The following is a 113,409-nucleotide window of genomic DNA, read 5'->3' as shown; positions in this document are numbered from 1 at the left end:
GACCATCCCGGCGTCGTCAATCGCTTCTCCGGACAGAATGATGGTCCCTATGCCGAGCTTGTCCTCGGTGACCAGGCCGGCCTGACGCAGTTCGGCGCGCGGCTCGAACGCCTCCCGGCGGGTTCTCGTTCCTCGCATCGACACTGGCACGAAACGGAAGATGAATTCGTGTACGTGCTTTCCGGCGAGCTGGTGCTCATCGAGAACGAAGAGTCCGTTCTGCATGCCGGAGAGGCCGCCGCCTGGGCCGCGGGGTCGCCTGTGGCTCACTGCCTGGAGAATCGAACCACCTCCGATGCTGTGTACCTCGTTGTAGGCACCCGGGCATTGACAGGGACCGTCCACTACCCGGACCACGACGTCGTCCTGCATCACGACGGCAGCGGACGCCGTTTTACCAGAAGCGATGGTTCCCCCATCGAGCGTGAGTAGGCACCAGCCGGAGTTCCAGCCCCGGAGGCACGCCCCGCGATTCGCCGCTCAGCTACATCGTCGAGAGCACCGGCACGACACCAGCGCGGTCATGGTCTGAATCGGGCCTGCGCCTTGCGGCGCCTTCGCAACGAATGGCCCCGTCGGCCTAGGAACCGATCTGATTCTTCACCTCCGGAATGCCGCGATCGTGCCGTGGACCGCGCCAGACGCGGCGTTGGCAATCATCATGGCCACGGCGCCGCGATGGCGCAGTCCGGGAGGTCACGATGTCGCGCTTGAGTCTCTGGGTTCTGATCGTGCTGGCGACGCTGTGCTGGGCGGTGTCGGGCGGCGTCCGACGTGCGTTGCCGCCGCAGCGCGTCGTCATCCAGGCGGGGCCGCCCGGTGGATCGTTCGACAACCATGCCCACCGCTACGCCGAGCATCTGCGCGCGCATGGCCTGCAGGCCGAGGTGCGCAACCAGAACGACAGCCTGCGCATCATCGACAAGCTCGACACGTCCAGCACCGGCGTGCACATCGGCTTCACCGCGCAGCGCGTCGATGCGGCGCGGCATCCGCAGGTCCTGTCGGCGGGCGTGGTCGAACTGCAGCCGCTGTTCCTGTTCCTGCGCCGCGAAGGGTCGGAACCGGCCACGCTGGCCGGCCTGAAGGGCCGCCGACTGGTCATGCCGCTCGAGGGGAGCGCGACCGCGCAAGCCGCCCACGATGTGCTGGCGCGCTACGGCGTCAGCGCGGCCAATGCCACCTTCTCATTCCGGCAGATGAGCGAGGCCGTCGACGCCCTGCAGCGCGGCGAGCACGAGGCCGGCTTCTTCATGCTGGCGCCCGACAACGCGCTGGTGCGCAAGCTCGCGGTCGATCCGGGGCTGCAGATGTTCTCGCTGAGCGACAGCCGGGGCATCGCCCGCAACCTGGACTACCTGAAGCCCGCGACGCTGGTGCGCGGCGCCTTCGACCTGCAGGGGCCGCTGCCGCCGCGCGACGTATCGCTGGTGGGCGCGACGGTCAACGTCGTCGTCCGCGAGGACCTCCATCCCGCCGTGCTCTATGCGCTGCTGCAGGCGATGAACGAGGTGCACAAGGGCCAGACACTGGTGTCCGATCCGGGCGACTACCCGCGCCAGACCGGCGCGGCATTGCCGGTGCATCCGCTGGCGCTGGAATGGGCCAAAAGCGGCACGCCCTGGCTGTACGAGCACCTGCCCGCCGCGGTGGCCGGCGTCGTCGATGCCTATTGGGGACCGGTGCTGGTCCTGGTGGCGGTGGTATCGGCCTTCGGCACGCTCACCTCGCTGACCGGCTTCATCGAGGCCGCGTTGCTCGGCATCGCGCTGCGGTGGCTGGGCTGGCTGCAGCGGCGTGTCGATCGCGGGGGACGCCCCGGCTGGGGTGGACGGATGCTGTTCCGGATGGTCGAGCCGGTGATCCTGCGCCAGGGCCAGGAGCAGATCGCGCGTGATCGGCTGGAGCGTTTGCGTCCGCACATGTCGGCGGGCTGAGCCCGGGCGAGCGCCCTTCAGCGGCGTCTAGCCGGAGCGGCGCTCCACCCCCCGTTGCGCGGCCAGGATCGCCGCGTCCACCGCCTGGCGAAGCGCGACGAACACCAGCACCACGCCCCCGATCAGGCACAGCCGGTCGGCGGCCTGGGGCAGTTGCTCCAGCGCGCGCAGCGTCACGGCGGTCGCTTCCTTGACGCCGACGGCGGCGCCGAAGCCGCTGGACAGCACCATGACGAAATAGGCCCGGGCCAGCCCCATCAGGAACAGCGGCACGCCGCCGCGCGCGCCGGCCCGCCAGTCCAGGACGGCCACCCGCAGGTTGTCCGCCACGTAGGCGGCGGCATAGGCCGACAGCGACCACGCCACCGCGCCGCTCGGCGACATCGCCCAGCGCGCGGGCAGCGCATGCAGCAGCACATGCATGACGACGAAGGCCGGCGCCGCCCGCAGCAGTGCGACCACGGTGCCGGCCCCGCTCGCGCTCAGCCGCCGCCACGTCGATGGCTCGCCGTGGGTCTCGGGCAGGCGCAGCGCGCCGAGCGCCAGTCCCGCCGGCAGCCCGATCGCGAGCGCCTCCAGGGCGAGCGACAGGTTCGTGCCGAGCGCGCGCACGAAGGTCGGCGCGAAGACCGACAGGACCTGAAGCAGCGAAGCGTCCGGCGCGCTCATTGCGGCGCCTGTGTCGGTCGCGGCGCGGTTGGCGCCGCTTGCAGCCGCGACTCCACGCGGTGGAGCAGCGCCACGACGAGCGACACCAGCGCCATGTAGAAGACCAGCAGCAGCGCGAAGGTTGTCGTCGACTGAGAGGAAAAGGACGCGATGTCGGTCTGCGCCGCGAGCAGCTCCGGCACACCGATCAGCGATGCCACCGGCGTGCCGCGCGTGGCGTTGACCGCGAAGGCCGCGATCTGCCCCCGCGCCCGCAGCGCTGCGGCGCGCAGGCCGGCGCTGCGGCCTTCGTCGCGCAGGGCCAGCCGGGCCTCGGCCACCGCCTGCCCGGCGTTGCTGCCGTTGAACAGGCCCAGCACGACGACCGCCACCAGCGAGGCCGTCGCCGGCGTGGACTGGCCGGCGCCGCTGAGCAGCAGGCCGGCGACGGTCATCATCAACACCATCGGCGTGGACTGGGTGGTCAGCAGCACGCCGCGCAAAGGCCAGCGCAGCGCGCGCGAGCGTGCCGTCAGACCGGCGCCGAAGCCCAGCGCCAGCAGCACCGTCGACAGCACCGCCCCGACGACCAGCGCGACCGAGTAGCCGATGCCCTCCAGGAAGAGGCGCAGCGCGACCCGCGTCTTGAGCATGGCCAGCGTCACCTCCAGCCGCCAGTGCTCCTGCAGCCAATCCTCCAGCCGTTCGACGGCGTCGGCAATCGGCGTCGGGGCCAGGTGGTTGTCGCGCGGCGGGTCGAGACAAGGCGCCGGCTCGAGCGCCGCGGGCGCATCGCAGGGAGGCGACGACCATCGCCGTCGCTGTGCTTCCAGCCAGTCCTCCGGGACGCCGTGTTCATGCGCCAGGCGCAGCAGGGTTCCGTCGGCGTGCAACTGGCGGAGTTCGCGAGCCAGCAGCGATGCCAACGGCGCGCCGTCGCGGCGCACGACCATGCCCCACGGCAGCGGCGCGAAGGACAGCTTCACCTCGTAGCTCGCCGGCAGCAAGGGCAACAGCAGACTGTCGTCATGCGCGGCCAACGGGCAGGTGCCCGCTTGCAGCTGCTCCACCAGTGCGCGCGCCGTGCCGAAGAGCATCAGTCGCGCGCCGTTGACCGCCAGCTCGGCATTGGTTGAATTGCCGATGGTCACGCAGACCGTGCGCCCCGCCAGTGCCGACAGCGTCCGCAGCTCGGGCGGCCCGGTGCCGCGCAGTCCCACGACAACGGTATGCGATTCGTAGTAGTGCGGCCGCACGAACAGCGCCTGGCCGTCGCGCTGCGAGGTATGGCCGGTGGTGGCGATCAGCAGGTCGACGCGCCCGTCGCCCAGGGTCACCATGCGGGTCGCGGCGTCGACCTCCACGAAACGCACGCCGACGCCCAGCCGCGCCGCCAGCAGCCGCGCCAGCGCGGGTTCAAAGCCCTGCGGACCGTCCGCCGTCGACTGGCTGAACGGCGGGTAGAACGCGCGCACGCCGATGCGGACCTCGCCGCGGCAGCGCACGCGTGACAGCGTGTCGGGAGCGGCGTCGCAATGGACGGTGGACGGGAGGTCGCGGGCGTCGCGGGCGTCCGGGGTGTCGGGCGCCGCCTGTGCCGCCCAGCCGCTCAGCGCCAGGACGAGGCACGGGAGCGTCAGCCGCCAGTCACGCGCACGGGTCGACCAAGACATGCCGGATCTCGACGACATGGAAGTCGCAGAACACATAGGGGCCGACAACATGGAACGCGCGGCCCAGGTGGCTCTCCAGCCAGCGCGGAGGCAGCAGGCGCACCTTCCAGGCCGGGACCGGCGCCGACACGGTCTGCGCGACGTCCAGGCGCAGGCCCTGGACCGCCAGGCGCCGGGTGGTCTCCTCCAGTCCGACAAAGCTGCTGTGGGTGAGGACGGCCACGCCCGCCGGCGCCAGGTGGTCGCCAAGGCCGTCGAGGAAGCGGTCCAGCACCTCACGGCCCTCCCGGCCGCCGTCGCTCCAGCTGCGCAGCCGGGCGCCGTCGGTGCAGTCGTCCTGCAGGGGCAACTGGGGCGGGTTGAAGGCGATCAGGTCGAAGCGCTCCCCGCGCAGTGGTTCCCACAGGTCGCCGTGATGCACGGTCGCATGGGGGATGCGCTGCGCCCGCAGCAGCGCGCGGGCATGGTCGACGGCCTCGGGCTCGATGTCGACGCCGACCAGCTCGCGCGCGCCGGCCGCTGCCAGCGCGGCCAGCACGACGCCGCTGCCGGTGCCCATTTCCAGCGCGCGGCCGCTGAAGGGCCCGATCAGCCGCAACTGCCGCAGCAACGCGGCGGTGTACTCGGACGGACGAAAGGGGTTCTCTTCGGGCATGGGTGTCGACTCCGTCGGGACACCTGATGCTGTGACCGGTCGCCGACGGCGGATATCGGCGATTCGCTGAGATCGGGGGTGGGAAAGGCGTGATCCACGAGCCACCGGAGGAGTCGTTGCGCGCGGCGCTCCATCATTGGCTGCCACCGAACACGGCGACTGCAGGCTGTCGACGTGACGGCGCACGGCCTGACCCCATGCAATGGCCCTGAGCCCGCTGGGCATTCCCGGGCATGACAGGATGAGGGGGCCAATTCCGGTGAACAACAGGATGCCGTCATGCCCTTGGTTCGAATCGACATGCAGCGCCAGTCCGACCCCAGCTATCCCCGCCAGGTGGGAGCCGCGGTCTACGAGGCCATGCGCCACACGATCAATGTCCCGGACAAGGACAACTTCCAGATCCTGACCGAGCACGACGAGACGCACTTCGTCTTCGACCCCGGCTATCTGGACATCCCACGCTCGAGCCGGCTGATCTACATCCAGATCACGCTGAACGAGGGACGGACGCTGGATCAGAAGCGCGCGCTGTACAAGACGATCGTCGAGCGCCTGGCACCGCTGGACGTCCGGCCGGAGGATGTCTTCATCAACCTGGTCGAGGTCAAGCGCGAGAACTGGTCGTTCGGCAATGGGGTGGCGCAGTACGCCAATCCGTGACGGGGCGAAGGATCGGGCTCGGCCTGACGCAGACGGCTGCTTTGCAGGGCGGATTCAACCGGTGGATGCAACACATAGGTTGAACATCTCTGCCGGGGTCTGATAGACGAGCGTCTTGCGCGGCCGCTCGTTCAATTGTCGGGCAATGGCGTCGAGCTCAAGCTGCGTGTACTCGGAAAGGTCCATGCCCTTTGGAAAGTACTGCCTGAGCAGACCGTTGACGTTCTCGTTGCTGCCGCGCTGCCACGGGCTCCGCGGGTCGCAGAAGTAGACCTGGATCACCGTCTTCTGCGTATGGTGGCGGGATCGCCGCATTCCCCGAGTGCGCCTCAGGTGCTCCAGCAGCTCCTTCTTCAATGCACCGCGCGCTTGAACAAATAGGCGGCGATAGATGGTCTCGTGAGACACGTGGAGGTTCTCGTCCTGCGGGCAGGTTTGCTTGGCGACCGGTTGAATCCGCCTCTGCGGACGTGGTCAATGCCAACAGGCAGGGGGCAATATCCCCCAGCACCAGCAGGCAGTTGCCCATGAATCGATTGCCCTCGCTCAGACGATCGGATCAATGGGCGAGGCAGGCGTCCCGCGAGCCTCAATGGCCTTGCCGGCCAGGAGGCACAGATCCTCCCTGTAGTGACTGGCGAGAATCTGCACGCCGACGGGTACCGGGCCGACAAGGTCGGTGGAGACAGCAAGCCCAGGCAGGCCAAGCGCCGGCGGCGCTCTCATGGGAAGTTGAGCTCGCCATACGCGCTCGAATCCCGCCTGTCCCTGTAGATCGAGTCCGTCCTGGAAAGGCAATTCGCCAGAGACCGGCAGTAACAGTACCGGATACTCGGTGAAGAACCGCCGCCAAGCCCGTTGCACGGTGGTGCGCACCACCAACGCGCGGCTGACGACATCGCCAGGCAGCGCCTCGGCCATGCCCCTGACCGCATCGACCACGGCGAGTGCGGCTGTATCGCCGTCGCGGCGAGCGGCATCGACGAGGTTGGCGAAGCCGTCGCCCAGCCACAGTTGCATCTGCACGTCAGCCGCCTCTCGCATGAGCGGCACATCGTCGATCTCCGTCACGGTCCACCCGGCGTCAGAGAGGCGTCGTGCCGCGTCCAGCAGGGCCGCCTCGACGTGCTCGTCTATCTCCATGCCCCCGGGGCGAAGACACATCGCCGCAACCAGTGGCGTCTCGGGCCCCTCGAGGGGCACCGGCACCCACCAGGGATCCCGCAGATCGGGCGCCGCCATGGCCGCGAGGCCGATCCGGAGGTCGTCGATCGTTCGGGCCATCAGTCCCGTGGACGACATCATCTGCGGGCCAATGGGGCGCTCAGGAGAGGAGGCGTTGTAGGCGGGAACCCGCCCGAGCGTGGGCCGCAAACCATGGATGCCGCAGGCGTAGGCCGGATAGCGCAGCGATCCGCCGATGTCCGTACCTACGGCGAGGTGTCCGATGCCGGCGGTGACGGCGGCGGCACCACCGCCCGACGAGCCGCCAGGGGTCAGCGCGGAACCGCGCGGATTGCGGGTAGCGCCGTCGAGCGAATTGCTCGTGAACCAGCGCAGCGCGAAGGTCGGCGCGTTGCTACGTCCCAGGAGCACCGCGCCTGCACGTACCAGGTTCTCGACCGCGGGACTGTTCACCTTGGCGACGAAGTCCTTCTGAAGGTGGGTCCCGTTCGTCGTGGGGAAGCCCGCCATGTCGACATTGATCTTGACCGTCACCGGAACGCCGGCCAATGGCCCCACGTCCTCGCCGCGTCCGATCCTGCGATCCAACTCATCTGCCTGCGCGAGCACCTGTTCGGGTCGATGCGCCACCACCGCGTTGATCCGCGGATTGACCTCGTCCAGTCTCTTCAGTGCATCCGCCGCAGCTTCCCGAGCGGAGACCTTGCGCAGCCGCACCAGCTGCGCAAGCTCGGTCGCGGGAAGCCGCCAGAGTTCAGACGATGCCCGCGTGATTCGCGCAGCGTCCCAGGCTGCATCCGTGGGCGCGCTTTCAACATCTCTTTTCATTTCACTCCCGCAGTTCAGCGCCACAGGTTCGAGCGTGCGAGCTCGATGACTTCGTCAGCGCGGCCATTCATCACGGCCCGAAGCATGTAGAGCGAAAAGCCCTTGGCCATCTCAAGCGTGATGGCGGGAGGCATTGCAAGCTCGCTTCGGTTCACGACCGCATCGACAAGGACAGGCCCGTCATGTGCCAACGCTTGCGCGATGCCTCGGTCCACCTCGTCGGGATGCTCGAGCCGGATTCCGCGCACGCCGACGGACTCCGCCATTGCTGCAAAGGACGGGTTCTTCAGTTCCGTACCGACGTTGAGCGTGCCGGTCGACTTCTGCTCCAGCTCGATGAATCCCAGGGCCGAATTGTTGAAGACCACCACCTTCACCGGCAGTCCCAACTGGGCGAGGCTCAGGAAGTCACCCATCAGCATCGTGAACCCGCCATCGCCTGAAAGCGAGATCACCTGTCTGCCAGGAAATGCGGCTTGCGCGCCGATCGCGTGTGGCATCGCGTTCGCCATCGACCCGTGCCAGAACGAGCCGATCAATCGGCGCTTGCCGTTCATGGCGAGATATCGAGAGGCCCACACGGTCGGCAGGCCGACGTCGCAGGTGAAGACCGCATCGTCGGCGGCCTGGTCGCTGAGCGCCTTGGCAATCTGCTGTGGATGGATGCCCCGTCGACCAGGCGCCGCGAGATCGTCGAGACCCTTGCGAGTCTTCCGGTAATGCTCGCGCGCCTGCGTCAGGTGGGCGGCGTCGGGATTCTGCTGAAGCAGCGGCAGCAAGGCCTCCAGCGTCGCTCGGACGTCTCCCACGATTCCGAGGTCGACCGGTGCACGACGTCCAATGTGCTCCGCTCTGATGTCGACCTGGGCGATGCGCACACCCGCCTCGCGGGGGTAGAACTGCCGGTAGGGGAAATCGGTCCCCAGCATCAGCAGGACATCGCAATCGAGCATGGCGTAGTAGCCCGACGAGAAGCCGATCAAGCCCGTCATGCCGACGTCGTAGGGGTTGTCCCATTCGACGTGTTCCTTGCCCCGGAGCGCATGCACCACGGGCGCGTTCAATCGCTCGCAGACAGAGATCAGTTGATCGTGGGCACCCTGGCATCCGGAGCCGCACAGCACCGTGATCCGCCGACCGCTGTTCAACATCTCCGCGAGCTTGACCAACTCGTCTCCGGCGGGCGTCACCAAGGGCGCCGCCGGCAGCAGGCTCGACGTCCTCGCCGTGGGTGCCTCGGTGGCCGGAAGAAGCGCGACATTGCCCGGGATCGTCACGACAGAGACCCCCCGCTTGCTCACTGCCTCGCGTATCGCGATCTCCAGGGTCCGAGGCATCTGCTCGGGGTCGGAGACCAATTCGCAGTAGTGGCTGCACTCCTGGAAGAGCGTCTGCGGGTGAGTCTCCTGGAAATAGCCTGTGCCGATTTCCGGTGAAGGAATATGAGCTGCGATGGCTAGCACTGGCACGCCTGAGCGATGGCAATCGAACAGTCCATTGATCAGATGCAGGTTGCCCGGCCCGCAGCTTCCGGCACAAACGGCGAGCGATCCCGTCAGGTGTGCTTCCGCCCCGGCGGCAAAGGCGGCAACCTCCTCATGCCTGACGGGCACCCATTCGATGTCGCATCGACGGCGTACGGCGTCGGTCAACCCGTTCAGGCTGTCCCCGACGACGCCGAAGATGCGCTTGACGCCAGCAGCCCGAAGGGTGTCCACGAACTGATCTGCAACGGTTCTTGTCATGGTGTATTCGTCTTGAACTGGATCTGGCGCCTCACAGCGCGACGACGCACTCGACCTCGACCAGCGCCCCGCCAGCGAGTGCCGCCACGCCGACCGTGCCGCGTGCGGGGTAAGGCTTCTGGAAGTACGCCGACATGACGCTGTTAAGGAGCGCGGAATGGGCAAGGTCGGTCAGGTAGACATTGACCTTCACGACGTCGTCGAACGTCGCGCCGGCTGCCGTGACGACCGCGCGGAGGTTCTCGAAGACCTGCCGGATCTGCGACTCGGGATTGCCGTCGACCATCCTGTTGGTCCGCGGATCCAATGGGAGTTGGCCCGATAGCCAGATGGTGCTGCCAGCTCGAACAGCTTGGGAGTAGATGCCGATGGCAGTCGGTGCATCGGATGTCGATACGGGTTGCTTGTGCATTGGGTGTCCTTTGATTGCTCCGACGTGGAGACAGATGGGGTGCTGAAAGGGTTCTGCAGACGAGTCGGCAGGCCGGCGATCAACGAACGAGGTGTCGGGATCAGCGCTGGCGGCGCGAGCGCCATGCCAGCAGTCCCGCCTGGATGACGAAGAATCCACCGCCTCCGGTCGCATAGACCGACAGCACGGCCAGGGACGGCATGGGCCCCGTGGCCTGGATGCAGTACGCGATGCCGACGAGAAAGGACAGGCCACCGGAGATGAGCATCGGCCACTGTTGACCGAGTTCCTGGCCACGCCTGCGAATGCCCAGCGCGAACTGCGCCGCACCGGCGATGGCCGCCCAGACGCCGAAGACGGCGAGCACGGCGGCGGGGCCGTAGGCTGACGCGGAGCCAGTGGCGATCGCCGCAAGAGTGCTCAGAGCCGCATTGAAGGCGGTGATGCGGCGCTCCGCGTCGCGCTTCAGCGCGCGGTAGTCGACCAGCGATGAGACTGCGTCGATCAGCGGATAGCTCACGAGCAATGCCGTCGCCGCGGGGCCCAAGGTCGCGTGTGCCGGGGCGAAGGCGGCTGCCCACAACAGCGCGAGCAAGCCGCGGCACAGGTAGAGCGTCGACAGAGATGCGCGATTCGCAGGCGAACTGGGCATTGAGATCGCGTCAGTGGATGGGTTCGTGCGGATCATGGTTGCTCTTCAGAGGAGTTGACGCATGACATCAGGTTCGACACGGCCTCACCATCGGAGGTAGGTTTATCCAACCCCTACCAAGGTTTGAGCACGAGCGGCGCTCGGCTCAGCGGCCCGGTCAGAATCCGCCAGAGTTCTGTTGATCCAGCCTGCCAGTTCGACGATGAACCTGAGGCCCTTGAACTGCAGGATCAGGCAGTGATCATGTCCGACGCGTTGCTGGCATCCCCGTTCTCGCAGGCGTGGGCTCGATCTCACAGGGCCTCGATACTTGCGTCTGCCTGAGGTGCGAGCTGACCGTCACCTGCCGACACTGAACGGCTGCACACAGCCTGGAGCCGCGACGGCATCGCAGCGGGTGCAGCCGTTGAGAGCGATGGACGCCGATGTCAGCAACCTGCCGCAAGGAGTCATCGACAAGCGGCAGCTTTCGGGGTATCTGCAGATGACGGTGCGTCACCGGTGACCTGATACCGCTGCAGGGCCTTGCACACCGTCATGCCGATATCGAAGCAATCGGAAGTTGAACTGAGGTAACCCCATTGCCACCGCCGGGGGTGCTGTAGGCCTTGGCTGTGGGTCGCCGCGCTTTGCCACGCGGCCCGTTCGAGACTCGCGCCCGAAGCGGGTGCCCTGCGGCTACGGCGCATCGGCGGGAGGACATCAGCAATCCTGAAGCGCGTTGTCCGCAATCTGCCGATGGCTGCAATGGGCTCGCAAGGCCACGCTGGCTGCATGAAACATGCAGACAAGGCAGCCGCCCGCCAGATCCCCTCCGAGCCCGCCGCGACTGCGGGTGCGCGGTCCCAGGCTGCAGACGCCTCCTCAGGAGGGTTCGAGCCCGGTGCACGCGCCTCGGTGCAGCGGGCTTTGATCGACGGCATCCACCACGGGCCGCGCATGGCCCTGCAGCGCCGGCAGCTCAGCCATCTGCTCGGCGAACGGCGTGTGTCCCCCTGGGTGCCGAGCGCCCAGTTGAAGGAGCTCCCCGATGATTCGGTCGGCTCGCTCAAAGACATGCCGGTGAAAGGCGAAAAGGAGATCACTGCGGAAGGGCTGCAAAGGAGGCTGATCGACAAGCTCAAGGAAGTGGGACAAGTTGGCTTCGGCTACCGGCTGGTCTCGCTCAGCTATCAAGCGGGCGAATTCAAGAAGGACGAGCGCACGACCCACGACGAAGAACACGGCATGAAGCCCTGGCCGGCCGACATCGACGACAACCTGGGAGACATCAAGCTGCTGGTTCATTCGACTCTTCAGGCCGCCGGGCAACTGGCGTACCTCGAAAAGAATTCAGAAGAGATCAGCAAGACCCACGAAGTGATCGTCGACGTGGACTGGTACCGCGAACGCACGCAGAGCGACGTCGGCTTCCACAAGGACAGCCGCGGCACCACGCTGTTCGTGAACCTCACCTACGACAACGCCTTGAAGATGCAAGGCGCCTCCACCAAGCCCGACCTCGAAGGGCAGGCCAAGCTCGAAGAGGGGCTGCCCGACGAGGTGCAGAAAGACCTGAAGGCTCGACGCCTGGGCTATGCGCAAAAGGGCCTCGCCTCGGGGGACATCAAGGAAGAAGAAGTCGACCCGTATGCGCGCATCAGCTTCAGCGACCCGAGTGTCTGGCACAGCACGCCCCTGCTCGGGCACCGGATCGAGCATGAGGCCCCACCCACGGACGACGTTGAAACGGTAGAGAAGTACCTGGGCCGAGCTGGCCACGCCCCGCACTTCTACCGCGGCATCGTCGAGTACTACAAGGTCAACTACGAGCCCCAGCGCATCTTTGACTTCTTCAGAGACAAGAAGGGAAGCAAGGCTCAGGTCACCGTGGAGTCTTGGGATGTACTGGCGCCCGAGCTGAGCAAGCTCGGCTACGCCTTTCGGGAGCTGTACGGTTGGCGCGACCGCTACCCAAGCCCATTGAGCTTCTGGAAGGCGCTCCCGGGCACGGGCAGCATCGACAAGTACAACAAACACGGCATCTCGGACAAGATCGCCCCGCAGAACGGCCCCGAGCTGACTGAAGCCGTCAAGGCCAAGCGAAGGCCGCTGAGCGTCAAGCTCAATGAAAGCCCTCTGCTTCAGAACGGTCTGAACGAAGAAGCGAAACGCCCCCGCACCTTCATCCGGACCTGGGTTCGCCTGATCAAGATCTGATTCGCGCCAGCAGCATCACCACCACTCAGGCAAGGTCGAGCTCCGGGTAACGACGGAAGGTGCCCTGCTCGTTGAACGCAATGCGCCGCTCGCTGCGCAGATAGGCCGTCATCCGTGCTTGCTCGGCCACCCGCTCGTGCAGCTCGACGATGCGCGGCGTGCGCGCCAGGGTGCGCTCGGCCGCCTGGGGGAACGCGTACCTCAGACCCTCGATCAGCTGAAACAGCGAGCGCGCGCTACGCCTCAATCCCCCCCTGAGTGCTGCCCGCCGACGAGTGCCCTGCGCTGCGGAGCCTCCTACGGGTGACTGTGGGCGTGTCTGACCGGCAGCTTCAGGGCGGCGAGATCAGGACAGTGGATGTCGGCTCAGGGTCGATAGGAGTCAGCCGGCGGCCGCTGTGCGGAGGACCGCAACCAGCCTGAAGCCGCGGCGGCATTGCTGCGCTGGGGATCATTGATGCAGCCAAGTCCATCGATGACGTCATCTCAGACCTTGGCGAGGAAAGCCGCTGCGTCACCTGCTTCGCACTTCCAGTCTGCGAAGACCCCGACCAGGTTGCATTCCACGCAGCGGCAAGCAATGTAGTACCAGCGCACGTCATGGGTGCCTTCGTATACGGAGACGCCGGACACCAGCTCGAACACCTCGTTCTCGCACACGCACTCGTGCGCCTCAGGCGAGGCTTCTTCAACGTAGTCCTCACTGTCGCCCATCAGGTGTTCCTGCCCGCAGTCAGTGCAGGTGCGGATTGCCACACCGGCCTCTTCATCAGTCTGCAGCGCGAAGGTCCGGCATCCGCAATCGCATTTGGACGAGGCGAACCTGACGGCCTCATGGCGATTCGCAACGCTGTAGCTGCGCAGTTCGGCTTGGGTGTCGCCGGACGTGGTCCCGTACCAGAACTCGCCCTTCTTCGTCAGTGCCATTGATGCTGCTCCATTCCTCAAGATGGGCTTCCCGGCAGGCTGGACGCCGGGCTCGCCCCGTTCGTCCGGATTCTGCCTTGGGGTCTGGTGCGTCATCGTGAAAGGCTTGGGTCGCGGTGGTCGCCGACAGGAACTGCGGACATCCAAGGCAGCGTGTTCGGATGTCTACCGAACCTTGAACATGGCAACAAGCCCCACCAGGCGCTCGGATTGGGCGCGCAGACTCTCTGCGGCTGCGGCGCTCTGTTCGACCAGTGCGGCGTTCTGCTGTGTGGTCCGGTCCATCTGCCCGATGGCTTCGCCCACCTGGGCGACACCTTGGCTCTGCTGAAGCGATGCGGCACTGATCTCGGCCATGATGTCCGTGACCCGCTGGATCGAGGTGACGATTTCCTGCATCTTCTGTCCGGCCGTATCCACCTGCGATGTTCCCCGCTCAACGCGTTCGGAACTGGTGGCGATGAGCGTCTTGATCTCTCTTGCCGCGGTAGCGCTTCGCTGGGCCAATGTACGAACTTCCTGCGCCACGACCGCAAAACCCTTGCCATGCTCTCCGGCGCGCGCGGCCTCGACCGCGGCGTTCAGCGCGAGGATGTTTGTCTGGAAGGCGATGCCGTCGATGACTCCAACGATGTCGCCAATCCGCTGCGAGGACTCGTTGATATCGCGCATGGTCGCCACGACCTCGGAGACGGATTGACCTCCCAGCTTTGCAACCTCCGAAGCGCTGCTTGCAAGCTGGTTGGCCTGCATGGCGTTGTCCGAGTTCTGGCGCACCGTCGCGCCGAGCTGTTCCATCGAGGAGGCGGTCTCCTCCAGCGCGGACGCCTGTTGTTCCGTGCGGCTGCTCAGGTCGGAGTTGCCCTGTGCGATCTGCGCGGAAGCCGTGGCCACGCCATGGGCGTTCTCGAGGACTGAGGAAACGACGCCGCTGAGCTTTCCCTGCATCTGCCTGAGCACCGCAAGAACGCTCCGTTCATCGCTTGCGCCGAGTTGGATGTCAGTCGTGAGGTCCCCGTCGGCAACCTTCCTTGCCAGTGATACCGCAACCTCCGGGTCGCCGCCGATCTGGCCGAGCACGTTGCGGACGATGGCCGTGGACAGGATGGCGCCGATCACGACCGCAAGGGCCATGAGACTCCACGACGCGCCCTTGGCAAAGCTGTAGGTGGCCGACGCCTGGTGCGCGGCGGCCGCCGCGCTCGCGTTGTTGATGTCGACCAAGCGACCGATCGCCGCGACCCAGGCTTCGAAAGTGGGCTTGGACGTGGTGAGGTGCGCTTCTCGCGCCTGGGAGAACGAGTCTTCCCCGGCGCGAGATAGCGCCAGCACCGCATCCATGGACTTGAAGAAGGTGTCTCGAAGCTTTTGATAGTCGGCGAACCCTTGCGCTTCCTCGCCGGGAGCGACGAGGGGCTTGTAGTCCTCTTCCTGCTTGGCGAGCGCTGCTCGCAGGCTTGCGATTCGCGCATCCGCTGCCTTGATCTCAGGCTCGTTCTTGCTGAGCACGTGCTCCGCTTCGGCGCGTCGGAGCTGATTGGCGGTTGCGCGTATGTTGGCCAGCGAAGTGACGCTGGGCAACTGTTCACTCGCGATGTCGTTGGCGACCGCGTTCACTTGAGCCAGCTGCACCAGGCCAAATGCGCCCATGAGGACGACCAACCCCACCAGTGCGACGAACGAGTAATTGAGCTTCGACTTGAGCGTCATGGCTGCGTCCTTCTCGCGCCGCCCTGCGCAATGGCGTCCACGACCTGGCGGCGACAAGGAAGTGGAGCGGAAAACCCGTCGGATGCCGGCACCGTTGCTCGGTCGAGTCGCGTCGTGAAGCTTGCGCTGGAGACATGGGATCCTTCGAACGCTGATGTCTCGCGGCAATCGCGTCCCGGCCAGTGCGACGGTCTGGATCGTTGCGTGATGGATAGAACGGGCAAGATCGATGCCCTGTCCGCGCCGACCCTCGGCCAAGGTTTCGAATCGGTCAGGCCACCTTGGGTGGCGCGACTTGGCGGCGATGTCCACGTAGCGCATGGCGGTGCCCCTGACCTGCGTTGGCGGAATGCTGCGCAGGAAGGACTCAAGGCCCTGGCGGTTGGCCAGTCCGGTGAGCGCGTCCCGCCACCTGCGAGATGTCGCGCATGACCGATGAGTAACGAACGACCTCCCCTGACGCATCGCTGTGAGCCAGAACCATATGGTTGACGGGGATGACGCCTGACGCAACGACCACGGACGTCTCGCCGATCCACACGCCTCGGGCAAGCACCTCCGGGATGATCTCGGCTCTGTATCGCCTGGTGGTCTCGGGCGTATTGAAGTCCAGGAAGCTGTACTTCGAGACGTCGGCGTCGACGGCAATGTCCACAGCCCTGCGCACGGCAGGATTCATGTAGGTCACGCGTCCATCTCGATCTGCCTGGACAACGTAGTCCGGCGTGGCATCAAAGATCTGAGTCAGTACACGCAGCGATTCTTCTGCGGCTTTGCGCTCGGTGATGTCGACGCCAATGGTGAAGATGCCCTGCACGTCGCCCGCGCTGTTGAGATCGGGGATGAGCTGGCTCTCCGTGTGAACGAGCTTTCCATCCACCCTCTCCGTCTGCTCGAACCGCTGACGAATGCCCTTGAGCGCCGCATCGAGATGAGCAGTGCCGGCCTCGTTCCCTTTGTGCCCCAACAGTTCGACGCGAGTCCGGCCCAGGACCATCTCCCGCGCAGCCCGCAGACGCTCGCAGTTGGCGCGGTTGGAAAATTGGTAACGCCCCTGCGGGTCAAGATATCCGATACGAACAGGCAAGTTGTCGGTGATGCTGCGCATGAACTGCTCGTTGGCCGCGATCCTTTCCTCCAGCCGCTTGTGGTCGGTGATGTCCTGGACGGCGCCCACGACCCGAATCGCGGCGCCGTTCGCGTCGAACTCAGTGTCGCCAATGGCGCGCACCCAACGTGCCTCGCCATCGCCGGTGACGATGGGAAGTTCGAGTGCCCAGCGTTCTCCAGTCTCCACTCCCCGCTTGAAGGCGGCCTGCAGGGTCTTCAGCGCTTCGTACGAATAGAACTTCGCGACACTCTGGGCCGTGGGTTCAAACGCGTCGTCAACCCCATGAATCTGCCTGGCGACCGGTGACCACGTGATGCGCTCGGCGACCAGGTCGACGACCCACGCTCTTACGGATGCCAGTTCTCCAGTGCGCTGCAGCAACGATGTCGTGGAGCGGACCTCGGCTTCGGCCCTCGCTTGCGCGGCGCGCTGCGCGCTGAGGTCTCTCAGGAACGCGGTTGCTCCCATGCCACCATTCATGCTCATGGGTGCCACGTACAGCTCCACGGGAATTCTGCTGCCGTCCTTGCGAAGGGCGTCCACCTCGAAACGCCGACCCAGCACAGGTCCATGACCGGTCAGTTGCAAGCGCGAGAGGCCTCGTACATGGGCGGACCGATGTTCGGGCGGGATGATGAGTTCGTGCAACGGCTGTCTGATGGCTTCGGCGTAGCTCCATCCAAAAGTCTCCTGGGCGCGTCGGCTCCAGTCGGAGACGAGCCCCTTGGGGTCTATCGTCACGAACGCATCGGGCGCGTTCGCGAGAAGGTTGTCGAAGCGCGCGCCCGCCTGCGGCAAGTCCGGTGGTTGAGCTGGGATGACCTGCTCAGCCGAGACCTCCTCGCCACGGGAGCGCAGGGTGTGCGTGGCGTCCCATCGTCGGCGGGTTTCCGCCGAGGCGCTTTGAGTTCCCACAATGAGTTCATCGTTGGTCAGAGAGCCGACGGTGACCTGAAAGGTGCTCGACCTTGGATGGTCCACAGCGAAGAGCTGACTGCCGCAGCAACCGCAGAAGCGCCGCAATCCCTCGCGGGAGTGCCACGAGGTCGCATTTCCGTTGATGCGCAAGGACGCTTCATCCACCGCGACCCACGCAATGCCTGCGCCACCAGACGCGTGGCGGCAGGTATCGCAGTAGCACACGCAGGCCGTCGTGCTCAGCGCGTGCGCCGCGAACTCGACGCGACCGCAAGCGCATCTACCGTGGAGTACAGCAGGCTTGTCAAGCATCGGAAGATTTCCCCCAGAAGCTCAGTCGACCACAAGGCCGGTGTCCGATCAATGGCGTCCGTGGCGATGCGTCTTCGATCATCTGATCCGCTGGAGCCGGGTCGTCTGAAAACTGCTTCAGGAAGGTCTCCAGACGGCAAGGGCGGCAAATTCCTTGCCTGCTGGCCGGGGCACCTGCGGCTGGACCGAGGATTGGTCATCTTCCCGGGGCGGAAAGAAGGTCCAGGACGAAGCGCGCAGCGTCCTTGCGCGACGCTTCGAAGGCTGCGGCGTTGCGCCCGACATGCGCACCTCTCGTGACGCAGCTGCTGTAGAACGCCGCGACGTCCGCGGTCGGGATGGTGGCGCCGGTGCGCAGAGCCGTCACCGTCCAGCTGGGTATGTCGGTCCGCACGACACCGCAGGCGTACCCGCTGGTGGCGTTCGGGAGCCATCGCACCGGAAGCAGGCTGTCCCAGGCATGGTGGGCGCCTTCGTAACGGATGCTCTTCACCGGTGTTCCCAGGGCCGCGTACTCGGCAGCCAAGGCTTCGCAGGGCTCTGGATGGGTGTAGTCGTCCGCTGCGCCGACGAGATTGAGCAGCGGGGCCAGCGTCACGTCCTGCGAGGTGTAGATCTGCAAACAGCCCGCGTACGCAGCGATGTGGAAGGCGAATGTCTCCCCGCCTTTGACGGCGGCTCGAAGGAACGGCCGCTGAGCGGTTTGAAACGCCACCGTCCCACCGCGCGAAAACCCCATGATGCCGATGCGCGTGGCGTCGATCCGAGGATCGTGAGCCAACAGTTGCAGCGCCGCAAACGAATCCATGAGGTTCGCAGCAGCAGGCACTGATGTCTGGTCCGCGGCGGTCGATGACACGCCGCGGGGGCCAAAGCTGTCGACGACAAACGTGGCGACACCCATGTCGTTGAAGAGATTCACCCACTGGGCGAGGCTCGGCGTGACGCCGTCGCTGCCATGAGCGAGCACGACGGCCGGGATCGGGCCGTTCGCGCCGGCCGGCAAGCTGAGGTCTCCCCAGACCTCCGTGACGGGCCACCGGTCTCTCCTCTCCCGCGCGACGTCGTACAAGGTGGCCGGCGTGGCGCTCTTGAACGGGATGCGGATCGCATCGGCGGCCGCGGCACACAGGGTTCCCACCGCCAGGAGGCTGGCCAAGAAGACGTGTGCAAATCTGCTTATCGACATACCCGGATCATGCTTCGTCTCCGAGGCTGGCTTGTCGCGCAAATTCAGGTCAGCGAATCCTGCCGTCCGCCAAACTCGGGGATCGACTTCGGTAGCCACCGCGCTGCTGCGCGCCGCGTGTGAGGGGCTGAAGGCGCAGGGACGGAGGACTGGAACCGTCAGGACGGTCGATGATCGCGAAGCCTTCGCGCGCGATCTCTTCGATGACCGGATCCGGCGCGATCCCCATGTGGCAGAAGCGGCACTCCTCGCTCTGTTGCTGGACGTTCTGCTGCAGCGACACGATCAGTGGTCCCCGCGCAAAACCTCGACCGATTCGCAGATCACGAATTGACGGTCGAGTATCAAAACCATGACGGAGCTTTGCAGCGAATGTGACTCGATTGTCTTGACGGTCAAGAGTGGATCGACGGCGGCAGCCAGCGCGTCCATCGCGAAACGGGGGCCGCGGGCCAGCAATCCGTAGCCGCCAACCAGGTGCCTTCGCAGTTGCTCGGGTGGGCCGTTCAGATACGTCGCTGGATCGCGCCAATGCCCGAACTCCTTTGTGAGCATGGCGTGGGCCAGATAGAACACCTCTTCCGGCGATGTCGGCGCAGAGGAAAAGAATATCTGCGACTGCGGTCCGCGATGGTCAGCCAGCAGCACGTGTTCCTTGAACTGATCAATCGATCTGAAGCAGCCCGCAGTGACATTGAATTCCTTGGGCCGCAGGCACCTGAGTTCGACGCGTTGCGTTTCTTCAGGCACAACGAAACTGTCGTACTCGATGTGCAGGCGAAGGTCACCCGACTCGTCCAATGACACCGAGCTCACGCAGGCATCAAGGTCCTCATACACGGTATCGATGAGCGTCTGCAGATCCATGCCCGCTAGCCTAGCCCAAAGCCCACGCTCAACCGTCGGCTGAGGACGCAAGTCTCAAGAAGAAGCGCTCGACTCGCCCTGCGCCACCACCCCCTGCCGCCATTCCCGCGGCGATCGCCCCACCCGCTGCGTGAAGACGCGCGACAGCGCCGAAGCGTTCGCGTAGCCGAGCTGGTCGGCGATCTGCTTGATCGAGCGACCCAGTCGCAGTTGCTCCTGCGCGAGGCTCAGCCGCCAATCGGCGAGGTACGCCGCCGGCGCCTGCCCCACCAGCTCGCGGAAGCGCGCCGCGAATGCGCTGCGCGACATGCCCGCGCGCGCCGCCATGCGCTCCAGCGACCAAGCCTCGCCCGGCGCCTCGTGCACCGCCGCCAGCGCGAGCGCGACGCGCGGATCCGACAGGCCCGTCACCAGCCCCGGCTGCACGCCCGCCTCCGCCGGGTGGTCGATGAGCCAGCGCAGCAGCTGGATCAGCACGACCTCGAACAGCCGGTCCGCCAGCACGCGCTGACCGCAGCGCACGCGCTCCGTCTCCGCGAACAGCAGCTGCAAGGACATCTCCAGCCCCGCCACGCGCGCCAGCGGCAGCAGCACCAGCGGCGGCAGCGCGCGCACCAGCGGATTGAGCGGGCCGCCATCGAACTCCAGCTCCGCGCAGGTGAAGTCGGACCCCTCGCGCGGCGGGTTGCGGAACTCGTGCGCGACCGGTCGCGGATAGAAGAGCAGCGACGGCTCGTCCACGCGCAGCTTGCGCGGCAGGCCGGCGCTGGCCGGGTGGCGGAGCTCCATCTCGCCGCGCTTCATCACATGCAGGAAGCCCCGGCCCGGCAGCGGATCGAACAGGTTGACCCCGCACAGCGGCCCGACGTGGAACAGCCGCGCACGCACGCGGAAGTGCTCCAACAGCGAGGACAGCCGGTCGATCGGCGGGAGCGACGCCGTCGATGCGGGCGGTGCCTTGGCCGTCGCTTTGGGGGACGCACCGGCAGAGGACGCGGACTTGGCAGCCATGGACGTTTGGATGCGTTTGATGGACGAAACGCGGCCAATGGTACTCCTGCGAGGACCACACTGACGTCCGGCAGCCAACACCAGACGCTGCCTGACACAGCCCCCGTCATCCACCATCGAAAGGAATCATCATGTCCACCACGTCCCGCGTCGCCCTCGTCGACCCCAAGCAAGCCCAAGGCGACGCCAAGGTCGCGCTCGATCAGATCCAGGCCGCCTTCGGCGCCACGCCGGCGATGTTCCGCGCCGTGGCCAACTCGCCCGCCGCGATCAAGAGCCTGTGGGGCAGCTTCGGCGCCCTGGGCGGCGGCGTGATCCCCGCGAAGTTGGGCGAGCAGATCGCCGTCGCCATCGCCGATCGCAACGCCTGCGAGTACTGCCTGGCCGCGCACACCGCGCTTGGCCGCAAGGCGGGCGCCAGTGCCGATGAGATGGCCGCCGCGCAGATGGGCGAGTCCGCCGATCCGAAGACCGCCGCCGCGCTGCGCTTCGCGCTGAAGGTCGTCAGCGACCGCGCCCAGGTCGACGACGCCGACGTGCAGTCGCTGCGCGACGTCGGCTTCGACGACGGCGCCATCGTCGAGATCCTGGCGCACGTCGCGCTGAACCTGTTCACCAACTATGTGAACGTCGCCTTCGCGGTGCCGGTCGACTTCCCGTCGGTGAAGCTGCGCCGCGCTTGAGTGCGCACGGCGGCCCGACGTGGCACATCCCTTGCACTCACGCGGGGCATGTCCACGTCGACCGCCCTGCCCGCTTCCGCCGATGCCGTCGATCAAGCCTCGCCGGACGAGGCCGCGCGCCGGCTCGCCTTGCTGCTGGCCAGCACCGGCGAGGGCATCTTCGGCATCGACATGGACGGCCGATGCACCTTCGTGAATCGCGCCGCCTGCGACACGCTGGGCTGGCGCACCGACGAGGTGCTCGGGCGCAACATGCATGCGCTGATCCACCACTCGCATGGCGACGGCAGCGACTACCGCGAGTGCGACTGCCCGATCTTCAACGCCTTCCGCCGCGGCGATCCCTGCCGCATCGACGACGAGGTGCTCTGGCGCGCCGACGGCAGCGCCTTCCCGGCCGAGTACTCGAGCTACCCGCTCTTCGAGCACGGCCAGGTCCAGGGCGCCGTGGTCACCTTCGTCGACATCTCCAAGCGCAAGCACGCGGAAGAGCTGCTGCGCGCCAGCCACGATCAGCTCGAGCGCCGCGTCGCCGAGCGGACCTCGCAGCTGCGCGAGCTCGCGCATCACCTCGAGGCCGTCCGCGAGACCGAACGCAAGCGCATCGCGCGCGAGATCCACGATGAACTCGGCTCGCTGCTGGTCGCGCTGAAGATGGACGTCAACTGGCTGGAGCGCCGCGTCGGCGACGAAGGCCAGCGCGCCGCGATGGTGGCGAAGTGCCACCGCATGGGCGGCCTCGTCGACACGGCCGTCGATGCCGTGGGCCGCATCATCACGGACCTGCGCCCGAGCATCCTCGACCACCAGGGCCTGTGGGCCGCGCTGGAATGGCAGGCGCAGGAGTTCCAGCTCGCCGGCAGCGACGAGCGCGAGGTGCGCTTCCGCATCTTCGTCGCCGCCGATGTCGCTCCGCCCGAAGGTGGCCTGGCGATCGCGGTGTTCCGGATCTTCCAGGAGGTGCTGTCCAACGTCGCGCGCCACGCGCAGGCGTCGCGCGTCGACATCCGGATCGACGTCGACGCGCCGCCGCAGCCGGTGCTCTACCTCCAGGTCAGCGACGACGGCATCGGCGCGCCGGACGAGGCGCTCAACGACGCGCGCAGCTACGGCGTGCTCGGCATGCGCGAGCGCGCGGCGCAGTTCGGCGGCCTGCTCGGCATCGCCAGCGCGCCCGGGCGCGGCACGACGGTGCGGCTGGTCATGCCCCTGGAAGGCGTGCCGTTGGAAGAGATGCGGCGCCACGAGCCGGGGACGGAAGCGCCACGGCGCGAAGGAGAACCGTCATGACGATCCGCGTGCTGATCTGCGACGACCACCGCATCGTGCGCGAAGGCATCAAGCAGATCCTCGCCGAGGCCAGCGACCTGCGCGTGATGGGCGAGGCCGCCAACGGACCGGAGGCGATCCAGCAGGTCCGCGCGGGAGCGGCGGCCGGCTCGGGCCCCGACGTCGTGCTGCTGGACATCGCCATGCCGCAGCGCGACGGGCTCGACATCCTCAAGGCGCTCCGGAGCGAGTTCCCCAAGCTGCCGGTGCTGATGCTCTCGACCTATCCGGACCGGCAGTACGCGGTGCGCAGCCTCAAGCTGGGCGCGGCGGGCTACCTCAACAAGAGCGCGGACAGCGAGCAGATGATCGACGCCGTGCGCACCGTCGCCCGGGGCCGCCGCTTCATCACGCCCAGCGTCGCCGAGCATCTGGCCGCTGCCATCGGCGACGGCTTCGCCGCGGACGACACGGTGCCGTTGCATGAGGTGCTATCGCACCGCGAGCACCAGGTCTTCCAGATGCTGGTCGCCGGACGCAGCGTCGGCGAGATCGCGGAGCAGCTGGTGCTGTCCTCCAACACCGTGTCGACCTACCGCGCCCGCATCCTCGAGAAGACCGGCGTGCGCAACGACGTGGAGCTGACGCTCTTCGCCGTCCGGCGCGAGCTGCTGGCGCCATAGCGGGACCGCCCGATCACGTCGACATCGGCGCCGTGCGTTTTCGCTCACCCGCTGTGCAGTGATTGCGGCTCCCGCCTCCGGGGAGCCCTCGATAGCATGCCGCGACACTGACCACAGAGGGCCGACATGGCATCCGACAAGCAGCAAGCGATCCACGTTCAAGTGGTGTTCGACATCATCTGTCCCTGGTGTTTCATCGGGAAGCGGCACCTGGACAAGGCACTGAACGTCCTGCAGGACCAGGGCGTCGCGGTCCAGGTCGAATGGCTGCCCTTCCAGCTCAACCCGACGCTGCCCAAGGCGGGCATGGATCGCAAGACTTTCCGCAGCGCGCGTTTCGGCAGCTGGGAGGCCGCCGTCGCGATGGACAGCCGCGCGATGGCCGCCGGCAGTGCCGTGGGCGCGGTCTTCCGGTACGACCTGCAGACGCGGACGTCCCACACGCTGGCCGGGCACCTGCTGGTCCGCCAGGCGCTTGTCGAGGGCGGACCCGCTCTGCAGACGCGCCTCGTCGAGGCGCTGTTCGTCGCCTACTTCAGCGAGGGGCAGGACATCGGCAACGACACCGTGCTCGAGAAGATCGCGGCGGCCTCCGGCATGGCGCCGGGTGCCGTGACGCGGTCACTGTCGCGGCTGTCCGAAGTGGAAGCCGACGAACGACGTGCTCGCAGCCAGGGCCTGAACGCGGTCCCCGGGCTGATCATCAACGGCCGCCCGGTGACCAGCGGCGCGCACGACGCGCTCGCGTATGTGCGGATGATCCTGTCGGCGGCCGAGGACGGCTCGCCCGCGGTCGTGTAGTTCCAGCCCTACATCAGAACCACGGCGCGCACGATGCCGTGATCCGTCGCGCTTTCCTAGAGTGGATGCATCCGTCCACCGACCTGGAAAGCAGCGATGAGCGACCTCCGCCACGACCCTTACGACGCCGATCGCCCGCTGCTGATGCGCTGCGCCTGCGGACGCCACGGCAGCGAGGCGGAGCATGTCCGCGAGCTGGACCGCGACCGCGCTGCGGCGACGCTGCGCCAACGCGCCGACGCGATGGACACGACCGACATCGAGGCCGAGTCCAACCAGTTCGTCGAGGCCGCGTTGGTGAAGGCGCTGTTCCCGCAGGACGCGCTGCGACGCCGCTTCCTGCGCGCGGTCGGTCGCGGCAGCGCGATGGCCGCGATCGGCAGCGTGCTGCCCATCGCGCCGCTGCAGGCGATGGCGCAGGAGCGCGGCGCGCTGGAGAAGAAGGACCTCAAGATCGGCTTCATCCCGATCACCTGCGCGACGCCGCTGATCATGGCGCACCCGCTGGGCTTCTACAGCAAGCAGGGACTGAACGTCGAGGTCGTGAAGACCGCGGGCTGGGCGCTGATCCGCGACAAGATGATCAACAAGGAGTACGACGCCACGCACTTCCTCAGCCCGATGCCGCTGGCGATCAGCCTGGGTCTGGGCGCGACGGCCACGCCGATGAACGTGGCGACGATCCAGAACACCAACGGCCAGGCGATCACGCTGGCGATGAAGCACAAGGACAAGCGCGACCCGAAGTCGTGGAAGGGCTTCAAGTTCGCCGTGCCCTTCGAGTACTCGATGCACAACTTCCTGCTGCGCTACTACGTGGCGGAAGCGGGCCTCGATCCCGACCGCGACATCCAGATCCGCGTCGTGCCGCCGCCGGAGATGGTGGCCAACCTGCGCGCCGGCAACATCGACGGCTTCCTCGGCCCGGACCCGTTCAACCAGCGCGCCGTGTTCGAGGAGGTCGGCTTCATCCACATCCTCTCCAAGGAACTGTGGAACGGCCATCCCTGCTGCGCCTTCGGCACCAGCACCGAGTTCATCCAGAAGAACCCCAACACCTTCGCCGCGCTGTACCGCGCGGTGCTGACCTCGGCCGCGATGGCGCGGGAGGCGCGCAACCGCGAGCTCATCGCCAAGGTCATCGCACCGCAGGCCTACCTGAACCAGCCGGAGACGGTCATCGCGCAGGTGCTGACCGGCAAGTTCGCCGACGGCCTGGGCAACGTGCGGGTCGTGCCGGACCGCGCCGACTTCGACCCCATCCCCTGGCAGAGCATGGCCGTGTGGATGCTCACGCAGATGAAGCGCTGGGGCTATCTGAAGGGCGACGTGAACTACAAGCAGATCGCGGAGAAGGTCTTCCTGCTCACCGACGCGAAGAAGCAGATGAAGGCGCTCGACCAGGCCGTGCCGGAGGGCGCGTATCCGAAGTTCAGCGTCATGGGCAAGACCTTCGACCCCGCGCAGCCCGATGCCTACGTGGCCGGCTTCGCGATCAAGCGCGCCTGAGCGGGAGCCGCGATGACTTCGCTGAACGCGCGCGCCGCCCTGCTCTCGCTGCTGATGCTCGGGTTGGTGCTGGGCATCTGGCACCTGGCGACGATGGGCACGGGGACCGCCTCGTCCGCGGCGTCCACCGCGGGGCCGGCGATGACGGCCGAGCAGATCGAATACGCCAGGCTGATGGGCAAGCCCGTGCCCGCCGACGCGGGCGGCAGCGGCGCCTCCGCCGTGGCGGCCAAGAGCGGCTTCCCGACGCTCGCGCAGATGGGCGCGACCGTCGTCCATCACCTCGCCGATCCGTTCTACGACAAGGGCCCCAACGACAAGGGCATCGGCCTGCAGCTGGCGTACTCGCTGGGGCGGGTGGCGCTGGGTTATCTGCTCGCGGCCCTCGTCGCGATCCCGCTGGGCTTCGCGATCGGGATGAGTCCGCTGGTCCACCGCGCGCTCGATCCCTTCATCCAGGTGCTCAAGCCGATCTCGCCGCTGGCGTGGATGCCGCTGGCGCTCTACACGATCAAGGATTCGGCCGCGAGCGGCATCTTCGTGATCTTCATCTGCAGCGTCTGGCCGATGCTGATCAACACGGCCTTCGGCGTCGCCGGCGTGCGCAAGGAGTGGCTCAACGTCGCGCGCACGCTGGAGGTCCGGCCGCTGCGCCGCGCCTTCGAAGTGATCCTGCCCGCCGCCGCGCCCACCATCCTGACCGGCATGCGCATCAGCATGGGCATCGCCTGGCTGGTGATCGTCGCGGCGGAGATGCTGGTCGGCGGCACCGGCATCGGCTACTTCGTCTGGAACGAGTGGAACAACCTCAGCCTGCCCAACGTGATCTTCGCGATCCTCGTGATCGGCCTCGTGGGCATGGCGCTGGACGGGCTATTCGCCCGCGCGCAGAAGGCGGTGACGTATGCGGATTGATCCGCTGGAACAGGGCGCCGCGGCGGCGGTCGATGCGGCGCCCGTGCTGGTGCGTGTCGAAGGCCTGGCCAAGCGCTACGGCGACACGACCATCTTCGAGGACGTGGACTTCACGCTGCGCCAGGGCGAGTTCGTCTGCATCGTCGGCCACAGCGGCTGCGGCAAGACGACGATCCTGAACACGCTCGCCGGACTGGAGCAGGCCAGCGAGGGCCACGTGATCGTCGACGGCCGCGAGGTCGCCGGCCCCGGCCTCGATCGCGGCGTCGTCTTCCAGGGCCATGCGTTGATGCCCTGGCTGACGGTGCGGCAGAACATCGCCTTCGCGGTCCGCAGCAAGTGGCCGGACTGGTCGAAGACGCAGGTCGACGAGCAGGTCCGCAAGTACGTCGCCCTGGTCAGCCTGACGCCGGCGCTCGACAAGAAGCCGAGCCAGCTGTCCGGCGGCATGAAGCAGCGCGTGGGCATCGCACGGGCCTTCGCGATCGAGCCGCGGATGCTGCTGCTCGACGAGCCCTTCGGCGCGCTGGATGCGCTGACGCGCGGAACGATTCAGGACGAGCTGCTGAAGATCTGCGCCGCGACGCGGCAGACGGTCTTCATGATCACGCACGACGTGGACGAGGCCATCCTGCTGGCCGACCGCGTGATGCTGATGTCGAACGGCCCGCACGCGCGGGTCGCGGAGATCGTCGTCAACACGATGCCCCGCTCGCGCCAGCGCGCCACGCTGCATCACGACCCGCAGTACTACCCGATGCGCAACCACCTGATGGATTTCCTGGTGGAGCGCAGCCATCCCGTCACCCCTCCAAGGAGCATCCCATGAGCCGACTCGACGTCACCGAAAAGATCATCGCCACCAAGGTGGCCAAGGGCCTGAAGTGGTCCGACGTGGCCGAGGCCGTCGGCCTGAGCAAGGAATGGGTCACGGCCGGCTGCCTGGGCCAGATGACCTTCGACGACGCGCAGGCCGCGACGCTGGCGGGCCTCTTCGACCTCACCGAGGCGGAGACGCAGTGGCTCAAGGTCGTGCCCTACAAGGGCAGCCTGCCGACGTCGGTCCCGACCGATCCGCTGATTTACCGCTTCTACGAGCTGATCAGCGTCTACGGCACGACCTTCAAGGAGCTGATCCACGAGGAATTCGGCGACGGCATCATGAGCGCGATCGACTTCCGCATGGACCTGCAGCGCGAGCCCGACCCGAAGGGCGACCGCGTCAGCATCGTGATGAGCGGGAAGTTCCTGCCGTACAAGACGTATTGACGAACCGAGCCTCTGCTCGAAAGCCTGCGGCATAGAATGCCGCGCATGCATGCAACGCGGACTTCGACCAGGCGCTGGGCATGGCTCGTGAGTCTCACGATCCTGCTCGCGGCGATGCTGCCGTCGCTGTCGCATGCGATGCTGGTCCATCAGGGCGCGACCTTCGCGGAGATCTGTTCCGCCACCGGCGCCAGGCTCGTGGTGATCGACGCCGCCGGCAACGTCGATCCGGGTCGCGACAGCTCGACGCTGATGAAGACGTCGATGGACTGCCCGTATTGCGCCATCCACCATGGCGCGCCCGATCTGCCGCCCGCCACGCTGCAGTGGACACCGCCCGACGCGTTGAAGTTCGAGCGTCCGCGCCTGTTCCTCGTCGCACCGCGCCCGCTCTTCGCGTGGGCGCCTTCGCTCGCTCGCGGACCTCCCGCCGTCGCCTGATCGCCGCCTCGAGGCCGATGCGCACTTCGCTCCGTCCCGGACGCGAATCACTCCACGACTGACCTGTCGCCTTCGCTCGCGCGAATGCGCCTCTGCGCCTCTGCGCCTCTGCGCTCATGCGCTCATGCGCGGCAAGGTCGGTCCACGCCCTTTCGATCATGCGACTCCCTTCCCTCGCGCTCCGCTCGCGTTCCCCTCATGGCGATCCCGTCGCCCAGCCCGACGCGCGTCGTCGCGCCTTGACGATCGCCGCCTGCCTGCTGCCGTTGGCGGCGTGCAAGCCCTCTCCGACCTTCCACGGCATCGATCTCTCGCTGGTGAGCTACGCGAGCGATTTCGCGCTGCAAGGCGCGGACGGCCGCCCGTATCGGCTGGCCGACTTCCGCGGCAAGGTCGTGATGATGTTCTTCGGCTTCACGCAGTGCCCCGACGTCTGCCCGACCGCGCTGGCGCGCGCGGCGGCGGTGCATCAGATGCTCGGCGCGGACGCCGCAGACTTCCGGGTCCTCTTCGTCACCATCGACCCCGAGCGCGACACCGCGCCGGTGCTGGCGGCCTACACCGCCGCGTTCCATCCGAGCTTCCTCGGGCTCTACAGCGACCTCGCCGGGACCGCCGCCGTCGCCAAGGAGTTCAAGGTCTATTACGGCAAGGTGCCCACGGGTGCCAGCTACACGATGGACCACTCGACCTTGAGCACCGTGTTCGACCGCAAGGGCAAGGCGCGCCTGGCCATCAAGCACGAGATGAGCGCCGACGACCTCGCCGAGGACGTGCGCCAACTGCTCAACACCTGACCCTCCATATCCCAACACACCCATTCCGGAGAACCGACATGACTTTCAAGATCCACTCGCTGCTGCTCGTCGCGGGCTCGCTGCTCGCTTCCATCGCCCATGCCCAGGTGAAGATCGACGACGCCTGGGTGCGCGCCACCGTGCCGCAGCAGAAGGCCACCGGCGCCTTCATGAAGCTGACGGCGACGAAGGACACGAAGCTCATTGGCGTCACCACGCCATTGACGCCCAAGGCCGAGGTGCATGAGATGGCGATGCAGGACAACGTGATGCGCATGCGCCAGGTGCCGGCGATCGAGCTGCCGGCGGGCAAGACGATCGAGCTCAAGCCCGGCGGGTATCACGTGATGTTCCTGGACCTGCCCGCGCAGGTGAAGGCCGGCGACCAGGTGCCGCTGACGCTGATCTTCGAGGACCGCGGCGGCGTCCGGCAGACCGTCGAGGTGAAGGCGCCGGTTCGGGCGCTCAATGCGGCGATGCCGGCGAAGGACGACAAGGGCGGTGGTCACGGCGACCACGCGCATTGAGCGGGATCGTTCCGACCCGGCGCATCGTCTGCCCCAACTCGGGACCCCGCGTTCGGTTGGGGCGGTGATCCATGGGCGGACATCCTCCATGTTGTGGATGTGTCGGAGAGATCGCGCGGGTAGAACGTCGCCACGGACGATCGAAAGGGCGACCATGCAAGAACCGGCGCGCAAGGCAAGGAACAAGCAGCGGATGACGGAGCTGTATCCCTGGTTTGCCAAGCGGCTCGCCTTGGTGATTCGGGACCTTGAAGCGGAGGGACTGCGGCCCCGTATCCAGGATGCGTGGCGGTCGCCTGCGGATCAACTGGCCGCGTTCAACTCCGGGCACTCCAAGCTCAAGTTCGGCTTTCACAACGTCACCGGGTCGACCGGCAAGATGGAATCGCTCGCGGTCGACCTACTCGACGACAACGCACCTCTGAAGCCTGGCACGGCCTACGTCCTCAAGCTGACTTCGATTGCCGAGAGACACGGGTTGAGCACGGGGGCGCGTTGGGGATTGCCCGCCAAATTGGCGGAGGCGGTCGATGAAGCCATCGCGCAAGGAGACTGGCAGGCCCCGGTGAAGGTGGGATGGGACCCCGTCCATGTGGAGCCCGCCGGCTTCACCGTTCAGCAGGCCAAGAATGGCCTGAGGCCCGACACGGTCTGAATCTTCGTTTGGAGGCGCGTCGGATGCGCGAAGGCGGGCCGCTACTTCGAACTCCCGGACATTTGGAATGCGTTCGATCCAGGCTGGCCGCTCGCAGCGGAAACACCACACGCGATCGGTGAGCATGCGGCCATATTCGCCATAGACATTGGCGTCGGCCGCGGCCTTGCCGGGCGGGAGATACAGCAGTGTCTCGTTGGGGAACGCAAACCGCTCCTCGCATTCGAGACAGGACACGGTGCTGTAGGCCATGTTGGTCATGGGAATCCTCAGGAAGGATCCCGCACTTTACCGATCGCGCGCTGCGGTCGACGTCGCTGGGCGGCTCAGTCCGCCATCCACGCGCTGTTGGACAGCGTGCAGAGCTCCCCGACGAGGCGTTCGAAGTCGCAGGCCTTGTCGTAGAAGCCGTCCGCGCCGCAGGACAGGACGCGCGGCTCGTAGGCCGAGCGGTCTTCCGAACTCAGCACCAGGATGCGGCCGCGGAAGCGCGCCGCGCGCAGGCGTTCGATCACGCCCAGGCCGGAGCCACCGTCGATGCTCAGGTCCACCAGCACCACGTCCGGCGCGCTCAGTGCAATCGTGCTGATCGCGGCGTTCTCGCTGGAGGCCTGGCTCACCACGGTGATGGACGCCTCGGACTCCAGGCGCGACACCATCAGGCGTCGGAGCAGCGCGTTGTCCTCGATCAGTGCAACCTTCATGTCTTGTCTCCCTGTGTGACTCCATGATGGTGGATGCGCGGATCTTTTTCGAGACTGACCGGCCCCCAGCCAGGGTGGGCCCGCTGGCCGACAGGAAGTCAGGCGAAGGACTACACGGCGACGGGTTTCGCTCACGCCGCGCCGCGGCTCAGCGCCTGCGCTTCCGAGGCTGGCGCCGCTGATGCACGATCAACGCGACGAACACCACGCCCGCCGCGACGCTGGTGTGGCCGCTGTAGCTGACGAGGCCCAGGCCCCAGCCTTGTTCGGTCACGACGAGCGCGAGGCTTGCCAGCAGCAGCGCCCAGCCGGCGGTGCGCAGCGCGCGGGACTTCGCCGCGGGCAGCTCGCGGCCCAGGACGTCGCACTGGGCGCGGTCCGTCGCCATCGCAAGCGCCGCGAAGGCGGCCACGCAGATCAACAGGCTGAGGAGGTGCATCACCGCGCGCCCTCCCCGCCGGATCGCAGCGCCAAGCCGACCTCTCCGGAAGACGAGGCCGACGACGCGGCCAGCGGCGACCGCGAGGCCTGGGCATGCGGCCTGTCCTTGGCGACCGGCCGCCCCTTCAACGCGCGAGGGGCGTGGCGCCCCGTGCGGATCGCCAGGTACGCCAGCAGCGCCGCGAACGCCCAGCACATCAGCTCCACGCCCGCGAAGGTCCAGTCGCCCTGCGCGACGCTGCGCCACAGCGGGCGGTCCGTCGTCAGCGCGTTGCCCACCGGCAGCAGGGCCAGCGACACCGCGCCCAGCCACAGCAGTTCGATCCAGGCGCGCTTCGCCGGCCGGACCAGCGCGTGCAGCAGCGTCACCGCCCACACGATGAAGACCACGTGCACTTCCCACTCGGCGCGCTTCTCCAGCCCCGTGGGCAACAGCCGGTTGGCCCACAACATGCCGCTCATCGCCAGCGGCAGGCCTGCGATGGCGGCGATGTTCAGTCGCTCCACGACGCGGAAGCCGAAGTACGGCTTGTCCGGGTTTGGCAGCTTCTGGCGGCGCTTGACGGTCCACATCACCAGCCCGCTGCCGACCATCGCCGTGCCGGCCAGGCTGACGATGAAGTACAGCCAGCGGGTCGCGTCATCGCCGAAGCGCCCGAGGTGCAATCCGTACAGCACGCCGCGGGTCTCCGCCGCCGCGCCGACGCCGTTCTTCTCCTCGACCAGTCGCCCGGAGACGCCGTCGAACAGCAGGTACTGCGGACTCATCGAGACCCGACCGCCCTCGCCGCGCGTGATCGCCACGCGCGCCACGGCATCGCCCGGATTCACCGCGGTGACCCGCGCCACGCTGCCCGGTCCCCAACGGCGCTCGGCCTCGCGCACCATCGCCTCGATCGAGGCCAGCGGGGCCGCCTCGCCCGAGGGCTTGGCCGGCTGAAGGAACGCGTTCATCTCCGAGGTCAGCTGCTGCTTCATCGCCGGCGAGTTGATGCCGGCCTGCTCGCCCCACGGCATGTACAGCGTCATCAGCGTCACCAGGCCGGTGTACGTGATCATCAGGTGGAAGGGCAGCCCGAACACCGACAGCGCGTTGTGCGCGTCCAGCCACGAGCGCTGGCCCTTGCCCCAGCGGAAGGTGAAGAAGTCGGTGAAGATCTTCTTGTGCGTGATCACGCCGCTGACGATCGCCACCAGCATGAACATCGCCGCCAGTCCCGCGAGCCAGCGGCCCCAGACCACCGGCATGTAGTGGAACTGGAAGTGGAAGCGGTAGAAGAACTCGCCGCCCAGCGTCTCACGCGCGCTGACCTTCTCCCCCGTCTGCGGATCGAAGTTCGCGTCCTTGAATGCGCGCCTGGCGCCGTCCTTCGGCGGCACGCGCCAGAAGGCGTTGGCAACGCTGTGGCGATCGTCGGTCAGGCGCAGGCTCCACTGCGTGGTGCCCGGGGCCAGCGTCTCGAGCTCCCTGGCGATGCGGCCTGCGACGACGGCCGGCTCGGGCGTCACGGCCTGATGCGCGATCTCCGGCCGCATCCATTGCGACAGCTCCTCCTTGAAGTAGCTGACGGTCCCGGTGAGGAACATCGCGAACAGGAACCAGCCCAGCAGCAGGCCGGTCCAGATGTGCAGGTCCGACATCGTCTGCCGGATGCCGCGCGGCTGCGGCGCGGCCGAGGGGGCTTGGACGTCGACGCTCATGGCAAGGCGGCGGGTTCGACCGCGGTCCAGACGGACCACGCGAGAGGCAGCAGGAGCAGCGCGGCGACGATCAGCCCGACCCAGGCCCGTGTGGCGCTACGCACCGCGAAGACCCAGACGACCGCGCCAGCGTAGACGGCGAAGCTGCCGAGCATGCCGCCGATCACCGCCTGGATACGGTTCACCGGCAGCGCGAGCACCGCGACGCTGACCAGCGCCGCCAGCGCGTAACCGCCGCCGATCGCCGCGGCGATGCGCGAGATCAGCGGGAATGCGCCCCGCAGGCGTGAGACCGGGAAAGACATGGACGACGGGCTTTGTTGCAAATGAGAATTCTTCTCATCATAGAGCCGCCTCATGGAAGGGTCCATGAATGTCCGTGCGATTGCTGGAGCTTCAGCCCCCAGCGCCCTGCGCGCGTGGGGACGGGCGATTGTTGCGGGCCTCACAACAACCCATTCGCGCCTGAGCCATTTATGCGATTCGGCCCCGCGCCTAACCTTCAGTCATCGGCAAACGAAGCCGGCTCAAGACCCCAGACACCCCGATCCCACGCTCTCTCAAAGGAAACCATCATGACCGCCAAGACCCTGATCGCTACCGCCCTGATCGCCCTGTCCGCCGCCGCCGTGCCGGCCTTCGCGCAGAGCTACAGCCACCTGGACCCCATCACGCAGAGCCAGAAGAGCCGCGCTGAAGTGCTGGCGGATCTGGAGATCTATCGCGAGTCCGGCCTGGCCGCCGTGGACCGCACCGAAGACTCGTCGCTGGAACTGAATCAGCGTGCCAAGGCGGAAGCTCGCTACGCCGAGCTGAAGGCCTCGCCGAAGTACGCGGCGCTGGTGCAGCGCTTCGCGGCGAAGGAAGCCAAGGGCTCGACGACCGAAGGCGTCTCCGCCCGCTGAGCGATCCCCTCGCCCTCCCCGGCCACCAGCGCCGGCAGGACTTCGGTCCTGTCGGCGTCTTCGTTTGGGAGGGGCAATACGGCGTGTGAAGCGCGACGGCTTGTCCGCTTGGCATGCATCTCACACCGCCGCCGCGCAGCTTCGTCGCGCAGCGCTCGAAAGACGGTGCGCCACTGACGACACTGACTCCATCGACACAGCCAACCCCTTCAGGAGATCGACATGAACGCCACCCGCCTCGCCATCACTTCCGCCACCAGCACCACCGTCAAGGCCGTCGCCTTCGGTGCCATCGCGGCGTTGGCCCTCGGCCTGGGAATCGCTCATGCACAAGGACAACGCGAAATGCGTGCCTCGATCGTCACGCTGGATCCGGTGGTCATCACCGTGAAGCGCGAGCAGCTGCCCACGGTCTACATCACTGGCCGTCGCAGCGCCGACGCGGTCGACACGCAAGTCGCCTCGGCCGAGTGAACGCCTGAGGCTGCGCTGTTTCGGTGGAGCGATCCACGGACTGACGACCTTCGGTTCGCCCCCACGCAAGACGCCCGGCTCATGCCGGGCGTCTTGCTTTGTGCCGAGCACGACGAGCAGCCCCTGTGAATCGCGCGTGTCGAAGGACGGTCGATTGTTGCGAGCCTCACAACGAGGCATTGCGGCGCAGCCCGTTTATCCGAACGGGGCCCGCGCCTAACCTTCAGTCATCGGCAAACGACGCCGGCCCAAGACCCCAGACACCCCGATCCAACGCGCTCTCAAAGGAAACCATCATGACCGCCAAGACCCTGATCGCTACCGCCCTGATCGCCCTGTCCGCCGCCGCCGTGCCGGCCTTCGCGCAGAGCTACAGCCACCTCGATCCGATCACGCAGAGCCAGAAGAGCCGCGCCGAAGTGCTGGCCGATCTGGAGATCTATCGTGAGTCCGGCCTGGCTGCCGCGGACCGCACGGAAGACTTCACGCTGAACGCGAGCCAACGCGCCAAGGCAGAAGCCCGCTACGCTGAACTGAAGGCCTCGCCGAAGTACGCGGCGCTGGTGCAACGCTTCGCGGCGAAGGAAGCCAAGGGCTCGACGACCGAAGGCGTCTCCGCCCGCTGAGCGCCGCTCGCCTCCCCGGCCATGGACGCCGGCAGGACTTCGGTCCTGCCGGCGTCTTGGCTTTGTGAGCTCAATGGTTCATCCGCCTCGCCAGCGGTCCACGCTGCCGCGTTGCAGTCAGGCGTGAGCCCGGCGAAAGACCCAGTCACCCTCGTCATAGGTCAGCAAGTCCGGAGCCCTGGCCGGATCGACCCGCTCGTAGCCGCATGCGCTCAGCAGCCGGCCGCTTCGCAGGTTGACCGGCAGCGTCGTGGCCCAGCATCGCGCATCGGGGCACACGCGGGACAACTCGTCATGGAGCCAGCTCAATCCCTCCTTGGCGTAGCCGTGGCCCCAGTACGCCGGTGCCAGCAGAAAGGCCACCTCTGCGATGCCGGCGTGCACCGTCGCCTCCAGCCGCCCGATCAGTTGATGACTTCCGCGCAGTCGCACGGCGTAGTTGAGCCACCGCTCCGAAGCTCGATGGGCGGGAGGCCCGGCCAACGCCCTCCGCAGACCCAGCGCGACCTCTGCCGCGCCTGACGGCAGACCGCCGATGTGCTCGTAGACGCGTTCGTCCCAGAGCAGATTCGCCAGCGTATCGACATCGGCGTCGACGAGCGGAGACAGGGTGAGTCGGGCAGTCTGCATGGATCAAAGGCTCTCGGGCGTCGACGGTGGCCAGGATTATTGCGGCCCTCACCACGGGGCATTGCGGCGCCGCCCGTTTATCCGGACGAGGCCCGCGCCTAACCTTCAGTCATCGGCAGACGACGCCGGCCAAGACCTCAGACACCCCGATCCACTGCTCTCTCAAAGGACCTCATCATGACCGCCAAGACCCTGATCGCCACCGCCCTGATCGCCCTGTCCGCCGCCGCCGTGCCGGCCTTCGCGCAAAGCTACAGCCACCTCGATCCGATCACGCAGAGCCAGAAGAGCCGCGCCGAAGTGCTGGCCGACCTGGAGATCTATCGCGAGTCCGGCCTGGCCGCCGCGGAACGCACGGAAGACTTCACGCTGAACGCAGCCCAGCGCGCCAAGGCAGAGGCCCGCTACGCCGAGCTGAAGGCCTCGCCGAAGTACGCGACGCTGGTGCAGCGCTTCGCGGCGAAGGAAGCCAAGGGCTCGACGACCGGAGGCGTCTCCGCCCGCTGAGTGATCCCCTCGCCCTCCCCGGCCACCAGCGCCGGCAGGACTTCGGTCCCGCCGGCGTCTTCGTCTGGGAGGGGCGAAACGGCGTGTGAACCGCTACGGCTTGTCCGCTTGGCATGCATCTCACACCGCCGCCGCGCAGCTTCGTCGCTGAGCGCTCGAAACGAAGGGGCTCGATGACGACACTGACTCCATCGACACAGCCAACGCCCCCAAGGAGATCGACATGAACACCGCCCACCGCCTCGCCATCACTTCCGCCACCAGCACCACCGTCAAGGCTGTCGCCTTCGGTGCCATCGCGGCGCTGGCCCTCGGCTTGGGTATCGCTCATGCACAAGGCCAACGCGAGATGCGCGCCTCGATCGTCACGCTGGACCCGGTGGTCGTCACCGTGAAGCGCGAGCAGTTGCCCACGGTGTACGTGACCGGCCGCCGCAGCACGGCGGTCGACCAGGACACCTCGGCCGAATGAACGCTTCAGCTTGCGCTGTTTCGGTGGAGCGATCCACGGACTGACGACCTTCGGTTCGCTCCCACGCAAGACGCCCGGCTCATGCCGGGCGTCTTGCTTTGTGCCGAGCACGACGAGCAGCCCCTGTGAATCGCGCGTATCGAAGGACGGTCGATTGTTGCGAGCCTCACAACGAGGCATTGCGACGCAGCCCGTTTATCCGGACGAGGCCCGCGCCTAACCTTCAGTCATCGGCAAACGACGCCGGCCAAAGACTCTCAGACACCCCGATCCACCGCTCTCTCAAAGGAACCCATCATGACCGCCAAGACCCTGATCGCTACCGCCCTGATCGCCCTGTCCGCCGCCGCCGTGCCGACCTTCGCGCAGAGCTACAGCCACCTCGATCCGATCACGCAGAGCCAGAAGAGCCGCGCCGAAGTGCTGGCCGACCTGGAGATCTATCGCGAGTCCGGCCTGGCCGCCGTCGACCGCACCGAGGACTTCAGCCTGAATGCCGGTCAACGCGCGAAGGCGCAAGCCCGCTACGCGGAGATGAAGGCGTCGCCGACGTACGCCGCGCTGGTGCAGCGCTATGCGGCCAAGGAAGCCAAGGGCGTTGCGACCGAAGGCATTGCCGCCCGCTAAGACTGCCCCTCGGGCTTGGAGCCCGAAGCGACCAACGCCGACAGGACCTTCGTCCTGTCGGCGTTGTCATTTGGGCCGGGAGAAAGATCCGTCGTCAGTGATGACCGGCGCGTGCCGCCGCATTGCGCTTGCGCGTCGCCGCAGCCTTCTTCGCGGACGCGGAGCGCTCGGCTGCCGTGCGGCTCGCTGCGGCCTTGCCGCCCAGGTGCCCGCCCTTGCGGGCGGGCGCGTGGTCCTCAGGCTGACCTCGACCGGAGCCGGACTTCTTGCCGCCTCCCGTTTCCGCGTTGACCGTGGCCCACGCGCGCCGTTCCGCTTCATCCTTGGGCACACCGCGGTGCTCGTAGCCACTCTCGATGTGCTCGGCCTGTCGCTTCTGCTTGTCCGTGTAGGACGACTTGTCGCCTCTGGGCATGGGGACCTCCGATCGTCGTTCGATGCAGAAAATCCGGCAGACCGCCTCCGCGATCCGCCGGCCTCAATGTGGCCTCATTACGGCCTCACTTCATGCGCACCTCGCCGGTCTCGGCCAGGCCGGTGGGCGGCTTGCCGGTCACGGCCGCTTTCGCCATCGCGTAGAGCTGCGTCAGCTTGGACGCCTTCACGTCCCAGTAGCTGGCGTGGCTGATGCGCACGCGCACCACCGCCAGGTCGGGATCGTCGATGCCCTGGGTGAACCAGGCCTCCGCCGCCTTGCTCCAGAGCTCCTGGCGCTTGGCGCGGTCCTCGCTGAGCTCCGCCGTGCCGGACACCGAGACGTAGGTGTCGTCGTCCCGATCGGCGAAGCCGACGTTCACTTGCGGCGACGCGACGATGTCGCTGAAGGGCTCGCCGCTGCGGGACATGAAGAACCACAGCGACTCGCCCTCGTCGAGCGCCTTGTTCTGCAGCGTCATCGGGCGCGAGTGCAGATGCCCGTTCGCATGGTGCGTCGTGAACAGGCCGACCTTGATGTCCTTGATGAGGTCCCAGAGCTTCTCGCGTCGCTCGGTGTCGGAGAGGGGTTTGTCGGTCATGGGGACTCCTGTGAAAGGTGGAAAGGTTTCCCTCCTTCGCAGCAAGTCCCGCTCCCGGCCCGCCGAACCGCTCGAGCGCAGGCGCGAATCGCACGGGCATCACATCGGTCGAGCGCTTCATGGCGGCTCGGGAGTGGAACCCGTCATCGGCATCGGCATCGGCAAGGGCCATGTCCGTCCCGGTGGGCATCCTGCTTGCTGATCGGTGCCATCGACCGATACTTCGCCCCCGCCGTCCCAGCGCGCGTCGCGCTGATCACCCGAGGTTCCGTCTTGGCCAAACGCCCTACCGCTCGCCCACCGTCCTCTTCGTCGTCCACGCCCGGGTCCAAGCAGACGTTCGCGTCCGCGTCCGCGCCCGTCGCGGCGCCCGATGCCGTGCGCGAACGCCCCGGACGCGCCGCCTTCGTCCAGGTCCGCGGCGCGCGCGAGCACAACCTCAAGAACGTCGACGTGGACGTGCCGCGCGACGCGCTCGTGGTGTTCAGCGGCGTGTCGGGTTCCGGCAAGTCCTCCCTCGCCTTCGGCACGATCTACGCGGAGGCGCAGCGTCGTTACTTCGAATCGGTCGCGCCGTACGCGCGCCGGCTCATCGATCAGGTCGGCGTGCCCGCCGTCGATTCGATCGACGGCCTGCCGCCCGCCGTGGCGCTGCAGCAGCAGCGCGGCACGCCGAGCGCGCGCTCGTCCGTGGGCAGCGTGACCGGGCTGTCGTCGCTGCTGCGGATGCTGTACTCGCGCGCCGGCCGTTACCCCGCGAAGCAGCCGATGCTGTACGCGGAGGACTTCTCGCCCAACACGCCGCAGGGCGCCTGCCCGCATTGCCACGGGCTGGGTCGCGTGTACGAGGTCACCGAGGCCTCGATGGTCCCCGACGATACGCTCACCATCCGCGACCGCGCCGTCGCCGCCTGGCCGCCGGCCTGGCACGGCCAGAACCTGCGCGACATCCTGGTCACGCTGGGCATCGACGTCGACAAGCCCTGGCGCGAACTGCCGCGCAAGACGCGCGACTGGATCCTGTTCACCGACGAGCAGCCCACCGTGCCCGTCTACGCCGGCTTCACACCCGCCGAGACCAAGGACGCGCTGCGCCGCAAGATGGAGCCCAGCTACCAGGGCACCTTCAGCAGCGCGCGGCGCTACGTGATGCACACCTTCGCGACCACGCAGAGCGCGCTGATGAAGCGCCGCGTGTCGCGCTACCTGATCGGCGGCGCCTGCCCGGTCTGCGACGGCAAGCGGCTCAAGCGCGAGGCGCTGTCGGTGACCTTCGGCGGGCTCGACATCGGCGCGCTGTCGCAGTTCCCGCTGGCGCAGCTGGCGGAGCACCTCGGCGATGCAGCGACGGACGGCCTCAGCGAGGAGAAGCGCCTCGCGGCGCGGCGCCTGGTCGACGACGTGCTGATGCGGCTGCGTCCGCTGCTCACGCTGGGACTGGGCCATCTGTCGCTGGAGCGCGCGACGCCCTCCGTCTCGCCCGGCGAGCTCCAGCGGCTGCGGCTGGCCACGCAGATCTGCTCCAACCTCTTCGGCGTCGTCTACGTGCTCGACGAGCCCTCCGCGGGCCTGCATCCGGCCGACAACGAATCGCTGCTCGCCTCGCTGCGATCGCTGAAGGCGGCGGGGAACTCGGTCTATGTCGTCGAGCATGACCTCACCCTGATGCGCGCCGCGGACTGGATCGTCGATGTCGGGCCGGCGGCCGGGGAACTCGGCGGCCGCGTGCTGTACAGCGGTCCGCCCGAGGGACTGCGCGGCATAGCGGAGTCACGCACCGCCGCCTACCTGTTCCCCGAGTCATTCCCCGACGCGCCGGCCCACGGCGGCTCCGAGCACTCCATCGAACCCGCCGGCGCGGCGAGCCGTCCCGACCGGCGGCCCGCTCGCCGCGCACCGACGGACTGGCTGCGGCTCGAAGGCATCACGCAGAACAACCTCGTCGACGTGGACGCCGCGTTCCCGCTCGGCGTGTTCACCGCGGTGACCGGCGTGTCGGGTTCCGGCAAGTCATCGCTGGTGAGCCGCGCGCTGGTGGACCTGGTCGGCGCGCACCTGGGCCATGAACCCGCGGCTGTCGAGGACGACGAGGACGCTGAGCTCAGCGCCGACGTGCAAGCGGCCACCGGCGGACGGATCGCCGGCGGCGCCGAGGCGATCCGCCGGCTGGTGCAGGTCGACCAGAAGCCGATCGGCCGCACGCCGCGCTCCAACCTCGCGACCTACACGGGGCTGTTCGACCACGTGCGCAAGCTCTTCGCCGCGACACCGGCCGCGCGCGCCCGCAAGTTCGATGCGGGGCGCTTCTCCTTCAACGTCGCCAAGGGCCGCTGCGAGACCTGCGAGGGCGAAGGTTTCGTCAGCGTGGAGCTGCTGTTCATGCCCAGCGTCTTCGCGCCCTGCCCCGCCTGTCACGGCGCCCGATACAACGAGGCGACGCTGAAGATCCGCTACCGCGACCGCAGCATCGCGGAGGTGCTCGGCATGACCGTGGACACGGCCTTCGAGTTCTTCGCGGAGGAACCGGCGCTGGCGCGGCCGCTGGGGCTGCTGAAGGGCATCGGCCTGGGTTACCTGCGGCTCGGCCAGCCGGCGACCGAGCTGTCGGGCGGTGAGGCGCAGCGCATCAAGCTCGTCACCGAGCTGCAGCGCACGCAGCGCGGCCACACGCTGTACGTGCTGGACGAGCCCACCACCGGGCTCCATCCGTCCGACGTCGACAAGCTGATGGTCCAGCTGCGCGACCTGGTCGAGGCCGGCCACACGGTGGTCGTCGTCGAGCACGAGATGCGCGTCGTCGCCGCGGCGGACTGGGTCATCGACCTCGGCCCCGGGGCCGGCGGCGATGGCGGGCGCGTGGTCGCGGCGGGGACGCCGGACGAGGTGGCCGCCAGCGCGGACTCGCGCACGGCGCCACATCTGAAGGCAGCGATCGACGGCAACACTCGAGGCTGATCAGCCGAGGCTGATCAGTGGCGGATCAGCGGCTCGGCTGGAAGCCCTCGGGATCGAGCGCGAAGCGCCAGGCGCTCGAGCGCTGCAGCGCTTCCTTCAGTTCACGCGAGCTCGGCCGCACCAGCGCCGACAGCTCCTCGCTGAAGAACTCGCAGCCCAGCGCATGGGCGACGTCGCAGACGACCTCGATGAAGTGGTCGGTCTCGCTGGCGCAGGCGTCCAGCCGGGCGTGCAGCTCATAGCGACCGTCGGGATCGGAGACCATGTCGATGCAGTTGCCCGCCTCGTTGCCGAAGTAGCGCCAGCCTTCGAGCATCGGTGTGCTCGGCCCGACGCGCGAGGCGAGGTAGTGCATGACGTCGGTGCGCGAGGACGGCAACCACGAGGCCGCCGCGCCGCCTTGCGAAAAGGCGAGATCGAATTGCCAGACTGACATGACGGGGGACATGAGTCCGAGGAATCTCGATGCTACGCCCCGGTCCTCGGCGTTGTCATGCTGCGCCGCGGCAATGCCCCGTCGCGCTCGTGCCTGATGAGCGGGCTCGGCATGCGGCCTCGGCATGCGGCACGGCATCGAACGGACGCGGTCGACGGTCCATCGTTTCCACGGTCCCTGCACGAGATGGGCAAGCGGCTTGCCGACGAGGAACACCCCCACCCGCCGGAGCCTCACCGAATGACCGCCACCGTCAGCGACCAGATCCTCGATCGACTCCACGGCTGGGGCATCCGTCGCGTCTTCGGCTACCCCGGCGACGGCATCAACGGCCTGATGGGCGCCTTCGGGCGGCGCAAGGACGACATGAGCTTCGTGCAGGTCCGCCACGAAGAACTCGCCGCGTTCATGGCGACCGCGCACGCCAAGTTCACCGGCGAGGTCGGCGTCTGCATGGCCACCTCGGGGCCGGGCGCGATCCACCTGCTCAACGGCCTGTACGACGCCAAGGCCGATCACATGCCGGTGGTCGCGCTGGTCGGGCAGAGCGCGCGCTCCGCGCTCGGCGGCGATTACCAGCAGGAGGTCGATCTGCACAGCCTGTTCAAGGACGTCGCGCACGAGTTCGTCCACACGGCGATGGCGCCCGCGCAGGTGCGCCACCTGATCGACCGCGCGGTGCGCATCGCGCGGGACCAGCGCACCGTGACCTGCGTGATCCTGCCGCATGATCTGCAGGAACTGGACGCCGTGACCGAACCGCCGCGCGCGCATGACACGATCCACACCGGCATCGGCTGGACCGCGTCGCCCGGCGCCCCCGGCGACGCGCAACTGCGCGCCGCGGCGGACATCCTCAATGCGGGCAAGCGCGTGGCGATCCTGGCCGGCGCCGGCGCGCTGCACGCGGGCGATGCGCTCATCCAGGTCGCGGAGCGCCTGGGCGCGGGCATCGCCAAGGCGCTGCTGGGCAAGATGGCCGTCTCCGACGAGTTGCCCTTCGTGACGGGCTCGATCGGCCTGCTCGGCACCAAGCCCAGCTGGACGATGATGAACGAGTGCGACACGCTGCTGATGGTGGGATCGCACTTCCCGTACTCGGAGTTCCTGCCCAAGGAAGGCCAGGCGCGCGGCGTGCAGATCGACATCGACGGCCGACGCGTGTCGACGCGATACCCCATGGAGGCGAACCTGGTCGGCGACAGCCGGATCACGCTCGAGGCGCTCCTGCCGTACCTGAGACCCAATCCGGACCCGTCCTGGCGGCATCGCATCGAGTCCGACGTCCGCGACTGGTGGAAGGTCCTCGAGGCGCGCGCGATGACCGATGCCAAGCCGCTGAATCCGCAGCGCGTGTTCTGGGAGCTGTCGCCCCGCCTGCCGGACGATGTGATCCTGACCTGCGACTCCGGCACGTCCGCGGGCTGGTACGCGCGCGACCTGAAGGCGCGCCCCGGGATGATGGGCTCGGTCTCCGGCGGGCTGGCGACGATGGGCTGCGCCGTGCCCTATGCGCTGGCGGCCAAGCTGGCGCACCCGGGGCGGCCGGTGATCGCGCTGCTCGGCGACGGCGCGATGCAGATGATCGGCATCAACGCGCTGATCACGATCGCGCATCGTTGGCGCGACTGGTCGGACCCGCGCCTCGTCGTGATGGTGCTCAACAACGGCGACCTCAACATGGTGACCTGGGAGCAGCGCGTCACGGCCGGGGATCCCAAGTTCGAGGCCTCGCAGACGCTGCCCGCGTTCCCGTATGCCGAGTACGCCCGCATGCTGGGTCTCGAGGGTCTGCGCATCGACCGGCCCGAGGACGTCGCGCCCGCCTGGGACCGCGCGCTCCGCGCCGACCGGCCGATGCTGCTGGAGATGGTCGTCGATCCGGACGTCCCGCCGCTGCCGCCGCACGTCGAGCCCCGGCAGATGCTGCAGTACGCCAGGGCGCTGCTGCTCGGCGATCCCGACGCGCGCGGCGTCATCGCGGCCACGCTGCGCGAACTGTGGGCGTCCGTCACGAAGAAATCCTGAGCCTCCGGCTCCCAACGCAGCACAACCCCGGCACCCGCCAGGAGGTCCCATGGACATCGCCGAACACCCGCCCCTGCACACCGGCGCGGACGCCCTGCCCGCGCCGATGCGGCCCGAGCCGATCCGGCTCACGATCAACGGCCGCGCGCACGCGCTCGCGGTCGAGCCATGGACGACGCTGCTCGACCTGCTGCGCGAGCAGCTCGACCTCACCGGCACGAAGAAGGGCTGCGACCACGGCCAATGCGGCGCGTGCACGGTGCTCGTGGACGGCGCGCGCATGAACAGCTGCCTGCTGCTCGCCGTGAGCCTCGACGGCCAGGCCATCACGACGGTCGAGGGCCTGCCCGGTCTTGTGAGCGCGGCAACGGCAACGGCAACGGCTGCGGCCACGACCGCGGCCATGGCCGCAACCACGAACACGGGTCAAGACCCCACGGCCACCGACCCGGATGTCCTGCATCCGCTGCAGCAATCGTTCATCGACTGCGACGCGCTGCAGTGCGGTTACTGCACGCCAGGACAACTGTGCTCGGCGGCGGGGCTGCTGAACGAGCCCCGCCCCGTCAACCGGCATGAGCTGCGCGAGCGGCTCAGCGGCAACCTCTGCCGTTGCGGGGCCTATCCGCAGATCGTCGACGCAGTCGCGCGCATCGTGCTGCGACCGGACAGCGCCGTGCCCGCCGTCTGCGCGGCCGCGGCGTCGATGGTGGCCTCCGCCGCCGACACCGGCGAGGTGCGCGAATGAACCGCTTCGACTATCACCGCGCCACGTCCGCGGACGAGGCCCTCCACCAGTTCGCCGGCCTGGCCACCGGTCCGGTCGGTGACGCTGCCGAGACGCCCCTCGCCGAGGCGCCCATCGGGCCGCGCGACCTCGGGACCTCCGACGCCGCCGAGGCGCGCGCGCCGCGCTACCTCGCCGGCGGCACCAACCTCGTCGACCTGATGAAGGAAGGCGTGATGGCGCCGGTGCGGCTCGTCGACATCAGCCGGCTGGGCGTCGGCGACATGCGCGAGATGCGCGAGATGCGCGACACCGGCAACGGCGCCGTGCACCTCGGCGCGCTGGCAACGAACGCGGCGACCGCCTACCACCCGCTGGTCGCCGAGCGCCTGCCGCTGCTGCGTTCGGCCATCCTGGCCGGCGCCTCGCCGCAGATCCGCAACCGCGCGACCAACGGCGGCAACCTGCTGCAGCGCACCCGCTGCCTCTACTTCTACGACACCGGCGTGCCCTGCAACAAGCGCATCCCCGGCAGCGGCTGCCCGGCGGCGACGGGACTGGCGCGGCAGCACGCGATCCTCGGGGCCAGCGCGCATTGCGTGGCCACGCATCCGTCGGACCTCTGCGTCGCGCTGGCCGCGTTGGACGCGGAGGTCCATGTCATCGGCACCGCGGGCCGACGGGTGATCCCGTTCGGCGAGTTCCACCGGCTGCCCGGCGATCGCCCGGACCTCGACACCACACTGGCTCCGGGCGAGCTCATCACCCATCTGGTCGTGCCGCCCAACAGCCTGCAGGCGCACAGCTGCTATCTGAAGCTGCGCGAGCGCGCGTCCTATGCGTTCGCGCTGGTCTCGGTGGCCGCCGGATTCGAGCTCGACGACACGGGGCTGATCGTCGACGCACGGGTCGCCCTGGGCGGCGTCGCCCACAAGCCCTGGCGGAACCCGGATGCCGAACGGCTGCTGGTCGGCGAGCGACCCTCTCCGCAGCTCTTCAACGCCTGCGCGGCGGCGCTGCTGAAGGACGCCACCCCCTGCGGCGGTCCCGCGCTGCCCGAATCGACGCCCGGCAACGCCTTCAAGATCCCGCTGGCGCGACAGGCCGTCGTGCGCGCGCTGGAGATGGCGCTGGCGGGCATCCCCACCAATACCGGCGAAGACGCCTTTCGCGCGCTCGGCGCGCGAGAGGACCGCGCCCCGACCGCGGAGGCTCCATGAGCTCACTGCCCGTTTCCAGTTCGTCCGATGCGGCGAACGCGTCCAACGCGTCCAATGCGTCCAATGCCTCCGACGCCGCCGATCCCTTCGACCTTCCCGCCGGCGCCGGCACGACGACCGGTGATGAACGCCGTCGACTGCGCGAGACGCAGCAGCCCATGGCCCCCGCCGGCACCGGCGCGGTCGCGATCGGCACGCCGCTGCCGCGCATCGACGCGCTGGCAAAGGTCACCGGCGCGGCGAAGTACGCCGCGGAGCATTCGGGCACCGGGCTGCTGATCGGCGTCGTCGTCAACACGCCGGTCGCGCGCGGCCGCATCGTGTCCATCGACGCGAGCGCCGCGCTGGCGCTGCCCGGCGTCGTGGACGTGCTGACCCACCTCCACCGGCCCAAGATGCGATCGATGGACCTGTTCTACAAGGACATGACCGCGCCGGGAGGCTCGCCGTTCAAGCCGCTGCACGACGACGAAGTCCACTACAGCGGCCAGCCGGTGGCGCTGGTGGTGGCGACCACGCTGGAGCTGGCGCGCTACGCGGCGATGCTGGTCCGCGTGGAGGTCGAGGTCGCGCCGCACGACACGCATCTGCTGGACAACCGTTCGCGCGCCCGCGAACCGTCGCGGCTGAAGGTCGGCTTCTCGCCGCCGCCTAAGCCGCGCGGCGATGCGGAGGCCGCGTGGCACGCGGCCGCGTTCTCGACCGACGGCGAGTACTACGCCGGCGTCGAGCACCACAACCCGATGGAGATGCACGCCACGACGGTGCTGATTGATCCCGACGGTCACCTGACCATCCACGACAAAACGCAGGGATCGCAGAACTCGCGCTGGGTCGTGTCGCGCGCCTTCGGGCTGCCGGCGCGCCGGGTGACGGTGAAGAACGCCTTCGTCGGCGGCGCCTTCGGCTCGGGCCTGCGGCCGCAGTACAACCTGCTGCTCGCGACGATGGCGGCGCTGCAGCTGAAGCAGTCGGTGCGGGTCGTGCTGACGCGCCAGCAGATGTTCACCTTCGGCCATCGGCCCGAGACCTGGCAGCGCGTACGGCTGGCCGCGGACGCGAACGGCCGGCTGACGGCCGTGATGCACGAGGCCATCGCGGAGACCTCGCGCCGCGAGGACTACGTGGAGGTCGTCGTCAACTGGTCCGGCCAGCTCTACGCCTGCGACAACGTGCGGCTGGACTACCGGGTCGTCCCGCTCGACCAGTACAGCCCGATCGACATGCGCGCGCCCGGCGCCGCGCACGGCGTCCATGCGCTGGAGGTCGCGATGGACGAACTCGCCCATGCCGCGGGCATCGATCCGCTCGAGCTGCGGCTGCGCAACTACGCCGAGCGGGACGAGGCCAACGACCTGCCCTATTCGACGAAGGCGCTGCGCCAGTGCTACGAGCAGGCCGCGCGGCGCTTCGGCTGGGAGCGACGGCCCGCCGCGCCGCGCTCGATGCGGCAGGGCCATGAGTTCGTCGGCTGGGGCATGGCGACGGGGACCTGGGATGCGATGCAGATGTTCGCGCGGGCGCGGGCGACGCTCGATGAGGACGGTCGTCTCGTCGTCGAGAGCGCCGCGACCGACATCGGCACCGGGACCTACACGACGATGGCGCAGATCGCGGCGGCGGAGATGGGCCTGCCGCTGGAGCAGGTCACGTTCCGGCTCGGTGACTCGACGCTGCCGGTCGCGCCGATCGAGGGCGGTTCGGCGCACGTCGCGACGGTGGGCTCAGCCGTGCAAGGCGTCTGCGAGAAACTGCGCAAGGCGCTGTGGAAACGGGCGAAGCAACACGCGCCGGGCTTCGACGGCGCGCGCTTCGCCGACATCGCCTGCCGCGGCGGCCAGCTCCATCGATCCGACACCGGCGCGGCGGTGCCGCTGTCGCAGCTGCTGCGCGAGGAGGCCGGCGGGCCGCTCGACGAGAAGTACCTGATGCTGCCCGACGTACTGAAGCAGCGGAAGTACATCCGGGCGGTGCACTCGGCGGTCTTCGTCGAGGTGCGCGTCGACGAGCGTCTGGGCACGGTGCGCGTGACGCGGGTCGTCAGCGCGGTCGCGGCGGGCCGGATCATCAATCCGGTGACGGCGCGCAGCCAGATCATCGGCGGCGTCGTGTGGGGCATCGGCCAGGCGCTGCATGAGGAGACGCTGAGCGATCACGCGCTCGGCCGCTTCATGAACCACAGCCTGGCCGAGTACCACATCGCCTGCAACGCCGATGTGCCCGACATCGACGTGCTCTTCGTCGAGGAGGACGACCGCGTGGTCAGCAGCCTCGGCGCCAAGGGCGTCGGCGAGATCGGCCTCGTCGGCGTCGCCGCGGCGATCAGCAACGCGATCTTCCACGCCACCGGCAAGCGCCTGCGCAGCACGCCGATGACGCCGGACAAGGTCGCCGACCTGCGGACATGAGGAGACCCACGGCGTCGGTCATCGCGAGGCCCATGAGGCCAGCGGGGCTGGTGGCCTGCGGGGTCAGTGACCAGTGGCGCTGTGGCGCCTGTGGACCGTGAGGCCTCTGGGTCCTACCGCGAGGCGTGCGAGTCTCACGAAACTCACGAGGTCTGCGGGGACACGCACAGCCCTTGCATGAAGGAGGCGAAGCCCTCCGGCGCGCGGCCGGCGCGGCGGGCGCTCGTCAGCACGCGCACGGTGTTGGTCCATGCGATGCGGGCGCCCTGCGCGACGAGCCGGTGCACCAGCGCCACGTCCTCGCGACTGGTCAGCGGCGGAAAGCCGCCGGCGCGCTGATAGGCGTTCGAGCACACGCCGAGGTTGGCGCCGTGGATGTGGCGATGCCCCTCGGCATCGAGGTAGCCGGCTTCGTAGGCGCGCCGCTCCTCGCTGGAATAGCCGCTCCAGTCGTCGACCTCCACGACGCCGCAGACCGCCTCGCTGCGCAACGCGAGCTGCCGCGCGAGCCAGCACGGCGCGACCGTCGAATCGGCGTCCGTGAAGGCGAGCCAGCGCGCGCCGCGCTGGATCAGCGCCTGGGCGCCGGCCGCGCGCGCGATGCCGACGTTGCGCGCCTCGATCGCGAGGCAGTCGATGCCGAGCGCGTGGGCCACCGCCTCCGTCCCGTCGCGGCACGCATCGAGCACCACGAGGATCCGGACCTCCTCCGCGCCCAGGTCCTCATGCGCCGCGGCGATCTTCAGCGCCCTCAGCGCGCGGCCGATGAGCGCCTGCTCGTCATGCGCGGGGACCACGATGCCGATCATGGTCTCAAGCCCTCGCGCTGCGCCACCGAGCGCACGTCGTCGCTCCAGACCTCGACGAGGAAGTCCGCCTCGTCGTGCCGCAGCAGCCGTGTCATGCCGTGGCGCTCGCGCAGCAGCAGGTCGATGCGACGATGCACCTCGTCGCCCAGGCGCAGGTAGTCGCCCTCCTGGTGCCGCCAATGGCTCGCCAGCAGCGTGCCGCCCGTCTCCAGGCTCGCGGCGGCGCGGCGGATCAACGCGTCGAGACCGCCCTCCTCCAGGTAGTAGCCGATCTCGCTCAGCACGATCAGGTCGAAGCGGCCGACCGGCCAGTCGGCCGGCATCGTCGCGCGCGTGACGTCGACATGGACCAGGGACGCCAGCCGTTCCTTCGCATGCGCCACGGCCGTCTCGCTGCCGTCGGTCGACAGCAGGCGGTCGCATCGCGTGGCCAGCGCGGCACTCAGCTCGCCGTTGGCGCAGCCGGGCTCGAAGCCGCGCGCGTAGCGTTCCCGCGGCATGCAGGCCAGCACCATCGCACGCTTGCGTTGTTCGTACCACCGGGTTCGATAGCCCCAGGGGTCGGCGCTGTCGGTGAACAGCGCTTCGAAATGACGCGCCAACGCCGCCGGAGCACCGCTGGCGTCGTCCTTCATTGAGGCGCCTCGGGCGCGAGCACGAATTCGAAGGGGCGCAGCAGGCGGTTCACCGCTTCGGCGAAGAGCACCGGCGGGTGGTCCCCGTCGTCGAGCAGCTGGCTGCGATGCGCCGCCAGCGCGGTGCGCTTGTCCCGCAGCGAACGCGCGTTGAGCGGCAGGCGCCGCATCCGGTGCCAGGGCACCGCGGCGTCGCCGGGACGGGCCCAGTGCCAGGCCCAGATGGGGATCTCCACCAGCGAGGCGCCCGTCAGCAGCGTGGCGCGCGCGCAGGCGCGGCCCGTGGCCTCATGGTCCGGATGGCCGTCGAATCGCCACGAGGTGAGGACGACATCGTCCGGCCGCAGACGGCGGCACAACTCGAGCACCAGGTCGTCCTCCTGCTCGGCGATGCGCCCGTCCGGCACGCCGAGCGCATGCACGGGGACGTGCAGTCCCAGACGGCGCAGGCCGGAGGCACGCTCGTAGCGGCGCTGCACGGCCAGGCGCTGCGGCGTCCAGCGCGGCGAGCCCGGATGGCTGGCTTCGCCATCCGTCACGGCCACCAGTTCGACCGGCGGCGCCGGCGCGCGATCGGGCGGCAGGCCGGCGCGGTGGCGTGTCACCAGCAGTGACAGCAAGCCGCCGCAGCTCAGGACCTCGTCATCGGGATGCGGCGCGACGACGACGGCACGGCGGCCTTCGGGCACCAGTTCGTCGAGCGAGGTCAGCGGCGCGCCCCACAGCGGCTGCCATTGGCGCCAGGCCCATTCGGGCGTCCCTTCGCCGTCGATGCGGCGGTCGGACGGCGACCGCAGCGGCGACTCGCCGGAGGCGAGGTCGGCGGGCATGCCCTCATTCACGGTCTGGAACGGGCGTCGGTGCATCAGAGCGTCCATGGCGGGGTGTCTTCCTTGAGGTTGTCGGCCCCCAGGGCGGCCAGATCGCGGTCGCCGTGGCATTGCCGGATGAACACTGGCAAATCCGCTGCCAGCCTCCCGAAATGAGGGTCAAGGCACAGCGGACCGGCGCCCATGGCGCGCGTGGCGGCGCGCAGGACCTGCTGGGCGCAGTCGTCGGCGGCCGCCCGCGTGCGCAGCGCCCAGATGCGGGCGTTGGCGGTCGGATGGCGGTCGATCCAGGCGGCGGCCTCGCGCAGCAGGGCGGCGTTGGCGCTGAGCAGGCGGTCCACCTCCCCCAGAGCCAGGCTGCGGTGCCAGCCGGGGTCGGGGCCTGTGTTCGCTTGCGCACGGAGAGCGTCTGCCACCGCACACGCGGCCCCGTGCCAGCAGGCCGCGATGCCGATGCCGCCGTGCCAGAAGCCGGGGCGCGACAGGTAAAAACCGGCGTCGCCGATCAGGCGTGCGGGAGCGGCTTCAAAGTTCACCGTGGCGCTCGCCGTGGCGGCCATGCCGACGGCGTGCCAGGCGGCGTCGTCGATGTGCACGCCGGGGTGATGCAGATCGACATCCGCGAGCCAGGGACCGGCTCCCTGCTCGTCCCACACCGTCAGCAACGCACGGTCGAGCCTCTCGGCGCCGGAGCACCAGGACTTGTTGCCGTGGAGGACGATCCCGCCCGCGGCCACGCGGCGGAACACCACCCGCGCCTGCGGCGGTTCGGCGGCCCACAGGCCGTAGCTGGCGCGGGCGTGCGGCGCGGCGCCGGCCTCCGCGAGCGTGGCGTGGGCATCGGTGTGGCCCTCGAAGAGCTTGACCAGCGACAGATCCTGCGCGGCGACGCGGGCGAGCGCGCGCCAGCGGTCGAGCGTGCGGCCGCCGCCGGGCAGCGGCAGTGCGTCGCGGCCGTCGTCGATCAGTTCGCGCAATTGTCGGGCCAGTGCGGCCCGGTGGATGCCGTCTCGATGCGCATCGCTCTCCATCAATGGCGTCTCCTTGTGGGAAGACGCATGGCAGGCAGGATGCCGTTCTGCGTACGTCAGCGGCGACGACGGACCTCGTCGACCGCGATCCAGGTCCTCAGTGGTTGTCCCGCGGCACGAAGGCCCCGCGCCTGCCGACGAGGAAATCCAGATCCACGCCCTGATCCGCCTGCAGCACGTGGTCCACGTACAGGCGCCAGTAGCCGCTGGCGAGCGGCGGCGGCGGTGCCTGCCAGGCCGCCAGGCGCGTCGCCAGCTCCGCGTCGCTGATGTGCAGCTGCAGACGCCGCTCCGGCACGTTCAGCTCGACGATGTCGCCGTTGCGCACGACCGCCAGCGGCCCGCCCGCCGCGGCCTCCGGCGCGGTGTGCAGCACGATCGTGCCGTAGGCCGTGCCGCTCATGCGCGCGTCGCTGATGCGGACCATGTCGGTGATGCCCTTGCGCAGCACCTTGGGCGGCAAGGGCATGTTGCCGACCTCGGCCATGCCGGGATAGCCCTTGGGGCCGCAATTCTTCAGGACCATCACGCAGGTCTCGTCGATGTCGAGGTCCTCGTCGTCGATGCGCCGGTGAAAGTCCTCGATGTCCTCGAACACCACCGCGCGGCCCTTGTGCACGAGCAGGCCGGGCGTCGCCGCGCTCGGCTTGATCACCGCGCCCCGCGGCGCGAGGTTGCCACGCAGCACGGCAATGCCCGCCTTCTCCTTGAACGGCGTGGCGAGCGGCCGGATCACCTCCGCGTTGAAGTTCTCGGCGTCGGCGATGTTCTCGCCCACGCTCAGACCGCTCGCGGTCATCGCGCCCAGGTGCAGGTGCTGCGCGATCTCCTTCATCACGACCGGGAGCCCGCCGGCATAGCAGAAGTCTTCCATCAGGAACCTGCCGGACGGCTGGAGATCCACGAGACACGGCAAGTCGCTCCCGAGCCGGTCGAAGTCCTCGATGTCCAGCGCCACGCCCATGCGCCGGGCGATCGCGATCAGGTGGATCACCGCGTTGGTGGAACCGCCGATCGCGGCGAGCGTCCTGATCGCGTTCTCGAAGGCTTCGCGCGTCAGGAGGGTCGACAGCCGCTGGTCGTCGTGCACCATCTGCACGATGCGCCGCCCGGCGTTGCGCGCCAGCAGGTTGCGCCGGCCGTCCACGGCCGGGTACGCCGCATTGCCCGGCAACCCGAGGCCCAGGGCCTCGACCATGCACGCCATCGTGCTTGCCGTGCCCATCGACATGCAATGGCCGTGGCTGCGGTGCATGCAGCTCTCGGCGTCGAGGAAATCCGCGAGCTTGAGCGTGCCGGCGCGCACCTGTTCGCTCATGCGCCACACGCCGGTACCCGAACCGAGTTCCTGGCCGCGCCACTTGCCGTTGAGCATCGGCCCCCCGCTGACGCCGATGGTCGGCAGGTCGACGCTGGCCGCGCCCATCACCAGCGACGGCGTCGTCTTGTCGCAGCCCATCAGCAGCACGACGCCGTCGATCGGGTTGCCGCGGATGCTCTCCTCGACATCCATCGACGCCAGGTTGCGGTACAGCATCGCGGTCGGGCGCATCAGCGTCTCGCCCAGCGACATCACCGGGAACTCGAGCGGAAAGCCGCCCGCCTCGTACACGCCGATCTTGACCTGCTCGGCCAGCGTGCGGAAGTGCGAGTTGCAGGGCGTGAGCTCGCTGAAGGTGTTGCAGATGCCGATCACCGGCCGGCCGTCGAACTGGTCGTGCGGCACGCCCGGCCCCTTGAGCCAGCTGCGGTAGGCGAAGCCGTCGCGGTCCTGGCGTCCGAACCATTGCTGGCTGCGGAGCGCGGCGGGTTTCTTCTTGGGAGTCTGGTTCATTTCCACCCCGGTTAACCCGGATCGGCGCCCGGGACTGGCATCAGTATTATGGTATGACGATTGAACGTCAACCTGTCGTGTCATTCCGAGGAATCACCCATGCCCGCCGCCATTCCGCTGCTCACCGCCGCCAGACTGTCGTCCTTGCTCGTGCCGAAACTCGACGCCGCCTTTGCGGTGCACGATCGCCTGCACGAGACCGACCCCACCGCGTTCGCGGCCGTCGCACCGACGATCCGCGCGATCGCCGCCAACGGCGAGTCCAAGATCCCCGCCGAGCTGATCGCCCAGTTGCCCAGACTCGAAATCATCTCGGTGATGGGGGTCGGCTACGACGGCGTCGACGTCGCGGCGGCAAAGGCGCGCGGCGCGGTCGTCACGCACACGCCCGACGTGTTGAACGACGACGTCGCCGACCTCGCGATCGGCTTGATGCTGTCGGCCGCTCGCCAGTTGCCCGCGGCCGACCGCCATGTGCGCAGCGGCCAATGGGCGGCGCGCGGGCCGATGCCGCTGGGCCGCAAGATGTCGGGCGCGCGGCTCGGGCTGGTCGGCATGGGGCGCATCGGACAGGCCATCGCGCACCGTGCCGCGGCGTTCGGCATGTCGATCGCGTACACCTCGCGCAGCCCGCGGGCGGGGGTCACGCACCGCTACCTCGCCAACCCCGTGGCGCTGGCCGCCGAGAGCGACTTTCTCGTCGTCATCACGCCGGGCGGCGCCGCGACGCGCCACCTGATCAACGCCGAGGTGCTGGCCGCGCTGGGCGACAAGGGCATTCTGGTCAACGTGGCGCGCGGCTCGGTCGTCGATGAAGCGGCGCTGATCGATGCGCTGGAGCGCGGCGTGATCGGCGGCGCCGGGCTCGACGTGTTCGAGCGCGAGCCGGACGTGTCCGAGCGCCTGCGCGCGATCCCGCACGTGGTGCTCTCGCCGCACATCGGCAGCGCCACCACCCAGACACGCCAGGCGATGGCCGACCTCGTGGTCGCCAACCTGCAGGCGCGCCTCGGCGGCAGGCCGCCGATCTCGCCGGTGCCGGAATGTCAACCATGAGCGGGATGCTGACCATCGACGCGACGCGGCTGCTCAGCGCCGTGCGGCTGATCGTCGCCGGCTTCGGCAGCAGCGACGACGAGATCGACGCGGTCGCCACCCACCTCGTCGACGCCAATCTGACCGGTCACGACTCCCACGGCATCGGCATCCTGCCGCGTTACGCCGGGGCGTACCAGGAATCCGGCCTCAACCCCAACGCCCATGTGCGCACGCTGCTCGACGCCGGCGCGATGCTGCGGCTCGACGGCGGGGCCGGCTTCGGCCAGGTGATCGGACGCGAGGCGATGGCGCTGGGCATCGCACGGGCCAGGCAATGCGGCTGCTGCATCGTGGCGCTCGGCAACTCGCACCACCTGGGTCGCATCGGCGCCTGGGCGGAGCTGGCGGCCGAGGCGGGCCTGGTGTCGCTCCACTTCGTCAACGTGATCTCGCGCTGCATCGTCGCGCCGTTCGGTGGCAGCGATGCGCGTTTCGGCACCAACCCGTTCACCGCCGGCGTGCCGATGCCGGGCCGCCCGCCGATGATCCTCGACTTCGCGACCAGCCTGCTGGCGCAGGGCAAGACCCGCGTCGCGCACAACAAGGGCGAGCTGCTCGAGCCGGGCATCCTGATCGACGACATCGGACGGCCCACGCGCGATCCGCGCTACTCGGTGATCGAGCCCTTCGGCGCGATCCTCCCCTTCGGCGCGCACAAGGGCTACGGCCTGGCGATGCTGTGCGAACTGCTCGGCGGCGCGCTCGCCGCGGGCCTCGCGCAGCACGGCGGCGACACCGGCCAGCGGCGCGTGCTCAACGGCATGCTCTCGGTGCTGATCGACCCGGCGGCGCTCGGCGACCGCGCGGCCTTCGAGCGCGAGGTGCTGGCGTTCACCGACTGGGCGCTCGCGTCGCCGCCGCGTGAAGGCGTCGACAAGATCCGGCTGGCCGGCGAGCCCGAACGCGAATCGCGCGTGCGCCGGCTGCGCGACGGCGTACCGGTCGATGCGACGACGTGGGGGCAGATCCTCGAGAGCGCACGCCAGCTCGGGGTCGATCCCCGGGCGGTCGCGCGGGCGGCCGGCACCGCCTGAGCCGGTGCGATCGGCGCCGCCATCCGGGTATTTCCCGGCAGTCCGATTCAGCCAATCATCATACGATACTACTAGCCCTCGACAGATTGGGCCCTTCCACAGGAGACAAGCACATGCAGCTCAGAACATGGATGACGGTCGCGCTCGCCGGCGCCTGCCTCGTTGCCACCGGTCCGGTCTTCGCGCAGGAAAAGCTCACCGTCTGGTGGGTCAAGGGCTTCTACAAGGCCGAGGACGACGCGCTCTTCGCCGCGATCAGGAAATTCGAGGAGAAGCACAGGGACATCAAGGTCGAGTTGTCGCTGTACCCGCTGCACGACATGATCCCCAAGATCGTGTCCGCACTCGACTCCGGCAACCCGCCGGACGTGTCCTATGGCGACCTCTTCGACCTGCAGGTCACGGGCAAGTGGGCCTTCGACGGCAAGCTCGAGGACATCAGCAGCGTGATCGACCCGATCCGCGCGCGCTTCGCGCCGAACACGGTCGAGACCACGTTCCTGTACAACGACCAGGAGAGGAAGCGCGCGTACTACGCGTTCCCGATCAAGCAGCAGACGATGCACATCGAGTTCTGGGTCGACATGCTCGCCGAAGCGGGCTTCAAGGAGTCGGACATCCCGACCGTCTGGAAGGACTTCTGGAGCTTCTGGTGCGACAAGGTCCAACCCGCGTACCGCGCCAAGACCGGTTCGCGCGTGTTCGGCATCGGTATGCCGCTGGGCGTGGATTCGAGCGACTCGTTCTACTCGTTCCTGACCTTCATGGACGCCTACAACGTCAAGCTCGTCAACGACAGCGGCAAGCTGCTGATCGACGACCCGACCGTGCGCCAGGGGCTGATCCGCGCGATGACCGACTACACCCAGGTCTACAGCAAGGGATGCTCGCCGCCGTCGAGCACGAGCTGGAAGGACCCGGACAACAACGTCGCGTTCCACAACAGGACGACCGTGATGACGCACAACGCGACGATCTCGATCGCCGCCAAGTGGCTGGACGACATGACCAACGCCATGCTCAGCGACGAGCAGCGCGCCACGGCGAAGAAGAACTACACGCAGCGGATCCGCACCGCGGGGTTCCCCGCCAAGCCCGACGGCTCGAAGATGGTCTACCGCGCGGCGGTGAAGACCGGCGTGGTGTTCAAGGAGGCAAAGAACAAGGCCGCGGCCAAGCAGTTCGTCGCCTTCCTGCTCGAAGAGCAGAACCTGACGCCCTATGTCGAAGGCGCGCTGGGCCGCTGGTTCCCGGTCACCAGGACGGCGCAGCAGAGCGCATTCTGGAAGGCCGACGCCCATCGCCAATCGGTCCACGATCAGTTCATGGCCGGCACGGTCACGTTCGAGTTCACGAAGAACTACAAGTTCACGGTGCTGAACAACGAGAACGTCTGGGCCAAGGCGATGAACCGCGTCCTCAACGAGAAGGTGCCGGTCGACCAGGCCGTCGACGAGATGATCGCGCGCATCAAGGTGGTCGCGACGCCGACCGCGGCGCCGATCGCGGCGGTGGCGGCGCCGAGATGAGCGCCGAGATGAGTGCCGATGTGAGCGCCCCGATGAGTGCCGATCCGGCCGGCGCGGGCACTCGCCCGGGACGAACGCCAGACCGCTGGCAGTTCTGGGGGCGCATGCTCGTGCTGCCCTACCTCCTGGTCTTCGTGGTCTTCGTGCTCTATCCGCTGGGCTACGGGATGTGGCTGGCGCGCCATCCGTCCAGCTACGAAAAGCTCTTCGACGATCCGATCTTCCTGCGCAGCCTGCTCAACACGCTGGTGTTCCTGATCGTCGCGATCAACATCAAGATGGTGGTGGCGATGATGCTCTCGGGCTTCTTCGTGACCGAGCGCTGGTGGATCCGGATCCTGTCGCTGGTCTTCATCCTGCCCTGGGCGCTGCCCTCGATCCCGACGATCCTGTCGGTGCGCTTCATGCTCAACCCCGAGTGGGGCGTGATCAACACGCTGATCTTCCAGCTCACCGGGCGGGACGGCCCGAACTGGCTGAACCACCCGCCGCTGGCGCTCGGTTTCTCGATGCTCATGCATATCTGGAAGTCGCTGCCGTTCTGGACCCTGATCCTGATCGCCGGGCGTCTGGCCATCCCTTCCGAGCAGTACGAGGCCGCGTCGGTCGACGGCGCGACCCGCTGGCAGAAGTTCCGCTTCATCACCTGGCCGTCGATGCGCACGCTCTACGTGACCTCGCTGATCCTGTCGATGATCTGGACGCTGGGCGACTTCAACAGCGTCTACCTGCTGACCGGCGGCGGCCCGGCCGACATGACGCATGTCCTGGCGACCCTGGGCATCCGCTACCTGCGGCTCGACCAGATCGATCTGTCGATGGCGTCGATCGTCGTGGCGCTGCCGCTCGTGCTGCCGCTCGTCTGCATCATGATGAAGAGGTTGTCCAAATGAGCGGCGGGAAGCTGAACTGGACGACGGTGACCACCGAGGCGAAGCTGCTGCTGATCGGCATCCCGGTGCTGCTGTGGACGATCATCCCGGTCTACCACCTCGTGCTGTTCGCGATCTCGCCCAAGGACGAGGGCACGACCGGCAAGCTGTGGCCCGATCACCCGACGCTCAAGAACTTCGAGAACGTGTTCGGACAGAAGCATTTCTACCTCGACCACTTCTGGCTGCAGCTGGGCAACTCGGTGCTGATCGCGGTGGCGGTCGCGGCGATCACGCTGTTCGTCGCCACCTCGGCCGCGTTCGCGATCAGCCGGCTCAAGGTGCGCGGCGGGCGGACGGTGATGAACCTCGCCCTCTTCACCTACTTCATCCCGGCCGCGTTCCTCGCGGTGCCGATGTACAAGACCATGGGCAACTACGGGCTGCTGAACAGCCAGTGGTCGCTGATCCTCGCGATGGTGACGATCGCCTCGCCCTACTGCATCTGGGTGCTCAAGCAGGCGTCGGACAAGCTGCCCCCGGAGCTCGACGAAGCCGCGCGCATGGACGGCGCCTCGCCGCTGCAGCTGTTCCGCCTGGTCTACCTGCCGCTGATGGTGCCCTCGCTGGTCGCGGTCGGCACGTACGCGCTGCTGCTGGCGTGGAACGAATATCTGTACGCCTTCCTGCTGCTGTCCAACGACAGGAGCGTGACGCTGGCGGTCACGCTCGGCAACTTTCTCTCCGCCGACGATTCGCCGTGGGAGCTGCTGATGGCCACCGGCCTGATCTATGCGCTGCCGCCGGCGGCGATCTACTACGCCTTCAAGCGCTACATGGTGAGCGGCCTGACGGCCGGCGCCGTGAAGAGCTGAAGCGCCGCCGACAACCACAGAGCGACGAGGGGACGAGACATGGCCACGGTGGGGTTTCACAAGATCGAGAAGACCTACGGCAACAAGGTCAAGGTGCTGCACGACGTCAGCGTCGACATCGCCGAGGGCGAGTTCGTCGTGCTGGTCGGTCCGTCGGGCTGCGGCAAGTCGACGCTGCTGCGCATGCTCGCGGGCCTGGAGGACATCACCGGCGGCGAGATCACGATCGACGGCAAGGTCGTCAACGATCTCGAGTCGAAGGACCGCGACATCGCGATGGTGTTCCAGAGCTACGCGCTGTACCCGCACATGACGGTCGGGGAGAACATGGCGTTCAGCCTGAAACTGCGCAAGGCCGATGCGGCGCTGATCCACGAGCGGGTCGCCCGGGCCGCGAAGATCCTCAACCTCGACACCCTGCTCGACCGCCACCCGCGCGAGCTCTCCGGCGGCCAGCGTCAGCGCGTCGCGATGGGGCGCGCGATCGTGCGCGACCCGAAGGTCTTCCTGTTCGACGAGCCGCTCTCCAACCTCGACGCCAAGCTGCGCGTCGCGATGCGCGCCGAGATCAAGGCGCTGCACCAGCGGCTCAGGACCACCACCGTCTACGTCACGCACGACCAGATCGAGGCGATGACGATGGCGGACCGCATCGTCGTGATGCACGACGGCATCATCGAGCAGATCGGCACGCCGCTCGATCTGTACGACCGGCCCGACAACCTGTTCGTCGCGCAATTCATCGGCTCGCCGGCGATGAACGTGCTCCCCGGCACGCTGCACGGCAGCGGCGGCGCCACCGAGGTCCTGGCGGCCGGCACGCGGTGGCCGGTGCCGCCGCAGATCGGCGGCAGCGACGGACAGGCCGTGCACTACGGCATCCGCCCGGGCGACATCCATCTGGCGTCCGCGGGCTCGGGCATTGCGGCGAAGGTCATCGTCGTCGAGGCCACCGGCGCCGAGACCGAGCTGCTGCTGCAGGTCGGCGACGCGCAAGTCATCGCCGTGATCCACGGCCGCACCGCCGCACGGCCCGACGACACGCTCCACCTCGCCATCGACGTGGACAAGGCGCATGTGTTTGACTCGGCCAGCGGCCATCGCCTGGGCTGAGCTCGCCGTCACATCCGCACCGCGCCCGGCCTGCGCGGTACCGTGGTCTACACTGCGGACAAGGGGGTCGTGAAGAGCAGACCAAAGGCTTGCCGGTCGCGACGGCAGCGTGATCACCACGCTCTGAACACACATTCGCGATGATCAAGAACGTACACGGCGGCACCGTCGATCTGCTCGGCGAGGCGATCGTCACGGGCCGCTATCCCGTCGGGAGCTCGCTGCCACCCGAGCCGCTGCTGTGCGAAGAGCTCGGCGTGAGCCGTACGGTGATCCGCGAGGCGGTCAAGTCGCTGATTGCCAAGGGCCTGCTGGTGACCGGCCCCAAGGTCGGCACGCGGGTGCTCAACGAGGACCTGTGGAACTGGTTCGACCCCGACGTCGTGAGGTGGCAGTCCCGCGCCGGACTGTCGCGCGATTTCCTGCGTGATCTGCAGGAGCTGCGCCGCCTCGTCGAGCCGGTCGCGGTACGCCTGGCCGCAGAGCGCGCCACGGAGGAAGACATTGCCGAGATCGAGTCGGCCTACGCCGGCATGGTGCGGTCGGTGGAGGAAGGCGGCGACTACGTCACCCACGACCTGCGCTTTCACCATGGCCTGCTGCGCGCCTGCCACAACCGCATGGTCGCGCAGATGAGCAAGGCGCTGGACGCATTGCTGCGCACCAGCTTCGAGATCTCGAACCTGCGCCCGGACGGGCCGGCGTCGTCGCTGCCGCTGCACCGGGCGGTGCTCGACGCGGTGATCGCGCGTTCGCCGCAGAAAGCCGAGCGCGCGATCGTCCTGCTGATCGACGGCGCGAACGAGGACATCGACGCAGTGCTGAACTCGCGCCGGAAGCTGCCGCAGCTGGGCCTGCCGGCGCCGCGGGTGAAGGCGCGGTCGGGCAAGACGGTGGCGCGTTAGGCGCAACGCGGCGACGCGTTGCCCTCGCTGCACGGCAGCCTTGTGCTGAGCCCGCGCGGCGGCGTGGTGGCGTGATGGCGTGCCACTGCTACCGCCCTCGCCGCCCAAAATGAAAAGGGCCCGGACGGAACGTCCGGGCCCTTTCAGGAAGATGGTGGAGCCGGCGGGAATTGAACCCGCGTCCGCAAGCCTTCATCGGGCAGTTCTACATGCTTAGCTCTCTGATTTGGTTCTCACCTATCCGGTCGCGCAGGAGCACGCTACCGGACGGGCCAGCACCCTAAATCTCGCCGTCACCCAAGGTGCACGAATGACAGCCAGCCAATGTGTATAACCTCTCTGTGTCAGGACTTGCGTCCCGTCACCCGGCCCATTGGCCAACCGGTGAGAGGTCCGCGGGGTTTAAGCCGCGAGAGCGTACGTTTGATCGTTCGCAGTTGGTTTGTTCCAGATGGATTTACGAGGTGCCTGGCCCTCGGCATGCCCTACTCCAAATCCGTACCCACGTCGAAACCAGGTCGGCCCCAGAGAGAGAAGTCTCACATTATGCCTGCCGCCCAGACTTCAAGAGCCCGATCTCGACAAGTTCAACAAAGAGTCTTTCAAAGACGCTTCTGAAGTTCGACAGGCGTGTGTCGCCGAGCCAATCGGCGCGCGCTCAGCGCGACGCCCGGAGCCACTCGATCAGTTGCGCCGGCGTGTCCAGCACCACGTCCGCACCCCAGGCCTCGATGGGCTCGCCATCGCCCAGGTAGCCCCAACGCACCGCCACCGTCTGCATGCCCGCCGCGCGACCCGCCAGGATGTCGCGCGCATCGTCACCGACGTAGATGCATTCCTGCGGCGCAACGCCGGCACGTCTGGCCGCTTCGAGCAGCGGCTCGGGGTGCGGTTTGCTGTGCGGCGTCGTGTCGCCGCCGATGACCGCCGCGGCTTGCGCCTCCCAACCCAGCCCTCGCGTCAACGGCAACGCGAAACGCTCGGACTTGTTGGTCACGATGCCCCAGCTCAGGCCGTCGTCCGACAGCGACTGCAGCATCGCGGCGACGCCGTCGAACGGAAAGGTCGCGCGCAGCAGGCGCTGCTCATATCGATCGAAGAATTCGTCGCGCAGCGCGGGGAACGACATCTCCATCGGGGACACGCCGAACGCCACGCCCATCATGCCGCGCGCACCTGCGCCGACCATCGGACGCAGTCGCTCGAACGGCACTTCGGGCAGGCCGCGCGCGATCAGCATCTCGTTCGTCGCGCCCGCCAGATCAGGCGCGCTGTCCACCAGCGTGCCGTCGAGATCGAACAGCACCGTCCGGATGGTCGTGCGCACCGGCATGCCGACCGGCGAGTTCAGCATCACCGTGCTCATGCGGGACGGCGGCAGGCCAGCAGGTAGTTCACGTCGGTATCCGCATTCAGCGCATACCGCTGCGTGAGCGGATTGAAGGTCAGCCCCTTGGCGCCCTGCACTTCCAGGCCGGCATCGCGGCACATCTGCGCCAGCTCCGACGGACGGATGAAGCGCGCGTACTCGTGCGTGCCGGCGGGCAGCATGCGGAGCACGTACTCAGCGCCGACGATCGCGAAGAGGAAGGACTTCGCATTGCGGTTCAAGGTCGACAGGAAGACCCAGCCGCCCGGCTTCACCAGTTGCCCCAGCGCGGTCACGACCGACGCGGGATCCGGCACGTGCTCCAGCATTTCCATGCAGGTCACGACATCGAAGGAGGCTGGGCGTTGGGCCGCCAGGTCCTCGACCGCGATCTCCTGATAGGCGACGTTCTCCGTGCCGGCCTCCATCGCGTGCAACTCGGCCACGCGCAGCGACTTCGTCGCCAGGTCGATGCCCAGGACGTTCGCGCCCTTGCGCGCCATCGCATCGGCCAGGATGCCGCCGCCGCAGCCGACGTCGAGTGCCGTCTTGCCTTGCAGGCCGCACAACCCGTCGATCCAGTTCAATCTCAATTGATTGATCTGGTGCAGCGGCTTGAATTCACTTTCGGTATCCCACCAGCGGTGGGCCAGCTCGCTGAACTTCTCGAGCTCTTTTGCATCGACATTCGCCATGGGCGCAATGGTAGCCGAGCAGCGCGGCGCCACTGCCCGACATCGCGCAGATTGCCGACGCCATGCACCCTCCCGGGCACACCCACGACATGACGCCGCAATGAAAAAACCCCGCGAGCCTGACGGCTGGCGGGGTTTGTCGAGAGGCGACCGAAGTCGCCCTCGGACCGTTTACTTGACGGCGCGGGTACCGACCACTTCGATTTCGACGCGGCGGTTCTTGGCGCGGCCTTCCGCGGTCTTGTTGTCGGCGATGGGCTGCTTCTTGCCCTTGCCTTCGGTGTAGACGCGGTTCTTTTCCAGACCCTTCGACACCAGGTAGGACTTGACCGATTCAGCACGCTGAACCGACAGCTTCTGGTTGTAGGCGTCAGAGCCGATGCCGTCGGTGTGGCCGACAGCAATGATCACTTCCAGGTTGATGCCACCGGTCTTGGAGACCAGGTCATCCAGCTTGGCCTTGGCTTCCGGCTTCAGCGTCGACTTGTCGAAGTCGAAGAAGGCGTCAGCGGCGTAGGTGACCTTTTCGCTGGTCGGTGCCACCGGGACCGGCACCGGCGCCGGAGCGGACGGCGCCGCGGCAGGAGCCGGAGCGGGCGCTGCGGCCGGAGCCTGAGCGACCACCGGCTTCAGCGCGCCGTCGCAGTCCTTGGCAGCGGTAGCCGGGGTCCAGAAAGCATCGCGCCAGCACAGCTCGTTGGTGCCGTTCTTCCAAACGGTGCCATCCGTTGCGCGCCAGTTATCCACGGTTTGGGCCATAGCGCCCGAGGTGGCGACGGCGGCGACAGCGAAGAGCGCTGCCACGCGGTTCAATTTCTTCATGATTCTCCTCTCAAGGAAAGCCGCAGTTGCCCTGCGAAACGTCCAATGTCGGAACTAAAACCTCAGGAGTCTCCCCGACCAAGGGTTTCTCCTAGGGACGAACCGATTGTGCCATAGGGCAACAGGACGTCTGCATTCTCACGGCAGTGGCGACTTCCGTTCATGAACCTGTTGCAGAAGCACGACAAGCGGGCGCAATTAGAATCATCGTCTTCCGATCTCTCCAGAGGCCGTGCACTTCCGTGCGCGGCACACGCGCATGACCCAGTTCGCCAAGGAAACCCTGCCGATCAGCCTCGAGGAGGAGATGCGCCGCTCCTACCTCGACTACGCGATGAGCGTGATCGTCGGCCGCGCGCTGCCCGACGCCCGCGACGGCCTCAAACCGGTGCACCGGCGCGTGCTCTTCGCGATGCACGAGCTGAACAACGACTGGAACCGGCCCTACAAGAAGTCGGCCCGTATCGTCGGCGACGTCATCGGTAAGTACCACCCGCACGGCGACAGCGCCGTGTACGACACCATCGTGCGGCTGGCGCAGGACTTCTCGCTGCGCCACATGCTGGTGGACGGCCAGGGCAATTTCGGCTCGATCGACGGCGACAACGCCGCCGCCATGCGATACACCGAAATCCGGCTGTCGAAAATCGCCCATGAAATGCTGGCCGATATCGACAAGGAAACCGTCGATTACGGTCCGAACTACGATGGCAGCGAGAAAGAACCGCTGGTATTGCCGGCCCGCCTGCCGAATCTGCTGATCAACGGTTCGTCCGGTATTGCGGTCGGCATGGCGACGAATATCCCGCCGCACAACCTCAACGAGGCCGTCGACGCCTGCCTGCATGCGCTGAAGAACCCGGACTGCTCGATCGACGAGCTGATGGAGATCATCCCGGCGCCGGACTTCCCGACCTCCGGGATCATCTACGGCCTGAGCGGCGTGCGCGAGGGCTACCGCACCGGCCGCGGCAAGGTGGTGATGCGCGCGAAGGTGCACTTCGAGGACATCGACCGCGGCCAGCGCCAGGCGATCATCGTCGACGAGATCCCCTACCAGGTGAACAAGAAGACCCTGCTCGAGCGCATCGCCGAGCTGGTCCAGGAAAAGAAGATCGAGGGCATCAGCCACATCCAGGACGAGTCCGACAAGGACGGGATGCGCGTGGTGATCGAGCTCAAGCGCGGCGAGGTCCCGGAAGTCGTCCTGAACAACCTGTACAAGCAGACGCAACTGCAGGACAGCTTCGGCATGAACATGGTGGCGCTGATCGACGGTCAGCCCAAGCTGTGCAACCTGAAGGACCTGATCACGGTCTTCCTGGAGCACCGCCGCGAGGTCGTCACCCGCCGCACCGTCTTCGAACTGCGCAAGGCCCGCGAGCGCGGCCACGTGCTGGAAGGCCTGGCCGTCGCGCTGGCCAACATCGACGACTTCATCGAGATCATCAAGCGCAGCCCCAGCCCGCCGGTCGCCAAGACCGAGCTGATGGCCCGCGCCTGGGACTCGTCGCTGGTGCGCGAGATGCTGTCCCGCGCCGAGGGCGAGACCGCCGGCGGCCGCAACGCCTACCGTCCTGAGGGCCTGCCCGCGCAGTACGGCATGCAGGAGGACGGCCTGTACAAGCTGTCCGACGACCAGGCCGGCGAGATCCTGCAGATGCGCCTGCAACGCCTGACCGGGCTGGAGCAGGACAAGATCGTCGGCGAGTACCGCGACGTGATGGCCCAGATCGCCGACCTGCTCGACATCCTGGCCACGCCCGCCCGCGTGACGACGATCATCGGCGACGAGCTGGCCTCGGTCCGCCAGGAATTCGGCCAGACCAAGCTGGGCGCGCGCCGCAGCGTGATCGAGCACAACGCGCAGGAACTCGGCACCGAGGACCTGATCACGCCGACCGACATGGTGGTGACGCTCTCCCACACCGGCTACATCAAGAGCCAGGCGCTGAGCGAGTACCGCGCGCAACGCCGCGGCGGCCGCGGCAAGCAGGCCACCGCCACGAAGGACGACGACTGGATCGACCAGCTCTTCATCGCCAACACGCACGACTGGATGCTGTGCTTCAGCAACCGCGGCCGCGTGTACTGGCTCAAGGTCTGGGAAGTGCCGCAAGGCTCGCGCAACGCGCGCGGCAAGCCGATCGTCAACATGTTCCCGCTGCAGCCGGAAGAGAAGATCAACGTCATCCTGCCGCTGACCGGCGAGTTCCGCACCTTCCCCGAAGACCACTTCATCTTCTTCGCCACCGCGCTGGGCACGGTCAAGAAGACCTCGCTGAAGGACTTCAGCAACCCGCGCAAGGCCGGCATCATCTCCGTCGACCTGGACGAGGGCGACTACCTGATCGGCGCCGCGCTGACCGACGGCCAGCATGACGTGATGCTGTTCTCCGACGGCGGCAAGGCGGTGCGCTTCGACGAGGACGACGTCCGCCCGATGGGCCGTCAGGCCCGCGGCGTGCGCGGCATGATGCTCGAGCCCGACCAGCGCCTGATCGCCATGCTGGTGGCCGAGGACGAGACGCAGAGCGTGCTGACCGCGACCGAGAACGGGTACGGCAAGCGCACCAACATCGCGGAATACACGCGTCATGGCCGCGGCACGAAGGGCATGATCGCGATCCAGCAGAGCGAGCGCAACGGCAAGGTCGTGGCCGCCACGCTGGTCCGCCCCGAGGACGAGATCATGCTGATCACGGACACCGGCGTGCTGGTGCGCACGCGGGTTGCCGAGATCCGCGAACTGGGCCGTGCCACGCAGGGCGTGACCCTGATCTCGCTGGACGAGGGCGCGAAGCTCTCGGGCCTGCAGCGCATCGTGGAAAACGATGCGGTTGAATCGACAGAATCGACCGATGCGGACGCCACCGGCGCCGACGGTTCCGATGCCGGCGACGCCACGGGCGACGCAGGCGACTCCACCCCCGACGTGAAGGAATGACCTTGTTGCTGAAGTCCATCCAAGCCGGCGCCATCGCCGCCTCGCTGCTGGCGAGCCCCGTCGTCTTCGCGCAGAAGGCTGACAGCCCGCAGTCCAAGAAGGATGTCATCGCGAAGGTCCTGGAAATCCAGCGGCCCGCGATCGAGGCGCTGACCATGGGCGTGCTGAGCCGTCCGGTCAATGAACTCGCCGCCAAGGCCGCGCCCGCACTGCGCAACGTGCCGGAAGCCAAGCGCGAAGCCACCGCCAAGCAGATCGACGCCGACCTGCGCAAGTTCCTCGAAGACAACGCCAAGCCGCTGGTCGACAAGGGCATCAAGCTGGCCCCGTCGACGATGGGCGTCGCGCTGGACGAGAAGTTCACCGAGGACGAACTCAAGCAGCTGCTGGCCTGGCTGCAATCCCCGGTGAGCAAGAAGTTCGCCGAATCCTCGCAGGAACTGCAGAGCCTCTACACGAAGAAGCTGATCGACGACAACGGCAAGCAGCTCGACGAGAAGTTCACCGCGCTGCAGCAGAACATCGCCAAGCAGCTCGGCCTGGAAGCCGGTCCGCCGCCCTCGGGCGCGGCCTCGGCACCGAAGCTGAACACCAACAAGCCCGCGACGACACCGAAGAAGTAATCGGGCATCGCCCTCCGACGAGGGGCCCGCCCCTCGTCGGACCGCTCGATCGCATCCCGATCGCGCCGTCATCGCCACTGACATCCGCGTCCTCCCTCCGCGCCTCCATGCAAGCTGTCCGCCCGTTCAACTTCTCCGCCGGTCCCGCCGCCCTCCCTCAAGAGGTCCTGAGCCTGGTCGCCGAGGAGATGCTCGACTGGCACGGCTCCGGCATGAGCGTCATGGAGATGAGCCATCGCGGTCGCGAATTCATCTCGATCTACGAAGCCGCCGAGGCCGATCTGCGCGAGCTGCTGCAGGTCCCGGCGAACTTCCGCATCCTGTTCATGCAGGGCGGCGGCCTGGGCGAGAACGCCATCCTGCCGCTGAACCTGTCGCGCGGCGGCGCGGTCGACGTCGTCGTCACCGGCTCGTGGTCGAAGAAGAGCGCCGGCGAAGCCAGGCGCTATGCCGACGTGAAGATCGCCGCGAACGCCGCCGAGCTGGACGCCGCCGGCGGTCGTTACCTCGACATCCCCGATCCGTCGACCTGGCAACTGCGCAAGGACGCCGCCTACGTCCACGTCTGCACCAACGAGACGATCGACGGCATCGAATTCCAGGCCTTGCCCGACCTCCGCGCGCTGGGCTGCGACGCGCCGCTGGCGATCGACTTCTCGTCGCACGTGGCCTCGCGCCCGGTCGACTGGTCCAAGGTCGGCATCGCCTTCGCCGGCGCGCAGAAGAACATCGGCCCGGCCGGCCTGACGCTGGTCATCGTCCGCGAGGACCTGCTGGGCCATGCGCTGCCGATCTGCCCGTCCGCGTTCGACTACAAGATCGTGGCCGAGGCCGAGTCGATGTACAACACGCCGCCGACCTTCGGCATCTACGTCGCCGGTCTGGTCTTCCAATGGCTCAAGCGCTTCGAGTACGGCGGCAAGACCGGCCTCGCGGCGATCGAGCAGCGCAACATCGACAAGGCCGCCCTGCTCTATCAGGCACTGGACGGCTCTTCGCTCTATGAAAACCGCGTGGCGGCGCATTGCCGCTCGCGGATGAACGTTCCGTTTTTCCTCCGCGACGAGCGTCTGAACGACGCCTTCCTGGCCGGCGCCAGGGAACGCGGACTGCTGCAACTCAAAGGCCACAAGTCGGTGGGCGGCATGCGGGCATCGATCTACAACGCGATGCCGCTGGAGGGCGTTCAAGCCCTGGTAAGCCACCTCAAGGATTTCGAGACCCGACATGGCTGACACGCCGACCCCTTCCACGCCGCGCGAGCCGCTCGAGCCGGCCGGCACCCCCGTGCCTCCGGCGCCGGTGGCCGACCCGGAACTGCTCGCGCTGCGCGACCAGATCGACGCGCTCGACTCGCAGCTGCTGACGCTGCTGAACCAGCGCGCCCATGTCGCCGAACAGGTCGGCGAGATCAAGCGCCGCGACGGCACGCCCTTCTTCCGCCCCGACCGCGTCGCGCAGGTCATCGCCAAGATCAGGGGCGCCAATCCCGGCCCGCTCAAGGGCGAGCACGTCGCCGCGATCTGGCGCGAGATCATGTCCGCTTGCCTGGCGCTGGAGTCGCCGCAGCGCGTCGCCGTGCTGGGGCCGTTCGGCACCTTTTGCGAGCAGGCCGCGATCGAGTACTTCGGCGGCGCCGCCGACCTCATCTACTGCAACAGCTTCGACGAGGTCTTCCACGCGACCGCCTCCGGCAGCGCGCAGTACGGCGTGGTCGGCGTCGAGAACATGACCGAGGGCGTGGTGACGCGCTCGCTCGACCTGTTCCTGCACACGCCCACGCACGTGGTCGGCGAGGTCAGCCTGCTGATCCGCCACAACCTGCTGCGCAAGGAGAACACGCTGCAGGGCGTGGAAGCCGTGCTGGCCCACCCCCAGGCGCTGGCACAGTGCCAGAACTGGCTGTCCAAGCACCTGCCCAACGCCGAGCGCCGCGCCGTCTCCAGCAACGCCGAAGGCGCCCGCCTGGCCGCCGAGAACCCGGCCTACGCCGCGATCGCCAGCGAGCGCGCGGCGACGCTCTTCGGCCTGCACATCACCGCGCACGCGGTGCAGGACGAGGCGTACAACCGGACCCGTTTCGCCGTGATCTGCCTGCCGCAGACCATGGCCACCCCCCCGGCCACGGGGCGGGACTGCACCAGCCTCATCGTCTCCGTGGCGAACCGCCCCGGCGCGATGCATGATCTGCTGGTTCCTTTGAAGAAGCATGGCGTGTCGATGACACGCCTGGAATCGCGCCCGGCCCGCACCGGTCAGTGGGAGTACTACTTCTACATCGACCTGGACGGCCATCCGTCGCAGCCGCACGTCGCGGCCGCGCTGGCGGAGTTGCGGGAGCTGTGCGCGTTCTACAAGGTCATCGGCGCCTACCCGCTGAAGTCCTGACGCTGACGCCCTGAGCGAAAGAGGTTTCTCGCGATGTACAACCAACTCGGCGTGATCGGTTGCGGCCTGATGGGCGGATCGTTTGCGCTGGCCATGAAGAAAGCCGGCCTCGTGCGCCGGGTGGTCGGCTACAGCAAGAGCCCGTCCACGACCGAGACCGCCCGTCGCATGGGCGTGATCGACATCGCCGCGGAGTCGGCGCTGCTGGCCGTGTCCGGCTCGGACATCGTGCTGATCGCCGTGCCGGTGGCGGCCACCGAGTCGACGCTCAAGGCGATCCGTCACCTGGTCCGCGCCGATGTATTGCTGATGGACGTGGGCTCGACCAAGAGCGACGTGGTCGACGCGGCCAAGCGCGCGCTGGGCAAGCAGTTCTCGAGCTTCGTGCCCGCGCACCCGATCGCCGGCAAGGAGAGCGCCGGCGTGCAGCATGCCGACGCGGCGCTGTACCAGGGCCGCCAGGTCATCCTGACGCCGCTGGAACAGACCAAGCCGGAGATGGTGCAGAAGGCGACGGACCTCTGGTCGGCGCTGGGCTGCCAGGTGCTCAAGATGGCGCCGCACCACCACGACGAGGCTTTCGCCGCGGTCAGCCATCTGCCGCACCTGCTGGCCTACGCGTACTTCAGCTCGGTGCAGAAGCAGCCGTCGGGCCGCGACTTCCTCAGCCTGGCCGGCTCCGGCTTCCGCGACTTCACCCGCATCGCCGCCAGCGATCCGACCATCTGGCGCGACATCCTGATGGCCAACAAGCAGGACCTGCTGACGCAGTCGCAACGCTTCCGCGAAGTGCTGGACCAGATGGAACAGGCCATCCGCGAGGGCGATCCCCACGCGCTGGAAGCGATGATCCGCCAGGCCTCCGAGGGTCGCGCGCAGTGGCAGCTCGGCGCACCCGCGCCGTCCTCGTCGAAGTCCAAGTAAACCTCCTTCCCCTCTCCGCCGGCACGTCGCGCGTGCCGCGACAGCGCCATGTACAAGATCCCCTTCCTGGACCTGCCCCCGCTGCGCGGTGCCGCGGGCACCGTGTCGCTGCCCGGCTCCAAGAGCATCTCGAACCGCGTGCTGCTGCTGGCCGGCCTGTCCGACGGCGTGACGCGCGTCCACGATCTGCTGGATTCGGACGACACGAAGGTCATGCTCGCCGCGTTGCGCGAGCTCGGCTGCCGGCTCGAGACCGGCGCCGACGGCGTGCTGTCGGTGACCGGCATCGGCGGGACGCTGCGCACGAAGGAGGCCAAGCTCTTCCTCGGCAACGCCGGCACGGCCATGCGACCGCTGACGGCGGCGCTGGCGCTTCTGGCCGCGACGCAGGGCGGCACGTTCGAGCTCTCCGGCGTGCCCCGCATGCATGAGCGTCCGATCGGCGACCTCGTCGATGCGCTGCGCGCCTTGGGCTGCCCGATCGACTGCCTCGGCCAGGAAGGGTATCCGCCGCTGCGCCTGAACGGCCCGGCCACGCTGACGCTCGACGCGCCGGTGCGCGTGCGCGGCGACGTGTCCAGCCAGTTCCTCACCGCCCTGCTGCTGGCGCTGCCGCTCGTGGCCGCGAACGACGTCGTCATCGAGGTCACCGGCGAGCTGATCTCCAAGCCCTACGTCCACATCACGCTTGAACTGCTGGCGCGCTTCGGCGTGCAGGTCCGCCGTGACGAGGACTGGCAGCGCTTCGTCATTCCCGCCGGCAGCCGCTACCGCTCACCGGGCGAAGTGCACGTCGAGGGTGACGCGTCCTCGGCGTCCTACTTCGTCGCGCTCGGCGCGATCGCGGCGACCGATGCGCCGCTGCGCATCGAGGGCGTCGGCTCGACCTCGGTGCAAGGCGACGTCCGCTTCGTCGAGGCCGCCCAGGCGATGGGCGCGCGCGTCGAGATCGGTCCGAACTGGCTCGAGGTCCGTCGCGGCGCCTGGCCGCTGAAGGCGCTGGACCTCGACTGCAACCACATCCCCGACGCCGCGATGACGCTGGCCGTGATGGCGCTCTACGCCGACGGCCCGACGACGCTGCGCAACATCGCTTCCTGGCGCGTCAAGGAGACGGACCGCATCGCCGCGATGGTCGCGGAACTGGGCAAGCTCGGCGCGCAGGTGGAGGAAGGTCCCGACTGGTTGCGGGTCCACCCGTTGAAGGCCTGGAAGCCCGCGGCCATCCACACCTACGACGATCACCGCGTGGCGATGTGTTTCTCGCTGGCCGCGTTCAACGGGCTGCAGGATGATCGACAGGGCGCGGCCGTGCCGGTTCGCATCCTCGATCCGCAATGCGTCGCCAAGACCTTCCCGGACTACTTCGAGACGCTGTTCGGCGTCGTCCGCGCGAACGTCGAGGACATCCCCGTCATCACCATCGACGGTCCGACCGCCTCCGGCAAGGGCACGCTGACGGACGAGGTCGCCCAGGCCCTGGGCTACGACGTGCTCGACTCGGGCGCGCTGTACCGGGTGACCGGGTTGGCGGCGTCGCGCAGGGGCATCTCGCTGGACGACGGCGAGGCCGTGGCGGCCATCGTCCCGACGCTGGACTTGAAGTTCGAATCCGGCCGCGTGCTGCTCGACGACGAGGACGTCTCCGGCGATCTGCGCCAGGAGGCGACCGGCCTGATGGCGTCGCAGGTCGGCGCCCACCCGGCGGTGCGCCGCGCGCTGCATCAGCTGCAACTCGACTTCCGCCGCCTGCCCGGGCTGGTTGCCGACGGACGCGACATGGGCACCGCGATCTTCCCCGCCGCGGCGTTGAAAGTCTTCCTGACCGCGAGTGCCGCCACGCGGGCCGAGCGGCGCTACAAGCAATTGATTTCCAAGGGCATTTCGGCTAATATCGAAAGCTTGCGCGCTGATCTTGAAGCGCGGGACGCACGCGACAAGGGTCGCAGCGCCTCCCCGCTGCAGGCCGCCGCGGACGCGATCGAACTGGACAACTCGCAGCAGACCATCGGGGAATCCCGTGATCTGGTGCTGAGCTGGTGGAACGAACGGCGTCCGTTCAAGGCCTGACCCTCACCGGAAGGGTCGAGCGCAATCAGGAGCGTCACCCCTCCCTCCGGACGTCAGTCCACTGGGGGTGATGCGTTCTACAACCTAACCCGCAAGTCCGCTTGCAACACACGCCCACGCACCTCTCGGATCAGGCTGCCTGAGTCACTTGTCAGTGCTCAAGCCGCCGGACGCTCTGTGCCTGGCAAGGAAATCTCACATGTCCCAAATGGAATCTTTCGCCGCCCTGTTCGAGGAATCGCTGCAGAAGGCCAACATGCGCACCGGCGAGGTCATCTCGGCCGAAGTGGTCCGCATCGAGCACAACTTCGTGGTGGTGAATGCCGGCCTGAAGTCTGAAGCCTACGTGCCGGTCGAAGAATTCAAGAACGACCAGGGCGAAGTCGAAGTCCAAGTCGGCGATTTCATCTCGGTGGCGATCGACGCCATCGAAAACGGCTACGGCGACACCATCCTGTCGCGCGACAAGGCCAAGCGTCTGGCCTCGTGGCTGTCGCTGGAGAACGCGCTGGAATCCGGCGAGTTCGTGACCGGCACCGTCTCCGGCAAGGTCAAGGGCGGCCTGACCGTCCTGGTCAACGGCATCCGCGCCTTCCTGCCCGGTTCGCTGCTCGACACCCGCCCGGTGAAGGACATGAGCCCGTTCGAGGGCAAGACCATGGAGTTCAAGGTCATCAAGCTGGACCGCAAGCGCAACAACGTTGTGCTGTCGCGTCGCGCGGTGGTCGAGGCTTCGATGGGTGAAGAGCGCGCCAAGCTGCTCGAGACGCTGACCGAAGGCGCCATCGTCAATGGCGTGGTCAAGAACATCACCGAATACGGTGCGTTCGTGGACCTGGGCGGCATCGACGGCCTGCTGCACATCACCGACATGGCCTGGCGCCGTGTCCGTCACCCGAGCGAAGTGGTGACGGTCGGTCAGGAACTGACCGCCAAGGTCCTGAAGTTCGACGCCGAGAAGAACCGCGTCTCGCTGGGTCTGAAGCAGCTGGGCGACGATCCGTGGTTCGGCGTGTCGCGCCGCTACCCGGCCAACACCCGCCTGTTCGGCAAGGTCACGAACATCGCCGACTACGGCGCGTTCGTCGAGATCGAACCCGGCATCGAAGGCCTGGTGCACGTCTCCGAAATGGACTGGACCAACAAGAACGTGGCGCCCTCCAAGGTCGTCTCGCTGGGCGACGAAGTGGAAGTCATGGTCCTGGAGATCGACGAAGACAAGCGTCGCATCTCGCTGGGCATGAAGCAGTGCCGCGCCAACCCGTGGGAAGAGTTCGCCGAGAACGTCAAGCGCGGCGACCGCGTCAAGGGCCCGATCAAGTCGATCACCGACTTCGGCGTGTTCGTGGGCCTGGCCCAGGGCATCGACGGCCTGGTGCACCTGTCCGACCTGTCGTGGAACGAGCCGGGTGAAACCGCCGTCCGCAACTACAAGAAGGGCCAGGAAGTCGACGCCATCGTTCTGGCCGTGGACGTCGAGCGTGAGCGCATCTCGCTGGGCATCAAGCAGCTGGACGGCGACCCGTTCACGACCTTCGTCTCGGTCAACGACCGCGGCATGATCGTGACCGGCAAGGTCAAGACTGTCGACGCCCGTGGCGCCGAGATCGACCTGGGCGAGGAAGTCACCGGCTACCTGCGTGCTTCGGAAATCGGCCGCGACCGCGTGGAAGATGCCCGCAACGTGCTGAAGGAAGGCGACGAAGTCTCCGCCGTGATCGTCAACGTCGACCGCAAGTCGCGCAGCATCCAGCTGTCGATCAAGGCCAAGGACAGCGCCGACGAACAGCAAGCCATGCAGCGTCTGTCGCAGAACAACGAGCGTGAGAACGCCGGCACGACCAGCCTGGGCGCCCTGCTGCGCGCCAAGCTGGACAACCAGAACAACGGCTGATCTTCTTGAACGCCGGGCGTGGCGCGCAAGCGTCGCGCCCGGTCTCAAGAGAATCCCTTGTTCTGGCTGGAGGCGGGCTGAGTTAGCCTGTTTCCCAGACGCCAAATCGACGCACAAGCGCTTCGACAGGCTCGCTCCGCAGCGAGCCTGTTTTTCTTCAGATGCCGACGACCATGACCCGATCCGACCTGGTGGCCCACTTGTCCGAGCGCTTCGGCCAGCTCACGCAACGAGACACCGAGTTCGCGGTCAAGACCATCCTGGACGCGATGTCCGACGCGCTGGCCCGGGGCCACCGCATCGAGATCCGCGGATTCGGGAGCTTCTCGATCAACCGCCGTCCGCCGCGCATGGGTCGCAATCCACGCAGCGGCGAGCAGGTGCTGATCCCCGAGAAGCTGGTGCCTCACTTCAAGCCGGGCAAGGCCCTGCGCGAAGCCGTCGACGCGCAACTGCCCGTCACGGACGACGACCAGCAGGCCGCCTGAGCACCTCACCGCTCGAACAGAAGCGCCGCGTTCCGCGGCGCTTTTTTTTCGAACGATGCACCGGCAGGCGCCCACTGATTTGCATCATCCAACCTCCAGTGCCGGACACGTCGGCCCGGGCTCATGCTGCAACTCCTGAAGACGGTCTTCGACTCGCCCCCGAGCGCCTCCAACACTGCCGATTTCCTGAAGAAATCGCAGCCGCTTCACCGCGACCTCGAGCAACATCGGGAGGTCGGCGAGGCGCTGTACCGAGAACTCAACCACCTGCAGTTCCAAGGAACGAGGGAGCGCCAGGTCACACCGGGGGGCCGTGACGCCACGGCGCCGCCGGTGTGTGAGTCGACGCTGCTGAAGCCGGACTTCGAGATGCCCGGAGGTTGCATCAATCTTCATGCCAATCTGCTGCCGGCGGACCGCCTCATCCTCATGAGACCCCCCGGGTTCGCGGAGGCCGTGGCCTGGGCCGACGCCTGCATCAGCAACCGGGTTTCCTGCCTGGTCGACCTGGACGCGCCAGAGAAGCGGCAGGGGCATTGCATGAATCGCGGCACAACCACGTGGGGCGCGGCTCGTTGTCGTGTGGATTTCGAGCGGGCAGCCAACGCGAATCCGACCTCGGGAAGCCACGCGGAGGCGAACTTCGAGGTGTCGTTGCTGCGCGCCGGTCAGGACGCCAACACGGCGCGCACGCAGCGGGTTCGACGACTGCAGGCGGCGCCCATGGATCCCCATGACCCCCTCACCCCCCAGCGGATGCTGGATCTCGTGAAGGCGATTGATGATCAAGCTCAGGGCGACGGCGAGGCCGTCGCTTTCCAGTGCGCGGACGATCACGCCTCCGCCCTGATGGCCGTGGCCTTGTCTGCCTACCGCCGTCTGAAGCGGGGGGATGAACCCAGCATCGACGATCTCAACGACTTTGTTTTCAACAAGTGCGCGGAGGTGCGGGCCTACCGCAACGTCGACATTTTCGAATCGCTTCACCTCACGACGCTGGTTGCGTTCAACCATCTCGCACTGGCGCAGACAAGGCGGGGCCCACCGACAGCCGCCCGGCGCACGTCCGGCGACGCCTCTGCGCTGCGCGAGGATCCGGCCTCGGCGAGCGCGGTCAGTGGCGAAGCCTCGCAGACACCGGCGCAGACCAAGCTTCAGGCCATTCGCGCGGACATCACCACACTGTCGGTCGATGCCATCGTCAATGCCGCCAAGCCCTCTTTGCTGGGCGGAGGGGGTGTCGATCGCGCCATCCACCAGGCAGCTGGAAAGGATCTGCTCAAAGCCTGCAAGCCGCTGGGCGGCTGCGACACCGGCGACGCCAAGGTCACCCGCGCCTTCCTCCTTCCGGCGCTGTATGTCGTGCACACCGTGGGACCGAAATGGCAGAACGGCCACCATGACGAGGCCAGTCTGCTCGCCAGTTGCTACCGCCGCTCCCTGGAAGAGGCGTCCAGGAAAGGCGCTCGCAGCGTGGCCTTCCCGTGCATCAGCACAGGCTCGTACGGATTCCCTGCGCCGGAAGCCGCCCAGATCGCGGTGCGCACGGTGACCGACTTCCTGACCAGATCCACGTCGATCAAGGAGGTGATCTTCTGCTGCTCCTCCGACAGGCATCTCGAACTCTACTTGCAGGAACTGGACAAGCTGCCAGCGTGACCTTGCAGGCCGGCCCGTCGATGACCCGTCAGGCACGCGCGGCACGGAGATTTCAAGCGCCGCCTGATCCAGGCCCCGGTTAGGAACGCTCGGTCGATCGATCGTTGGCCGAATGTATGCAGGGGTTAACTCGCCCTGCCATCGGTCATGGCGTACTCCGCACGCGCCTAGAATCGCCCCCCATGCGAATCCTGGTCTGGCTCTTCCGAGCATTCCTGTTCTTCTGTCTCTTCGCCTTCGCGCTGAACAACAGCCAGGAGGTCGTCGTGCACTGGTTCTTTGGCCAGTCCTGGCGCGCTCCGCTGGTGATCGTGGTGCTGCTCACCTTCGGGATGGGCTGCGCCTTCGGCGTGCTGGCGATGGTCCCGGCCTGGTGGCGCCACAAGCGCGCCGCCGCGCGATCGCTCCCTCCGGCGGACGACCTGCCGCCCCCTTCGGCGACCGCGACCGCCAACGACCCCAAGATCCCCGATGGAATTTGATCTCAGCTGGCTGCTGATCGGCGTGCCCCTGGTCTTCGGACTGGGCTGGCTCGCGTCCAAGCTGGACGCACGCCAATGGAAGCGCGAACAGCGCGACGCCCCGCGCGCCTACTTCAAAGGCCTGAACCTGCTGCTGAACGAGCAGCAGGACAAGGCCATCGACGCCTTCATCGAAGCGGTGCAGGCCGACCCCGACACCTCCGAGCTGCACTTCGCGCTGGGCAACCTGTTCCGCCGCCGCGGCGAATACGAGCGCGCCGTGCGCGTGCACCAGCATCTGCTGTCGCGCGGCGACCTGCCGAAGTCCGAGCGCGATCGCGCGCAGTACGCGCTGGCGCAGGACTTCTTCAAGGCCGGGCTGTTCGACCGCGCGGAGTCCGCCTACGAGGCGCTCAAGGGCACGGCCTTCGACCACGAGGCCGCGCTGGCGCTCCTGTCGCTGTACGAGCGCTCGCGCGAGTGGGCGAAGGCGGCCGAAGTCTCCGAGCAGCTCGAGGCGGCCGGCACCGGCAGCTTCGCGAGCCGCATCGCCAACTACTGGTGCGAACTGGCGCTGGAAGCCCAGGCCCGTCAGGACGAGCCGCAGGCGCGCCGCTGGCTGGACCAGGCCCGCGAACGTGCGCCGCAATCGGCGCGGGCCTATGTGCTGCTCGGCCAGATGCTGGCACGCCAGGGCGACCAGGCCGGTGCGATGGGCCTCTACGGCGACCTGCTGCGAGCCAACCCCGACGCCTTCAACCTCGTCGCACGCGACTACGCACAGGCCGCCCAGGCCACCGGCACGGCGCCCCAGGCGCTGGCGCTGATCGAGGCCCAGTACCGCCGCCATCCGAGCATGGCGCTGCTGCAGGCCATCGCGCTGCTGGAGCCCGCGCCCGACGCGCAGCGCCGCCGCCTGACCGAGCACCTGCGCGTCGAGCCGGCCCTGTCGGCTGCGACGCAGCTGCTGCAGCAGAGCCAGACGCGCCAGCAGCCGCTCAACGACGACGAGGCCCAACTGGTCGGCACCGCGCTGCAACGCGCCGTGCGGCCGCTGCAGCGCTACCGCTGCGCCGCCTGCGGCTTCGAGTCGCAGCACTATTTCTGGCAATGCCCGGGCTGCCTCAGCTGGGACAGTTATCCGCCCCGCCACGTCGAAGAGCTCTGACACCGATGACCACCCCGATGAGCTCCGCTCCGGCCCCGGCCGCCCACACGCCGGCCACCGCACCGGCCGGCACCCCGGCAACACCTGTCCCCGCGTCCGGCGACCGCGTCATCCTGTGCATGAAGTGGGGCACGAAGTACGGCCCCGAGTACGTCAACCGCCTGTACGCGATGGTGCGCCGGCACCTGCGCGGCGACTTCCGCTTCGTCTGCCTGACCGACCGCGGCGAGGGCGTGCGTGCCGAGGTCGAATGCCTGCCGATCCCGCCGCTGGACCTGCCGCCTGGCAGCCCGGAGCGCGGCTGGACCAAGCTGACGACCTTCAGCGACGACCTCGTGCAGAAGTACGGCTTGCGCGGCACGGCCCTGTTCCTCGACCTGGACGTGGTGATCGTCGACGACATCACGCCCTTCTTCGAGGAGCCCGGCGAGTTCCTCATCATCCATGACTGGAAGCGCCCCTGGCGCATCACGGGCAACTCCTCGGTCTACCGCTTCACGCTGGGCGCGCACCCGGAGGTGCTGGTCAAGTTCCGGCGCGAGTTCGACGCGGTCCGCCGGCAGTTCCGCAACGAGCAGGCCTACCTGTCCGACGAGATGCATCGCAAGGGCCTGCTGAAGTACTGGGACGACCGCTGGTGCGCGAGCTTCAAGTACCACAGCATCCCGCGCTGGCCGATGAACTACTTCCAGGCGCCCTTCATCCCCGACGGCGCGCGGATCCTGATCTTCCACGGCGTCATGAACCCGCCCGATGCACTGGCCGGCCGCAGCAACGGCAACTGGCGCCGTCCGAAACCTGCGCCGTGGATCGCCGATCACTGGCACGAGTGAGCCACGCACCATGAACGGCCCCCTTCCGTCCGCACCGTCACCCGACCGGCAGGCCCAGGACACTGCGAGCCCGGTCGGTGGGGCGACGCCCTGGCTGTCCGTGCTCATTCCCGTGCACAACGTCAAGGACTACCTGCGCGAGTGCCTGGACTCCGTCCTCTCGCAGGCGGATGCCGGCGTCGAGGTGCTGATGGTGGACGACTGCTCCACCGACGGGTCCGACGAGCTCGTGCGCACGCTGGTCGCGGCGCACGCCGACGGCCCGGTGCGCGTGCGGGGCCTTTTCCACGGGCAGAACCAGGGACTCTCCGGCGCACGCAACACCATGCTGCAGGAGGCCCGCGGCGAGTACGTGTGGTTCCTCGACTCCGACGACTACCTGATGCCGGGCGCGATCCCGCGGCTGAGACAGGTGGTCCAGGGGCACGCGCCGGCGCTGGTGCTGTGCGACTTCTTCATGTTGCGCGAGCGGATGAAGCTCAAGCACCGCCTGCGCGGCGAACTGCATCGGCGCACCTTCACCGGTCCGGAACGCCAGCTGCTGCGCGATCCGTCGCTGCTGATCCGCGGCCTGTTCGAGGCGGGCCAGATGCACAGCTGGTCCAAGATCGCACGGCGCAGCGTCTGGGGCGAACAGGTGCGCTTCCCGGTCGGCCGCTACTTCGAGGACATGGCGACCACGCCCTTGCTGGCGCTGCTCGCCGAGAGCTCGTGGTACGAGCCGGAAGTGTGGGTGGCCTACCGCCAGCGGGCCGGTTCCATCCTGAGCACGCCCAACATGACCAAGGCGGAGCACCTGGCCCATGCGCTCGCGAACCTGCGCGACGCGGCACTCGGAGCGCCGCTGGACGATGCGGCGCGTTTCGCCTGGGCGCACTTCGCGGCGCGCAACTTCATCGGCGCCTCGCGCATGGCCGACAAGGCGCAACCCGAAGGTTGTGCGGGGATGGTGGCGATGTTCCGCCAGGCCTTCGAGGAAGCATCGCCGATCCCGCTGCGCGAACTGGATCGCGCCTACAAGCGCCGGGGCTGGTTCATCCGTGCGATGCGCCTGCGCTACTGGCTGCGTCGCGCCGAGGACCAGCGCAGCGCCGCCACGGCCTGAGGCGGGCGATCACGCCACCGCGTGGCCGGACGAAACCGGCCTACGCCGCCCTTCCACCTCAGAGCGCCAGCAGCATGTCCTCGTAGCGCCGCATCATGAGGTCGACGCCGTGCTCCTCGATCGCACGCGCACGCGCCGCGGCGCCGAGCCGTCCGGCCAGCGGCGGATCGCGCAGCAGCCGCTCCAGCGCGTCGGCCAGCGCCGCCGGATCCGCCTCCGGCACGAGCAGGCCGGTGCGCCCGTCCTCGATCACGCCTTCGACGCCGGGCACCAGCGACGCCACGCAGGCGCAGCCCGCCGCCATCGCCTCCAGCAGGGCCAGCGGCATCCCTTCCCAATGCGTCGACAGCACGAAGATCTGCTGACTCATCAGCAGGCCCGGAATGTCGCCGTGATGCCCCAGGAAGCGCACCTGGTCGCCCAAGCCGAGTTGCCGGGTCAGGCGCTCGGTGGCGCGCCGGTAGGCCTCCTTGCCGCCGCCGGCCAGGTGCAGCACCGGCCGCAGGCCGCGCTCGCGCAGCAACGCCAGCGCGCGGATCAGCGTCTGCGGATCCTTCTGTCGCGCAAAGCGCGCCGACATCACGATGCCGGGCTCGCGGCGCTCGGCCGGACGGTCGTCGGCGGCGGCGAAGCGATCGAGCCGGATGCCGTTCGGAATCGCCGTGGTCTTCTCTTCCGGCATGCCCAGGTCGACCAGGCGTCTTCGAACGCCCTCCGACACGCCGACCAGCCGCGCGCTGACCTCGCTCAGCCGACGCGCCTGCGCGCGTTTGCAGCGCGTGTAGCGCTCACGCGAGTTGTGCTCGACCTGCACCAGCACCGGCACGCCGGCCAGGCGCCCGGCGCGACGGCCCAGCAGGTGTTCGGGAAAGCCGTGCGCCATCAGCACGTCGGGGTGCAACTGCTCGCAGAGGCGGCGCAGCGCCCAGATCGTCGCCAGGTGCGCCCAGCCGGGCACGACGTACACGGGCAGGCCCTGCTCGCGCAGCGCCTGGATGCGGGCCAGCTTGGTGGCGTTCTCGGTGCGCATCTTGCGGCGCAGGACCAGGATGGGCGCGATGCGCTCGCTCTTCAGCTGCGCCAGGCACAGATCGACCGCCACCTGCGTGGCGCCGGAGAAGCCGCCGGTCACGAAGTGCAGCACGCGGCGGCGCTCGGGCGCCGCCGGGCCGCTCGGGGAAATCTCAGACATCGCGGCAGTGTATGCGGGGCACGTTCGGTTACCGGCGAGGAACGCCGCGGGCACGACGGCTGCCGAAGAAGGCCGGCTGGGCGCTGAGAAGCCCCGCTAAAGCTGGGTTGTTCCGGAGGATCGCGGCCGCAGCGGAGATCACAATCCGAACGAATTGAATGCAGGAGACAGCCCACCGGGCTCGACCATGAAGACTGATTACCTGATCGTCGGCGCCGGCTTTGCCGGCTCGGTCTGCGCGCGCGTGCTGGCGGATGCCGGCAAGACCGTCCACCTGATCGACAAGCGCCCCCACATCGGCGGCAACGCCTACGACGAGCGTGACGCCCACGGCGTGCTGATCCATCCGTACGGGCCGCACATCTTCCACACGAACGCGAAGAAGGTCTTCGAGTTCCTGTCCCGCTTCACCACCTGGCGTTTCTACGAGCATCGCGTGCTGGCCAAGGTCGGCGAGCAGCTGGTGCCCATCCCCATCAACCGCACGACGATCAACACGCTCTACGGCCTGTCGTTGACGGAGGACGAGGTGCAGGGCTACCTCGAGACGGTGCGCGAGCCGCGCGACCCGATCCAGACCAGCGAGGACGTGGTGCTGAACAGCGTCGGCCGCGACCTGTGCGACAAGTTCTTCCGCGGCTACACGCGCAAGCAATGGGGACTGGACCTGTCGCAGCTGTCGGCCGGCGTCGCGGCGCGCATCCCGACGCGCAGCAACGACGACGACCGCTACTTCAGCGACACCTTCCAGTTCATGCCGGCGGACGGCTACACGGCGATGTTCGAGCGGCTGCTGGACCATCCAGGCATCACGGTCCGCACCGGCGTCGATTTCCAGGAGGTCCGCGGCGATTTCCCCGGCGCGCACATCATCTACACCGGCCCGATCGACGCCTACTTCGGCCACTGCCACGGCGCCCTGCCCTACCGCAGCCTGCGCTTCGACCACGAGCACCTGCCGACGACCGCGCAGGTCCAGCAGGTGGGCACGGTCAACTACCCGAACGACCACGAGTACACCCGCATCACCGAGTTCAAGCACCTGACCGGCGAGACGCATGCGGGCACGTCCATCGTGCGCGAGTACCCGCAGGCCGAGGGCGATCCGTACTACCCGGTGCCACGGCCCGAGAACGAGGCGCTCTTCAAGAAGTACGCCGAGATGGGCGAGCAGGCCCAGGGCGTCACCTTCGTCGGCCGGCTGGCGCAATACCGCTACTACAACATGGACCAGATCGTGGCCGCCGCGCTGAAGACGGCCCAGGACCTGCTGGAAACGCCGCCAACATAATGGCGGGATGAGCGTTTATTCCGAAGACCGGACGCCGCCCGCGATCCGGCGCCCCGTCGTGCTGGTGTCCTGGGACGGCACGAGCGAACCGCTGAGCCTGGTCCACCTGGACGCCTCGCCCGAGTTCGACTGGATCCTGTTCGACTACACCGGCCGGCAAGCCGCCGGTGCGCGCCTGCTGCGCGGTCAGCCGACGACCGTGCTCGCGGCGAAGACCGAGTGCAAGGGCGAGATCTTCAAGCACCTGTCCGATCACCTCGCCGCCACGGCGGCGGATGCCGGCGCCGGTCCCTGGCCGGAGTACGTCGGCGTGATCGACGACGACATCCTGCTGTCGGTCAGCCAGCTCAACACCGCGCTGCACCTGGGGCGCGTCGAGCGCCTGGACGTGTTCTCGCCCTCGCTGAGCCACGACAGCCCGTACTCGCACCAGTGGATGCGGCACCAGCCCAACCGCATCTACCGCGAGGTGGACTGGGTCGAGGTGATGATGCCCTTCTACCGCGGCGACCTGTTCATGGCGGCGCGCGCGTACTACCAGGACAACGTCTCGTCCTGGGGGCTGGACCGCTTCCTGATCCCGACGCTGCAACAGCTGCGCGGCCAGACCCGCACGGCGCTGCTGGACGCGGTGATGGCGAGCCACCGCCGCCCGGTGACCAGCGGCGGCAAGGTCTACCGCAACGGCCGCACCGCCTGGCAGGAACGCCAGATCCTGCGCCAGGCCAGCATGGACCTGATCGCCCGGGAAGCGCCCGGGCTGGTGAACGGCCCGTGGTACCGCCGCACGTTCGTCGCGCGGGAAACGCCCAACAAGTGGATCCGCTGGAAGCGGCGCGCCGCGCGCGTCGTGACGGCCTGGCTCGACGAATCGAGCTGAGCCGCGACTCCGGCACAATCGCCGCTTCCTCCCATCGATCCCCTGGCCGGGGCCGGCGCATCGCGTCCGGCGCCGACCTGCGCCATGACCGACCAAGCCTCCGCCAAAGACAACGAATCGCTCGGCCCCACCGCGAGCCGCCTGTGGCGCTTCATGAAGCCGCACCGCTGGGGGCTGCTGCTGTCGGTGGTCTCCTTCGTGCTGGTGGCGCTGACCGAACCGCTGATCCCGCAACTGCTGGGCTTCGCGCTCGGCGAGGGCTTCCAGGGCAAGAGCGCCGCGGCGACCACGCTGCCCGGTGGCACGGCCGTGCCGAGCATGCACGTCCAGTACAGCTTCCCGATCTGGATGGTCCCGATCGTGCTGATCGGCCTGTTCGCCCTGCGCGGCCTGTTCAGCTTCTGCGGCCAGTACATGCTGAACTGGACGATCTCGCGCACCGTCATGGATCTGCGCGCGGCGCTGCTGCAGGTGCTGCTGCGCGCCGACGCCCGCGTCTACACGAGCCTGCAGCCGGCCACCGCGGTGACCAAGGTCGTCAACGACCCGCAGCATGTCGTGACGCTGATCGCCGGCGCGCTGGTCACCATCCTGCGCGACGGCCTGCCGGCGCTGGCGCTGATGGGCTACCTGTTCTTCATCAACTGGAAGCTGACGCTGCTGTCGCTGATCACGGTGCCGGGGCTGGCCTTCGTGGTGCGAAAGGTCAACAAGCGGGTCCGGCGCATGGGCACCTGGGCCTATGACGCGCAGCTGCGGCTGGTTTCCGTCGTCGAGGACGTCACCCGCGCCTGGCGCGTGGTGCGCAGCTTCGACGCGGCCGATTACGAAACGCGGCGCTTCGCCGACCGGGCGCGCGAGGTGCAGCGCAGCTCGCTGAAGACGGCGGCGTCCAATGCGATGGCGCAGCCGCTCTCGCAGCTGATGGCGAGCATCGGCATCTCGCTCATCGTGAGCCTGGCGCTCTACCAGTCGCGGGTGAACGGCACCGGCGTGGGCGACTTCGCGGCCTTCGTCGCGGCGCTGCTGCTGATGAGCTCGCGGCTGCGGCACCTGAGCGACGTGATGCAGCCCATCACGAACGCGCTCGTCGTCGCGCGCGGCTGCATCGGTCTGCTGGACACGCCGGCCGAGCCCGACACCGGCACGCGCGAGCTGAGCGACGTGCGCGGCGACATCGCCCTGCAGCAGGTCACGCTGCGCTATCCCGGCGCGAACCGCGACGCGCTGGCCACGCTGAACCTGAACATCCCCGCCGGCAGGACGACGGCACTGGTGGGCAGCTCGGGCGCGGGCAAGAGCTCGGTGGTCAACCTGCTGCTGGGCTTCGAGCGTCCGGACAGCGGCCGCATCCTGCTGGACGGCGTCTCGATCGATGAGTTGACGAAGGCCAACCTGCGGCGCCAGTTCGCGGTGGTGTCCCAGGACATCGTGCTGTTCGACGCCTCGGTGGCGGACAACATCGCCTACGGCCAGATGCGCGACGACGCGAAACTGGAACAGGCGTTGCGGGCCGCTGCCTTGTGGGACTTCGCGCAATCGCTGCCCGAAGGCCTGGACACGACCGTCGGTGCCAACGGCAGCAAGCTGTCCGGCGGTCAGCGCCAGCGTCTGGCGATCGCGCGCGCGCTGTACAAGGACGCGCCGGTGTGGATCTTCGACGAGGCGACCTCGGCGCTGGACACCGAGAGCGAGCGCGCCGTGCAGCAGGCGCTGGAGCAATGGCAGGGTCGCAAGACGCTGATCGTCATCGCGCACCGCCTGTCGACGATCCGTCGGGCCGACTGCATCCAGGTCATGGCCGACGGCCAGGTCGTCGAGTCCGGCGACCACGACGAGCTGGTGGCCAGGGACGGCGTCTACGCCGGCATGGTGAAGGTCCAGCACTGAGCGTCGCCCACCGCGCCTCGGACCTGTCCTCGGTCCGAGCCCGTCTTGTCAACGCTGACACAAAGACGATAAGCCCCCGACAAGGCCGATCGATCCAATGCGGAGCATCCCCTTCAGGAGCTCCGCATGCAGCCACACCGCCACACCCCGCACGAATCCGGCCACGACCATGATCAAGGCCTCGCGCACGACCTTGCCGTGCTCCAGCAGCGCCGACGCGCGCTGGGCCTGCTGGCGGGTGTCGCCGGCCTCGGCGGCCTGACCTTGCTCGGCTGCGGTGGTGGCGGCGCGGACGCCGGCACGAGCACCGTGGGTACGGGTTCCACGGGTTCCACGGGATCGACCGGCTCCACGGGATCGACCGCGAGCTGCTCGGTGATCCCCGAGGAAACCGCGGGCCCCTATCCCGGCGACGGTTCCAACAGCAACGGCAGCGGGATCACCAACGCGCTGGCGCTCAGCGGCATCGTGCGCAGCGACATCCGCACCAGCATCGGCACCGCGAGCGGTACCGCCGGCGGCGTGCCGCTGACCCTCACGCTGAAGCTGGTGAACGCGAGCAGCAGCTGCGCGGACCTGTCCGGCTACGCGATCTACCTGTGGCACTGCGACCGGGAGGGCCGCTACTCCCTCTACAGCGCCAGCGTCGTCAACGAGAACTACCTGCGCGGCGTGCAGAGCACCGGCAGCGACGGCACGGTCACCTTCACGACCATCTTCCCCGGCTGCTACGACGGCCGCATGCCCCACATGCACTTCGAGGTCTACCGCAGCGCCGACGTCGCGACCTCGTACGCCAACAAGATCAAGACCTCGCAGATCGCGTTCCCGACGGCGGTCTGCACGACGGTCTACAGCACCGCCTCGGGCTACAGCAGCAGCCTGACGAATTTCAACCGCATCACCTTCGCCTCCGACAACGTCTTCAGCGACGGCTACACGACCCAACTGGCCACGCTCACCGGCGACGTCGCGAGCGGCTACGCCGCGACGCTGACGGTGGGCATCGCCGCCTGATCCGGACGCCCATGCCGCGCTTCATCCCGACGACCCGTGCCGGCGCCGCGGACCCCGGTGTATCGTCCGAGGCTGGCCCCGGCATGCCGCCGGCGGCGCCGGTGGAGGTGCGCATGACGCGGTGTCTGGTGGTCGACGACGATGCGGAGATCCGCCGGTCGCTCGACGAGTATCTGCAGAAGTTCAGCGTCGCGGTGAGCACCGCCGGCGACGGCCGCGAGATGCGCCGCCTGATGGCGACGCAGGTCTTCGACGTCGTCGTGCTGGACCTGATGCTGCCCGACGAGAACGGGCTGACGCTGTGCCAGTGGATCCAGCAGCACCACCCGTCGGTGCCGGTGATCATGCTGACGGCGCACGGCGATCCGATCAGCCGCGTGCTCGGCCTGGAGATGGGCGCCGACGACTACCTGGCCAAGCCCTTCGAGCCCCGCGAGCTGGTGGCCCGCATCCACGCGATCCGGCGCCGCGCGCGTCGCGGCGAACACGAAGCGCAGACGCGCCGCGAGTTCCGTTTCGAGGGCTGGGCCTTCGACCGGCTGCTGCGGCAGCTGGTCTCGCCGCAGGAGGTGGTGGTGCCGTTGTCGAGCGCCGAATTCCGCATGCTGAGCGCGCTCGTCGAGCGGCCCGGACGCGTGCTGAGCCGCGAGCAGCTGATCGAGCTGACACGCGCCCCCGGCGTCGAGGTCAACGATCGCAGCGTGGACCTGACGATTTCGCGGCTGCGGCAGAAGCTCGGCGACTCGCCCAAGGAGCCGCGCCTGATCCGCACGATGCGCGGCGAAGGCTACCTCTTCGACGCCCAGGTGCAGACTTGAGCGCTCCGGATCCCGGGACGGACCGCATGACGGACCGAATGACGCATCGCCTGAAGCGGCGGACCGTCGTGATCCGCGACGGATTCGCGCGGGCTTTCGGCGACACGCTCGCACGGCGGATCTTTCTCCTGCTGTGGGTCACGCTGGTGGTCGCGCAGGCGCTGGCGATCGGCGTCGTGACCTGGACGCGCGGCGATCCCTATGCCCTGCGCATGCACGGCGTGCCGTCGCTGCCGCCGATGCCGGCACTCGTGCGCGGGCCTCAGGTGCCCGGACCCGGACCAAGACCCGGAACCGAACCCGGGCCTGGCCCGGGACCGGGACCGCAAGGCATGGGCGCCGACCCCGAATTGCGCGACGAGCCGCCTCTCCCGGGCGACATGCCGATGCCACCGCGCGAGGGCTTCCGCGGCTTTCCGCCGCCCTCGCAGACGCAGGGCGCGCAGCCCCCAGGACCGCAGCCGCAGTGGCGAGGCCCGTTCCGCGCGCTGACCGCCTGGGAACTGACGCTCGACTACGGCATCCGCCTGCTCGTCACCGGCCTGGCGGCCTGGATCGCCTCACGCTGGCTGTCGCGCCCGATGCGCGATCTCGTGCGGGCGTCGCAGGAACTGGGGCAATCGCTGCACAAGCAGGACCGGCTGCCGCTGCTCGACGAGCAGCGCGGCACCCTGGAGGTCCGCGAGAGCGCGCAGGTCTTCAACGCGATGGCGCGCCAGCTGCGGCGGCAGTTCAACGAGCGCGGGCTGATGGTGGCGGCGATCTCCCACGACCTGCGCACGCCGCTGACGCGGCTGCGCATGCGGCTGGAGACGCTGGATATCGAGGAGATCCAGCGCCAGCGTTCCGTCGAGGACATCCGCGAGATGAATGCGCTGGTGGACGCGGTGATGGAGCTGTTCCGCGGCGACGGGCCGGGCGCGGCGGAGCCGCTGGTCGACGTCGATCTCGGCGCGTTGGCGCAGGCGCTGACCGACGACCTGATCGAGCAGGCGATGCCGGTGCGCTTCGAGGACGACAGCGCGTCGCCTGACGATGAGTCGATGAACGGCGCGCCGGTGCTCGCCAAAGGCCAGCCGATGGCGCTGCGGCGCGTGCTGGGCAACCTCGTGGGCAACGCGGTGCGCTACGGCGGCAGCGCGGAGGTCCGCGTCGGCCGGGACGCGCAAGGCGCCTGGCTGCGCGTGACCGATCCAGGCCCCGGCATTCCGGAGGACAAGCTGGAAGCGGTGTTCGAGCCGTTCTACCGCCTGGAGGACTCCCGCAACCGTCACACCGGCGGCGCGGGACTGGGGCTCTACATCGCGCGGGAGCTGACGCTGAGGCAGCGGGGATCGCTGACCTTGTCGAATCGCCCGGAAGGCGGACTCATGGCTGAACTCCGCCTGACGACCTGAGACGTCACCGTCCCTTGCAAAGATCCATCTCCTCCGGCCCCATTCGGCATGGCGTGGTGCGGTGCAGTGAGATGCGGGTGCGGATGCGGATGTGGGCTCGATTCAGGCCCCGATTCAGGTCTCGATTCAGGCCCCCGATGAGGCCACCAGGCGGGGCGGTCCGGGGGGATTGGGCGGGACCTGCAGCGCGAAGCCGCCGGCGCGCTTGCGCATCGCGGCGGGGTCCATCTGCGGCGCCTGCGCGGGCCAGTCGAAGAACCGCTGGATCTCGACGCGACGGGCGAGCGTGTCCGACATGCCGAGCGTGATGAGCTCGTTCGTGTACTCGGGTTCGAAGAGCAGGTAGCTGACCAGCGCCGAGCCGCTGGCGGTGGCGCCCTCGCCCGACACGCCGACGCTGCGCAGCAGCGCGCGGATCGGCGGCGGCAGCGCGCCCTGGTGCTCGGCGGCAAGGCTGTCCAGCGGCCGGCTCGGCGCGATCACGAGAGCCTCGATCGGCTTGAGCGGCGTGTTGCGCAGCGCCTCTTCCGGCAGCAGCGCGAGCGTGCTGTTGATGCGCTTGAGGCGCTCGATGTCGACGGCCAGCGCGTCCAGGAAGATGTTGGACAGCGCGTGGCCGGCGATCTGCGCCAGGCTGGGATGTCCGGTGGGCGTCGGCCCGTGCTGGCCCTCGCCGCCGGCCTCGTGCATGCGGCCGGCGCCGATGACGAGGACCTTCTCCGCGCCCAGGTGCACGGCCGGCGAGATCGGCGCGGTCTGGCGCATCGAGCCGTCGCCGAACCATTCGACCTCGCCGCCGAGCTCCAGCGGCTCGGCGGGGAAGATGAAGGGGATCGCGGACGAGGCGACCAGATGCTCGATCGAGAGCTTCGGGATGCGGGTGGCGATGCGTTGCGTGCGGACCCAGGGATCGCGCTGCTGGTGCGTCTGATAGAAGGTGACGTGGTGGCCGGACGTGTAGCTGGAGCCCGTCACCGCGAGCGCGTCGATGTAGCCCTTGGCGAGCATCTCGTCGAGGCGGTCGAACTTGATCCACTGGTCCAGCAGGGCGCGCAGCGGGGTGTTGTTCAGCAGGCTGCGCGGGCGGGTGCGGCGCCAGCGGTTCAGCGCCCAGCCGAGCGAGAGCATGCTGAGCCACTTCGCGCCGGAGCGGATCACGCCGAAGGAATCGGCGGCGTAGACCTGGTTGACGTGGATGTTCTGCCAGATGTACATGAGGCCGTCGACGGCGGAGCAGAAGTCGTCGGCCTGGCAGGCGAGCGTGGCGGCGTTGATGGCGCCGGCGGAGGTGCCGGAGATCACCTGGAAGGGGTTGTCGCCGGTGGTGCAGGCATCGCGGCGCAGCTGCGCGATGGCGGCCAGCACGCCGACCTGGTAGGCCGCGCGCGCGCCTCCTCCGGTAAGGATCAGGCCGGTCCGGGGCTTGGCATCCTGCATGGGGGCAGCTTACGCCTGACACCCCCGGCGTGGGGTGGCGTCAGTACCCGTCAAATGGGGGATAGGCGAGTGACCCGAGCCGCAGTGGCCCACCGGCGACGGAGGTCAACGCCCCCGCGGACGCCGGCGTGACGTCGTGCCTGCCGGTGCCTCTGCGTCCAGCCAGGTTGGCGTCTGGAACGGCAGTTCGTCTTCCTGGAAACCGGCAGCGATCACCTGCTCGGTCCACAGAGCCGGCGCTTGGCGACGGGCGGACGCGATGTACTCGCGCGCCTCTTCCTCGACATAGCCATATTCCGTGCAGGCGTCGATCAGGTTGAAGACCGCGGCGGACGCCGCGTGCGTTCGAGAGCGGGAGATGTCCATGGACTGCGTGCCCGAAAAGCCCATGCCATAGGGCGCGATGTCGAACGCTGGAGAAAGAGTCCAGCCCGTTCCGTCGAACAGGAAGCCCGTGTTGCGTGGGTGATCGTCACCGTTGCCCAGGATCGCGTTCATCACGATGCGACGGAACAGTTCGCGCTTTCCCGCCAGCACCGTGTCGCTGTCGGCGCGCCCCCGCCACCGCTGCAGCTCATGCGCGAGAGCCAGATACGAACGCTCCCGGCTTCCTCGCACCTGTTTGTCCAGGCCCAGCACGGTATGTGCGCTGGCGAAGAGACGCCGCGTCACTCGCCGCTGCGCATCCACATGGCGATCGAAACGTCGGACGAGGATCACTTCGCGTTGCTCGACCCGCTTGAACTGCACTTCGGCCGCATTCACGCCGAGTTCTGCCGCCACTTTCATCGCCACGAATTCGCGAAGCGGTGAGTGGGGTCGATCTCCTCGGTCTTGCAGCTTGGCCAGCCACTGCTGCCCCTCATGCAGCACCGTGAGCTTGGGACGTTCACCGCCGGCGCTCGTGCCGACGATGCCTTTCACTTCGCGCACGGCATCGCTGGCTGGCCGCGTGTCCGGCACATCAGCGAGGATCTGGAGCAGATCCTGAGAGGGTGGACAGTGGAACTCCTGCTTTCGCGACACGTCGTCGCAGACGGCAATGGCCCCGACCGAATCGCCTTCAGACTCTTCCAGCACGGCCATGTGATCTTCGACGCGGACCTGCCGCACATGCGCCAGCAGATCCAGCCCATAGCCTTCTGGCTTGGCATCGCGAATCACACCGAAGAGTCCGTCCTGTCTGGTTTCCCTGATCGGCCGAGCGCGTGAGCTCAAGGCGAGGTGTGCCAGATCCAGAGCGACGCCATGCGCGTCCAGATAAGCTTGCCGATACTCAAAAATGCCGACGCCGTCCTTCAACGAGAACACGCCGCATTCGACCGGGTCCGGGCTGTGAGGAAGCCAGACCCACACGGGTTTGGCGTCAGCGCTCATGGGGTCCTCCGTTTGGGCGTACGAACGCGCAGCGGCACGGCGTCGGCCATCAATGCGGAGAGTTCCTTGTCAGATCCCAGGTTGGACAGGGTATCGAACGTCCCTTCCAATCCAAGCCCCCAAAGCACCATCAATACGGAGCCAATCTGAACGGTGGGGGCACCGGTCTCGATCGCCACCAGCGTGCTGAGGCCGATACCTGCTCGGGCCGCCAGATCCGGCCGCGTCAACCGCCGAGCACGGCGGGCAAGCGAAATCCGTTCGCCGAGAGCGGCGAGCGAGTCTTCGACGATGAACGGGAAGGTTTTAAGACTCATGGAACAATTGTTATAGCTCAAAAAAACTGCCATAACAACTGTTATCCAAGAGCCGCTCCTTCCTTCACCCGCCCGCGTCGTACACGATCTCCGCCGGCTTGAGCTGCTCCAGCGCCTCGTCGCTGGGCCAGAACTTGCCGGCGCCGCCCAGGCCCAGTTCCGCGACCGCGCCGTTGCGCTTGATCGGGATGCGCAGCTCCAGCCCCTGGCTGAGCACGCCCTGCTCCGTCTCCACGCGCTTGGCCGGCCAGCTCCTGACCAGCTCCAGCACCGTCGACGCCGGCAGGTTCGGCGCCGTACGCAGGTAGCGCCCGAAGCGCGCCCGCGCCGCCGCCAGGCTGAACACCTGCTGCACGTTCATCCGCAGCCCGCCGGAGAAGCGGTCGTTCTGCACCTTGCCCACCGCGATGATCAGCTCGTCCTCCGCCAGCAGCTCCTTGTTGGCGTTGAGCATCTCCTCGTTGGCCACCGCCTCGATCGCATGGGTCTTGTCGTCGATCTTGAAGATCGCCACCCGGCCGCGCGAGCCGTTGATCACCCGCATGTCCGACACGATGCCCGCCACCGTCGTCGGCTCGCGGCTGTCCTGCAGGTCGACGATGCGGCGCTTGACCATCCGGCGCAGCTCCGTCTCCGCCTGGTCGAACAGGTGCCCCGACAGGTAGAAACCGATCGCCGTCTTCTCCAGGCTCAGGCGCTCCTTGATGCCCCACTCGGGGACGTCGACGAAGTCCGGCTCCGCCGTCGACGAGCCGTGACCGCCGTCGAAGTCGAACAGCCCGCCCTGGTTGACGTTCTGCGCCAGGTTGTCGGCGTAGGTATAGCCCAGCGCGACGCTGGCCAGCAGCCGCGCGCGGCTCGGGTGCAGCGCGTCGAAGGCGCCGGCCTTGATCAGCGCCTCCACGACGCGCTTGTTGACCGCCTTGCGGTCGACGCGCGCGCAGAAGTCGAAGAAGCTGGTGAACGGACCGCCTTCCGTGCGGGCGCGCACGATCGCCTCGATCGCGCCCGCGCCCGTGCCCTTGATCGCGCCGAGGCTGTAGTTGATCTTGCGCGCACGCGGCGTGGTGCCGGCCTTGCCTTCCTTGGCCACCGACTTCGACGTGCCCTCGTCCGCGGCCATCGGCTCGAAGCGGCCGACGCCCAGGTTGATGTTGGGCGGCTCGAACTCGATGCCGAACAGCTTGGCATCGTTCATCAACACCTTGAGCTTGTCGGTGTCGTCCGATTCAATGGTCATGTTCGCGGCGAAGAACTCCGCCGTGAAATGCACCTTCAGCCAGCCCGTGTGATAAGCGAGGAGCGAGTACGCGGCCGCATGCGACTTGTTGAAGCCGTAGCCCGCGAACTTCTCCATCAGGTCGAAGACCTCATCGGCCTTGTCCTGGCCGATGCCCTTTTCCGCGGCGCCCTTGCGGAACAGGTCGCGGTGCATGGCCATCTCTTCGGCCTTCTTCTTGCCCATCGCGCGGCGCAGCATGTCCGCGCCGCCGAGCGAGTAGCCGCCCAGCACCTGGGCGGTCTGCATCACCTGCTCCTGGTAGACCATGATCCCGTAGGTCTCGGACAGCACCGGCTCCACCAGCGGATGCGGGTACTCGACCACCTCCTTGCCGTGCTTGCGCGCGACGAAGCTCGGGATCAGGTCCATCGGGCCCGGCCGGTACAGCGCGTTCAGCGCGATCAGGTCTTCCAGGCGCGACGGCTTCGCGTCCTTGAGCATGCGCTGCATGCCGCTCGATTCGAACTGGAAGACCGACTCCGTCAGGCCGTCGGAGAACAGCTTGTAGGTCCGCTTGTCGTCGAGCGGGATGGTCTCGAACGCGAAGTCCTTGTGCTCGGGATACCGGTCGACGATGAAGTTCTTGGCCAGCTCGAGGATGGTCAGCGTCGCCAGACCCAGGAAGTCGAACTTGACCAGGCCGATGGCCTCGACGTCGTCCTTGTCGTACTGGCTGACCGCCGAGGTCGAGCCCGGCTGCTGGTACTGCGGGCAGAAGTCGGTGATCTTGCCCGGCGCGATCAGCACGCCGCCGGCATGCATGCCGATCGAGCGCACCGTGCCCTCCACGCGCGCCGCCATCTCCAGCAGGCCGGCGACTTCCTCGTCCTGCGCCTCGCGCTCGCCGATCTCCGGCGACTCGTGGCGCGCGTAGACCATCTTGGCCTTGTCCGGATCGAAGTCCGGCGGCAGCTTGGCCAGCGTCACCGTCTTGCCCGGAGGCGCCGGCACCAGCTTGGCGATCGAGTCCACATGGCCGAAGCCCATGCCCAGCACGCGGCCGATGTCGCGCAGCGCGCCCTTGGCCGCCATCGTGCCGAAGGTCGCGATCTGGCTCACCGCCGGGCGGCCGTACTTGTCCTTGACGTACTCGATGACGCGGTCGCGGTTGCCCTGGCAGAAGTCGATGTCGAAGTCGGGCATCGAGACCCGTTCCGGGTTCAGGAAGCGCTCGAACAGCAGGTTGTACTGCAGCGGGTCCAGGTCGGTGATCAGCAGCACGTAGGCGACCAGCGAGCCCGCGCCCGAGCCCCGGCCCGGGCCCACCGGGCAGCCGTTGTTCTTCGCCCAGCGGATGAAGTCACCCACGATGAGGAAGTAGCCGGGGAAGCCCATCTTGATGATGGTCTCGAGCTCGAACTCCAGCCGGTCCACGTAGCGCTGGCGCACCGCCTCGCGTTTGGCCGGATCGGGGTAGAGGAGCTGCAGCCGATCCTCCAGCCCCTCGTGCGAGAGCATGCGGAAGTACTGCTCCATCGGCATCGGCGTGCCGTCGGCCTGGATCGGCGTGGGGAAGTTCGGCAGCTGCGGCTTGCCCAGCACCAGCGTCAGGCTGCAGCGCTTGGCGATCTCCACCGTGTTGGCGATGGCGCTGGGGATGTCGGCGAAGAGCGCCTCCATCTCCGCCTGGCTCTTGAAGTGCTGGCTGGGAAGGAAGCGCTTGACCCGCTTCGGGTTGGCCAGCGTCTCGCCGTCGGCCACGCAGACGCGGGCCTCGTGCGCCTCGAAGTCCTCTTCGCCCAGGAACTGGATCGGGTGCGTCGCCACCACCGGCAGACCCGCCTTGGCGGCCAGCGGCACGAGCTGGCGCAGCAGCGCCTCCTGGCCCGGCAGGCCGGCGCGTTGCAGCTCGATGTAGAAGCGGTTCGGATAGATCGCGGCGAGGCGCTGAGCCACGTCCAGCGCGCGCGCCTCGTCGCCGGCGATCAGCGCCTGGCCGATCGGGCCGAACTGCATGCCGCCCAGGCAGATCAGGCCGGCGTTGAGCTCCTGCATCCACTCCAGTTTCAGCAGCGCCTGGTTGCGCTGCACGTTCTGGATCCAGGCCCGCGACAGCAGCTCGCTCAGGTTGAGGTAGCCCTGGATGTCCTGCACCAGCAGCAGCACCCGCGACGGCGGACGGTCGACCGCTTCGGGCTCCAGCCAGGCCTCCACGCCGAGGATGGGCTTCACGCCCTTCTTGCGGCAGGCGTTGTAGAACTTCACCCCGCCGAACATGTTCGCGAGGTCGGTCAGGCCCAAGGCGACCTGGCCGTCCTTGGCGGCCGCGGCGGCGGCGTCATCGATGCGCAGCGTGCCGTCGACGACGGAGAACTCGGTGTGGGTGCGGAGGTGAACGAAAGCCATTGCGCGATTGTAAGAAGGCTATGCTCGCCCCCCATCGAACACTCTCGCGGAGCGCCCGGATGACGATGAGCATGACGACGATGAAGGCCCTTCCCCTGATGGCGGCCCTGGCGCTGTGCGCCCCGCTGCCGTCCCACGCGGCCGAGCCCGCGGCAAAGGCCGCCAAGCCCGCCGCGGCATCGACGGCGACGTCAACGGCGGCATCCACCGCGGCGGCGAAGAAGCCCGCCCAGCCGCCGCGCAGCAGCGCCGACATCCTCGCCACCGCGCCCGCCTCCGTCTGGCGCGATGTCGATCCGGACAACCTGCTGGTGATGGCACTGCCGCAGGGTCAGGTCTTCATCGAGCTGGCGCCGCGCTTCGCACCGGCGCACGTCGACAACATCCGCGCGCTGGCTCGCGGCGGCTACTACGACGGACTGGCGATCGTCCGCGTGCAGGACAACTTCGTCACCCAATGGGGCGACCCCAACGCGGACGACGAGGACACCGGTCTCAAGGGCAAGGGCAAGCCCTTCCCGGCGGGGGCCAAGTCCCATCTTCCGGCGGAGTTCTCGATCCCCCTGAAGGGCGTGCCGATGACGGTGCTGCCGGATGTCGAGGGCTGGGCGCCGCGCGCCGGGCAGGTGGACGGGTTCCCGGCCGCCGCGGATCCGAAGACCGGCCAGGCCTGGCTGGCGCATTGCTACGGCACCGTCGGCGCGGGTCGCGGCAACGCGAAGGACTCCAGCACCGGCGCCGAGCTCTACGCGGTGATCGGACACGCGCCGCGCGGGCTGGACCTCAACATCACGGTGGTCGGTCGCGTGCTCAAGGGCATGGAGTTCCTGTCGGCGCTGCCGCGCGGTGGCGCGGCGATGGGCTTCTACGACAAGCCCGAGCAGCGGCTGGGCATCGAGCGCGTCTCGCTCGCCTCCGCGCTGCCGGCCGAGCAGCGCCCTGCCCTGCAGGTCCTGCGCACCGACACGCCCACCTGGACCGAACTGCTGAACGCGCGCCGCAACCGCGGCGGCTGGTTCGTCCACAGCCCCGGCTACACGGACCTGTGCAGCGCCGCCGTGCCGGTGCGCATCAAGCCCGTGCCCGCGCCCGATGTGAAGCTCAACGAACCCAAGTCCCCCGAAGCCAAGCGATGAGAAACCGGCGTGGAGCGCCGGCAAGGTCAGCGAGCGCCTGTGGGGCCGGAATGATGCTGGAGGTTCGCGGACGCGAGGCCTCCTGCATCGTGGAGTGCCCGCGCCAGGCCACCCGCAGGCTCTCTTCGCACCCCGCCTACAATCTTCTGTTTTCCTGACCCTGCGCGGCCACTGGCCGCCGCAACGGCATGAACACTGCTGTCCCGACCGATTCCGACTTCAAGACTGTCCTCAACATCTCCTGCTACCAGTTCGTCGCCATCGACGCGCCGGAGGTACTGCGGGACACGTTGCACGAGCGCGCCCAGACCCTGGGCCTGAAGGGCACGGTGCTGATCGCCGAGGAGGGGATCAACCTCTTCCTCGCCGGCGCGCCGGACGCGGTGACGGCCTGGGTGAACGCCTTGCGTGAAGACCGGCGCTTCGCCGCGCTAGCGCCCAAGGAGAGCTGGAGCGACGAGGTCCCGTTCCGCAAGCTGCTGGTGAAGGTGAAGCCGGAGATCATCCGGATGAACCACCCGACGATCCGCCCGGACCAGGCGCCCCGCGCGCCCGCGCTGCCCGCAGCCACGCTGCGGCGCTGGCTGGACCAGGGCCATGACGACGAGGGACGGCCGGTGGTCACGCTGGACACGCGCAACGGCTTCGAGGTCGACGTGGGCGCCTTCGACGGCGCGATCGACTGGCGCATCACGAAGTTCAGCGAGTTCCCCGACGCCTTCCAGGCCCATCGCGCGGAGCTCGCCGGCAAGACCGTCGTCAGCTACTGCACCGGCGGCATCCGCTGCGAAAAGGCCGCGCTCTACCTCGAGCAGGAGGCCGGCCGCCACGACCTCGACGCGAAGGTCTACCAGCTCGAGGGCGGCATCCTCAAGTACTTCGAGGAAGTCGGCAACGCGCATTACCACGGCGACTGCTTCGTGTTCGACGAGCGCCGCGCGGTCGACCCCGAACTGGCGCCCTCGCCCGACTCCGTCGTCGAATGATCGAGCGCATGACCGAGCGTCCCACCGTCGGCGCCCGGCTGATGAAGCTGCTGGGGTTCGCCGTGCTGGCGACGGCCCTGCTCGCGATGGCCTTCCGCGCGCCGGAACGGCCGTTGGAAGGGCTGGTCGCCCGCTGGGCGCCGCCGCCGTCGGACTTCCTCGAACTGAAGCTGCCCGGCGGGCAGGTCCAGCTGGTCCACTTCCGCGACGAGGGCCCGAAGACCGACACCACGCCCATCGTGCTGCTGCACGGCACCGCCGCGAGCCTGCACACCTGGGAGGGCTGGGTGAAGTCGCTCAGCGCGACGCGCCGCGTGATCACGCTCGACCTGCCGGGCTTCGGCCTCACCGGCCCTTCCGTCCTAGGCGATTACGGCGACGATGCCTATGACTCGTTCCTGTTGTCGTTCTTCCGACAGTTGCAGATTGACCGCATGGTCCTCGGCGGCAATTCGATGGGCGGCGGATTGGCCTGGTTGTATGCGGCGCGGCATCCCGGACAGGTCGCGGCGCTGGTGCTCGTCGACGCCGGCGGGCTCGATGTCCGCAGCGAAGCGGTGCCCGCGGGGTTCCGCGTGCCCGACTCGCGCGTGCTGCACTGGCTGGCCGGCGTGTTCCTGCCACGGCCGCTGGTGGACCGCAGCCTGCGCGAGGTCTATGGCGATCCGACCCAGGTTTCCGCGGCGCTGGTGGATCGTTACTTCGAACTGACGCTGCGCGAAGGCAACCGCGAGGCGCTGGCGCAACGACTGGCACAGCGCGCGCCCGGCCGGTACGCCGATCTGCTGCCGCGCATCCAGGTCCCGACCCTGATCCTGTGGGGCGGCAAGGACCGCCTCATCCCGCCCGCGGCGGCCGAGCGCTTCCATCAGGCCATCGCGCACAGCACCGTGCAGGTCTTCCCCGAATTAGGGCATGTCCCCCAGGAGGAGGACCCCGCGTCCACCGTCCAGGCCGTTCACACGTTTTTGCACTCTCCTTAACCCTGATGGCCGCCGCACGTGCGGCATTGCAACAATGCCCCCCAGTCCGGACGACCTCCTCACAAGGCGGACTCGAACCGCCCGAGGTCGTCACCGGATGTCCATTCCACGCGTTTCCACGCTTTCCTGCTCATCACAAGGAGCCCACATGCAACGACGACAACTGATCGCCCGCGCCGCCCTGGCGGCCTGCGCCCTGCTGGCCACCGCCGGCGCCGCGCACGCCCAGGCCCCTGAATGGAAGAAGATCCGCATCGGCGTCGAGGGCGCCTACCCCCCGTTCTCCGAAGTCGGCGCGGACGGCAAGCTCAAGGGCTTCGAGATCGACCTGGCCCTGGCGCTGTGCGCCGAGATCAAGGCCGAGTGCACGCTGGTGCAGCAGGACTTCGACGGCCTGATCCCCGCGCTGCAGTCGCGCAAGGTGGACGCGATCATCGCGTCGGTGTCGATCACCGACGAGCGCAAGAAGGTCATCGCCTTCTCCAACCCGTACTACAACACCCCGGCCCGCTTCACCGCCAAGGCCGACGCGAAGTTCGACTTCTCGCCCGCCGGTCTGAAGGGCAAGAAGATCGGCGTGCAGCGCGCGACCATCCATGAGAAGTTCGCCGCCGACACCTTCAAGCAGAGCGAGATCGTCCGCTACGCGACGCAGGACCAGGCCTTCCTGGACCTGAAGTCGGGCCGCGTGGACCTGACGCTGGCCGACCTGGTGGCCGCCGACATGGGCTTCCTGAAGACGCCGGCCGGCAAGGGCTACGCGTTCGTGGGCCCGAGCTACGACGACGTCAAGTACTTCGGCACCGGCAGCGGCGTGGGCCTGCGCAAGGCGGACGAGAAGACGCTGGGCAAGAAGTTCAACGACGCCATCGCCGCGGTGAAGGCCAACGGCACCTTCAAGAAGCTCAACGACAAGTACTTCGAGTACGACATCTCGGGCAAGACGGGCAAGTGATCCCACCGGAGGCGCCGCGCTCGCGGTGTCTCCGCCCCTGTGCGTTGTGGCCCGGCACCGCCGGGCCTCTTCCCTTCAGAACGAACAAGGTCCGTCGAATGTTCCTGCACGGTTATCTGCCCAGCCTGCTCGAGGGCGCCGTATTGACCCTGGGCGTGGCCCTCAGCTCGATGGCGCTGGCCATGGTGCTGGGGCTGATCGGCGCGATGGCCAAGCTGTCGAAGTCCCGCGTCGCCAAGGGCGTCGCCACCGTCTACACGACACTGATCCGCGGCGTGCCCGACCTGGTGCTGGTGCTGCTGATCTTCTTCGGCGGACAGGTCGCGGTGAACGCCATCGCGCTGTCGCTGGGGCATGAGGACCCCGTCGACATCAACCCCTTCGTCGCCGGCGTGGTGACGATCGCGTTCATCTTCGGCGCCTACCTGACCGAGGCCTTCCGCGGCGCCTTCCTGGCGATCCCGCCGGGGCAGCGCGAGGCGGGCCTGGCCTTCGGCATGAGCCCCGCGCAGGTCGCGTGGCGCATCACGCTGCCGCAGATGTTCCGGCATGCGCTGCCGGGCCTGTCCAACAACTGGCTGGTGCTGATCAAGAGCACGGCCATCGTCTCGGTCATCGGGCTGCATGACCTGATGATGCGCGGCTCGCAGGCCGCCGCCGGCACGCGCGAGCCCTTCGTCTTCTATCTCGCCGTGGCGCTGATCTACCTGCTCTTCACGTCCGTGTCCGAGCTGGTCTTCGACCAGTTGCAGAAGCGCCTGTCCATCGGTGTGCGTCGCCACTCGCTGTAATCACGATTCCCCATGAACCTGGACGCCATCGTCGAGAACCTCCCGCGCTACCTCGAGGGCGCGCTCATCACCTTCGAGCTGCTGTCCATCTCGCTGCTCATCGGCCTGGTCCTGGCCATCCCGCTCGGCGTGCTGCGCACGCTGCCGATCCAATGGCTGTCGCGCACGGTCTGGGCCTACACCTACGTCTTCCGCGGCACGCCGATGCTGGTGCAGCTCTTCCTCATCTACTACGGGCTGGGCCAGTTCGAGTGGATGCAGCAGAGCGCGCTGTGGCCGCTGTTCAGCTCGGCCTGGTTCTGCGCCTGCCTGACCTTCGTGCTGAACACCGCCGCGTACACGACGGAGATCGTCGCCGGCTCGATCCGCTCGCTGCCGCACGGCGAGGTCGAAGCCGCCAAGGCCCTGGGCATGAGCCGCTGGGTGATGCTGCGCCGCATCGTCGTGCCGCACGCGCTGCGCCGCGCGCTGCCCGCCTACAGCAACGAGGTCATCTTCATGCTGCACGGCACCGCGCTGGCCAGCCTCGTCACGATCATGGACGTCACCGGCGTCGCCCGCGACGTCAACGCCACCTACTACATCCCGTTCGAGGCCTTCATCACCGCCGCGATCTTCTACTTCACGATGACGCTGGTGCTGGTCGGTCTCTTCCACCAGGCCGAGAAGCGCTGGCTCAAACCACTGATGCCCCGCTGACGCCCCGCTGATACCCAGCTGACACGGCAGTGCCCCGCTGACACGGCAGTGCCGCCGCCCCGAACGGAACACATCCCATGCAACTCCGACAACACCCGCTCCCGAGCCCGACGCCGGGCACGCAGCGCGAGCTCGTCTCGCTGCACTACGGCCACCCCGGCCAGGGCCAGAAGGTCTACATCCAGGCCTCGCTGCATGCGGACGAGCTGCCGGGCATGCTCACCGCCTGGCACCTGCGCCGCCACTTCGATGCGCTGGAGGCCGCGGGCCGCCTGCGTGGGGAGATCATCCTCGTGCCGATGGCCAATCCGATCGGCCTGTCGCAATGGTGGCTGCAGACGCACCTGGGCCGCTTCGAAGGCCTGTCCGGCGAGAACTTCAACCGCCACTACCCGGAGCACATCGAGGCCGCCGCGCGACACGCCGAGCCGCGCCTGGGCGCCGATCCGGCGCGCAACGTGGCCGTGCTGCGCGCCGCGCTGAAGACCGAAGTCCAGGCGTCGCCCGCGGACACCGAGCTCAAGGCGCTGCGCAAGACGCTGATGCTGATGGCCTGCGACGCGGACGTGGTGCTGGACCTGCACTGCGACGCGCAGGCGGTGATGCACCTCTACACCGAGACGCCATGCTGGCCGCAATGCGAGCCGCTGGCCGCCTTCCTGGGCGCCGGCGTGACGCTGCTGGCGACGGACTCCGGCGACAACCCCTTCGACGAGGCCTGCTCGCAGGTCTGGTGGAAGTGGGCGAAGCAGTTCGGCGACCGCTTCCCGATCCCGCAGGCCTGCCTGTCGGTGACGGTCGAACTTCGCGGCCAGCAGGACGTGCACCACGACCTGGCCGCGAAGGACGCGCAGGCGATCGTGGACTTCCTGACCCATCGCGGCGTGATCGCGTCCGACGCTCCGTACGGCGCGACGCCGCCGGTGCCCGCGCCGGTCGGCGATGCGCGCCCGCTGGCGGGATCGATCCCGGTCCCCTCGCCGGTCGGCGGCGTGCTGACCTTCCTGCGCGAGGTCGGTGAGACGGTGAAGGCCGGCGACGTGATCGCGCAGGTCATCGATCCGATCAGCGGATCGGTGACCGACCTGAAGAGCCCCACCGACGGGCTGCTGTTTGCACGCGACACGCTGCGCCTGGTCACGGCCGGGGCGCGTGTCGCGAAAGTCGCGGGGCGCGAAGCGACCCGCACCGGAAAACTCCTGGGAGCCCGTTGATGTCCGCGGCCAGTCTTGTTGTCGACAACCTCCATAAACGCTACGGCGATCGTGAAGTGCTCAAGGGCGTGTCCCTGGCCGCGAAGCCGGGCGACGTCATCACGCTGATCGGATCCAGCGGCTCGGGCAAGAGCACCTTCCTGCGCTGCCTGAACCTGCTGGAGCAGCCCTTCGAAGGCACGCTGAAGCTGGGCACCGAAGAACTCAAGCTCGTGCGCGACCGCGACGGCAGCCTGAAGTCCGCCGACGCGGCGCAGTTGCAGCGCTGGCGCGCGCGGCTGGCGATGGTGTTCCAGAACTTCAACCTCTGGGGTCACCGCACGGTGCTGCAGAACGTCATCGAGGCGCCGATCCACGTGCTGAAGCAGCCGCGCGCGCAGGCCATCGAGAAGGCCGAGGCGCTGCTGGCGCGCGTGGGCGTGTCGCACCGCAAGGACGTCTATCCGGCGCAGCTGTCGGGCGGCGAGGCGCAGCGCGTGGCGATCGCGCGCGCGCTGGCGGTGGAGCCGGAGGTGATGCTCTTCGACGAGCCGACCTCGGCCCTGGATCCGGAACTGGTGGGCGAAGTGCTGAAGGTGATGCGCGACCTGGCGGCGGAAGGCAGGACGATGATCGTCGTCACGCACGAGATGGGCTTCGCGCGCGAGGTGTCGTCGCACACGATGTTCCTGCACCAGGGGCGCGTCGAGGAACAGGGCAACCCGCGCGAGGTGCTGGCAAAGCCGCAGAGCGAGCGCTTGAAGGCGTTCCTGAGCGGCGGGCTCAAGTAGGCCTCGCGCACGCCATCAGCAGAAGGCCCGGGCATGCCCGGGCCTTCGCGCATCTCGACGAGCTCATTGAAGCTCCGCTGGCAGAAAGATGGCATGGACGCCGCGCTCCCGGACCAGATGCAGCAGACGGAGCGCGGGCCCCTGCGGACGGCCCAGGCCCTGCTCCCACCGTCGCAGTTGTCGCGACGTCGTGTTGATCAGATCCGCAAACACGGCCAGTTCCAACTGGTCCCGCTCGCGGATGGCGCGCACTTCCTCCGGCTCCAGCGGCATCGGCGCGGGCATGCAGACGATCTCGCAGGACCGACGACGCTCATCGCTGATCAGTCCGTGAGCGTGCCACAAGCGGCCTTCCGCAAGTACGCGCTCAACGATGGCGGACTTCCTTTTCCTCATCACACATCACCTCCTTCAGGTGGCCATGGCCGACGACCGCGGCCAACTCCTTCTGCGACAGGCCGGTGAGCCAGGCGCCCTCCTCTCGCAACGCGCGGAGTGCTTTCGGCTCGATGTTGTCCAGTCGGTTCTTTGCATAGCCATCCACGAAGAACCACCGTCCCGCGGGATGCCTCGCGACGATCACGCGATAGCCCTCGCGTTTCCCAGCACCGAATCGTCCGATCCGCTTCTTGAAAAGTCCACTACCGAGATTTGCATCGATCAAGCCACTTTCCATTTCAGCCACGGCGCGGCACAGGTCGCTGTCTTGCCAGCGCCTGCTTGCGCATCCAGCGTTGAAAGCCTTCGACCAGATAGACAGCCCCCGTCACGTGGACCTCCTCGCATCATTGCGACAGGCGTCAGTGCCAAGTCTTGCCGTCTGAAGTCTCGTCCTGAAGTCGGCCCTCTGATGGGGGGCACACCCCGCAGACGCGCAAAAGAAAAGCCGCGCAGAGGCGCGGCTTTCGTGGGATCGAGGGGCCGATGGATCAGCCGTAGACCGACTTCTCCGGCCGTCGCGCCAGCACCGCGATCGGGGGCGCCCAACGCTCGCCGCGGGGCTTCTTGCTCGTGACCAGCGTGATCTCCGACGGCTCGAAGACCTCGACGTTGTGCGTGATCGGCGTCGTCAGCAGGTACTGCGCCCGCGTGCTCTTCAGGAAGTGGCCGACCAGCTGGATGTTGCGCACGTCCAGGTGGGCGAAGGGCTCGTCGATGAAGACGAAGCCGCCGGGCGCGTCGTCGTCCTTCATCAGGCCCACCAGCAGGATCAGGCTCTTGAGGACCTGCTGCCCGCCCGAGGCCTCGCCGTCGTTCATGCCCACCTCGCCCTTGCCGTCGAAGTTGAACTTCACGTGCAGCCCGGCCTGCGCCAGCACCGTGTCGTCGTTGTCGAGGTGCGGCAGCTCGGCCTGCGCATGCACGCCGGCAAGCTCGCCCAGCTCCTGCACGTTCTTCTTGTAGCGCCGCACCGTCGCGCGCAGCACGTCGATGTAGCGCTCGCGCGCGTTGAACGCGGCGATGCGCGCCATCTCGTTGCTCGCGCGGCGGTCGTCGAGCTGCGTGGTCTGCTCCAGCACCGCCATCTGCATCCGCGCATGGCGTTCCTGCACGCCGGCATCGGTTTCCCACACGCCGGTATCCAGCTCCTGCTGCACATGGCGCGACGCGATCTCCGCCTGCTTGGCGTTCTCGAATTCATCGCGCAAGGCGTTCAGGCGCATCGGGTGCACCCAGATCGCGGGGAACTTCGCCCGGGCCTCGCGCGACGCCTTCGCCGTCGCGATCAGGTCGTCGCGCCGGGACGCCCAGTCGCGCTCGGCGCGCGACACGTTGTCCTCGCTGGCCTTCAGGCTGGCCTGCGCGGCTTCGTAGTCGCGCTCGGTGCGCGTCGCCGCGGCCACCGTGCGGTCGTGCTCCTGGTCGAGCGCGCCCATGCGCGTCGCCGCCTCGATCCGCGACTGGCGCAGGCCGGGCAGGCGCGCACGCGCCTCGGCGAATTCCTCGGAGCGCTCCACGAGCTCCTGCGCCGCCTTGTGGCCTTGCGCCGCGCGTTGCGCGTCCTTGAGCTGGCGCTCGATCTCGAGCTGCTCCTTGGCGAGCTTGGACAGCTCCAGGTCGTAGCGCGTCAGCTCCTTGTCCAGCGAGGCCCGACGCGTGTCCAGCGCGGAGTCGCCGAACTGGTACTCGCGCGGCTCGACCCACAGGCTGCGGCCGCCGCGGCCGTCGCGGTAGTAGGCCTCCGGCGTGATCCACTCGCCGCCGGACTGCGCGCCCTTGTCGGTGTCCGCGACGCAGCGGATCGACGCCAGCTGCCGCAGCAGCCAGCCGGGCGCCTTCGCGTTGAACTTGAGCACGGACAACAGGCTGTCCTTCGGGCTCACCGTCGGCGCGAACTCGCCGTCGGCGACGACGTAGTGCCGATAGCGCTCGCGCGACGCGAGGCGGTAGGCCTGGCCCTCGTCGCTCGCATGCGCGAGCACCACGACCCAGCGCGAGGGCCGCAGGAAACCTTCGGCGGCGGCGCGCCACTGGTCGTCGGCGATGTCGATCGCGTCGGCCAGCACGTGGTGCGCGATGCCGGCCTCGTCCAGCGCCTTGCGGAAACGCGTGACCTCGACCGGCGGCGGCGGGAGCCGCTGCCCGGTCAGTTCGTCCATCGCCGCCTGCGCCTTGCGCTGCTGGTCGTTCTGGCGCGTGAAGCTCTCGCGCAGCTGGTGCTGGCGCGTGCCGAGCTCCTCCAGCTTCGCCGTCAGCGCCGCGCCGTCGGTCTCGACGGCGGCAAGCGCCTTCAGGTCCTCCTCGCGCTTGGCGAGCTGCTCCATCGGCCGCTCGCCGTCGCGCGCCGCCTCGAAGGCCTGGCGCGCTTCCTTGCGCTGCTGCTCCAGGTCGGCCAGCTTGTCCTTGGCCGCCTCCTGCGCCTTGAACAGCGCCAGCAGATGCGCGCGCTTGTCGCTGATGCCGCGCTCGTCGGAGCGGGCGAAGAGGCGCTGACGGTGCAGCTCGCGCAGCTGCTGCGCGGTGCGCTGGCGCTGCTCGCTCCACTGCATCACGGGCACGACCTCGGTTGCGAGCCGCTCGCGCTCCTTCAGCCGCAGCTGGTACTGCTGGTAGCTGTTGACGCGGTTGGCCAGGTCCGACAACTGCGCCTGGGCATGCGACAGCTCATGCGTCGACTGGTCGACTTCCTTGAGCAGCTGCTGCTGGTGGTTGCGCGCGAGCTCGTAGCGGTCCAGCACTTCCTGGTCGCCGAAGACCTCGAACACCAGTCGCAGCAGCTCCTTGGACGACAGCTCGCAGAGGCGGTCCGTCTGGCCCTGCTCCAGCGCGAGCACGCGGCCGATCGCGCGCGTCAGCCCGGCGGCCTCCAGGCGCTTCTTCCAGGCCTCGATGCCCAGCCAGTCCTTGTCGGCGCGGGTGTCGAGCTCCTCGATCTCCTGCACGCCGTCGACCAGCGTGTAGCGGCGCACCCAGTCGCCGCCCTGGCGCGAGATGCGGCAGGCCAGCGTCACCTGGTCCGAGTACAGCAGCGAGCTCGCGAACGGGCGGCTGCTGTTCTGGCGGTTGCGCGGCCGGTTGTCCACCAGCGCGCGCAGCCAGGCGTGCTCGGCGTTGGCGTGGCGGGCGTAGGTCTTGTAGGTCCGGCCGCCGGAGCACTCCAGCCCCAACAGCGTCCGCATCGCGTCGAGCAGCGTCGTCTTGCCCGAGCCGTTCGGCCCGGCGATGGTGATGATGTTGCCGTCCAGCGGCATCGAGACGCGGCGGCAGTAGTCCCAGTGCAGCAGTTCCAGGGATTGCAGGTGAAACATCAGGCGTCGCTCAGATCGGATTCTTCGTTGTGGCGGGCGGCCAGGATGGCGGTGAGCATCGGGCCGGACTCGGCGTCCGTGCTGCGCGCGAGCACGTCGGCCAGCGCGCCGTCCAGGATGCGCGGGGCCAGCGTGTCGTAGTCGAGCAGCAGGTCCAGCAGCGGGCCTTCGCAGATGTCCTCGCCCTTGCGGGTGATGAAGCCCTGGCGCTCGAGCAGCTTGAGGTTGGAATCGAGCCGCATCTTCTTGCCCAGCTGGTTGCCGAAGTCGGCCAGCAGGCTGCGATAGGAGAGCGTCGGCGCGCTGCTCGCGGCGCTGGGCAGCGGCTTGTCCTTGGAGAACATCTCGCCCTGCCCTTCGGCGGCCTCCTCGGCGCGCGAGAGCTGGCGCTGGCGCTTGGGCAGCACGATCAGCGCCCACACGACCACCAGCAGCGCGACGCCGTCGCGCGGCAGGTCGAGGTTGTTGTTGGACGCCAGGCCGGTCTCGCCGAACACGGCGACCTCGGCCGGGCGCAGCATCGCCAGCGTGATGTGGTCCGCGTAGACGTTGTCCACGACGCGCAGGCCGACGGCGGCGACGCGCTCGTTGACCGCGCGCCAGAGTTCCTGGTCGATCAGCGCGCGGCGCACCAGCGGCTGGTTCCGCGGCAGCCAGCGGCGCGCCAGCAGTTGAGCCGCCAGTTGGGCGGCGTCGTCGAGTTGATTGCTCATGCCTGGGAAGCCTGGGAGGCCTGGGAAGGGGTGTCGGCATCGACGTCGATCGCACTCGGCGCGTCCGGAGACGGCGTCGTGTCGGCGATCGATGCGGGGGAATCGGGCATCGCCGCGGCCGTGTCGGCGGCGGCATCGGGGGTCAGGGCTTGCGCGCCCGCGTCCGAGGACGTGTCGGCGGCCCCGGCGGCGGCCCCGGCGGCGGCCTTGCGGCGGCCGCGCTTGGGCGCGGGCGGCTCGGGCGGGCGCCACTTGGGTTCGGGTTCAGGCTCGACGGGCGGCTCGACCTCGGTCGAGTGCAGCACGCCCAGGCTCATCCAGCGGACGTGCTCGTCGTCGATCTCGCCCTGCTGCGCGGACCAGCGCACACGCCACGGCTGGCGCGCCATGTCGCCGGTCGCGCCGGCCAGATGCTGTGCCTGCACGTCGCCGAGCAGCGGCAGCAGCTGCGCGCGGTAGGCTGCGCGCGCATAGCTGCCGCCGAGCACCGCCGGCCGCAGGTCGTTCATCTGCACGCTGTCGCCGGTCCACAGGCCCAGCAGCGCCTGCAGCTGGTTCATCTCGGGCGGCAGACTCATGACGGCGAGCTCGCCCTGCGGCGCGGCCAGGCCGGTCGGCAGCGGCTCCGGTGTCGGCGGCACCGGGCGGTCGCGTTCGAACTCGGCCTCGCAGCCGTCCAGCAGCTCATGCTGCGCGACGAAGACCGGATGGACGGGCCGCGACAGCGCGCCCAGCGCGAGGTTCTCGAGGAACGGGACCTCCTGCAGCCAGCGCCGCACATCGGTCGTCGTGATGCCGGTGGAGCCGAGCGTGACGCGCTGGCGGTCGGCCTGCTGCAGCGCGCGGTTGAACTGGCTCGCCATCGCGAGCAGCCGCGCCTGCGCCAGGCCCAGCTCGCGCGCAAGCCGCTCGAGCCGCGCGTTCCCGTCGTCCTCCGCCTGGCGGATGATCGCGGACAGCGCCTCGCTGGCCCGCTCGACCAGCTTGAGCGCGCGCTCGAAGCGCATGCGCGCGCGGCGCAGGTGGAACTCGGAACCGGACGCGATCGCGTCGGCGAATTCGTTGTAGAGCCGCGAGAGCTGCGCCAGCAGATGCTGCAGCTGCGCCGGCTCCAGCGTGCCGAGCTGCTGCGCGCCGGCCACGTTGGCCAGCAGGCCGGCCAGGTCGCCGTCCTCGTCCGCGGCCTGCCCCTGCGTCAGCGGCGACACCATCGCCATCAGCTGCTGCGCGAGCGGCGTCACGCCGTACTGCTGGTTGGACGCGTCCCAGGCCAGCAACTGCGCGTCGCGCAGGCGCTTGAGCACGAGCTCCAGCGCCTCGTCGCGCAGCACGTGGAAGTGGCGGTTCAGGTCGTCGCGGGAGAGCCGCGAATGCGGCAGGCTCATCAGCTCGATGAACACCCAGACGCGCAGCCGCACCAGCGTGGCCGGGCCGTGGAACAGCGCGCGCTGCGCGCCCAGCAGGGCCTCGTTGCGTTCCAGCTGCCACCACAGGAGCGAATCCTGCGGGAGCTGACCTTCGCGGAAATGGTCTTCGAATGAGGGTTCGGGGAGATCGTCGCGCAGCACGTCGTCCACGCCTCCCGGGGTCACTGTCATAGGGGCGGATTATGGCGCCCCCGGACCGCCCGTCCCTGCGGGACGTTCGGTCCCGCCCCCCGAGGGGGCGCGGGCCGGCTTAGGGCGGCCCGGCGCTCGGCCCGCCATCGCCCCTCCACCCATCACACGGGTGTCAGGGACCTGCGCATCAGGGTTGCCCCGGAGCCGAAGCTGGCGAGTTTCTCGGTCAGCGCGGCGCTCAGCGGCGCCTCGGCGTCGGAGAAACCGTGGCGCTCCCAGTAGGCGCGCGAGCCCTGCACCGCCACCAGCGCGACCTGCGTCAGGCCCATGTCCTGGGCGCGATGCACCACCTGCTGCACCAGCTTGTGGCCCAGGCGCTTCGCGCGCCCCGCCGGCGAGACCGCGAGGTCGTGCAGGTACAGCGTGCGCGGTGCGCGCGCCGGCGTGATCGACGGCGCGTCGAGCGCCGGCAGCTGCCCATCGTCGACCGGCAGGCTGACGACATAGGCCAGCGGCTCGCCGGCCTCGACGGCCAGGTAGGAACAGTGGAGATGGCGCGCCGCGTTCAGCTTGGCCTCGAAGGCCTCGGCGCTTTCCAGGAACTCGGGCCCGTAGCACTGGGCCTGCAACGCGAGCACGTGCGGGACGTCCTCGGTGCCAATCACTTTCAACTGCAGCATCAAACGAATGAGCCGGCCGATCGCGCGTTCCAGTGGTCGGAGATCCCGGAGAAGAACGGCGTCAGCAGCGGCGTAAAAAGACAGACGAAGGCCAGGATGTTGAGCGCGACGCTCAACCAGAACACCCGCCGGAAAACCGGCTTGGCGCTCTTGTGCCGCAGCAAGTGCTGTGCCAGCAACGCGCCGGGCCAGCCGCACAGCAGCGCGAGCACATGCAGCGTCGATTCCTTGACGCGCCATTGGCCCAGTCGCGCCGCACGCTTGTCCAGCGCGTAGACGATGAAGGTCGCGAAGCTCATCGCGACGTACACGCCCCACAAGCCGCGCGGCAACGGCCACGCCAGGTGCGTCAACAGCACCAGCGAGGCAAAGCCTGGCACCAGCCACAGCGAGGCACCGGTGTCGGCCGAGGTCTTGGGGGAGGAAGCAGCGGAAGCACCGCGCGCGGACGGCGCGGGCCTGGATCGCGCGCCAGCGCGGGTCGCGTCGGCAGAGCCGGACGACGGACCACGCCGGGGCGCGGGGCCGGCGGGCGCCGGCTTGGGCTCGAGGCTCCGGACCTTCAGCGCGCGGGGCTTGCCCTGCGCATCGGATCCAGGCTCGTAGTCGACGCGTTCGCCGACGAAGGGTCGGCGGGCGCGCATGCCGAAGGCACTGATGTGCGCGAAGCGTTTCGGCCCGCCGTCGGACGGCGCGATGAAGCCGTAGCCCTTCGCGTCGTCCCACTGGACGATCCGACCCTCGACGCGCATCCCTCAGCGCCCCTCGTCAGCCGAGCCGTGAGGCTCAGAACTTGCGCGGACCCTTGCGCGGCACGAAACCACCGCGCTCGCCGCGATCGTCGCCACCTTGCGGACGCGGGCCCTTGCTGAACGCCGGCTTGGCCGGACGACCTTCGAAGCGGTTGTCGTCGCCCTTGTTGAAGGCCGGACGCTCGGCACGCGGTGCGTAGCGGTCGTTGTTCTCGGCCGAACGGTCGAAGCGCGGGTCCGGACGACGCTGGTCGAAACCACCGCCGTTGCCGCCTTCGCGCGGGCCGCCGAAGTCACGCTGCGGACGGTCGCCATAGCTGCGCGGCGCGCCGCCGAAGCCTTGACCGCCTTGCGGACGATCACCGAAACGCGGACGGTCGCCTTGCGGACGATCGCCGAACGGGCGGTCACCTTGCGGGCGCTCGTTGCGGTGCTCGAAGCGTTGGCCGCCACCGAAACCACCGGGGCCACCCTGACCGCCTTCACGACGCTCGCCGAACGGCGGACGGCCTTGGCCTTCCGGACGCTCGAAGCGCGCGCTGTTGTCGAAGCGGTTGTCGCCGCCACGATAGCCACCGCCTTGCGGACGGTTGCCGCCGAAGCCGCCACGGTTGCCACCGTAGCCGCCGCGATTGCCGCCGAAACCGCCACGGTCGCCGCCGCGATCACCGCGGTCGAAACCCGGGCGCGCCGGGTAGATCTTCGGATCTTCGTTACGCGGCTCCAGGCCCTCGATGCGCGAGACCGGGATCTGTTGCGTCGTGAACTGCTGGATGCGCTTGATCATCGAGATGTCACCACGCTCGGCCAGCGTCACCGCGAGGCCGGAGCGGCCGGCGCGGCCGGTACGGCCGATGCGGTGGACATAGTCCTCCGCCTTCATCGGCAGGCCGAAGTTGATGACGTGCGAGATCGTCGGCACGTCGATGCCGCGGGCGGCCACGTCGGTGGCGACCAGCACGCGCAGGTCGCGACGGCGCAGCGCCATCAGCGTGCGGGTGCGCTTGCCCTGCGGCATGCCGCCGTGCAGCGCGGCGACGCGGTGGCCGATGGCCTCCAGCTGTTCGGCCAGCCACTCGGTGTCCTGCTGGGTGCTGGTGAACACCACGGCCTGGTCGACGTCGCGCAGGCCCAGGATGTGTTCCAGCAGCTTGCGCTTGTGCTGGCCGTTGTCGGCCCAGTGCAGGCGCTGCTCGATGTTCTCGTGCGAGTCGGTGTGGCCCGAGACGTCGATGCGCTGCGGGTCCTTCATCAGCTGCGAGGCCAGGCGGCCGGTGTTGCCGGCAAAGGTCGCGCTGTACATCAGCGTCTGGCGTTCGGCCGGAATCTGCTGGGCGACGAAGTTGATGTCGTCGATGAAGCCCATGTCCAGCATGCGGTCGGCTTCGTCGAGGACGAACATCGTCACGTTGTCCAGCTTGCAGCGGCCGCTGTTGATGTGGTCCAGCAGACGGCCCGGGGTGGCGATCAGGACGTCCAGCGGGCCGCTCAGCGCGCGCAGCTGCTGCGCGTAGGGCATGCCGCCCAGCACGGTGGCGACGCGCAGGCCCTGGATGTGGCGGCCGTAGGTCATCGCGGACTTGGCGACCTGCATCGCCAGTTCACGGGTCGGAGCCAGCACGAGCACGCGCGGGCCGACGGTCCGGGTCTTGTTGTTGGTGGCGGCGCGTTCGGCGCGGGCGGTCAGCACCTGCTGCAGCGCGGGCAGGATGAACGAGGCGGTCTTGCCCGAACCGGTGCGCGACGAGACCATCAGGTCCTTGCCGTCGAGCGCCGGCGGGATCGCCTGCGCCTGCACTTCGGTGGTGTTCTCGTAGCCGGAATCCTTGACGGCGCGCAGCAGCGCGTCGTGCAGGCCCAGGGCCGAGAACGGCGTGCCGGTGGTCTCGGCGTCGGCGCCGAGTTCGCCGGCCTCGATCACCTGCTCGAGTCCGCTGTCCAGCGCCTCGTTCGTGTCCAGGGTGTCGGCGGCGGTGTTCTTGTCGTGGTCGAAACTCATTTGTCTTTGCAATCCAAAGGTGCACAGCCGGGCCGACGCCGTCGAAACGGAGTCCGCGCCGGAGCGCCTGGTCGCCGCGCAAGATCGATGTGATCGCGGCAGAACCGTGATGTCGCTGGGAGAAAGCTCGCGTCGATCACCAGGAAAGAAAGACACATGCGCGGCGCGATTGCAGAGCAACCGCCGTGGTCGGCATGAAGGGCCTGGTGAGGCGCCGGGGAACAGTCAAAGCGACGGCATCGCCGCCGACCGAACCCGAGGGCATGCAGTGCGCGCTCCCCGTGGCGGGAAACAGCTTCGGCGGAGAGCCGGAGCCTGCGTGGGAGTCCATTCGGATGCCCGACGCAGCGGTCTGCAAGAGGTCAGAGGAGACGTACGAAGCACCGCCAGAAGCGGTGAAGCCCACGACTATAACAGCGTTCGGGGTTTTCACCTAGCGCATCGTTGCAGCCCGCCTTGGGGGGCCATCGTGCGGAGGATTCGCGCGTCCACCGTCCCGCCACCTCCCGCGATCTGGGGTACGCCCCGATGAGGGATGAGGCATATTGGACTTTCTTCGGTCCTACACTGGTCTCACATTGGACTTCATCTCCAGGGAAGATTTGAAGGTCCGCAGACCTGTTCAGGGAGACCGTGCATGGATCGTCGCGCACTGCTGGGCGCGGGCGTTGGAGCGCTCGCCGGATCATGGCTCACCGGATGCGGGGGCGGCGGAGGCGACGCCGGCACCCCGGTCGTTCCACCTCCCCCACCCGATGTCGGCCCCTACGCCGCACTGGCCCGGCAGATGAAGGGTCAGTTGCTCGTGGCTGGCCAGGCGGATTTCGACGCCTTCCGGCGGCCGGCCAACGCGCGCTTCGACGGCGTGATGCCCCAGGCCCTGGCCCGATGCGCGGGGGCCGAGGACGTCGTGGCCGCCCTGAACTTCGCGCTGTCCAACAAGGTCGCATTCGCCACGCGCAGCGGCGGACACAGCTACCTGGCCGCGTCGACCGGCACCGGGCTGGTGATCGATACCGGCCCGATGGACAGCGTCCGCATGGACGGCGACATCGCCGTCGTCGGCGCCGGCGCCAAGCTCGCCGACGTGTACCGCGCCC

At 68.3% G+C, this 113,409-nt stretch carries 106 protein-coding genes, 1 other RNA gene and 1 pseudogene (2 of these 108 only partly in view); 62 read left to right on the top strand and 46 right to left on the bottom strand.

The window, feature by feature from the left end:
* Both AC07PR_RS09105 and AC07PR_RS09100 read left to right on the top strand, forming a co-directional pair.
* A protein-coding gene (locus AC07PR_RS09105; RefSeq protein WP_483106981.1) for a cupin domain-containing protein crosses the window boundary here: on the top strand, positions 1–432 show its 3' portion. The gene continues 30 nt to the left of window position 1, outside the view; only the last 432 of its 462 coding nucleotides appear in the window; the start codon falls outside the window, past its left edge; its stop codon occupies positions 430–432.
* A gap of 278 nt (positions 433–710) precedes the next feature.
* On the top strand, positions 711–1,937 hold the full coding sequence (locus AC07PR_RS09100; protein ID WP_377153850.1) for a TAXI family TRAP transporter solute-binding subunit: 1,227 nt from the start codon (positions 711–713) through the stop codon (positions 1,935–1,937).
* A gap of 27 nt (positions 1,938–1,964) precedes the next feature.
* Here the strand turns inward: AC07PR_RS09100 and AC07PR_RS09095 are convergent, their stop codons facing one another.
* From AC07PR_RS09095 to AC07PR_RS09085, 3 genes are read right to left on the bottom strand one after another with little or no spacing between them, the layout of a single operon-like run.
* Positions 1,965–2,606: a hypothetical protein gene (locus tag AC07PR_RS09095; RefSeq protein ID WP_495135076.1), complete on the bottom strand. Its 642-nt coding sequence runs from the start codon at positions 2,604–2,606 to the stop codon at positions 1,965–1,967.
* Positions 2,603–4,258: a transporter substrate-binding domain-containing protein gene (locus AC07PR_RS09090; RefSeq protein WP_495135075.1), complete on the bottom strand. Its 1,656-nt coding sequence runs from the start codon at positions 4,256–4,258 to the stop codon at positions 2,603–2,605. The genes AC07PR_RS09095 and AC07PR_RS09090 overlap by 4 nt, the downstream gene beginning before the upstream one ends.
* Positions 4,233–4,913, bottom strand: coding sequence for a HemK2/MTQ2 family protein methyltransferase (locus AC07PR_RS09085; RefSeq protein ID WP_495135074.1), 681 nt, complete (start codon positions 4,911–4,913; stop codon positions 4,233–4,235). Before AC07PR_RS09085 ends, AC07PR_RS09090 begins: the two co-directional genes overlap by 26 nt.
* A gap of 279 nt (positions 4,914–5,192) precedes the next feature.
* Between AC07PR_RS09085 and AC07PR_RS09080 the strand changes: the two genes are divergently transcribed.
* Positions 5,193–5,576 carry a tautomerase family protein gene (locus tag AC07PR_RS09080; RefSeq protein WP_377153838.1) on the top strand — a complete coding sequence of 128 codons (384 nt, stop codon included), beginning with the start codon at positions 5,193–5,195 and terminating at the stop codon, positions 5,574–5,576.
* A gap of 54 nt (positions 5,577–5,630) precedes the next feature.
* Here AC07PR_RS09080 and AC07PR_RS09075 read toward each other — a convergent pair.
* From AC07PR_RS09075 to AC07PR_RS09055, 5 genes and pseudogenes are all read right to left on the bottom strand, one after another.
* Positions 5,631–6,017 (bottom strand): annotated as a pseudogene (locus AC07PR_RS09075) (IS30 family transposase); the annotation flags it as partial.
* 105 nt (positions 6,018–6,122) lie between these two features.
* Positions 6,123–7,589, bottom strand: coding sequence for an amidase family protein (locus AC07PR_RS09070; RefSeq protein WP_495135073.1), 1,467 nt, complete (start codon positions 7,587–7,589; stop codon positions 6,123–6,125).
* 14 nt (positions 7,590–7,603) lie between these two features.
* A complete protein-coding gene (gene poxB, locus AC07PR_RS09065; RefSeq protein ID WP_495135072.1) occupies positions 7,604–9,334 on the bottom strand; it encodes a ubiquinone-dependent pyruvate dehydrogenase in 1,731 nt (576 codons plus the stop codon).
* A gap of 31 nt (positions 9,335–9,365) precedes the next feature.
* Positions 9,366–9,746, bottom strand: a complete 381-nt coding sequence (locus AC07PR_RS09060) for a Rid family detoxifying hydrolase (RefSeq protein ID WP_495135071.1) — start codon at positions 9,744–9,746, stop codon at positions 9,366–9,368.
* Positions 9,747–9,846: 100 nt separating this feature from the next.
* Positions 9,847–10,434 (bottom strand): DUF308 domain-containing protein, encoded by a 588-nt coding sequence (locus AC07PR_RS09055; protein WP_495135070.1) that lies wholly within the window; start codon positions 10,432–10,434, stop codon positions 9,847–9,849.
* A gap of 738 nt (positions 10,435–11,172) precedes the next feature.
* Between AC07PR_RS09055 and AC07PR_RS09050 the strand changes: the two genes are divergently transcribed.
* Entirely contained in the window at positions 11,173–12,597 is a 1,425-nt protein-coding gene (locus AC07PR_RS09050) for a hypothetical protein (protein WP_495135069.1), read from the top strand.
* 25 nt (positions 12,598–12,622) lie between these two features.
* Here the strand turns inward: AC07PR_RS09050 and AC07PR_RS09045 are convergent, their stop codons facing one another.
* The 8 genes from AC07PR_RS09045 to AC07PR_RS09010 all read right to left on the bottom strand — a co-directional run bounded on the left by AC07PR_RS09045 (position 12,623) and on the right by AC07PR_RS09010 (position 20,642).
* The gene (locus AC07PR_RS09045) at positions 12,623–12,844 is read right to left on the bottom strand and encodes a glutathione S-transferase family protein (RefSeq protein ID WP_495135068.1); all 222 of its coding nucleotides are present in this window, start codon (positions 12,842–12,844) and stop codon (positions 12,623–12,625) included.
* Positions 12,845–13,083: 239 nt separating this feature from the next.
* A complete protein-coding gene (locus AC07PR_RS09040) occupies positions 13,084–13,524 on the bottom strand; it encodes a hypothetical protein (RefSeq protein WP_431101581.1) in 441 nt (146 codons plus the stop codon).
* Between the two features lie 165 nt (positions 13,525–13,689).
* Positions 13,690–15,234 (bottom strand): methyl-accepting chemotaxis protein, encoded by a 1,545-nt coding sequence (locus AC07PR_RS09035; RefSeq protein WP_377153818.1) that lies wholly within the window; start codon positions 15,232–15,234, stop codon positions 13,690–13,692.
* Between the two features lie 367 nt (positions 15,235–15,601).
* On the bottom strand, positions 15,602–17,575 hold the full coding sequence (locus AC07PR_RS09030) for a PAS domain S-box protein (protein WP_495135067.1): 1,974 nt from the start codon (positions 17,573–17,575) through the stop codon (positions 15,602–15,604).
* 196 nt (positions 17,576–17,771) lie between these two features.
* Complete coding sequence (locus tag AC07PR_RS09025; protein ID WP_495135066.1) at positions 17,772–18,734, bottom strand: dienelactone hydrolase family protein; 963 nt, start codon at positions 18,732–18,734, stop codon at positions 17,772–17,774.
* A gap of 79 nt (positions 18,735–18,813) precedes the next feature.
* Positions 18,814–19,047, bottom strand: coding sequence for a DUF2024 family protein (locus AC07PR_RS09020; protein WP_495135065.1), 234 nt, complete (start codon positions 19,045–19,047; stop codon positions 18,814–18,816).
* Between the two features lie 2 nt (positions 19,048–19,049).
* On the bottom strand, positions 19,050–19,631 hold the full coding sequence (locus AC07PR_RS09015) for a hypothetical protein (protein ID WP_495135064.1): 582 nt from the start codon (positions 19,629–19,631) through the stop codon (positions 19,050–19,052).
* A gap of 54 nt (positions 19,632–19,685) precedes the next feature.
* Positions 19,686–20,642 (bottom strand): AraC family transcriptional regulator, encoded by a 957-nt coding sequence (locus AC07PR_RS09010; RefSeq protein ID WP_495135063.1) that lies wholly within the window; start codon positions 20,640–20,642, stop codon positions 19,686–19,688.
* Positions 20,643–20,773: 131 nt separating this feature from the next.
* On the opposite strand from AC07PR_RS09010, the gene AC07PR_RS09005 reads away from it, so the two are divergent.
* The 12 genes from AC07PR_RS09005 to AC07PR_RS08950 all read left to right on the top strand — a co-directional run bounded on the left by AC07PR_RS09005 (position 20,774) and on the right by AC07PR_RS08950 (position 30,191).
* A complete protein-coding gene (locus AC07PR_RS09005; protein WP_431104312.1) occupies positions 20,774–21,325 on the top strand; it encodes a carboxymuconolactone decarboxylase family protein in 552 nt (183 codons plus the stop codon).
* Positions 21,326–21,373: 48 nt separating this feature from the next.
* On the top strand, positions 21,374–22,615 hold the full coding sequence (locus AC07PR_RS09000; RefSeq protein ID WP_495135062.1) for a sensor histidine kinase: 1,242 nt from the start codon (positions 21,374–21,376) through the stop codon (positions 22,613–22,615).
* Positions 22,612–23,277 carry a response regulator gene (locus AC07PR_RS08995; protein ID WP_377153804.1) on the top strand — a complete coding sequence of 222 codons (666 nt, stop codon included), beginning with the start codon at positions 22,612–22,614 and terminating at the stop codon, positions 23,275–23,277. Before AC07PR_RS09000 ends, AC07PR_RS08995 begins: the two co-directional genes overlap by 4 nt.
* A gap of 126 nt (positions 23,278–23,403) precedes the next feature.
* Entirely contained in the window at positions 23,404–24,078 is a 675-nt protein-coding gene (locus tag AC07PR_RS08990; protein WP_495135061.1) for a DsbA family oxidoreductase, read from the top strand.
* Positions 24,079–24,174: 96 nt separating this feature from the next.
* Positions 24,175–25,587 (top strand): CmpA/NrtA family ABC transporter substrate-binding protein, encoded by a 1,413-nt coding sequence (locus AC07PR_RS08985; RefSeq protein ID WP_495135060.1) that lies wholly within the window; start codon positions 24,175–24,177, stop codon positions 25,585–25,587.
* 12 nt (positions 25,588–25,599) lie between these two features.
* Positions 25,600–26,502 (top strand): nitrate ABC transporter permease, encoded by a 903-nt coding sequence (ntrB, locus tag AC07PR_RS08980; protein WP_483107003.1) that lies wholly within the window; start codon positions 25,600–25,602, stop codon positions 26,500–26,502.
* Entirely contained in the window at positions 26,492–27,331 is an 840-nt protein-coding gene (locus tag AC07PR_RS08975; RefSeq protein ID WP_377153795.1) for an ABC transporter ATP-binding protein, read from the top strand. Before ntrB ends, AC07PR_RS08975 begins: the two co-directional genes overlap by 11 nt.
* Entirely contained in the window at positions 27,328–27,771 is a 444-nt protein-coding gene (gene cynS / locus AC07PR_RS08970; RefSeq protein WP_377153793.1) for a cyanase, read from the top strand. Before AC07PR_RS08975 ends, cynS begins: the two co-directional genes overlap by 4 nt.
* An 87-nt stretch (positions 27,772–27,858) precedes the next feature.
* Positions 27,859–28,212 (top strand): DUF2946 domain-containing protein, encoded by a 354-nt coding sequence (locus AC07PR_RS08965; RefSeq protein ID WP_495135059.1) that lies wholly within the window; start codon positions 27,859–27,861, stop codon positions 28,210–28,212.
* Positions 28,213–28,370: 158 nt separating this feature from the next.
* Positions 28,371–29,009 carry an SCO family protein gene (locus tag AC07PR_RS08960; RefSeq protein ID WP_495135058.1) on the top strand — a complete coding sequence of 213 codons (639 nt, stop codon included), beginning with the start codon at positions 28,371–28,373 and terminating at the stop codon, positions 29,007–29,009.
* Between the two features lie 38 nt (positions 29,010–29,047).
* Positions 29,048–29,536 (top strand): copper chaperone PCu(A)C, encoded by a 489-nt coding sequence (locus AC07PR_RS08955; RefSeq protein WP_495135057.1) that lies wholly within the window; start codon positions 29,048–29,050, stop codon positions 29,534–29,536.
* Positions 29,537–29,690: 154 nt separating this feature from the next.
* Positions 29,691–30,191, top strand: a complete 501-nt coding sequence (locus tag AC07PR_RS08950; protein ID WP_495135056.1) for a M15 family metallopeptidase domain-containing protein — start codon at positions 29,691–29,693, stop codon at positions 30,189–30,191.
* Positions 30,192–30,517: 326 nt separating this feature from the next.
* Here the strand turns inward: AC07PR_RS08950 and AC07PR_RS08945 are convergent, their stop codons facing one another.
* The 4 genes from AC07PR_RS08945 to AC07PR_RS08930 form a co-directional block, all read right to left on the bottom strand.
* Complete coding sequence (locus tag AC07PR_RS08945; protein ID WP_377153783.1) at positions 30,518–30,895, bottom strand: response regulator; 378 nt, start codon at positions 30,893–30,895, stop codon at positions 30,518–30,520.
* 148 nt (positions 30,896–31,043) lie between these two features.
* On the bottom strand, positions 31,044–31,334 hold the full coding sequence (locus AC07PR_RS08940) for a DUF3325 domain-containing protein (protein ID WP_377153781.1): 291 nt from the start codon (positions 31,332–31,334) through the stop codon (positions 31,044–31,046).
* Entirely contained in the window at positions 31,334–33,037 is a 1,704-nt protein-coding gene (locus tag AC07PR_RS08935; RefSeq protein ID WP_495135055.1) for a PepSY-associated TM helix domain-containing protein, read from the bottom strand. Before AC07PR_RS08935 ends, AC07PR_RS08940 begins: the two co-directional genes overlap by 1 nt.
* Positions 33,034–33,342, bottom strand: a complete 309-nt coding sequence (locus AC07PR_RS08930; RefSeq protein WP_495135054.1) for a DUF3649 domain-containing protein — start codon at positions 33,340–33,342, stop codon at positions 33,034–33,036. Before AC07PR_RS08930 ends, AC07PR_RS08935 begins: the two co-directional genes overlap by 4 nt.
* Positions 33,343–33,612: 270 nt before the next feature.
* Here AC07PR_RS08930 and AC07PR_RS08925 point away from each other — a divergent pair, with 270 nt between their 5' ends.
* From AC07PR_RS08925 to AC07PR_RS08915, 3 genes are all read left to right on the top strand, one after another.
* Entirely contained in the window at positions 33,613–33,942 is a 330-nt protein-coding gene (locus tag AC07PR_RS08925) for a DUF4148 domain-containing protein (protein WP_495135053.1), read from the top strand.
* A gap of 222 nt (positions 33,943–34,164) precedes the next feature.
* Positions 34,165–34,416 (top strand): hypothetical protein, encoded by a 252-nt coding sequence (locus tag AC07PR_RS08920; protein WP_377153775.1) that lies wholly within the window; start codon positions 34,165–34,167, stop codon positions 34,414–34,416.
* A 296-nt stretch (positions 34,417–34,712) separates the two neighbouring features.
* Entirely contained in the window at positions 34,713–35,042 is a 330-nt protein-coding gene (locus AC07PR_RS08915) for a DUF4148 domain-containing protein (RefSeq protein WP_377153773.1), read from the top strand.
* A 117-nt stretch (positions 35,043–35,159) separates the two neighbouring features.
* Here AC07PR_RS08915 and AC07PR_RS08910 read toward each other — a convergent pair whose 3' ends face one another.
* On the bottom strand, positions 35,160–35,672 hold the full coding sequence (locus AC07PR_RS08910; RefSeq protein ID WP_495135052.1) for a GNAT family N-acetyltransferase: 513 nt from the start codon (positions 35,670–35,672) through the stop codon (positions 35,160–35,162).
* A gap of 177 nt (positions 35,673–35,849) precedes the next feature.
* On the opposite strand from AC07PR_RS08910, the gene AC07PR_RS08905 reads away from it, so the two are divergent.
* The 3 genes from AC07PR_RS08905 to AC07PR_RS08895 all read left to right on the top strand — a co-directional run bounded on the left by AC07PR_RS08905 (position 35,850) and on the right by AC07PR_RS08895 (position 37,278).
* Complete coding sequence (locus AC07PR_RS08905; RefSeq protein ID WP_495135051.1) at positions 35,850–36,179, top strand: DUF4148 domain-containing protein; 330 nt, start codon at positions 35,850–35,852, stop codon at positions 36,177–36,179.
* Between the two features lie 223 nt (positions 36,180–36,402).
* The gene (locus tag AC07PR_RS08900; protein WP_483107010.1) at positions 36,403–36,651 is read left to right on the top strand and encodes a hypothetical protein; all 249 of its coding nucleotides are present in this window, start codon (positions 36,403–36,405) and stop codon (positions 36,649–36,651) included.
* A gap of 297 nt (positions 36,652–36,948) precedes the next feature.
* Positions 36,949–37,278: a DUF4148 domain-containing protein gene (locus AC07PR_RS08895; RefSeq protein WP_495135050.1), complete on the top strand. Its 330-nt coding sequence runs from the start codon at positions 36,949–36,951 to the stop codon at positions 37,276–37,278.
* Between the two features lie 94 nt (positions 37,279–37,372).
* Here the strand turns inward: AC07PR_RS08895 and AC07PR_RS08890 are convergent, their stop codons facing one another.
* Positions 37,373–37,693, bottom strand: coding sequence for a plasmid stabilization protein (locus tag AC07PR_RS08890; protein ID WP_377153763.1), 321 nt, complete (start codon positions 37,691–37,693; stop codon positions 37,373–37,375).
* An 85-nt stretch (positions 37,694–37,778) separates the two neighbouring features.
* Entirely contained in the window at positions 37,779–38,294 is a 516-nt protein-coding gene (locus AC07PR_RS08885) for a pyridoxamine 5'-phosphate oxidase family protein (protein ID WP_377153761.1), read from the bottom strand.
* A 378-nt stretch (positions 38,295–38,672) separates the two neighbouring features.
* Between AC07PR_RS08885 and AC07PR_RS08880 the strand changes: the two genes are divergently transcribed.
* On the top strand, positions 38,673–41,249 hold the full coding sequence (locus AC07PR_RS08880; protein WP_495135305.1) for an excinuclease ABC subunit UvrA: 2,577 nt from the start codon (positions 38,673–38,675) through the stop codon (positions 41,247–41,249).
* Positions 41,250–41,274: 25 nt separating this feature from the next.
* On the opposite strand, the gene AC07PR_RS08875 is transcribed toward AC07PR_RS08880, so the two are convergent.
* Positions 41,275–41,685 carry a hypothetical protein gene (locus AC07PR_RS08875; RefSeq protein WP_377153758.1) on the bottom strand — a complete coding sequence of 137 codons (411 nt, stop codon included), beginning with the start codon at positions 41,683–41,685 and terminating at the stop codon, positions 41,275–41,277.
* A 240-nt stretch (positions 41,686–41,925) separates the two neighbouring features.
* On the opposite strand from AC07PR_RS08875, the gene AC07PR_RS08870 reads away from it, so the two are divergent.
* The 4 genes from AC07PR_RS08870 to AC07PR_RS08855 all read left to right on the top strand — a co-directional run bounded on the left by AC07PR_RS08870 (position 41,926) and on the right by AC07PR_RS08855 (position 48,068).
* Positions 41,926–43,713 (top strand): thiamine pyrophosphate-requiring protein, encoded by a 1,788-nt coding sequence (locus AC07PR_RS08870; protein ID WP_495135049.1) that lies wholly within the window; start codon positions 41,926–41,928, stop codon positions 43,711–43,713.
* A 106-nt stretch (positions 43,714–43,819) separates the two neighbouring features.
* Positions 43,820–44,461, top strand: coding sequence for a (2Fe-2S)-binding protein (locus tag AC07PR_RS08865; RefSeq protein WP_495135304.1), 642 nt, complete (start codon positions 43,820–43,822; stop codon positions 44,459–44,461).
* Complete coding sequence (locus tag AC07PR_RS08860; protein WP_495135048.1) at positions 44,458–45,660, top strand: FAD binding domain-containing protein; 1,203 nt, start codon at positions 44,458–44,460, stop codon at positions 45,658–45,660. Before AC07PR_RS08865 ends, AC07PR_RS08860 begins: the two co-directional genes overlap by 4 nt.
* A 158-nt stretch (positions 45,661–45,818) precedes the next feature.
* Positions 45,819–48,068 (top strand): xanthine dehydrogenase family protein molybdopterin-binding subunit, encoded by a 2,250-nt coding sequence (locus AC07PR_RS08855; RefSeq protein ID WP_495135303.1) that lies wholly within the window; start codon positions 45,819–45,821, stop codon positions 48,066–48,068.
* A 143-nt stretch (positions 48,069–48,211) separates the two neighbouring features.
* On the opposite strand, the gene AC07PR_RS08850 is transcribed toward AC07PR_RS08855, so the two are convergent.
* From AC07PR_RS08850 to AC07PR_RS08830, 5 genes are all read right to left on the bottom strand, one after another.
* Positions 48,212–48,877, bottom strand: coding sequence for a glycosyltransferase family 2 protein (locus tag AC07PR_RS08850; RefSeq protein ID WP_483107014.1), 666 nt, complete (start codon positions 48,875–48,877; stop codon positions 48,212–48,214).
* Positions 48,874–49,512, bottom strand: a complete 639-nt coding sequence (locus tag AC07PR_RS08845) for a class I SAM-dependent DNA methyltransferase (RefSeq protein ID WP_495135047.1) — start codon at positions 49,510–49,512, stop codon at positions 48,874–48,876. Before AC07PR_RS08845 ends, AC07PR_RS08850 begins: the two co-directional genes overlap by 4 nt.
* Positions 49,509–50,378 carry a PIG-L deacetylase family protein gene (locus AC07PR_RS08840; RefSeq protein WP_495135046.1) on the bottom strand — a complete coding sequence of 290 codons (870 nt, stop codon included), beginning with the start codon at positions 50,376–50,378 and terminating at the stop codon, positions 49,509–49,511. Before AC07PR_RS08840 ends, AC07PR_RS08845 begins: the two co-directional genes overlap by 4 nt.
* A complete protein-coding gene (locus AC07PR_RS08835; protein WP_495135045.1) occupies positions 50,378–51,373 on the bottom strand; it encodes an acyl-CoA dehydrogenase family protein in 996 nt (331 codons plus the stop codon). Before AC07PR_RS08835 ends, AC07PR_RS08840 begins: the two co-directional genes overlap by 1 nt.
* Before the next feature lie 97 nt (positions 51,374–51,470).
* Positions 51,471–53,207, bottom strand: coding sequence for an IlvD/Edd family dehydratase (locus tag AC07PR_RS08830; RefSeq protein ID WP_495135044.1), 1,737 nt, complete (start codon positions 53,205–53,207; stop codon positions 51,471–51,473).
* A gap of 99 nt (positions 53,208–53,306) precedes the next feature.
* On the opposite strand from AC07PR_RS08830, the gene AC07PR_RS08825 reads away from it, so the two are divergent.
* The 7 genes from AC07PR_RS08825 (at position 53,307) to AC07PR_RS08795 (ending at position 60,633) form a co-directional block, all read left to right on the top strand.
* Positions 53,307–54,263 carry a 2-hydroxyacid dehydrogenase gene (locus AC07PR_RS08825; RefSeq protein WP_495135043.1) on the top strand — a complete coding sequence of 319 codons (957 nt, stop codon included), beginning with the start codon at positions 53,307–53,309 and terminating at the stop codon, positions 54,261–54,263.
* Positions 54,260–55,339, top strand: coding sequence for a malate/lactate/ureidoglycolate dehydrogenase (locus AC07PR_RS08820; RefSeq protein ID WP_495135042.1), 1,080 nt, complete (start codon positions 54,260–54,262; stop codon positions 55,337–55,339). Before AC07PR_RS08825 ends, AC07PR_RS08820 begins: the two co-directional genes overlap by 4 nt.
* Before the next feature lie 113 nt (positions 55,340–55,452).
* Positions 55,453–56,868: an ABC transporter substrate-binding protein gene (locus tag AC07PR_RS08815; protein WP_495135041.1), complete on the top strand. Its 1,416-nt coding sequence runs from the start codon at positions 55,453–55,455 to the stop codon at positions 56,866–56,868.
* A gap of 8 nt (positions 56,869–56,876) precedes the next feature.
* Positions 56,877–57,761: a carbohydrate ABC transporter permease gene (locus tag AC07PR_RS08810; protein WP_495135040.1), complete on the top strand. Its 885-nt coding sequence runs from the start codon at positions 56,877–56,879 to the stop codon at positions 57,759–57,761.
* A complete protein-coding gene (locus AC07PR_RS08805; RefSeq protein ID WP_377153726.1) occupies positions 57,758–58,615 on the top strand; it encodes a carbohydrate ABC transporter permease in 858 nt (285 codons plus the stop codon). Before AC07PR_RS08810 ends, AC07PR_RS08805 begins: the two co-directional genes overlap by 4 nt.
* A 39-nt stretch (positions 58,616–58,654) precedes the next feature.
* Positions 58,655–59,728: an ABC transporter ATP-binding protein gene (locus AC07PR_RS08800; protein WP_495135039.1), complete on the top strand. Its 1,074-nt coding sequence runs from the start codon at positions 58,655–58,657 to the stop codon at positions 59,726–59,728.
* 140 nt (positions 59,729–59,868) lie between these two features.
* A complete protein-coding gene (locus AC07PR_RS08795; RefSeq protein ID WP_377153720.1) occupies positions 59,869–60,633 on the top strand; it encodes a FadR/GntR family transcriptional regulator in 765 nt (254 codons plus the stop codon).
* Positions 60,634–60,785: 152 nt separating this feature from the next.
* Here AC07PR_RS08795 and ssrA read toward each other — a convergent pair.
* The 4 genes from ssrA to ompA all read right to left on the bottom strand — a co-directional run bounded on the left by ssrA (position 60,786) and on the right by ompA (position 63,519).
* Positions 60,786–61,159: a transfer-messenger RNA gene (gene ssrA, locus AC07PR_RS08790) on the bottom strand.
* A 132-nt stretch (positions 61,160–61,291) separates the two neighbouring features.
* Positions 61,292–61,999: a phosphoglycolate phosphatase gene (gene gph, locus AC07PR_RS08785; protein WP_495135038.1), complete on the bottom strand. Its 708-nt coding sequence runs from the start codon at positions 61,997–61,999 to the stop codon at positions 61,292–61,294.
* Positions 61,996–62,697: a bifunctional 2-polyprenyl-6-hydroxyphenol methylase/3-demethylubiquinol 3-O-methyltransferase UbiG gene (gene ubiG, locus AC07PR_RS08780; protein ID WP_495135037.1), complete on the bottom strand. Its 702-nt coding sequence runs from the start codon at positions 62,695–62,697 to the stop codon at positions 61,996–61,998. Before ubiG ends, gph begins: the two co-directional genes overlap by 4 nt.
* Positions 62,698–62,868: 171 nt before the next feature.
* Entirely contained in the window at positions 62,869–63,519 is a 651-nt protein-coding gene (ompA, locus tag AC07PR_RS08775; protein WP_377153604.1) for an outer membrane protein OmpA, read from the bottom strand.
* A 259-nt stretch (positions 63,520–63,778) separates the two neighbouring features.
* On the opposite strand from ompA, the gene gyrA reads away from it, so the two are divergent.
* From gyrA to AC07PR_RS08710, 13 genes are all read left to right on the top strand, one after another.
* Positions 63,779–66,466 carry a DNA gyrase subunit A gene (gyrA, locus tag AC07PR_RS08770; protein WP_483107022.1) on the top strand — a complete coding sequence of 896 codons (2,688 nt, stop codon included), beginning with the start codon at positions 63,779–63,781 and terminating at the stop codon, positions 66,464–66,466.
* A gap of 5 nt (positions 66,467–66,471) precedes the next feature.
* Complete coding sequence (locus AC07PR_RS08765) at positions 66,472–67,089, top strand: DUF2059 domain-containing protein (protein ID WP_377153602.1); 618 nt, start codon at positions 66,472–66,474, stop codon at positions 67,087–67,089.
* A gap of 107 nt (positions 67,090–67,196) precedes the next feature.
* Positions 67,197–68,324 carry a 3-phosphoserine/phosphohydroxythreonine transaminase gene (gene serC / locus AC07PR_RS08760; protein ID WP_483107023.1) on the top strand — a complete coding sequence of 376 codons (1,128 nt, stop codon included), beginning with the start codon at positions 67,197–67,199 and terminating at the stop codon, positions 68,322–68,324.
* Positions 68,317–69,477 (top strand): prephenate dehydratase, encoded by a 1,161-nt coding sequence (pheA, locus tag AC07PR_RS08755; RefSeq protein ID WP_495135036.1) that lies wholly within the window; start codon positions 68,317–68,319, stop codon positions 69,475–69,477. The genes serC and pheA overlap by 8 nt, the downstream gene beginning before the upstream one ends.
* A gap of 33 nt (positions 69,478–69,510) precedes the next feature.
* A complete protein-coding gene (locus AC07PR_RS08750; RefSeq protein WP_377153596.1) occupies positions 69,511–70,401 on the top strand; it encodes a prephenate dehydrogenase in 891 nt (296 codons plus the stop codon).
* A 48-nt stretch (positions 70,402–70,449) separates the two neighbouring features.
* Complete coding sequence (locus AC07PR_RS08745; protein ID WP_495135035.1) at positions 70,450–72,471, top strand: bifunctional 3-phosphoshikimate 1-carboxyvinyltransferase/cytidylate kinase; 2,022 nt, start codon at positions 70,450–70,452, stop codon at positions 72,469–72,471.
* A 208-nt stretch (positions 72,472–72,679) separates the two neighbouring features.
* A complete protein-coding gene (gene rpsA / locus AC07PR_RS08740; protein ID WP_377161851.1) occupies positions 72,680–74,365 on the top strand; it encodes a 30S ribosomal protein S1 in 1,686 nt (561 codons plus the stop codon).
* A gap of 173 nt (positions 74,366–74,538) precedes the next feature.
* Positions 74,539–74,853 carry an integration host factor subunit beta gene (locus tag AC07PR_RS08735; RefSeq protein ID WP_067282544.1) on the top strand — a complete coding sequence of 105 codons (315 nt, stop codon included), beginning with the start codon at positions 74,539–74,541 and terminating at the stop codon, positions 74,851–74,853.
* Between the two features lie 1,083 nt (positions 74,854–75,936).
* Positions 75,937–76,512, top strand: coding sequence for an O-acetyl-ADP-ribose deacetylase (locus AC07PR_RS08730; protein WP_495135302.1), 576 nt, complete (start codon positions 75,937–75,939; stop codon positions 76,510–76,512).
* A gap of 182 nt (positions 76,513–76,694) precedes the next feature.
* On the top strand, positions 76,695–76,994 hold the full coding sequence (locus AC07PR_RS08725) for a LapA family protein (RefSeq protein ID WP_377153591.1): 300 nt from the start codon (positions 76,695–76,697) through the stop codon (positions 76,992–76,994).
* On the top strand, positions 76,984–78,141 hold the full coding sequence (lapB, locus tag AC07PR_RS08720) for a lipopolysaccharide assembly protein LapB (RefSeq protein WP_377153589.1): 1,158 nt from the start codon (positions 76,984–76,986) through the stop codon (positions 78,139–78,141). The genes AC07PR_RS08725 and lapB overlap by 11 nt, the downstream gene beginning before the upstream one ends.
* Positions 78,142–78,260: 119 nt before the next feature.
* Complete coding sequence (locus AC07PR_RS08715; protein ID WP_377161847.1) at positions 78,261–78,974, top strand: glycosyltransferase; 714 nt, start codon at positions 78,261–78,263, stop codon at positions 78,972–78,974.
* 10 nt (positions 78,975–78,984) lie between these two features.
* Positions 78,985–80,079: a glycosyltransferase family 2 protein gene (locus AC07PR_RS08710; RefSeq protein WP_495135034.1), complete on the top strand. Its 1,095-nt coding sequence runs from the start codon at positions 78,985–78,987 to the stop codon at positions 80,077–80,079.
* A gap of 58 nt (positions 80,080–80,137) precedes the next feature.
* Here the strand turns inward: AC07PR_RS08710 and AC07PR_RS08705 are convergent, their stop codons facing one another.
* A complete protein-coding gene (locus tag AC07PR_RS08705; RefSeq protein WP_495135033.1) occupies positions 80,138–81,271 on the bottom strand; it encodes a glycosyltransferase in 1,134 nt (377 codons plus the stop codon).
* A gap of 187 nt (positions 81,272–81,458) precedes the next feature.
* Between AC07PR_RS08705 and glf the strand changes: the two genes are divergently transcribed.
* From glf to AC07PR_RS08675, 6 genes are all read left to right on the top strand, one after another.
* Complete coding sequence (gene glf, locus AC07PR_RS08700) at positions 81,459–82,562, top strand: UDP-galactopyranose mutase (protein ID WP_483107027.1); 1,104 nt, start codon at positions 81,459–81,461, stop codon at positions 82,560–82,562.
* A 7-nt stretch (positions 82,563–82,569) separates the two neighbouring features.
* Complete coding sequence (locus AC07PR_RS08695; protein ID WP_495135032.1) at positions 82,570–83,442, top strand: hypothetical protein; 873 nt, start codon at positions 82,570–82,572, stop codon at positions 83,440–83,442.
* An 84-nt stretch (positions 83,443–83,526) separates the two neighbouring features.
* The gene (msbA, locus tag AC07PR_RS08690; RefSeq protein ID WP_495135031.1) at positions 83,527–85,332 is read left to right on the top strand and encodes a lipid A export permease/ATP-binding protein MsbA; all 1,806 of its coding nucleotides are present in this window, start codon (positions 83,527–83,529) and stop codon (positions 85,330–85,332) included.
* A 126-nt stretch (positions 85,333–85,458) separates the two neighbouring features.
* The gene (locus tag AC07PR_RS08685; RefSeq protein WP_495135030.1) at positions 85,459–86,349 is read left to right on the top strand and encodes a dioxygenase family protein; all 891 of its coding nucleotides are present in this window, start codon (positions 85,459–85,461) and stop codon (positions 86,347–86,349) included.
* Positions 86,350–86,360: 11 nt separating this feature from the next.
* The gene (locus AC07PR_RS08680; RefSeq protein ID WP_495135029.1) at positions 86,361–87,167 is read left to right on the top strand and encodes a response regulator transcription factor; all 807 of its coding nucleotides are present in this window, start codon (positions 86,361–86,363) and stop codon (positions 87,165–87,167) included.
* 26 nt (positions 87,168–87,193) lie between these two features.
* Positions 87,194–88,564, top strand: coding sequence for an ATP-binding protein (locus tag AC07PR_RS08675; RefSeq protein ID WP_495135028.1), 1,371 nt, complete (start codon positions 87,194–87,196; stop codon positions 88,562–88,564).
* 126 nt (positions 88,565–88,690) lie between these two features.
* On the opposite strand, the gene AC07PR_RS08670 is transcribed toward AC07PR_RS08675, so the two are convergent.
* The 4 genes from AC07PR_RS08670 to dnaE all read right to left on the bottom strand — a co-directional run bounded on the left by AC07PR_RS08670 (position 88,691) and on the right by dnaE (position 95,323).
* Positions 88,691–90,001: a patatin-like phospholipase family protein gene (locus AC07PR_RS08670; RefSeq protein WP_377153568.1), complete on the bottom strand. Its 1,311-nt coding sequence runs from the start codon at positions 89,999–90,001 to the stop codon at positions 88,691–88,693.
* 105 nt (positions 90,002–90,106) lie between these two features.
* Positions 90,107–91,378: a type II toxin-antitoxin system HipA family toxin gene (locus tag AC07PR_RS08665; protein WP_495135027.1), complete on the bottom strand. Its 1,272-nt coding sequence runs from the start codon at positions 91,376–91,378 to the stop codon at positions 90,107–90,109.
* Positions 91,375–91,695 (bottom strand): helix-turn-helix domain-containing protein, encoded by a 321-nt coding sequence (locus AC07PR_RS08660; protein WP_331614439.1) that lies wholly within the window; start codon positions 91,693–91,695, stop codon positions 91,375–91,377. The genes AC07PR_RS08665 and AC07PR_RS08660 overlap by 4 nt, the downstream gene beginning before the upstream one ends.
* Before the next feature lie 64 nt (positions 91,696–91,759).
* On the bottom strand, positions 91,760–95,323 hold the full coding sequence (gene dnaE, locus AC07PR_RS08655) for a DNA polymerase III subunit alpha (protein ID WP_483107033.1): 3,564 nt from the start codon (positions 95,321–95,323) through the stop codon (positions 91,760–91,762).
* A gap of 80 nt (positions 95,324–95,403) precedes the next feature.
* Here dnaE and AC07PR_RS08650 point away from each other — a divergent pair, with 80 nt between their 5' ends.
* The 8 genes from AC07PR_RS08650 to AC07PR_RS08615 all read left to right on the top strand — a co-directional run bounded on the left by AC07PR_RS08650 (position 95,404) and on the right by AC07PR_RS08615 (position 102,857).
* On the top strand, positions 95,404–96,459 hold the full coding sequence (locus AC07PR_RS08650; protein WP_495135026.1) for a peptidylprolyl isomerase: 1,056 nt from the start codon (positions 95,404–95,406) through the stop codon (positions 96,457–96,459).
* A gap of 188 nt (positions 96,460–96,647) precedes the next feature.
* Positions 96,648–97,445 (top strand): sulfurtransferase, encoded by a 798-nt coding sequence (locus AC07PR_RS08645; protein WP_495135025.1) that lies wholly within the window; start codon positions 96,648–96,650, stop codon positions 97,443–97,445.
* Positions 97,446–97,453: 8 nt separating this feature from the next.
* On the top strand, positions 97,454–98,428 hold the full coding sequence (locus tag AC07PR_RS08640) for an alpha/beta fold hydrolase (protein WP_495135024.1): 975 nt from the start codon (positions 97,454–97,456) through the stop codon (positions 98,426–98,428).
* Between the two features lie 148 nt (positions 98,429–98,576).
* A complete protein-coding gene (locus AC07PR_RS08635; protein WP_377153555.1) occupies positions 98,577–99,383 on the top strand; it encodes an ABC transporter substrate-binding protein in 807 nt (268 codons plus the stop codon).
* Between the two features lie 98 nt (positions 99,384–99,481).
* Complete coding sequence (locus AC07PR_RS08630; protein WP_377153553.1) at positions 99,482–100,174, top strand: ABC transporter permease; 693 nt, start codon at positions 99,482–99,484, stop codon at positions 100,172–100,174.
* Between the two features lie 12 nt (positions 100,175–100,186).
* Entirely contained in the window at positions 100,187–100,873 is a 687-nt protein-coding gene (locus AC07PR_RS08625; protein ID WP_377153551.1) for an ABC transporter permease, read from the top strand.
* A 77-nt stretch (positions 100,874–100,950) separates the two neighbouring features.
* Complete coding sequence (locus AC07PR_RS08620; RefSeq protein WP_495135023.1) at positions 100,951–102,087, top strand: succinylglutamate desuccinylase; 1,137 nt, start codon at positions 100,951–100,953, stop codon at positions 102,085–102,087.
* Entirely contained in the window at positions 102,087–102,857 is a 771-nt protein-coding gene (locus tag AC07PR_RS08615; protein ID WP_377153546.1) for an ABC transporter ATP-binding protein, read from the top strand. Before AC07PR_RS08620 ends, AC07PR_RS08615 begins: the two co-directional genes overlap by 1 nt.
* Before the next feature lie 63 nt (positions 102,858–102,920).
* Here the strand turns inward: AC07PR_RS08615 and AC07PR_RS08610 are convergent, their stop codons facing one another.
* The 8 genes from AC07PR_RS08610 to AC07PR_RS08575 all read right to left on the bottom strand — a co-directional run bounded on the left by AC07PR_RS08610 (position 102,921) and on the right by AC07PR_RS08575 (position 112,309).
* On the bottom strand, positions 102,921–103,142 hold the full coding sequence (locus tag AC07PR_RS08610) for a helix-turn-helix domain-containing protein (protein WP_377153544.1): 222 nt from the start codon (positions 103,140–103,142) through the stop codon (positions 102,921–102,923).
* Positions 103,143–103,224: 82 nt separating this feature from the next.
* Positions 103,225–103,611 (bottom strand): type II toxin-antitoxin system RelE/ParE family toxin, encoded by a 387-nt coding sequence (locus AC07PR_RS08605; RefSeq protein WP_377161845.1) that lies wholly within the window; start codon positions 103,609–103,611, stop codon positions 103,225–103,227.
* A gap of 175 nt (positions 103,612–103,786) precedes the next feature.
* A complete protein-coding gene (locus tag AC07PR_RS08600; protein ID WP_377153542.1) occupies positions 103,787–106,606 on the bottom strand; it encodes an ATP-binding protein in 2,820 nt (939 codons plus the stop codon).
* The gene (locus AC07PR_RS08595; protein ID WP_297529563.1) at positions 106,606–107,319 is read right to left on the bottom strand and encodes a hypothetical protein; all 714 of its coding nucleotides are present in this window, start codon (positions 107,317–107,319) and stop codon (positions 106,606–106,608) included. The genes AC07PR_RS08600 and AC07PR_RS08595 overlap by 1 nt, the downstream gene beginning before the upstream one ends.
* Positions 107,316–108,917: a hypothetical protein gene (locus AC07PR_RS08590; RefSeq protein ID WP_495135022.1), complete on the bottom strand. Its 1,602-nt coding sequence runs from the start codon at positions 108,915–108,917 to the stop codon at positions 107,316–107,318. Before AC07PR_RS08590 ends, AC07PR_RS08595 begins: the two co-directional genes overlap by 4 nt.
* A gap of 122 nt (positions 108,918–109,039) precedes the next feature.
* A complete protein-coding gene (locus tag AC07PR_RS08585) occupies positions 109,040–109,558 on the bottom strand; it encodes a GNAT family N-acetyltransferase (protein WP_377153538.1) in 519 nt (172 codons plus the stop codon).
* Positions 109,558–110,310: a DUF1294 domain-containing protein gene (locus AC07PR_RS08580; RefSeq protein WP_495135021.1), complete on the bottom strand. Its 753-nt coding sequence runs from the start codon at positions 110,308–110,310 to the stop codon at positions 109,558–109,560. The genes AC07PR_RS08585 and AC07PR_RS08580 overlap by 1 nt, the downstream gene beginning before the upstream one ends.
* A 34-nt stretch (positions 110,311–110,344) precedes the next feature.
* Positions 110,345–112,309 carry a DEAD/DEAH box helicase gene (locus tag AC07PR_RS08575; protein WP_377153534.1) on the bottom strand — a complete coding sequence of 655 codons (1,965 nt, stop codon included), beginning with the start codon at positions 112,307–112,309 and terminating at the stop codon, positions 110,345–110,347.
* 637 nt (positions 112,310–112,946) lie between these two features.
* Here AC07PR_RS08575 and AC07PR_RS08570 point away from each other — a divergent pair.
* On the top strand, positions 112,947–113,409 hold the 5' portion of the coding sequence (locus AC07PR_RS08570; RefSeq protein WP_495135020.1) for an FAD-binding oxidoreductase. It continues 1,070 nt past the right edge of the window; the window shows 463 of its 1,533 coding nt (coding positions 1–463); its start codon is at positions 112,947–112,949; the stop codon falls past the right edge of the window.

This window comes from Roseateles sp. GW821-FHT09H11 (assembly GCF_059415845.1).
This window is presented reverse-complemented; position numbering and strand designations above follow the sequence as displayed.

Coding starts and splice junctions, on each gene's coding strand:
- pheA (WP_495135036.1), top strand. CDS start 68,317: ATGGCTGACACGCCGACCCCTTCCACGCCGCGCGAGCCGCTCGAGCCG.
- AC07PR_RS08735 (WP_067282544.1), top strand. CDS start 74,539: ATGACCCGATCCGACCTGGTGGCCCACTTGTCCGAGCGCTTCGGCCAG.
- AC07PR_RS08975 (WP_377153795.1), top strand. CDS start 26,492: ATGCGGATTGATCCGCTGGAACAGGGCGCCGCGGCGGCGGTCGATGCG.
- AC07PR_RS08575 (WP_377153534.1), bottom strand. CDS start 112,309: ATGAGTTTCGACCACGACAAGAACACCGCCGCCGACACCCTGGACACG.
- AC07PR_RS09085 (WP_495135074.1), bottom strand. CDS start 4,913: ATGCCCGAAGAGAACCCCTTTCGTCCGTCCGAGTACACCGCCGCGTTG.
- AC07PR_RS09095 (WP_495135076.1), bottom strand. CDS start 2,606: ATGAGCGCGCCGGACGCTTCGCTGCTTCAGGTCCTGTCGGTCTTCGCG.
- AC07PR_RS08905 (WP_495135051.1), top strand. CDS start 35,850: ATGACCGCCAAGACCCTGATCGCCACCGCCCTGATCGCCCTGTCCGCC.
- AC07PR_RS08805 (WP_377153726.1), top strand. CDS start 57,758: ATGAGCGGCGGGAAGCTGAACTGGACGACGGTGACCACCGAGGCGAAG.
- AC07PR_RS08860 (WP_495135048.1), top strand. CDS start 44,458: ATGAACCGCTTCGACTATCACCGCGCCACGTCCGCGGACGAGGCCCTC.
- AC07PR_RS08830 (WP_495135044.1), bottom strand. CDS start 53,207: ATGAACCAGACTCCCAAGAAGAAACCCGCCGCGCTCCGCAGCCAGCAA.
- AC07PR_RS08670 (WP_377153568.1), bottom strand. CDS start 90,001: ATGCAGGATGCCAAGCCCCGGACCGGCCTGATCCTTACCGGAGGAGGC.
- poxB (WP_495135072.1), bottom strand. CDS start 9,334: ATGACAAGAACCGTTGCAGATCAGTTCGTGGACACCCTTCGGGCTGCT.
- gyrA (WP_483107022.1), top strand. CDS start 63,779: ATGACCCAGTTCGCCAAGGAAACCCTGCCGATCAGCCTCGAGGAGGAG.
- AC07PR_RS08580 (WP_495135021.1), bottom strand. CDS start 110,310: ATGCGCGTCGAGGGTCGGATCGTCCAGTGGGACGACGCGAAGGGCTAC.
- AC07PR_RS08820 (WP_495135042.1), top strand. CDS start 54,260: ATGAGCGGGATGCTGACCATCGACGCGACGCGGCTGCTCAGCGCCGTG.
- AC07PR_RS08595 (WP_297529563.1), bottom strand. CDS start 107,319: ATGAGCAATCAACTCGACGACGCCGCCCAACTGGCGGCTCAACTGCTG.
- AC07PR_RS08645 (WP_495135025.1), top strand. CDS start 96,648: ATGAACACTGCTGTCCCGACCGATTCCGACTTCAAGACTGTCCTCAAC.
- AC07PR_RS08935 (WP_495135055.1), bottom strand. CDS start 33,037: ATGAGCGTCGACGTCCAAGCCCCCTCGGCCGCGCCGCAGCCGCGCGGC.
- ntrB (WP_483107003.1), top strand. CDS start 25,600: ATGACTTCGCTGAACGCGCGCGCCGCCCTGCTCTCGCTGCTGATGCTC.
- AC07PR_RS09050 (WP_495135069.1), top strand. CDS start 11,173: ATGAAACATGCAGACAAGGCAGCCGCCCGCCAGATCCCCTCCGAGCCC.
- AC07PR_RS08705 (WP_495135033.1), bottom strand. CDS start 81,271: ATGTCTGAGATTTCCCCGAGCGGCCCGGCGGCGCCCGAGCGCCGCCGC.
- AC07PR_RS08990 (WP_495135061.1), top strand. CDS start 23,404: ATGGCATCCGACAAGCAGCAAGCGATCCACGTTCAAGTGGTGTTCGAC.
- AC07PR_RS08680 (WP_495135029.1), top strand. CDS start 86,361: ATGCCGCGCTTCATCCCGACGACCCGTGCCGGCGCCGCGGACCCCGGT.
- AC07PR_RS08840 (WP_495135046.1), bottom strand. CDS start 50,378: ATGCACCGACGCCCGTTCCAGACCGTGAATGAGGGCATGCCCGCCGAC.
- AC07PR_RS08995 (WP_377153804.1), top strand. CDS start 22,612: ATGACGATCCGCGTGCTGATCTGCGACGACCACCGCATCGTGCGCGAA.
- AC07PR_RS08825 (WP_495135043.1), top strand. CDS start 53,307: ATGCCCGCCGCCATTCCGCTGCTCACCGCCGCCAGACTGTCGTCCTTG.
- glf (WP_483107027.1), top strand. CDS start 81,459: ATGAAGACTGATTACCTGATCGTCGGCGCCGGCTTTGCCGGCTCGGTC.
- rpsA (WP_377161851.1), top strand. CDS start 72,680: ATGGAATCTTTCGCCGCCCTGTTCGAGGAATCGCTGCAGAAGGCCAAC.
- AC07PR_RS08910 (WP_495135052.1), bottom strand. CDS start 35,672: ATGCAGACTGCCCGACTCACCCTGTCTCCGCTCGTCGACGCCGATGTC.
- AC07PR_RS08745 (WP_495135035.1), top strand. CDS start 70,450: ATGTACAAGATCCCCTTCCTGGACCTGCCCCCGCTGCGCGGTGCCGCG.
- AC07PR_RS08615 (WP_377153546.1), top strand. CDS start 102,087: ATGTCCGCGGCCAGTCTTGTTGTCGACAACCTCCATAAACGCTACGGC.
- AC07PR_RS08915 (WP_377153773.1), top strand. CDS start 34,713: ATGACCGCCAAGACCCTGATCGCTACCGCCCTGATCGCCCTGTCCGCC.
- AC07PR_RS09055 (WP_495135070.1), bottom strand. CDS start 10,434: ATGATCCGCACGAACCCATCCACTGACGCGATCTCAATGCCCAGTTCG.
- AC07PR_RS08855 (WP_495135303.1), top strand. CDS start 45,819: ATGGCCCCCGCCGGCACCGGCGCGGTCGCGATCGGCACGCCGCTGCCG.
- AC07PR_RS08930 (WP_495135054.1), bottom strand. CDS start 33,342: ATGTCTTTCCCGGTCTCACGCCTGCGGGGCGCATTCCCGCTGATCTCG.
- AC07PR_RS08850 (WP_483107014.1), bottom strand. CDS start 48,877: ATGATCGGCATCGTGGTCCCCGCGCATGACGAGCAGGCGCTCATCGGC.
- AC07PR_RS08625 (WP_377153551.1), top strand. CDS start 100,187: ATGAACCTGGACGCCATCGTCGAGAACCTCCCGCGCTACCTCGAGGGC.
- AC07PR_RS08925 (WP_495135053.1), top strand. CDS start 33,613: ATGACCGCCAAGACCCTGATCGCTACCGCCCTGATCGCCCTGTCCGCC.
- AC07PR_RS08590 (WP_495135022.1), bottom strand. CDS start 108,917: ATGACAGTGACCCCGGGAGGCGTGGACGACGTGCTGCGCGACGATCTC.
- AC07PR_RS08715 (WP_377161847.1), top strand. CDS start 78,261: ATGAAGTGGGGCACGAAGTACGGCCCCGAGTACGTCAACCGCCTGTAC.
- AC07PR_RS08955 (WP_495135057.1), top strand. CDS start 29,048: ATGACTTTCAAGATCCACTCGCTGCTGCTCGTCGCGGGCTCGCTGCTC.
- AC07PR_RS08870 (WP_495135049.1), top strand. CDS start 41,926: ATGACCGCCACCGTCAGCGACCAGATCCTCGATCGACTCCACGGCTGG.
- AC07PR_RS08685 (WP_495135030.1), top strand. CDS start 85,459: ATGCAGCCACACCGCCACACCCCGCACGAATCCGGCCACGACCATGAT.
- AC07PR_RS08890 (WP_377153763.1), bottom strand. CDS start 37,693: ATGCCCAGAGGCGACAAGTCGTCCTACACGGACAAGCAGAAGCGACAG.
- AC07PR_RS08640 (WP_495135024.1), top strand. CDS start 97,454: ATGACCGAGCGTCCCACCGTCGGCGCCCGGCTGATGAAGCTGCTGGGG.
- AC07PR_RS08800 (WP_495135039.1), top strand. CDS start 58,655: ATGGCCACGGTGGGGTTTCACAAGATCGAGAAGACCTACGGCAACAAG.
- AC07PR_RS09010 (WP_495135063.1), bottom strand. CDS start 20,642: ATGGCTGCCAAGTCCGCGTCCTCTGCCGGTGCGTCCCCCAAAGCGACG.
- AC07PR_RS08875 (WP_377153758.1), bottom strand. CDS start 41,685: ATGTCAGTCTGGCAATTCGATCTCGCCTTTTCGCAAGGCGGCGCGGCG.
- AC07PR_RS08885 (WP_377153761.1), bottom strand. CDS start 38,294: ATGACCGACAAACCCCTCTCCGACACCGAGCGACGCGAGAAGCTCTGG.
- AC07PR_RS08985 (WP_495135060.1), top strand. CDS start 24,175: ATGAGCGACCTCCGCCACGACCCTTACGACGCCGATCGCCCGCTGCTG.
- AC07PR_RS08865 (WP_495135304.1), top strand. CDS start 43,820: ATGCGGCCCGAGCCGATCCGGCTCACGATCAACGGCCGCGCGCACGCG.
- AC07PR_RS09015 (WP_495135064.1), bottom strand. CDS start 19,631: ATGGATCTGCAGACGCTCATCGATACCGTGTATGAGGACCTTGATGCC.
- AC07PR_RS09040 (WP_431101581.1), bottom strand. CDS start 13,524: ATGGCACTGACGAAGAAGGGCGAGTTCTGGTACGGGACCACGTCCGGC.
- AC07PR_RS09060 (WP_495135071.1), bottom strand. CDS start 9,746: ATGCACAAGCAACCCGTATCGACATCCGATGCACCGACTGCCATCGGC.
- AC07PR_RS08815 (WP_495135041.1), top strand. CDS start 55,453: ATGCAGCTCAGAACATGGATGACGGTCGCGCTCGCCGGCGCCTGCCTC.
- AC07PR_RS09030 (WP_495135067.1), bottom strand. CDS start 17,575: ATGCTTGACAAGCCTGCTGTACTCCACGGTAGATGCGCTTGCGGTCGC.
- dnaE (WP_483107033.1), bottom strand. CDS start 95,323: ATGGCTTTCGTTCACCTCCGCACCCACACCGAGTTCTCCGTCGTCGAC.
- serC (WP_483107023.1), top strand. CDS start 67,197: ATGCAAGCTGTCCGCCCGTTCAACTTCTCCGCCGGTCCCGCCGCCCTC.
- AC07PR_RS09080 (WP_377153838.1), top strand. CDS start 5,193: ATGCCCTTGGTTCGAATCGACATGCAGCGCCAGTCCGACCCCAGCTAT.
- AC07PR_RS08610 (WP_377153544.1), bottom strand. CDS start 103,142: ATGCCCGCGCCGATGCCGCTGGAGCCGGAGGAAGTGCGCGCCATCCGC.
- AC07PR_RS08600 (WP_377153542.1), bottom strand. CDS start 106,606: ATGTTTCACCTGCAATCCCTGGAACTGCTGCACTGGGACTACTGCCGC.
- AC07PR_RS08585 (WP_377153538.1), bottom strand. CDS start 109,558: ATGCTGCAGTTGAAAGTGATTGGCACCGAGGACGTCCCGCACGTGCTC.
- AC07PR_RS08660 (WP_331614439.1), bottom strand. CDS start 91,695: ATGAGTCTTAAAACCTTCCCGTTCATCGTCGAAGACTCGCTCGCCGCT.
- AC07PR_RS08695 (WP_495135032.1), top strand. CDS start 82,570: ATGAGCGTTTATTCCGAAGACCGGACGCCGCCCGCGATCCGGCGCCCC.
- AC07PR_RS08810 (WP_495135040.1), top strand. CDS start 56,877: ATGAGTGCCGATGTGAGCGCCCCGATGAGTGCCGATCCGGCCGGCGCG.
- AC07PR_RS08940 (WP_377153781.1), bottom strand. CDS start 31,334: ATGCACCTCCTCAGCCTGTTGATCTGCGTGGCCGCCTTCGCGGCGCTT.
- AC07PR_RS08895 (WP_495135050.1), top strand. CDS start 36,949: ATGACCGCCAAGACCCTGATCGCTACCGCCCTGATCGCCCTGTCCGCC.
- AC07PR_RS08900 (WP_483107010.1), top strand. CDS start 36,403: ATGAACACCGCCCACCGCCTCGCCATCACTTCCGCCACCAGCACCACC.
- AC07PR_RS09005 (WP_431104312.1), top strand. CDS start 20,774: ATGTCCACCACGTCCCGCGTCGCCCTCGTCGACCCCAAGCAAGCCCAA.
- AC07PR_RS08835 (WP_495135045.1), bottom strand. CDS start 51,373: ATGGAGAGCGATGCGCATCGAGACGGCATCCACCGGGCCGCACTGGCC.
- AC07PR_RS08960 (WP_495135058.1), top strand. CDS start 28,371: ATGCGACTCCCTTCCCTCGCGCTCCGCTCGCGTTCCCCTCATGGCGAT.
- AC07PR_RS09035 (WP_377153818.1), bottom strand. CDS start 15,234: ATGACGCTCAAGTCGAAGCTCAATTACTCGTTCGTCGCACTGGTGGGG.
- AC07PR_RS08945 (WP_377153783.1), bottom strand. CDS start 30,895: ATGAAGGTTGCACTGATCGAGGACAACGCGCTGCTCCGACGCCTGATG.
- AC07PR_RS08950 (WP_495135056.1), top strand. CDS start 29,691: ATGCAAGAACCGGCGCGCAAGGCAAGGAACAAGCAGCGGATGACGGAG.
- AC07PR_RS08725 (WP_377153591.1), top strand. CDS start 76,695: ATGCGAATCCTGGTCTGGCTCTTCCGAGCATTCCTGTTCTTCTGTCTC.
- AC07PR_RS08635 (WP_377153555.1), top strand. CDS start 98,577: ATGCAACGACGACAACTGATCGCCCGCGCCGCCCTGGCGGCCTGCGCC.
- gph (WP_495135038.1), bottom strand. CDS start 61,999: ATGAGCACGGTGATGCTGAACTCGCCGGTCGGCATGCCGGTGCGCACG.
- lapB (WP_377153589.1), top strand. CDS start 76,984: ATGGAATTTGATCTCAGCTGGCTGCTGATCGGCGTGCCCCTGGTCTTC.
- AC07PR_RS09070 (WP_495135073.1), bottom strand. CDS start 7,589: ATGAAAAGAGATGTTGAAAGCGCGCCCACGGATGCAGCCTGGGACGCT.
- AC07PR_RS08920 (WP_377153775.1), top strand. CDS start 34,165: ATGAACGCCACCCGCCTCGCCATCACTTCCGCCACCAGCACCACCGTC.
- AC07PR_RS08750 (WP_377153596.1), top strand. CDS start 69,511: ATGTACAACCAACTCGGCGTGATCGGTTGCGGCCTGATGGGCGGATCG.
- ubiG (WP_495135037.1), bottom strand. CDS start 62,697: ATGGCGAATGTCGATGCAAAAGAGCTCGAGAAGTTCAGCGAGCTGGCC.
- AC07PR_RS08665 (WP_495135027.1), bottom strand. CDS start 91,378: ATGAGCGCTGACGCCAAACCCGTGTGGGTCTGGCTTCCTCACAGCCCG.
- AC07PR_RS08650 (WP_495135026.1), top strand. CDS start 95,404: ATGAAGGCCCTTCCCCTGATGGCGGCCCTGGCGCTGTGCGCCCCGCTG.
- AC07PR_RS08620 (WP_495135023.1), top strand. CDS start 100,951: ATGCAACTCCGACAACACCCGCTCCCGAGCCCGACGCCGGGCACGCAG.
- ompA (WP_377153604.1), bottom strand. CDS start 63,519: ATGAAGAAATTGAACCGCGTGGCAGCGCTCTTCGCTGTCGCCGCCGTC.
- AC07PR_RS08845 (WP_495135047.1), bottom strand. CDS start 49,512: ATGAAGGACGACGCCAGCGGTGCTCCGGCGGCGTTGGCGCGTCATTTC.
- AC07PR_RS09090 (WP_495135075.1), bottom strand. CDS start 4,258: ATGTCTTGGTCGACCCGTGCGCGTGACTGGCGGCTGACGCTCCCGTGC.
- AC07PR_RS08630 (WP_377153553.1), top strand. CDS start 99,482: ATGTTCCTGCACGGTTATCTGCCCAGCCTGCTCGAGGGCGCCGTATTG.
- AC07PR_RS08675 (WP_495135028.1), top strand. CDS start 87,194: ATGACGGACCGAATGACGCATCGCCTGAAGCGGCGGACCGTCGTGATC.
- AC07PR_RS09000 (WP_495135062.1), top strand. CDS start 21,374: ATGTCCACGTCGACCGCCCTGCCCGCTTCCGCCGATGCCGTCGATCAA.
- AC07PR_RS08710 (WP_495135034.1), top strand. CDS start 78,985: ATGAACGGCCCCCTTCCGTCCGCACCGTCACCCGACCGGCAGGCCCAG.
- AC07PR_RS08795 (WP_377153720.1), top strand. CDS start 59,869: ATGATCAAGAACGTACACGGCGGCACCGTCGATCTGCTCGGCGAGGCG.
- cynS (WP_377153793.1), top strand. CDS start 27,328: ATGAGCCGACTCGACGTCACCGAAAAGATCATCGCCACCAAGGTGGCC.
- msbA (WP_495135031.1), top strand. CDS start 83,527: ATGACCGACCAAGCCTCCGCCAAAGACAACGAATCGCTCGGCCCCACC.